General features: G+C 44.5%; 100 protein-coding genes, 5 tRNA genes and 1 pseudogene (2 of these 106 cut by a window edge). 68 read left to right on the top strand and 38 right to left on the bottom strand.

The genetic code is table 11. From position 1 onward, the window contains the following. The 11 genes from ACXAGV_RS00795 to ACXAGV_RS00745 all read right to left on the bottom strand — a co-directional run. Window positions 1–1762: the 5' portion of an FtsX-like permease family protein gene (locus tag ACXAGV_RS00795; RefSeq protein ID WP_474870995.1), read on the bottom strand. The gene continues 1172 nt to the left of window position 1, outside the view; 1762 of the gene's 2934 nt are visible here — the first part of the coding sequence; the start codon lies at window positions 1760–1762; its stop codon lies beyond the left edge, outside the window. Window positions 1763–1833: 71 nt separating this feature from the next. Further along, a complete protein-coding gene (locus ACXAGV_RS00790; RefSeq protein ID WP_474870993.1) occupies window positions 1834–2556 on the bottom strand; it encodes an ABC transporter ATP-binding protein in 723 nt (240 codons plus the stop codon). 315 nt (window positions 2557–2871) lie between these two features. Further along, entirely contained in the window at window positions 2872–3573 is a 702-nt protein-coding gene (locus ACXAGV_RS00785) for a VC0807 family protein (RefSeq protein WP_179984079.1), read from the bottom strand. Window positions 3574–3619: 46 nt separating this feature from the next. Further along, window positions 3620–4159 (bottom strand): rhomboid family intramembrane serine protease, encoded by a 540-nt coding sequence (locus ACXAGV_RS00780; RefSeq protein WP_025255942.1) that lies wholly within the window; start codon window positions 4157–4159, stop codon window positions 3620–3622. A gap of 20 nt (window positions 4160–4179) precedes the next feature. After that, on the bottom strand, window positions 4180–5346 hold the full coding sequence (locus ACXAGV_RS00775; protein WP_474870991.1) for a glutathionylspermidine synthase family protein: 1167 nt from the start codon (window positions 5344–5346) through the stop codon (window positions 4180–4182). A gap of 2 nt (window positions 5347–5348) precedes the next feature. After that, on the bottom strand, window positions 5349–6017 hold the full coding sequence (locus ACXAGV_RS00770; protein ID WP_084081774.1) for a DUF1190 family protein: 669 nt from the start codon (window positions 6015–6017) through the stop codon (window positions 5349–5351). Window positions 6018–6027: 10 nt separating this feature from the next. After that, a complete protein-coding gene (locus ACXAGV_RS00765; protein WP_474805668.1) occupies window positions 6028–6444 on the bottom strand; it encodes a DUF350 domain-containing protein in 417 nt (138 codons plus the stop codon). Window positions 6445–6460: 16 nt separating this feature from the next. Continuing rightward, entirely contained in the window at window positions 6461–7105 is a 645-nt protein-coding gene (locus ACXAGV_RS00760) for a YjfK family protein (RefSeq protein ID WP_474870989.1), read from the bottom strand. 11 nt (window positions 7106–7116) lie between these two features. Then, window positions 7117–8172 (bottom strand): potassium channel family protein, encoded by a 1056-nt coding sequence (locus tag ACXAGV_RS00755; protein WP_474870987.1) that lies wholly within the window; start codon window positions 8170–8172, stop codon window positions 7117–7119. A gap of 148 nt (window positions 8173–8320) precedes the next feature. Beyond that, complete coding sequence (locus ACXAGV_RS00750; protein WP_118493215.1) at window positions 8321–9001, bottom strand: PspA/IM30 family protein; 681 nt, start codon at window positions 8999–9001, stop codon at window positions 8321–8323. 24 nt (window positions 9002–9025) lie between these two features. Next, window positions 9026–9415 carry a DUF2170 family protein gene (locus ACXAGV_RS00745; RefSeq protein ID WP_014950192.1) on the bottom strand — a complete coding sequence of 130 codons (390 nt, stop codon included), beginning with the start codon at window positions 9413–9415 and terminating at the stop codon, window positions 9026–9028. 293 nt (window positions 9416–9708) lie between these two features. On the opposite strand from ACXAGV_RS00745, the gene ACXAGV_RS00740 reads away from it, so the two are divergent. The 6 genes from ACXAGV_RS00740 (at window position 9709) to secF (ending at window position 15963) form a co-directional block, all read left to right on the top strand. Further along, window positions 9709–9984 (top strand): DUF6471 domain-containing protein, encoded by a 276-nt coding sequence (locus tag ACXAGV_RS00740; protein WP_474870985.1) that lies wholly within the window; start codon window positions 9709–9711, stop codon window positions 9982–9984. A 436-nt stretch (window positions 9985–10420) separates the two neighbouring features. Next, window positions 10421–11467, top strand: a complete 1047-nt coding sequence (gene queA / locus ACXAGV_RS00735) for a tRNA preQ1(34) S-adenosylmethionine ribosyltransferase-isomerase QueA (protein WP_474870983.1) — start codon at window positions 10421–10423, stop codon at window positions 11465–11467. Window positions 11468–11639: 172 nt separating this feature from the next. Next, the gene (tgt, locus tag ACXAGV_RS00730; protein WP_014950189.1) at window positions 11640–12752 is read left to right on the top strand and encodes a tRNA guanosine(34) transglycosylase Tgt; all 1113 of its coding nucleotides are present in this window, start codon (window positions 11640–11642) and stop codon (window positions 12750–12752) included. A gap of 24 nt (window positions 12753–12776) precedes the next feature. Continuing rightward, window positions 12777–13112, top strand: coding sequence for a preprotein translocase subunit YajC (gene yajC / locus ACXAGV_RS00725; RefSeq protein ID WP_014999069.1), 336 nt, complete (start codon window positions 12777–12779; stop codon window positions 13110–13112). Between the two features lie 55 nt (window positions 13113–13167). Beyond that, complete coding sequence (gene secD / locus ACXAGV_RS00720; RefSeq protein ID WP_474870981.1) at window positions 13168–15012, top strand: protein translocase subunit SecD; 1845 nt, start codon at window positions 13168–13170, stop codon at window positions 15010–15012. Between the two features lie 9 nt (window positions 15013–15021). Beyond that, a complete protein-coding gene (gene secF / locus ACXAGV_RS00715) occupies window positions 15022–15963 on the top strand; it encodes a protein translocase subunit SecF (RefSeq protein WP_474807064.1) in 942 nt (313 codons plus the stop codon). A 74-nt stretch (window positions 15964–16037) separates the two neighbouring features. Here the strand turns inward: secF and ACXAGV_RS00710 are convergent, their stop codons facing one another. Continuing rightward, entirely contained in the window at window positions 16038–16934 is an 897-nt protein-coding gene (locus ACXAGV_RS00710; RefSeq protein WP_474870979.1) for a LytR/AlgR family response regulator transcription factor, read from the bottom strand. A gap of 109 nt (window positions 16935–17043) precedes the next feature. Here ACXAGV_RS00710 and ACXAGV_RS00705 point away from each other — a divergent pair, with 109 nt between their 5' ends. Beyond that, entirely contained in the window at window positions 17044–18357 is a 1314-nt protein-coding gene (locus tag ACXAGV_RS00705; RefSeq protein WP_474870977.1) for an acyltransferase family protein, read from the top strand. Window positions 18358–18546: 189 nt separating this feature from the next. On the opposite strand, the gene suhB is transcribed toward ACXAGV_RS00705, so the two are convergent. Beyond that, entirely contained in the window at window positions 18547–19323 is a 777-nt protein-coding gene (gene suhB / locus ACXAGV_RS00700) for an inositol-1-monophosphatase (protein ID WP_474870975.1), read from the bottom strand. Between the two features lie 255 nt (window positions 19324–19578). Here suhB and trmJ point away from each other — a divergent pair, with 255 nt between their 5' ends. Both trmJ and cysE read left to right on the top strand, forming a co-directional pair. Then, on the top strand, window positions 19579–20343 hold the full coding sequence (gene trmJ, locus ACXAGV_RS00695; protein ID WP_014950182.1) for a tRNA (cytosine(32)/uridine(32)-2'-O)-methyltransferase TrmJ: 765 nt from the start codon (window positions 19579–19581) through the stop codon (window positions 20341–20343). A 5-nt stretch (window positions 20344–20348) separates the two neighbouring features. After that, window positions 20349–21173: a serine O-acetyltransferase gene (cysE, locus tag ACXAGV_RS00690; RefSeq protein ID WP_474870973.1), complete on the top strand. Its 825-nt coding sequence runs from the start codon at window positions 20349–20351 to the stop codon at window positions 21171–21173. Between the two features lie 26 nt (window positions 21174–21199). Here the strand turns inward: cysE and ACXAGV_RS00685 are convergent, their stop codons facing one another. Further along, window positions 21200–21802, bottom strand: coding sequence for a TetR/AcrR family transcriptional regulator (locus tag ACXAGV_RS00685; protein ID WP_474870971.1), 603 nt, complete (start codon window positions 21800–21802; stop codon window positions 21200–21202). Window positions 21803–21943: 141 nt separating this feature from the next. Between ACXAGV_RS00685 and ACXAGV_RS00680 the strand changes: the two genes are divergently transcribed. The 4 genes and pseudogenes from ACXAGV_RS00680 to ACXAGV_RS00665 all read left to right on the top strand — a co-directional run. Then, the gene (locus tag ACXAGV_RS00680; RefSeq protein WP_474870969.1) at window positions 21944–23437 is read left to right on the top strand and encodes a flavin-containing monooxygenase; all 1494 of its coding nucleotides are present in this window, start codon (window positions 21944–21946) and stop codon (window positions 23435–23437) included. After that, window positions 23434–24357 carry an alpha/beta fold hydrolase gene (locus ACXAGV_RS00675; RefSeq protein WP_474870967.1) on the top strand — a complete coding sequence of 308 codons (924 nt, stop codon included), beginning with the start codon at window positions 23434–23436 and terminating at the stop codon, window positions 24355–24357. Before ACXAGV_RS00680 ends, ACXAGV_RS00675 begins: the two co-directional genes overlap by 4 nt. Next, on the top strand, window positions 24347–25159 hold the full coding sequence (locus ACXAGV_RS00670; RefSeq protein WP_474870965.1) for an SDR family NAD(P)-dependent oxidoreductase: 813 nt from the start codon (window positions 24347–24349) through the stop codon (window positions 25157–25159). The genes ACXAGV_RS00675 and ACXAGV_RS00670 overlap by 11 nt, the downstream gene beginning before the upstream one ends. 24 nt (window positions 25160–25183) lie before the next feature. Continuing rightward, window positions 25184–25291: pseudogene (locus tag ACXAGV_RS00665) on the top strand (tRNA (cytosine(32)/uridine(32)-2'-O)-methyltransferase TrmJ); the annotation flags it as partial. Window positions 25292–25330: 39 nt separating this feature from the next. Here the strand turns inward: ACXAGV_RS00665 and putP are convergent. The 3 genes from putP to putA all read right to left on the bottom strand — a co-directional run bounded on the left by putP (window position 25331) and on the right by putA (window position 33023). Next, window positions 25331–26818, bottom strand: coding sequence for a sodium/proline symporter PutP (putP, locus tag ACXAGV_RS00660; RefSeq protein ID WP_474870963.1), 1488 nt, complete (start codon window positions 26816–26818; stop codon window positions 25331–25333). Window positions 26819–26888: 70 nt separating this feature from the next. Then, window positions 26889–29450: a TonB-dependent receptor plug domain-containing protein gene (locus tag ACXAGV_RS00655; protein WP_474870961.1), complete on the bottom strand. Its 2562-nt coding sequence runs from the start codon at window positions 29448–29450 to the stop codon at window positions 26889–26891. Window positions 29451–29516: 66 nt separating this feature from the next. After that, window positions 29517–33023 carry a bifunctional proline dehydrogenase/L-glutamate gamma-semialdehyde dehydrogenase PutA gene (putA, locus tag ACXAGV_RS00650; RefSeq protein ID WP_474870959.1) on the bottom strand — a complete coding sequence of 1169 codons (3507 nt, stop codon included), beginning with the start codon at window positions 33021–33023 and terminating at the stop codon, window positions 29517–29519. Window positions 33024–33175: 152 nt separating this feature from the next. Here putA and ACXAGV_RS00645 point away from each other — a divergent pair, with 152 nt between their 5' ends. From ACXAGV_RS00645 to der, 19 genes are all read left to right on the top strand, one after another. Next, entirely contained in the window at window positions 33176–33622 is a 447-nt protein-coding gene (locus ACXAGV_RS00645; RefSeq protein ID WP_236547194.1) for an Lrp/AsnC family transcriptional regulator, read from the top strand. Window positions 33623–34045: 423 nt separating this feature from the next. Further along, complete coding sequence (gene iscR / locus ACXAGV_RS00640; protein WP_474807082.1) at window positions 34046–34531, top strand: Fe-S cluster assembly transcriptional regulator IscR; 486 nt, start codon at window positions 34046–34048, stop codon at window positions 34529–34531. A gap of 18 nt (window positions 34532–34549) precedes the next feature. Next, window positions 34550–35716 carry an IscS subfamily cysteine desulfurase gene (locus ACXAGV_RS00635; RefSeq protein WP_474870957.1) on the top strand — a complete coding sequence of 389 codons (1167 nt, stop codon included), beginning with the start codon at window positions 34550–34552 and terminating at the stop codon, window positions 35714–35716. A 394-nt stretch (window positions 35717–36110) separates the two neighbouring features. Beyond that, window positions 36111–37547: a Fe-S cluster assembly protein SufB gene (gene sufB, locus ACXAGV_RS00630; RefSeq protein WP_014979832.1), complete on the top strand. Its 1437-nt coding sequence runs from the start codon at window positions 36111–36113 to the stop codon at window positions 37545–37547. A gap of 3 nt (window positions 37548–37550) precedes the next feature. Continuing rightward, window positions 37551–38312 (top strand): Fe-S cluster assembly ATPase SufC, encoded by a 762-nt coding sequence (gene sufC, locus ACXAGV_RS00625; protein ID WP_014979831.1) that lies wholly within the window; start codon window positions 37551–37553, stop codon window positions 38310–38312. Further along, window positions 38309–39565 (top strand): Fe-S cluster assembly protein SufD, encoded by a 1257-nt coding sequence (gene sufD / locus ACXAGV_RS00620; protein ID WP_474870955.1) that lies wholly within the window; start codon window positions 38309–38311, stop codon window positions 39563–39565. The genes sufC and sufD overlap by 4 nt, the downstream gene beginning before the upstream one ends. Further along, window positions 39562–40779, top strand: coding sequence for an aminotransferase class V-fold PLP-dependent enzyme (locus ACXAGV_RS00615; protein ID WP_474870953.1), 1218 nt, complete (start codon window positions 39562–39564; stop codon window positions 40777–40779). Before sufD ends, ACXAGV_RS00615 begins: the two co-directional genes overlap by 4 nt. 9 nt (window positions 40780–40788) lie before the next feature. Next, the gene (locus ACXAGV_RS00610; protein ID WP_120961366.1) at window positions 40789–41145 is read left to right on the top strand and encodes a HesB/IscA family protein; all 357 of its coding nucleotides are present in this window, start codon (window positions 40789–40791) and stop codon (window positions 41143–41145) included. Between the two features lie 50 nt (window positions 41146–41195). After that, window positions 41196–41729 (top strand): putative Fe-S cluster assembly protein SufT, encoded by a 534-nt coding sequence (gene sufT / locus ACXAGV_RS00605; RefSeq protein WP_474870952.1) that lies wholly within the window; start codon window positions 41196–41198, stop codon window positions 41727–41729. 59 nt (window positions 41730–41788) lie between these two features. Next, window positions 41789–42199, top strand: coding sequence for a SufE family protein (locus ACXAGV_RS00600; protein WP_014950170.1), 411 nt, complete (start codon window positions 41789–41791; stop codon window positions 42197–42199). 273 nt (window positions 42200–42472) lie between these two features. Continuing rightward, complete coding sequence (gene ndk / locus ACXAGV_RS00595) at window positions 42473–42904, top strand: nucleoside-diphosphate kinase (RefSeq protein WP_012519000.1); 432 nt, start codon at window positions 42473–42475, stop codon at window positions 42902–42904. Between the two features lie 307 nt (window positions 42905–43211). After that, window positions 43212–44330: a dual-specificity RNA methyltransferase RlmN gene (gene rlmN / locus ACXAGV_RS00590; RefSeq protein ID WP_014977032.1), complete on the top strand. Its 1119-nt coding sequence runs from the start codon at window positions 43212–43214 to the stop codon at window positions 44328–44330. 24 nt (window positions 44331–44354) lie between these two features. Then, window positions 44355–45542, top strand: coding sequence for a type IV pilus biogenesis/stability protein PilW (gene pilW / locus ACXAGV_RS00585; RefSeq protein WP_474870950.1), 1188 nt, complete (start codon window positions 44355–44357; stop codon window positions 45540–45542). 6 nt (window positions 45543–45548) lie between these two features. Next, window positions 45549–46586: a RodZ domain-containing protein gene (locus ACXAGV_RS00580; RefSeq protein WP_474870948.1), complete on the top strand. Its 1038-nt coding sequence runs from the start codon at window positions 45549–45551 to the stop codon at window positions 46584–46586. Window positions 46587–46594: 8 nt separating this feature from the next. Then, window positions 46595–47713, top strand: coding sequence for a flavodoxin-dependent (E)-4-hydroxy-3-methylbut-2-enyl-diphosphate synthase (gene ispG / locus ACXAGV_RS00575; protein ID WP_474870946.1), 1119 nt, complete (start codon window positions 46595–46597; stop codon window positions 47711–47713). A gap of 82 nt (window positions 47714–47795) precedes the next feature. Continuing rightward, window positions 47796–49079, top strand: a complete 1284-nt coding sequence (gene hisS / locus ACXAGV_RS00570) for a histidine--tRNA ligase (RefSeq protein WP_474870944.1) — start codon at window positions 47796–47798, stop codon at window positions 49077–49079. Window positions 49080–49091: 12 nt separating this feature from the next. Then, window positions 49092–49712, top strand: coding sequence for a YfgM family protein (locus tag ACXAGV_RS00565; protein WP_474870942.1), 621 nt, complete (start codon window positions 49092–49094; stop codon window positions 49710–49712). A 44-nt stretch (window positions 49713–49756) separates the two neighbouring features. Next, on the top strand, window positions 49757–51016 hold the full coding sequence (gene bamB / locus ACXAGV_RS00560) for an outer membrane protein assembly factor BamB (protein WP_474870940.1): 1260 nt from the start codon (window positions 49757–49759) through the stop codon (window positions 51014–51016). 291 nt (window positions 51017–51307) lie between these two features. After that, window positions 51308–52753 (top strand): ribosome biogenesis GTPase Der, encoded by a 1446-nt coding sequence (gene der / locus ACXAGV_RS00555; RefSeq protein WP_474870938.1) that lies wholly within the window; start codon window positions 51308–51310, stop codon window positions 52751–52753. A 440-nt stretch (window positions 52754–53193) separates the two neighbouring features. Here the strand turns inward: der and ACXAGV_RS00550 are convergent, their stop codons facing one another. Further along, window positions 53194–54351, bottom strand: a complete 1158-nt coding sequence (locus ACXAGV_RS00550) for a hypothetical protein (RefSeq protein ID WP_474870936.1) — start codon at window positions 54349–54351, stop codon at window positions 53194–53196. A gap of 15 nt (window positions 54352–54366) precedes the next feature. Next, complete coding sequence (gene xseA / locus ACXAGV_RS00545) at window positions 54367–55719, bottom strand: exodeoxyribonuclease VII large subunit (protein ID WP_474870934.1); 1353 nt, start codon at window positions 55717–55719, stop codon at window positions 54367–54369. Window positions 55720–55819: 100 nt separating this feature from the next. Here xseA and guaB point away from each other — a divergent pair, with 100 nt between their 5' ends. Together guaB and guaA are read left to right on the top strand one after the other, a co-directional pair. Further along, window positions 55820–57289, top strand: coding sequence for an IMP dehydrogenase (guaB, locus tag ACXAGV_RS00540; RefSeq protein ID WP_474870932.1), 1470 nt, complete (start codon window positions 55820–55822; stop codon window positions 57287–57289). Between the two features lie 70 nt (window positions 57290–57359). Further along, window positions 57360–58937: a glutamine-hydrolyzing GMP synthase gene (gene guaA, locus ACXAGV_RS00535; RefSeq protein ID WP_474870930.1), complete on the top strand. Its 1578-nt coding sequence runs from the start codon at window positions 57360–57362 to the stop codon at window positions 58935–58937. Window positions 58938–59495: 558 nt separating this feature from the next. On the opposite strand, the gene ACXAGV_RS00530 is transcribed toward guaA, so the two are convergent. Together ACXAGV_RS00530 and ACXAGV_RS00525 are read right to left on the bottom strand one after the other, a co-directional pair. After that, window positions 59496–60317: an SDR family oxidoreductase gene (locus ACXAGV_RS00530; protein WP_474870928.1), complete on the bottom strand. Its 822-nt coding sequence runs from the start codon at window positions 60315–60317 to the stop codon at window positions 59496–59498. Window positions 60318–60392: 75 nt separating this feature from the next. Continuing rightward, window positions 60393–61541, bottom strand: coding sequence for an iron-containing alcohol dehydrogenase (locus ACXAGV_RS00525; RefSeq protein WP_474870926.1), 1149 nt, complete (start codon window positions 61539–61541; stop codon window positions 60393–60395). Between the two features lie 138 nt (window positions 61542–61679). Here ACXAGV_RS00525 and ACXAGV_RS00520 point away from each other — a divergent pair, with 138 nt between their 5' ends. The 4 genes from ACXAGV_RS00520 to ACXAGV_RS00505 all read left to right on the top strand — a co-directional run bounded on the left by ACXAGV_RS00520 (window position 61680) and on the right by ACXAGV_RS00505 (window position 66886). Beyond that, a complete protein-coding gene (locus tag ACXAGV_RS00520) occupies window positions 61680–62570 on the top strand; it encodes an AraC family transcriptional regulator (RefSeq protein WP_474870924.1) in 891 nt (296 codons plus the stop codon). Window positions 62571–62784: 214 nt separating this feature from the next. After that, window positions 62785–63978: an MFS transporter gene (locus ACXAGV_RS00515; protein WP_474870922.1), complete on the top strand. Its 1194-nt coding sequence runs from the start codon at window positions 62785–62787 to the stop codon at window positions 63976–63978. A gap of 208 nt (window positions 63979–64186) precedes the next feature. Continuing rightward, complete coding sequence (locus ACXAGV_RS00510) at window positions 64187–65809, top strand: methyl-accepting chemotaxis protein (protein ID WP_474870920.1); 1623 nt, start codon at window positions 64187–64189, stop codon at window positions 65807–65809. Window positions 65810–65983: 174 nt separating this feature from the next. Further along, window positions 65984–66886 (top strand): histone deacetylase family protein, encoded by a 903-nt coding sequence (locus tag ACXAGV_RS00505; RefSeq protein ID WP_474870918.1) that lies wholly within the window; start codon window positions 65984–65986, stop codon window positions 66884–66886. A gap of 82 nt (window positions 66887–66968) precedes the next feature. Here the strand turns inward: ACXAGV_RS00505 and ACXAGV_RS00500 are convergent, their stop codons facing one another. From ACXAGV_RS00500 to folD, 6 genes are all read right to left on the bottom strand, one after another. Beyond that, entirely contained in the window at window positions 66969–67985 is a 1017-nt protein-coding gene (locus ACXAGV_RS00500; RefSeq protein WP_474870916.1) for a phospholipase A, read from the bottom strand. Window positions 67986–68014: 29 nt separating this feature from the next. Next, window positions 68015–68863, bottom strand: coding sequence for an MBL fold metallo-hydrolase (locus ACXAGV_RS00495; protein ID WP_474870914.1), 849 nt, complete (start codon window positions 68861–68863; stop codon window positions 68015–68017). 38 nt (window positions 68864–68901) lie between these two features. Beyond that, window positions 68902–70620, bottom strand: a complete 1719-nt coding sequence (locus ACXAGV_RS00490; RefSeq protein ID WP_474870912.1) for a proline--tRNA ligase — start codon at window positions 70618–70620, stop codon at window positions 68902–68904. A 181-nt stretch (window positions 70621–70801) separates the two neighbouring features. After that, window positions 70802–71521, bottom strand: coding sequence for a tRNA (N6-threonylcarbamoyladenosine(37)-N6)-methyltransferase TrmO (gene tsaA / locus ACXAGV_RS00485; protein ID WP_474870910.1), 720 nt, complete (start codon window positions 71519–71521; stop codon window positions 70802–70804). 231 nt (window positions 71522–71752) lie between these two features. Continuing rightward, the gene (locus ACXAGV_RS00480) at window positions 71753–72331 is read right to left on the bottom strand and encodes a DUF1415 domain-containing protein (protein WP_474870908.1); all 579 of its coding nucleotides are present in this window, start codon (window positions 72329–72331) and stop codon (window positions 71753–71755) included. Between the two features lie 105 nt (window positions 72332–72436). Beyond that, complete coding sequence (gene folD, locus ACXAGV_RS00475) at window positions 72437–73291, bottom strand: bifunctional methylenetetrahydrofolate dehydrogenase/methenyltetrahydrofolate cyclohydrolase FolD (RefSeq protein ID WP_474870906.1); 855 nt, start codon at window positions 73289–73291, stop codon at window positions 72437–72439. Between the two features lie 356 nt (window positions 73292–73647). Here folD and ACXAGV_RS00470 point away from each other — a divergent pair. The 12 genes from ACXAGV_RS00470 (at window position 73648) to dapE (ending at window position 85212) form a co-directional block, all read left to right on the top strand. Next, a tRNA-Pro gene (locus ACXAGV_RS00470) sits at window positions 73648–73724 on the top strand. 24 nt (window positions 73725–73748) lie between these two features. Next, window positions 73749–73825, top strand: a tRNA-Arg gene (locus ACXAGV_RS00465). 87 nt (window positions 73826–73912) lie between these two features. Further along, a tRNA-His gene (locus ACXAGV_RS00460) sits at window positions 73913–73988 on the top strand. A gap of 7 nt (window positions 73989–73995) precedes the next feature. Continuing rightward, a tRNA-Leu gene (locus ACXAGV_RS00455) sits at window positions 73996–74080 on the top strand. Between the two features lie 42 nt (window positions 74081–74122). After that, window positions 74123–74199 (top strand) — tRNA-Pro (locus tag ACXAGV_RS00450). Window positions 74200–74559: 360 nt separating this feature from the next. Beyond that, on the top strand, window positions 74560–75864 hold the full coding sequence (tig, locus tag ACXAGV_RS00445; RefSeq protein ID WP_474833205.1) for a trigger factor: 1305 nt from the start codon (window positions 74560–74562) through the stop codon (window positions 75862–75864). A gap of 98 nt (window positions 75865–75962) precedes the next feature. After that, on the top strand, window positions 75963–76592 hold the full coding sequence (clpP, locus tag ACXAGV_RS00440) for an ATP-dependent Clp endopeptidase proteolytic subunit ClpP (RefSeq protein ID WP_118493312.1): 630 nt from the start codon (window positions 75963–75965) through the stop codon (window positions 76590–76592). A 75-nt stretch (window positions 76593–76667) separates the two neighbouring features. Further along, on the top strand, window positions 76668–77942 hold the full coding sequence (gene clpX / locus ACXAGV_RS00435) for an ATP-dependent protease ATP-binding subunit ClpX (protein ID WP_118493314.1): 1275 nt from the start codon (window positions 76668–76670) through the stop codon (window positions 77940–77942). Window positions 77943–78277: 335 nt separating this feature from the next. Beyond that, complete coding sequence (lon, locus tag ACXAGV_RS00430) at window positions 78278–80629, top strand: endopeptidase La (RefSeq protein ID WP_474870904.1); 2352 nt, start codon at window positions 78278–78280, stop codon at window positions 80627–80629. 320 nt (window positions 80630–80949) lie between these two features. Continuing rightward, window positions 80950–81222, top strand: a complete 273-nt coding sequence (gene hupB / locus ACXAGV_RS00425) for a nucleoid-associated protein HU-beta (RefSeq protein ID WP_012518978.1) — start codon at window positions 80950–80952, stop codon at window positions 81220–81222. A 312-nt stretch (window positions 81223–81534) separates the two neighbouring features. After that, entirely contained in the window at window positions 81535–83427 is a 1893-nt protein-coding gene (locus ACXAGV_RS00420) for a SurA N-terminal domain-containing protein (protein ID WP_474870902.1), read from the top strand. 609 nt (window positions 83428–84036) lie between these two features. Beyond that, the gene (gene dapE, locus ACXAGV_RS00415) at window positions 84037–85212 is read left to right on the top strand and encodes a succinyl-diaminopimelate desuccinylase (protein ID WP_474870900.1); all 1176 of its coding nucleotides are present in this window, start codon (window positions 84037–84039) and stop codon (window positions 85210–85212) included. Between the two features lie 104 nt (window positions 85213–85316). On the opposite strand, the gene olsF is transcribed toward dapE, so the two are convergent. The 3 genes from olsF to ACXAGV_RS00400 form a co-directional block, all read right to left on the bottom strand. Then, window positions 85317–87035: a bifunctional ornithine lipid synthase OlsF gene (gene olsF, locus ACXAGV_RS00410; RefSeq protein WP_474870898.1), complete on the bottom strand. Its 1719-nt coding sequence runs from the start codon at window positions 87033–87035 to the stop codon at window positions 85317–85319. Between the two features lie 194 nt (window positions 87036–87229). After that, a complete protein-coding gene (locus tag ACXAGV_RS00405) occupies window positions 87230–88027 on the bottom strand; it encodes a UDP-2,3-diacylglucosamine diphosphatase (RefSeq protein ID WP_474870896.1) in 798 nt (265 codons plus the stop codon). 102 nt (window positions 88028–88129) lie between these two features. Further along, the gene (locus ACXAGV_RS00400; protein WP_474870894.1) at window positions 88130–89035 is read right to left on the bottom strand and encodes a LysR family transcriptional regulator; all 906 of its coding nucleotides are present in this window, start codon (window positions 89033–89035) and stop codon (window positions 88130–88132) included. A gap of 104 nt (window positions 89036–89139) precedes the next feature. Here ACXAGV_RS00400 and ACXAGV_RS00395 point away from each other — a divergent pair, with 104 nt between their 5' ends. The 4 genes from ACXAGV_RS00395 (at window position 89140) to ACXAGV_RS00380 (ending at window position 92935) form a co-directional block, all read left to right on the top strand. Further along, on the top strand, window positions 89140–90033 hold the full coding sequence (locus ACXAGV_RS00395) for a bile acid:sodium symporter family protein (protein ID WP_474870892.1): 894 nt from the start codon (window positions 89140–89142) through the stop codon (window positions 90031–90033). Window positions 90034–90053: 20 nt separating this feature from the next. After that, on the top strand, window positions 90054–90884 hold the full coding sequence (locus ACXAGV_RS00390) for an SDR family oxidoreductase (protein ID WP_474870890.1): 831 nt from the start codon (window positions 90054–90056) through the stop codon (window positions 90882–90884). Window positions 90885–91052: 168 nt separating this feature from the next. Beyond that, on the top strand, window positions 91053–92183 hold the full coding sequence (locus ACXAGV_RS00385) for a phosphotransferase family protein (protein ID WP_474870888.1): 1131 nt from the start codon (window positions 91053–91055) through the stop codon (window positions 92181–92183). Beyond that, window positions 92183–92935 carry an SDR family oxidoreductase gene (locus ACXAGV_RS00380; RefSeq protein WP_474870886.1) on the top strand — a complete coding sequence of 251 codons (753 nt, stop codon included), beginning with the start codon at window positions 92183–92185 and terminating at the stop codon, window positions 92933–92935. The genes ACXAGV_RS00385 and ACXAGV_RS00380 overlap by 1 nt, the downstream gene beginning before the upstream one ends. 182 nt (window positions 92936–93117) lie before the next feature. Here ACXAGV_RS00380 and rpsT read toward each other — a convergent pair whose 3' ends face one another. Continuing rightward, entirely contained in the window at window positions 93118–93381 is a 264-nt protein-coding gene (gene rpsT, locus ACXAGV_RS00375) for a 30S ribosomal protein S20 (protein ID WP_014950134.1), read from the bottom strand. 437 nt (window positions 93382–93818) lie between these two features. On the opposite strand from rpsT, the gene murJ reads away from it, so the two are divergent. The 11 genes from murJ to ACXAGV_RS00320 all read left to right on the top strand — a co-directional run bounded on the left by murJ (window position 93819) and on the right by ACXAGV_RS00320 (window position 108519). After that, window positions 93819–95378, top strand: coding sequence for a murein biosynthesis integral membrane protein MurJ (gene murJ, locus ACXAGV_RS00370; protein WP_474870884.1), 1560 nt, complete (start codon window positions 93819–93821; stop codon window positions 95376–95378). A gap of 117 nt (window positions 95379–95495) precedes the next feature. Next, a complete protein-coding gene (gene ribF, locus ACXAGV_RS00365) occupies window positions 95496–96416 on the top strand; it encodes a bifunctional riboflavin kinase/FAD synthetase (protein WP_014950132.1) in 921 nt (306 codons plus the stop codon). Window positions 96417–96685: 269 nt separating this feature from the next. Continuing rightward, complete coding sequence (gene ileS / locus ACXAGV_RS00360) at window positions 96686–99505, top strand: isoleucine--tRNA ligase (protein WP_474870881.1); 2820 nt, start codon at window positions 96686–96688, stop codon at window positions 99503–99505. Continuing rightward, complete coding sequence (gene lspA / locus ACXAGV_RS00355) at window positions 99498–100046, top strand: signal peptidase II (RefSeq protein ID WP_474870879.1); 549 nt, start codon at window positions 99498–99500, stop codon at window positions 100044–100046. Before ileS ends, lspA begins: the two co-directional genes overlap by 8 nt. Window positions 100047–100060: 14 nt before the next feature. Next, on the top strand, window positions 100061–100528 hold the full coding sequence (fkpB, locus tag ACXAGV_RS00350; protein ID WP_474805770.1) for an FKBP-type peptidyl-prolyl cis-trans isomerase: 468 nt from the start codon (window positions 100061–100063) through the stop codon (window positions 100526–100528). 2 nt (window positions 100529–100530) lie between these two features. Next, complete coding sequence (gene ispH, locus ACXAGV_RS00345; protein ID WP_474870877.1) at window positions 100531–101475, top strand: 4-hydroxy-3-methylbut-2-enyl diphosphate reductase; 945 nt, start codon at window positions 100531–100533, stop codon at window positions 101473–101475. 436 nt (window positions 101476–101911) lie between these two features. Continuing rightward, complete coding sequence (gene pilV / locus ACXAGV_RS00340; protein WP_474870875.1) at window positions 101912–102562, top strand: type IV pilus modification protein PilV; 651 nt, start codon at window positions 101912–101914, stop codon at window positions 102560–102562. Next, complete coding sequence (locus ACXAGV_RS00335) at window positions 102559–103416, top strand: PilW family protein (protein WP_474870873.1); 858 nt, start codon at window positions 102559–102561, stop codon at window positions 103414–103416. Before pilV ends, ACXAGV_RS00335 begins: the two co-directional genes overlap by 4 nt. Continuing rightward, complete coding sequence (locus ACXAGV_RS00330; protein ID WP_474870871.1) at window positions 103413–103976, top strand: pilus assembly PilX family protein; 564 nt, start codon at window positions 103413–103415, stop codon at window positions 103974–103976. The genes ACXAGV_RS00335 and ACXAGV_RS00330 overlap by 4 nt, the downstream gene beginning before the upstream one ends. Before the next feature lie 8 nt (window positions 103977–103984). Beyond that, entirely contained in the window at window positions 103985–108052 is a 4068-nt protein-coding gene (locus ACXAGV_RS00325; RefSeq protein ID WP_474870869.1) for a PilC/PilY family type IV pilus protein, read from the top strand. Window positions 108053–108054: 2 nt separating this feature from the next. Continuing rightward, window positions 108055–108519: a type IV pilin protein gene (locus tag ACXAGV_RS00320; protein ID WP_474870867.1), complete on the top strand. Its 465-nt coding sequence runs from the start codon at window positions 108055–108057 to the stop codon at window positions 108517–108519. A gap of 48 nt (window positions 108520–108567) precedes the next feature. On the opposite strand, the gene ACXAGV_RS00315 is transcribed toward ACXAGV_RS00320, so the two are convergent. The 4 genes from ACXAGV_RS00315 to ACXAGV_RS00300 are packed head-to-tail and all read right to left on the bottom strand — an operon-like array spanning window position 108568 to window position 111010. Further along, window positions 108568–108909, bottom strand: a complete 342-nt coding sequence (locus tag ACXAGV_RS00315; RefSeq protein WP_474870865.1) for a hypothetical protein — start codon at window positions 108907–108909, stop codon at window positions 108568–108570. Continuing rightward, entirely contained in the window at window positions 108896–109828 is a 933-nt protein-coding gene (locus ACXAGV_RS00310; protein ID WP_474870863.1) for a hypothetical protein, read from the bottom strand. Before ACXAGV_RS00310 ends, ACXAGV_RS00315 begins: the two co-directional genes overlap by 14 nt. Next, window positions 109818–110462, bottom strand: a complete 645-nt coding sequence (locus ACXAGV_RS00305) for a potassium:proton antiporter (RefSeq protein WP_474870861.1) — start codon at window positions 110460–110462, stop codon at window positions 109818–109820. The genes ACXAGV_RS00310 and ACXAGV_RS00305 overlap by 11 nt, the downstream gene beginning before the upstream one ends. Then, entirely contained in the window at window positions 110456–111010 is a 555-nt protein-coding gene (locus ACXAGV_RS00300) for a pilus assembly FimT family protein (protein WP_474870859.1), read from the bottom strand. Before ACXAGV_RS00300 ends, ACXAGV_RS00305 begins: the two co-directional genes overlap by 7 nt. 78 nt (window positions 111011–111088) lie before the next feature. Between ACXAGV_RS00300 and ACXAGV_RS00295 the strand changes: the two genes are divergently transcribed. Further along, the gene (locus ACXAGV_RS00295) at window positions 111089–111481 is read left to right on the top strand and encodes a type IV pilin protein (RefSeq protein WP_474870857.1); all 393 of its coding nucleotides are present in this window, start codon (window positions 111089–111091) and stop codon (window positions 111479–111481) included. 73 nt (window positions 111482–111554) lie between these two features. Here ACXAGV_RS00295 and ACXAGV_RS00290 read toward each other — a convergent pair whose 3' ends face one another. Then, window positions 111555–112136 carry a GspH/FimT family pseudopilin gene (locus ACXAGV_RS00290; RefSeq protein ID WP_474870855.1) on the bottom strand — a complete coding sequence of 194 codons (582 nt, stop codon included), beginning with the start codon at window positions 112134–112136 and terminating at the stop codon, window positions 111555–111557. A 457-nt stretch (window positions 112137–112593) separates the two neighbouring features. Between ACXAGV_RS00290 and nadE the strand changes: the two genes are divergently transcribed. Both nadE and ACXAGV_RS00280 read left to right on the top strand, forming a co-directional pair. Continuing rightward, a complete protein-coding gene (nadE, locus tag ACXAGV_RS00285; protein WP_474870853.1) occupies window positions 112594–113430 on the top strand; it encodes an ammonia-dependent NAD(+) synthetase in 837 nt (278 codons plus the stop codon). 2 nt (window positions 113431–113432) lie between these two features. After that, window positions 113433–113771: a P-II family nitrogen regulator gene (locus tag ACXAGV_RS00280; RefSeq protein ID WP_014950115.1), complete on the top strand. Its 339-nt coding sequence runs from the start codon at window positions 113433–113435 to the stop codon at window positions 113769–113771. 67 nt (window positions 113772–113838) lie between these two features. Here ACXAGV_RS00280 and ACXAGV_RS00275 read toward each other — a convergent pair whose 3' ends face one another. Together ACXAGV_RS00275 and ygfZ are read right to left on the bottom strand one after the other, a co-directional pair. After that, window positions 113839–114354, bottom strand: coding sequence for an FKBP-type peptidyl-prolyl cis-trans isomerase (locus tag ACXAGV_RS00275; RefSeq protein ID WP_014979789.1), 516 nt, complete (start codon window positions 114352–114354; stop codon window positions 113839–113841). 62 nt (window positions 114355–114416) lie between these two features. Then, window positions 114417–115343, bottom strand: partial view of a CAF17-like 4Fe-4S cluster assembly/insertion protein YgfZ gene (gene ygfZ, locus ACXAGV_RS00270; protein WP_474870850.1) — the 3' portion only. 120 nt of this gene lie beyond the right edge of the window; only the last 927 of its 1047 coding nucleotides appear in the window; its start codon lies off the right edge, out of view — the gene reads right to left on this strand; the stop codon is at window positions 114417–114419.

Genomic DNA, 115343 nt, shown 5'->3' with positions numbered 1-115343 from the left:
CGATACGACTAAGTGGCACGTCGGTGTACAAATAGAAAGGCGCGTAAAGCCTTTGCGTTAACCACTGTTCAGTGGCGTCTCTAAAGCTGTCCGTCATGGTGTTCATACCAATATTTGCGGTTAGCGCGATAAAGAATGCACAAACGGCGAGACGGGTTTTGCTAGACAGTAAGTGCATATTAGCAATGACGTAGTGAAACACGGGCCACTGTCTTGGTACAAATCTAGTCAGCAGCTTAGACAAAATAGGTAACCAAAGAAGAATCAGCGCGCAACTGGTAAGGAGTAACAGTGCAACAAAGAAAAGTGCTGAAGCTGTAGAAGATACGAACCCCTCAGCGATAAATAACAGTAGTAGGGCACATAATGAGATAAGACCTACGGCAAATTGGCCTAACGCGTTTTCTTTTTTGACAGGCGCTACGGTTAGGGCATTTGAAAGCTTAACTATAGAAACTAACGAAAAAACAACCAGCGATATAAAGGTCGTTGTTAATGCGAAGCCGAAGGTGAAAAGCAGATTAACGTCTGGGTTAACAAATACAGCGTTAAACAACGACGTAAATGTACCGTTTATCACAGGTGACAACCATGACGCCGCTTGAAAACCGATGAACATGCCAATTGGAATACTTATTACGCAGTAAACAAGCAACTCGGTGAATAGGGCAACGCTTAAAATTCGCTGAGATATGCCCAGCTGCCGTAAACGAATGATGTTGGGTAGCCGCGTGCGGTACATTAAGTTTAGCGCGTTAAGTACTATAAAAAGCGCCACAACGCCCATCAGTCCACTCATCGCCCAAAGATTTAGTCTAAAACTATCTGGCAACGAACCGGTGTCATTGTCTGTATTGCTAGTGGTTTGCTTTACAGGTATTCCAAGTAGGGTTTCTATTTGGGTTAAATGCTGATGTGATAGCGGTGAAAATGCAATAAACCCGGAAAGTGGGACATAAGCTTTCTGTTGCTTTGCTTGTTTCTCTTGCGCGCGTTTAGCATTGTCAGGAATAACAGGCTTAACAGGTTCATCATTCTCAATCGTTACCCCGCCTCTGTAAAATTCATCGATAGAGATCAAAATTGTATTTTGCGGAGTAAAGCTGCTCACATACGCGCTTACCGTTGCAGGCCAATAGGGACTAGGCGCGGATTTTATATCGGTTTCATTGAGCGTGTCGTGACAGGCTAGTTTTGCGTTCGTTAAGGGGTGAATAAGCCCATTTACAGCAAATTCGCCCCCAGATTTTGAGCGTAATACGCGCCCGTCTGGCGTCTGCTGGTTTTCCATTTCACTAAATTTCTTCGCATTTTGCGATAAATAGGAAAGCGAAAAAGCACTATCGTTTTGGGCTGGCGCTTCAAAACCTCTCGTTCTAAATGCACTTCCCAAAAGAGGCTGAGTATCAATACCGAGCAATGTGAGAGTTTTTGTTGTTGTGGGCTTGCTGCCACTGCACGATAAAGTAACGTCCCGTTCAGCTATCGCAACAAGCTGGGTAAAACCCTGCATGCGAAGCGTGGCATAATGCCTTTGTGTAAAGCGAGTTCTGCTGTCTGCTGGGGTGATGATACTGCCCAAGGTAAGCCCTTGCTTCGACTGTAATAGTTCACCTTGTGTGGCGCCTTCATTTATAAGTAAAACGGTAACCAAGCCAGCATTGGCCAGTATAATTGCGGCCATGATGAGCAAAGGCTCCCACGGCCTGTGCCTTGCCATTGCAAGTAAGCTAGAGAGCGCTAACAGTAAAGTGCGTAGCACGTTATCTTCCTACTAGCTGTTTTCGGTGTGCTTTTCACAAGGCGCATATCGCTAACGTTTTTCACCTGTAATTAGCTTGCTGCTACTGATGAAGATAAGGTTTGTTCTGTAGTTTTATTTTTCACACTCTCTAATACCCCTTTATGTAGCCGCAAAGCGGCGTCTGCTTTTACTGCGACGTCTTGACTATGGGTAACTACAACAAGGGAGGTATTGGCTTCTCTACAGGTTTCAAAGAGTAGGTCTGACACGGTCTCGCTGGTGGTTTCGTCTAAATTTCCGGTGGGTTCGTCAGCTAAGATAAGCGCGGGGCGATGCACTAATGCTCGGGCTATGGCACAGCGCTGCTGTTCGCCTCCCGATAATTGGCTTAGCGGCTTTTGCGCTAAGGGTAAAATTCCGAGTTGCTCCATTAATGCTAATTGATAGCTTTTGTCAAAATTACCTTTTAGCCTTGAGGTAAAGGCAATGTTGTCCCAGGCATTGAAGCAGTCAAACAGGTTAAAGCTTTGAAACACAATACCTAAATGCTGTTTGCGAAAATTATCGATATCCTTCGCTTTAAATGTGTTATCGAGTTTGCTATTGCCAGCAATCGACAATCCATTTACCGAAATATCTCCTCCGTCGGGTGTCTCAAACCCTGCAATAAGCGAAAGCAAGGTTGATTTACCGCAGCCTGAAGCACCCTGAACACTCACCGATTCACCTGTCTTTACAGCAAGGTCAAGGTTGTTGATGAGCGGAGCCCCTGTCTGTGAAAAAGATTTCTTTAAGTCTTTTATTGTCAGCATAATTCGCCGTTTTGTAGTTAACCGTTTTGGTGTGAACATAAGGAAGCGAGAATGCACGCAATACGCAGTGCTGATGGCTTACTGCTAAAGGTGCTTTGCGCGCTTTATATTGGCGCTAGCATGCTCTGATAGAACGGTTTATTTTTACCATTGAAAGTATACGTAATACCCACGCTTTTTGGTTAAAAGCGGTGTGGAAATTTGGTGGGCTAATATTCTTGTGCGTTTTAGGGTATTGCTGAGGAGGCTTAGGATACCAGGTAGGTAGCAGCCTTAGTCGTAGGGCGGGGCGTTAAGCCCCTTATGATTTTCTTTTTACTGATTAATAAAGTTATCGAGCTCTTCGCCAGTAATTTTTTTGATTTGAGCAAATAAATACCAAAGCGCTGCAATAAGTAAAATCATGCTCGGGATCACAATGACTGGATAGCTAAGCGCTGTCATTCGGCCTAACTCTTCAGTATATGCCGTCGTGCCCGGCTCACTGACCAAAATCATCTTGGCCAAAATATAGTTGAGCGCTGAAGAGAGGAAAAACGAGCTCGCGACAATGTAAGAGCTTACCGCCACCTTCTTTTTAAACTCTGGCTGCTTTCCCTTGGCATCTAGTACCTGATTGAGGTGAGGCCAGTTTATGATCTGGTCGTTAAGAATAAGCATTTTGACCAAGGGTTTATTAGTGTATTGGGTCACTAACACCGCTATACCGATAATGCCCGGAATGGCCGCTTCTTTAATCGCAATATACTCTGCTGGCAGTTTAAGTAAGCTAAACCCACCAGTAAGTAACACGCTGATAATCCCAAGAACAGAAAAACCGTTTACTTTTCCCGACTCTTTTAAATCCCAAAGGCCATAACCAATAGGAAAGCTGAGTGCCGCTACAATGCTCCACGCAGGGCCTAGGTAATCTTCCGAACTTGCATAGCTCATTAGCACCACGGGAATAACAATGTTAAACGCGAGGTTGCCGAAAAAGCCTTGGTTTTTTTGTGTAGGTTCTTGTACTGCTGACATATCTAATTACAACGTCTTATCTTGAGGCTAATTATACGTAAACTAATTAGCGTGCCCAGTGCCATGCGGCAAATAAGCCACCAATAAAGCCAAACAAATGATATTCAAAGGAAATAAATTTGGATGTGGGAAGCACACCAACCAGCATTCCTCCGTACAGCGCTGCAACTACTAGTGAAATAAGCAAATACCGCACTTTGTTACTTCTAAAGCCTGCCAAAACGAGAAAACCGAAGTAGCCATATACCATGCCGCTTGCGCCAATATGCGTAGCTGTTCTGCCAAATAGCCATACGCCTAACCCCCCAATAAGCAGTGCGCTTAGCGTTGCGATGAGAAACGTGCGTTTTCCCCACTGCATAGTAAGCCACATAAACAGCAAAAGAGGCACCAAGTTAGCCATTAAGTGCGTGGGTGTACCGTGAAGGAAAGGGGCTGTGAATATATAGGGCAAGGTTGACAGTGTGCGAGGCACAACACCAAACTGATTAAGTGCATTACCAGTGAGTAAGTTAGCTACTTCTATTACAATTAATAGTGCACCTAACGTCAGCAATACGCGAATTTGAAATGAAAGCGGCTTCATATAAAGGCCCCTTAAATAGATTACAAAATAATATGGGGGAGGTAGCGAGAAAGGTCTTGGGTTATCGCTGAGGCATCTTCTCTAACCGAAATGCCCGCTGGCATGTCATCTACTAACCAACTACCTATAAGCGTATGATTACCTTCAAAAACAGGCAATGGTTCAAAAGCTTGAACAATAAAACCTTCTTCACCGTAAGGTCCGTCACTTAAAACGTTTTCAACACCACCTTCGATAATTGATACGTTGGCTCCCTCTCTGGAAAAGAGGGGCTTTTTAATCCACTTGCCGGACAAACTATTTGCATTTATTTCATCTGAAAAGTAAGCAGGAAGTAGGTTAGGGTGGCCTTCGAATTTCTTCCAAAGCTGAGGAAGCAGCGCTTTATTTGAAATGACTGATTTCCACGCGGGCTCTATCCAATTTACTTGGGCGTCTTCTAATACGTCGCCAAACTCTTCGCGCAGCATAAATTCCCAGGGGTAAAGCTTAAAACAATCAGTTATAGGGGCATCTTGAAGGTCAGTAAAAACGCCAGTGTCTGCTAACCCAATATCCTCGATAAAGACAAAGTCAGCCATAAGCCCAGCTTCTTTGGCGCAGTCTTGAAGGTATTGCACGGTTCCGCGGTCTTCTGCGGTATCTTTACAGCACGCCATATGCAGTTGATTTATATTGTAGTGCAGCGCAATTTCACGAAAGCGGTGGACTAATTTTTCTTGCAAGCTGTTGAACTGATCGGCATGCAGAGCAAGTTTACCTGCATCAACATTTTGAGAAAGCCACAACCATTGCCAAAAACCGGATTCATACAGGCTGGTGGGCGTATCTGCATTATTCTCAAGAAGTTTTGCCGGCCCTTTACCGCTGTAAACAAGGTCAAGGCGAGAGTACAAACTTGGGTCTCTTGCGTTCCAGCTATTGCGCACTAAATCCCAATGCTGCTCGGGGATGCAAAAGCGAGTAAGTAATTCCTCACTATTAACAACATCTTCGGTCACCGCTAAGCACATTTGATGTAACTCGGCTGTGGGGTCTTCGATGTCGTTTTCAATTTGAGCTAGCGTGAATTGATAGTAAGCACTTTCATCCCAGTACGGCTCGCCATACATGGTGTGAAAGTGAAAACCAAACTCGTTAGCCAACTGCTGCCAGCCCTTGCGAGGCTGGCAAGGCATTCTAAGCATAGTTATCCGCCCCAGCCGCCTTTACGGCTGCTGCTACCCCAAGACGATTTTGCACGAACGCTGCTGCCAAAGCCGCCCCGTTTCATGGTGCGGTTCACGGTAGGCTTAGGCTTATAAACGTCTTTGTTTACGCGATATTTTCTTTTGCGAATGTCGCCGTCGAACACATAGCCGTCTGCCGTTATCCAGCGTGAACGAAACGGTGAATTATATGAATAGGAAGTATATAAGGGCTGTGAGTAATAGCGATTTGGCGATAGCAGAGAGCTCACCATGTAGCCTGCCATGAACGGCATGAAAAAGCTGCCGCTACTATTATTCACATATTGGCACTGGTTAGGGCCAAATTCATGTTCGCAGTCGTACTCAGAGCTAAAGCGCGGACTGGTGCGCATGGCCTCGTCGACCGCTGTCTGGTAGGCAGCTTCACAACGCTCTACCGCATCAGGAAAATCCTGTTTACAGTCTTCTAGCGAGGTGTAAATGGTGGCGTCTTCTTTTTCGCCGCCACAACCACTTAAAATAACGCTGGCCACACCCAATGCTAAAGGCTTCACGCTAAAACCTTTGCGCATGCGACTAAGGTCAATATGTTTGGTGCGTTTCAATGCGGGCTTCTCACCTTGCACGCTATCAACAACATCAAGCTGAGTGTTTCGTTTATCAGTCATCGCTGCCCCCTTAATAGGTCATGCAAGCGGCATTGAGTAAGCCTACGGCAATAGACATGCTGGCAAGCATTACACCCGCAGAAACTTCGTTATTGTTTATGCGCTCAGCGATTTTCGGCATAAAGCTGAAACGCAAAATAGCAAACGCTAGGGATTGGGCAATTACAGCAACAAGCGCCCAAATAGCAAAATCTACTACAGCAACAGAGTTTGAAGCTGCGCTGCCCAGGGCAATAGCAAAACCGATTATAGCGCCACCAAATCCAATAGCTGCAGCTACATTTTTTTCTTCTTTTACCAGCTTCCATTCATCATGAGGTGTAACCAAGGCGTACACCAATTTGAAGATAAACAAGAAAACAATCGATAGGCCGAAGTACAGCGCAAAGTTATCCAGGCCGGCCAAAGAGTGCATAATGGTATCCATAGTTATTCCTTTTTTATTAACCGTTTATTGTGATGTCTGCAGGCTCAACATCGAAGCCTGTAGAAATCACTAAGCATCTGTCTAAATTGTTACCCACTTGCTTTTCTTCACCAACAACAAGCAAGGTTTCAACTCTGTCATTACTGATTGTGCGTTCATACAGCATCATAAACTGATCAGTAGTACTCACATCACCATCTTCTTCATAGGTAGTTTCAGTGACGGCAACAGGCGGTGACTCATCGCCCACTGCACCCCACACGCGGGTATAGACCTTGCCGTCAAGCTCATAGGTGGGCTGGCTGATAACGTTTTTCAAGCATTCGTTCCACTGAGCTGTGTTGCCAATGGTTTTTGTCTCATAAAAGTGCCAAAGTTTCACGTCAGTAATGTGGTTCTCTGATAGGCCACCGTCGGTTACCACCTGTAGAAAGCCATCATCGTCAGTGTAAAAACGAAGCAGGGTGCCGCCGGTATCCAATGGGGCTTCACCTACCGCTTGAATTAACTGAGAACGAGCTGCGCCTTCAATAGTTAGCTCGGGCTCTAGTAGCGAAAGTTTCAAGTTATCTAACTCGAAAGAACCACCTAAATAGAGCCCCATTATTTCTGGCGACTGAGGTTTTTTAGGCTCTGATTTTTTAAATAGTTTACTAAACATGTTTACGCCTCTTAATCAGCGTCCAGTGAAGACCAGTTTATTGCATTAATGCGTCGCTCTGCGATGTAAAACAAGGTGTCGCCTGGGTTTAACGTAGCATCTAACGGTGGGTTCACCACCATTTCTTTCACAAGGCCATTGGGTGCATAACCGATAAAGATAGCGTCGTGTTTACGCTTTAAATTGATAAATAACTTGGCAACGGAAATCGCTTGGCAACTTTGCGGTATTTTTACTGAAAATTGTGCTTGTCCTTCATCAATACTTAGCAAATCGTGATGAAGCATACTGGAACCTGGATCGAATGCAGCTTTGACCAGCATTTCTATTGCAACACTGGGTGTGCATTCCACTTTAGGGCAGTGGTCCTGAAGCAAACTAACTAAGCTGTCATCGTCGAAATAGGCCACTTGATGAGCATCAGGATTGCGCTTGGTGCAGTAAAGCGCAGTAGTCATGGTGACATCATCCTGCGGGTTATCGATAACAATAGTTTTGGCTGAGCTTACACAAGCGCGATCCATATCTTCGTCTTTGTTAAACGAATCTACTTTTACAAACTCAATGACGCCAGGCATGGGGTTGGTAATATCAGCTTTTACGCAAAGTACAATATCTGGGCGTTCAGACATTGCATCTCGTTCTTGAAGAATCAAGTCAAGCAGCATCATGGTGCGCTGCTCATTCCACCCAATCACCAAGATATGTTCATTAAGCATCAAGCTATTCATACCCAACAATCCTTTCTTCCACGTTAAAGAAACCCAAGCTGCAATTCGGCCAATTACCATGGCGAAGATACTCAAACCAAGCGGTATGACGTAAAGCGCTACAACTAATTTTCCCGCTGGTGTGACGGGTGACAGGTCGCCATAACCTACCGTTGAAGCAGTGACCGCTAACCAGTAGACAAAATCGGTTTTAGCAATTAAATCGTGCTCGTCTACAGCGTAAAGTAGCCAATAGCTTGTTACTGCGTAAAAGGCGGTGGCACCGACAATAGTGTACCAGCGTGACTCTGCAAAATATTGCAGCATGATTTTTCGCAGTTTTATCCATGGAGACATAAAAGAAACAGCCCTTGTTATGCGTGCCCTTACTCTGCCTTGAAGTACTTGATTTGTCTAGGTTAGCGCTTTACTTAACGGTAATTTACGCAGGAAATTATTGTAACAAGAATTAAAAATGGGAGCGCGTAGCTCCCATTTTTCTAACTTATTTGCCTAAAATTCGCGCTAGCTCGTCATCGGCCGAGGTTTTACCCCCTTTGATGCCCGCTTCTGCTAGGCGTTTTTCTAGGTCGCTGCTCGACTCCTCGCTAGCCAGTTCCTCGGCTGCTTGAAGTTCCGCGTTGCGCATCTTTTGTTTATCCTGAATGCGAGACAAAGACTCAGTCGCTGTCTTCATTTTGCTGTTCGCGCCCATATGGCGTGAAGATACTGCAACCTGCGCTTTTTGAACACTTTCAGTAGCTTTGACCATATCCACTTGCTGCTCCAAGCGACGCAAATTCGCTTTAGCTTGCTGAATATTATTAGCCAACTGTTTTTCAGACTGTTTGAACTGATCAAGATAGGTTTGTTCTTGCTCACGTTCTTCTTTCAGCTCTGACACTTTCTGTGCACAGTCAAGAGCAAGCTGACGATCATTATCTATCGCTTTACGCGCATGCTCTTCGTACTCGGCTATTGACGAATTGAAGCTATCCACTTTTTGCTGAGAAAGTTTACACTTTGCCAAAATCTGCGTTCGTGCATGATCAGACTTACGTAGTTCTTCTTTGGCTTCTCTGATTTCTTGTTCCAAAATTCGAATCGCCTGACTGTCTGCAACAGACTGCGCAGCTTCGGTAGCACCACCTTTTACTGCAGTAATTAGTTTTTTCCACACTGACATTCGCTTCTCCTTAAGAAGTAAATTTTAGTTAAGGTGTGTTTCGTAGGCATCTAAGAAAGATGCAACATTTTGAAACAGGGTTTCCACTTCAATAACGATACTTTCGGCTTTTGACTGGGCACTTAGCGCACCAAAGGCAGTGTAGTACTCTTCACCACCAATGTTTGAAATGCCTACCGTGGTCAAAGGGAACACCATATGAGTAGACAATATTTCATGATCTAGCGCTGGCTTATCTTTTACTTCCGACGCTGCAAACAAAAGACTCTCTACTAAGATCTGCTCTCCGCTGATAGCAAGCCAGGCATCTATGCCGTCTTGATTAGCAATAAGTAAGCAGTTTTCCTCACGTGTTACCACAAAGTCATCATGCTCTTTAAATAAGGCTTCGATGCTTTCCAGTTCCCAGCTCATACCTTTCTCCTTTAGTTATTAAAGCGATAATGTTGAAAACGAATGTCGTAAATGTGGTGCCCTATAACGCATTATTTAGCTTAAAACCGTGTTGAAACACAAAACTTAAAACCTAGCATTACCAAAAGAACAACCGCAGTTACTGTAACGACTATTTACGCCTTCGCCAATATCTTGACTTGCAGTGTAGACCTGTTGTGCCATAATCGTCAACATTAAATACATGCTATAAGTGTAAAAAAGTGTGTTTTTGTAAAATATACATCACATTTGTGTGGTTTTTTGGAGGCTGTGTGAACACAGGAAATACGCAAGGCGCTAAAAATGCGTGGCGGCAAACGGTAGCAAGAGTCGTGAAATCTGAGATGTCTGTGCGCGGCGTAAAATATCAAGCGCTAAGTCAAAGGCTTGAAGAAATTGGCGTGGAGCAAAGCGCAGATAACCTTAGAAATAAGGTGAATAAAGGTATTATGGGCGCAGATTTACTTCTGCAAATTTTGTACGTGTTAAAAGCGCGCCCATTAGATGCAGCGCTTTTAGAAGAAATCTTAACTGATCTTCATCAATAAACAGCGTAAAATACCGCCGCTTATAAGATATCGATTTTCAACTAACCTGCCATGCAAAGGAATTGAGGCTTCGCAATAACGTTGCAATAAGTGAGGGCAGGTAGGGAAAACAAGCAGATAAAAAAATACCCAGCAAGTGCTGGGTACGAATGATAAGGAATGTTTATGGGAGAACATCATCACTATCTGTGAGTATCTTAACCGATTAAGGAGTTAGGTGCTATTTAATAAGTCAAATTGTACGTATATTGGTCAATATAAAGTTATTTTATAATATACCTTAATTTTTAATGTATTAATAAATAACATTTTTTTAGTTTTTATTTTGACTTTGGTTTAATCTGTAAATCTATTTTTATTAGCCTTTAGTTGCAACTTAAATAGCACTTAATATTCTACTTTTGTCTAACTTTAACGCCGTGATTTAGTCGTATTTATGAAACTATCAGATTTTAGCTTCGAGCTACCCGAAAAACTTATCGCCAAATACCCAACTCAGCAACGTACAGCGAGTCGCTTGTTACATTTAGATGGGAAAACTGGCAATGTAGCGCACACGATGTTCGCTGACATGCTGAAATTTGTAGAGCCAGGCGACCTCTTGGTGTTCAACAATACGCGGGTTATTCCTGCACGTTTAATGGGCAAAAAGGAAACGGGCGGACAGGTTGAAGTGCTGATCGAACGTATAACATCAGACAATACAGCGTTAGCGCATGTTCGCGCGAGCAAGGCATCTAAACCTGGAACTACGCTTATTCTTGAAGAAAAAGTGAATGTTACGGTGACAGGGCGAGACGATGCGCTATTTATTTTACAGTTTGACCACGATGAGACCGTATTAACGCTGCTAGAAGCCCATGGCCACATGCCGCTACCTCCTTATATCGACCGTCCCGATGAAAGTTCAGACAAAGAACGCTATCAAACCGTTTACAACCAAAAGCCTGGTGCGGTTGCCGCGCCTACGGCAGGGCTACACTTTGACGATGCAATACTGGCGGCGTTAAAAGAAAAAGGCGTGAATTTGGCCTTCGTAACTTTGCACGTTGGCGCGGGTACATTCCAGCCTGTGCGCGTTGATAATATTCAAGAGCACAAGATGCATGCAGAGTTCGCCGAAGTTCCACAAGACGTTGTTGATGCAGTGCTAACCACAAAGGCCAACGGTAAACGAGTTATTGCAGTGGGTACAACCTCTGTACGCTCTTTGGAGTCAGCGGCAAAGGCAAGTGCAGAGCGCGGTGACGAGGAAGTTATTGCTCCATTTAACGAAGATACTGAAATTTTTATCTACCCTGGTTTTGAGTTTAAAGTAGTAGACGCAATGTTCACTAACTTTCACCTTCCAGAGTCCACGCTAATGATGTTAATCAGTGCATTTGCCGGTAAAGACAACGTAATGAATGCCTACCAAGAAGCGATAGAGAAAGAATATCGATTCTTTAGCTACGGTGATTCAATGTTTATTGAGCGCGCCTAAACACATTCGACCACGATACAAGGCATGTAAATCGGTATTTTGCAGGCCTTTCCAGCTTAGTTACAGATAAACATAGATACGGGGCATGATCTCAGCCAAATTACTGGTATAATCGCCGCCAATTTATTTTTATACCCAGCGCAGAAGCGCACAATAGTGGGAATGCTTTCACATGCAATTTGAGTTGTTAAAAACCGAAGGCCGAGCACGACGCGGTCGTTTGGTGTTTGAACGCGGTGTTGTTGAAACGCCAGCGTTCATGCCCGTAGGTACATACGGTACTGTTAAGGGAATGACCCCTGAAGAATTAAAAGACAGCGGTGCGCACATCTGTCTTGGAAACACGTTTCACCTGATGCTCCGTCCTGGTACGGGCATTATCCGCCAGCACGGCGACCTGCACGATTTCATGAATTGGGACAAGCCAATTCTTACTGATTCGGGCGGCTTCCAAGTGTTTAGCTTGGGTGACTTGCGTAAAATTACCGAAGAAGGTGTAACATTCCGCTCTCCGATAAACGGTGAAAAGATTTTACTTACGCCTGAAAAATCGATGGAAGTTCAGCGCGACCTAGGCTCTGACATCGTAATGATTTTTGACGAGTGCACGCCGTACCCTGCTACTGAACAAGAAGCGCGCGTTTCAATGGAAATGTCGCTGCGCTGGGCTAAGCGCAGTAAAGAAGCACATGGTGACAACCCAGCGGCACTGTTTGGTATTATCCAAGGCGGTATGTACGAAGGTCTGCGTGATGTCTCACTTGCTGGTCTTGAAGCGATTGGCTTTGACGGCTATGCCATTGGTGGCCTTTCAGTAGGCGAGCCAAAAGAAGACATGATCCGCATTATCGATCATACCGCGCCTAAAATTCCGGAAGATAAACCTCGCTATTTAATGGGCGTGGGTAAACCTGAAGATTTGGTAGAGTCTGTGCGTCGCGGCATCGATATGTTTGACTGTGTAATGCCCACGCGTAACGCGCGAAACGGTCACCTGTTTGTGACTGAAGGCGTAGTGAAGATTCGCAATGCGAAACACAGAAACGACACCTCGCCATTAGATGAGAATTGTGATTGCTACACTTGTAAAAACTATTCTCGCTCTTATCTACATCATTTGGACAAGTGTAACGAAATCTTGGGTGCGCGCTTAAACACCATCCATAACCTTCGCTACTATCAGCGTGTGATGCAGGGTCTTCGCGATGCGATTGACGCAGGTACGCTTGATGAGTTTGTACAAGAATTTTATGAACAAAAAGGGTTGCCGGTTCCGGCACTATAACAACGACAATATTTGGGGAATTTTATGAGCCTATTTATCTCTAACGCTTACGCACAGTCTGCTGGTGCGCCGCAAGGTGGCGGCATGGAAATGATCATCATGCTAGCTGTATTTGGTTTAATCTTTTACTTCTTGCTTTACCGTCCACAGGCTAAGCGTGTAAAAGAGCATAAAAACCTAGTATCGTCACTTAGCAAAGGCGATGAAGTGTTAACACAAGGTGGTTTGGTAGGAAAAATCACTAAAGTGTCAGAAGAAAAAGACTTCATTGAAGTTGCACTTAACGATTCAAACAACATCGTTGTTCAGAAGTCTTCAGTAACTGCTGTGCTGCCTAAAGGCACGATGAAGTCACTGTAAGTAACAAAAGCCGGGGCCGGGACGCTTCCCGGTACTGGCACGAAAGGATTATCCAGTGCTAAACAAAAACTCTATTTGGAAAGTACTGAGTGCACTCATTGTGGTTGCAGTGTGTGCACTTTATGCGCTTCCTAACATTTACGGTGAAGACCACGCCGTACAAATCTCAGCAGGCCGTGATGCCGTGGTGACAGATGCCACTGTGGAACAAGTAAAAGCCGCGCTAAGTGAAAAGAATATCTCTCCAAAACGTGTTGAGTTTGAGAACGAACAGATATTGGTTCGCGTTTCGGATTCTGATACACAGCTCATCACTCGCGAAACTTTAGAAAAAGCCCTTGGCGATGATTACTACGTGGCTATGAACCTGGCCCCTGATACGCCAGAATGGCTTGAAGGTTTAGGTGGGGCGCCGATGAAGCTAGGTCTTGACCTTCGCGGTGGGGTGCACTTCCTAATGGAAGTGGATATGACCGAAGTGATTGCTAAGTCGCTAGAAGATGCAGAAAGTGGTTTTCGTACCTCACTGCGTGAAGAAGGCATTCGCTATCGCGGTGTAAAGCAAGTTGACGATCATATCGACATTACTTTCCGTGATGAAGATGCGCTAGACAAGGCTGAGTTCTTTTTGCGTAACCAAAGTCGCGACCTTACCTTTAACCAGGTGGACGACTTAACACTTCGCGCTATTTTTGCTGACAGCAAACTTCAGGAAATTCGCGACAACGCGGTTAAGCAAAACATTACCATTATTCGTAACCGTGTAAACCAACTTGGTGTGGCTGAGCCGCTTGTACAAAAGCAAGGTGCCGACCGCATTGTCGTCCAGCTTCCAGGTATTCAAGACACCGCTCGTGCGAAAGAAATTCTGAATGCCACCGCTACCCTAGAATTCCGCATGGTAGACCAGAAGAACGACATCCGTGATGCATTAAACGGTCGCGTTCCCCCTGGCTCTCAGGTGATAGAAGATCAGCAGGGCATTCCTCAGCTGCTTGAAAAGCGCATTATGCTTACTGGTAGTCACATTATTGATGCAAATAGCGGTGTTGATGAGTACGGGCTTCCGAACGTAAACATCTCGCTAGACTCTGAAGGCGGTAATAAAATGTCTCGCTCAACCCGCGGCAACATTGGTAAGCCAATGGCTACGGTCTTTATCGAGTACAAATCTACCGGTGAGAGAAATGACGACGGTAAGCTGGTATTTGAAAAGCATGAGCAAGTTATCTCGGTTGCCACCATTCGTGCGCAACTGGGTAGCAAGTTCCAAATCACAGGTCTTGATTCACCGAAAGAAGCCCGTGACTTAGCGTTGCTACTTCGCGCAGGTGCACTGATTGCGCCAATTCAAATTGTTGAAGAGCGCACGGTTGGACCAAGCTTGGGTAAAGAAAACATTGAGCTGGGTATGCAGGCTATAGTGTATGGCCTGGCAGCGGTACTTGTTTTCATGTTGATTTACTATAAAGCATTTGGTGTGGTAGCGAATATCGCTCTAATTACAAACCTTGTTATGATTGTAGGCATTATGTCGATGATCCCTGGTGCAACACTGACGTTACCAGGTATGGCAGGTATTGTATTGACCGTTGGTATGGCGGTAGATGCAAACGTTCTTATCTTTGAGCGTATACGAGAAGAAATACGTGACGGCCGCAGCCCGCAGCATGCCATTCACCAAGGTTACGACAGTGCGTTTTCTACCATTCTAGATGCTAACATTACCACCTTCATTGCAGGTTTAATCCTGTTTGCCGTGGGTACAGGCCCAATTAAAGGCTTCTCGATTACCCTAATGATTGGTATAGCAACCTCGATGTTTACCGCAATCCTAGTTACGCGCGTTATTGTTAACGCAGTATGGGGCGGTCGACGCGTAGAGAAATTGGCGATTTAAGGAAGTAACATGCAATTATTAAAACTATCCGATACCGTCAATTTTATGCGCCTTCGCATTCCTGCGATGGTGTTATCAACGGTACTCATTTTAGGTTCGTTTGTATCGCTAGGCGTTAATAGCCTTAACTGGGGACTAGACTTCACCGGCGGAACGCTAATTGAAGTTGGCTACGAAGATGCGGCCAATTTAGAAGCTATTCGCGTTCAGCTTAACGAGTCGAACTTCGAAGATGCTATCGTGCAAAACTTTGGAAGTAGCCAAGACGTACTTATCCGTATTGCTCCTCGTGATGGCGTTAAAGCCGTGACTATTGGCGAGCAGGTGCTGGCTGCCCTGCGTGCTGACGGTACTGCGGTTGATATGCGTCGTATCGAGTTCGTAGGTCCTAACGTAGGTGAAGAGCTAACAGAGCAGGGCGGCCTAGCGATGCTAGTCGCACTTTTGTGTATTCTAGTTTATGTCGCGATGCGATTTGAATGGCGATTCGCTTTGGGGTCAGTATCGGCGCTAATGCACGATGTTATCCTCACGCTGGGTCTATTCTCGGTACTTCAAATTGAGTTCGACCTAACGGTACTAGCTGCGGTACTAGCGGTAATTGGTTATTCACTTAACGATACCATCGTTGTATCTGACCGTATTCGTGAGAACTTCCGCAAAATTCGTAAAGGTGAGCCTGTTGAGATTATCAACATCTCGCTAACGCAAACCCTAAACCGTACAATCATCACCTCATTAACTACGGTGTTGGTATTAGTTGCGTTATTCTACAAGGGGGGTGCGCTTATCCACGGATTTGCTACTGCATTGTTATTTGGTGTGGTAGTAGGTACTTACTCGTCAGTTTATATTGCGAGTTCAGTAGCACTTGCATTGGGTATAAGTAAAGAAGACCTAATGCCGCCACAAGTGGAAAAGGAAGGCGCAGATTTAGATCCTATGCCTTAGTCTTTCACGCTTGAGACGTACAAAAGCCGCATCTATGATGCGGTTTTTTTATGCTTTATTAAAAGAGGAATTAATTATTGATTAGGGGCTAATGCTTGTTTCAGCCCATCTTTATATCGCCTAGAAAGCGCTAATGATTGACCGTTATTGAGCACTATTGTTCCATCCCCCGTTTCTTCATAACTTATAGACACAATGGCAGGTATTCGCACTGCGTGCGACCGATGCACTCGCAAAAAGCCGTGATGCGCTCCTTCTTTACAAAACCGGCCAAGGGTATAACGCAAGGGATAAACGCCCATGTGAGTATGAAGGTTAATGTAGTTTCCCGAGGCTTCTACTCTCTGTATGTCAATGACTTGAACTAAAAACTCCTTATTGAGCTTCTTCACCAATAAATAGTCGGGTAAGGTGCTAGCCACGTTGTCATTCGATATCTGTGTTGTGTCGCGTGCAATAGGCGATGCTTCACCAATTAAGCGTTGATAGCCAAACCGTGTAATATAGTAAAAAGTAATCAGAGTAATATAGCCCCATACATCCTTTCGATATTCGTAGATGAACTCATTGAGCCATATCCCAAAGTCATAATTGCGTTCAGAGAATAAATAGACAAGCTTTCGAAACGCTACCATTAATGATACATGGGCTACTGAAAATAAACTTGCGAGAGCAAAATGCCATCCAAGCCATGTCGCTCCCACTTTTACTTTCTGATCGAGTGTACGTATAGCGATAATTAATGGGATGACGAGCAAAGCGGTACTCAAAGCACTCGAGTATTCCCAAACGAACGGCTCCCAAAGCGCTACGCTGTTATCGTCGCTTCGAGAAAATTCAGTCCAACTAGATACAGCATTGATCGAATTGTTTATAAACAAATAGGCTACAAGCAAAAAAAATGCAGCGTATTTATGTTTTGATTCAGAATCCCTTAGAAACTGACTCCATTTTTCATCCCAGTTATTCACCGCTTAACCCTTTTTCTCTTACTTTTCGTCACTTAGGCGTTTGCTGTCGGACGTCTATCACATTAGATGCAACACGTTAGTTAAGCACTATTGAATAGGAGTGAGGACATTGACGCAAGCATATGTTGGTCAGGAAGCAACGTTTGTTGACAGAACTTCAGAGGGGGAGACGAGTGAGAAGGCCGTGGTCGAGAGTCCTGTCACTCAGCGTTTTTTCGAATTGGATGCGCTGCGTGTCATCGCGTTTGGTGTACTCATTTTTTATCACATTGGAATGTATTACGTTTTAGAGTGGGGCTGGCATATAAAAAGCGACGTGCAATTTCCACTACTACAAGATGTAATGATATTGACCAACCAATGGCGTATGTCTTTATTATTTTTGATCTCTGCCATGGTATTTACTGTCGTGCTGCGCCGCGCTTATGACCAAACGACCTCTCGCTGGCGTGTATCACTTTTACTACTGGGGAAGAGGGCGTTGCGGATATTAATTCCTCTTGTTTTCGGTATGTTTGTTATCGTCGCGCCCCAAGTATACGTAGAGTGGACAGTAAGCGGAGCACTAGCCATGCCGTTTAGCGAGTTCTACGTTGCTTACATTAATCCAAATACTGACTTGTTTATCGACAAACAATCGGTAATTGGCTTACTGACGTGGAATCACCTTTGGTTTTTACCTTACCTTTTTGTGTATAGCGCTTTCATATTGCTGTTTTTCCCGCTTATCAGATTTGTGGAAGTAAGGGCGTTGAGAGTACTCGATAGTTTGGCGCTGTTTAGCGTGTTAGTGGTTACGATCATGACTGCCATATGGCTGGAGCTACGAGTAGCATATCCCACGTCTCACGACTTGCTTAATGATTGGTATAGTCATGCAAAGTACTTTTTTGTGATGCTGGTAGGTATTGTGGTTGTGCTTAGACCCGCATTGTATGCTGCAATTATGAGGTCCCGTCACGTAAGCTTAACCATTGCGATAGTACTTTACAGCGTCATAATTTTAGACCGTCACGACTTGCTAGGCCCTACAGGGCAGTTAATGGAATCGTCGCCTGGGTTTCGTGTTTTGGTTGGTGTAATCGTTGTACTTAATCACTGGGCATGGTTGGCAGCAATATTGGGGTTCGGTCGAAAATATTTATCTAACCCGAGTGAGGTGGTGATCTATTTGAACAAAGGCGTGTTGCCTTACTATATGGTGCATCAAACGATAATTGTGGTGGCGGCGTTCTTTTTGAGCTCCCGTGTATCGTCGACCCTCGGAGAATTTATTTTAATAACGCTAATAACCGTTGTGGGGTGCGCACTGACATACGAAGTCGCCAAGCGCTTTTTAATACTTAGATTTTTGTTTGGCCTAAAGTTAAATACCCGTCCACATAGCTCATTACCCACTCAGCGAGAGGTAAAGTGTTCGTAATCGCGGCGTGTTACCGTAGGTATAACGAAAACCAATAAGTGATAAAAAGAAAAAGGCGCTATGTCACGTCATTCGTGTCATAGCGCCTTTACTGTTTAACTGTGCTTGGTTTATCGGCTCAGTTTATGTGCTTACGAGCAACTTATTTGAGGTGCTCTTACTTAAGGTGCTTCTTACTTCAGGTGCTTCTTACTTAAGGTGCTTAACTAGGCCTTGAACAACCTTCACGCTACCAGCAACAATTTCGCCTTTGTGCAGCGGGTCGTTACCGCCTTTAAAGTCAGTTACCAAGCCGCCAGCTTCACGAACAATAAGCTCACCTGCTGCGATATCCCAAGATTTAATGCCGCGCTCCCAGTAACCGTCGTGGCGGCCAGCTGCAACGTAAGCAAGGTCTAGCGCTGCACTACCTGCACGGCGAATGTCGCCCACTTCGTGGAAAATTTTGTTTAGGCTTAGTGCATACTCGCCAAATTGAGATTTGTTCTTAAACGGCAGGCCAGTAGCAATAATGGTCTCAGTCAGATCACGTGGCTTAGACGCACGAATACGATAACCGTTAAGCTGTGCACCTTGGCCACGGCTTGCAGTAAATAGTTCGCTGCGAATTGGGTCGAATACAACCGCTTGATCTAAGCGACCTTTGTGAAGAAGTGCAATTGAAACGGCAAAGTGAGGAATGCCTTTTACAAAGTTGGTGGTGCCATCTAATGGATCGATGATCCACTGATATTCAGTTTCTGTGCCTAAAACTTCACCCGATTCTTCGCCAAGGAAGCAATGGTTCGGGTAAGACTGCTGAATTTTGGCAATAATTGCTTGTTCTGCTTCTTTATCAACTTGAGTAACGAAGTCGTTCAAGCCTTTTGACTCTGTCGCTACTTCATTATGTTTTTCAAAACCACGAACAATAACTGTTCCAGCCGCACGCGCAGCGCGCACCGCAATATTCAGCATAGGATGCATAGATAAACCACCAATTGTAAAAGACCAATGAAACAAACTAGCTGTATAAAAAATAGCTAGTTGCTTTCGAAAACGGGCGGAGTCTACCAGAATCTATGCGCGATGCAAATGAAATCCCAGCACAATAGCGTGAATAGCCATCTATACTGCCGCTGTGTTAAACTTTACACCATTAAGGTCTAAAAGATAGTGCGACAAAACCGCATATTATCGAATTAAAGACGCTATCCAAATAAGTACGTAGGTATTACACGCATGCTCGAGAATATTCGCATTATTTTAGTTAACACGTCTCACACGGGAAACATCGGCTCGACAGCAAGAGCTATGAAGACCATGGGGCTGAGCAGCTTATATCTTGTCGACCCAGTAAATGAGCCAGACGGCCAAGCCAGTGCATTGGCGGCAGGGGCTGGCGATGTGCTTGCTAACGCGAAAATTGTAAGCACGCTGGAAGAGGCAGTTAAAGACTGTGGCTTGGTAGTAGGGACGTCTGCACGCTCTCGCACGCATTCATGGCCTATGTTGGGCCCGCGCGACTGCGGCGAGAAGCTGGTCCAAGAAGTAGAAAAGTACCCAGTAGCCTTGGTTTTTGGCCGTGAAAATAGTGGTTTGACGAATGAAGAATTGCAGCAATGTCACTTCCATATGTGCATTCCAGCTAACCCTGAATATAGCTCGCTTAACCTAGCGGCTGCAGTTCAAACACTGTGTTATGAAATTCGCATGGCGTATTTAAATCGCGAAACATATCCAAGTGTTGAGGAAGAATATCCACTGAATGACGATTTAGAGCGTTTTTATACACATTTGGAAACCACGCTGGAAGGCACGTCGTTCATTCGCAAAAGCCACCCAGGTGTGGTTATGACTAAGCTGCGCCGCTTGTTTAACCGAGCGCGCCCTGAGTCTCAAGAGCTTAATATATTACGCGGTATATTGGCGTCTATCGATAAATCGGTGAAGAATGCTAATTCAGGCGATGCAGACCCTGCACCAGCGATAGAAGAAAAAGAGTAAACACTATGTTCGCCCGTATAAAAGATGATATTCAAGGTGTTTTTCATCGCGACCCAGCGGCCAGAAACACCTTTGAAGTGCTAACCAACTATCCTGGACTTCATGCAGTGTGGCTGCATCGAATTAGTCACAAATTGTGGAAGGCAGAATGGAAATGGTTGGCACGTACTTTATCAACATTTAGTCGTTGGCTTACGGGCATTGAAATTCATCCAGGGGCAACGTTGGGACGCCGGGTGTTTATCGACCACGGTATGGGCGTAGTTATCGGTGAAACCGCAGAAATTGGCAATGACGTTACTCTATACCATGGGGTGACTCTTGGCGGTACTAGCTGGAAAGCGGGTAAGCGCCATCCAACCCTTAAAAAAGGTGCAGTTGTCGGCGCTGGCGCCAAAGTGTTGGGGCCTATTGTTATTGGTGAAAATGCCAAAGTAGGGTCTAATTCGGTCGTGGTAAAGGACATTCCTGACGGTGCTACCGCGGTTGGAATTCCTGGCCGCGTTATTATTTCCAAGCAACAAGATGCAAGTGCTACCGTTAACCCGCAAAGAGACAAAATTGCGCAAAAATATGGGTTCGATGCCTACGCCGTAGCGCCAGATAACCCTGACCCGGTAGCCAATGCTATGGGCATCATGCTTGAACACATGCACCAAATGGACACCAAAGTGGAAGAGATGTGCAAGGTTATTCAATCTTTGGGCGGTGAAGTATGCACGGACAACTTGCATAACATTAGCGCTGAAGATTTCGCTGAAACGGGTTTCGACCTAACGGAAACCCAAGAGCGAGAGAGGGCGCATTCTTCTTTCGATCCTGCGATATAAGAACTGGCTGTAGGCAGCGTAGCGCTCTAATTTAACTGCAACTGGTTAACTGTGCCAATAAAAATAGCAAGCGACGTATCAATAACATCGTCGATGTTGGCTTGATATTGGCTGTTTACCCATACCATTGCACTATTAATTAAGCTGCCTGTTAGCGCTGCACCAACAAACTGCATTTGCGTATCAGATAGTTGTTTTTTGGCAGGCAAAGACGAAGTTAAATAAGACATCATCAAAGCGGCAAAATCTGCTGAGCAACGACTATAAAGCCGGTCAACGCGTTCACTTACGCCTAATACTTCGGCGTGCGTGATTCGGGCAAACTTTGGGTCAGACATAGCTCGATAAAAGCATTCTAGCCCAGGACGGATGCGCTGCGACGGCTCGCTATTTTCTCTTGCTTTTTCAAGCACCTCTTTTAATTGATGACGAAAATCATCCATCAGTTTCTCGTAGCAGGCTACGAGCAAATCTTCTAAGTTCGAGAACGACTCATAGAAATAACGGTTTGTTAACTCTGTTTGTGCCGTCAGCATACGCATTGTTGTAGACTGAAATCCAACAGTGCCAAACAGTAAAATACCTGCTTCAATAAATCGCTGGCGGCGCAGCACAATTCTCTCGGACATTGAGATGCCTGAATACGTGCGCTCTGTTGATGCTTCGGATGTTAAAGAATTATTTTTCATAGTCAGCATATTATGCATTGACGGCTCGGTTGCAACAACATATATTAAAGTGACAACGCTTGTTATCACTTTGAGGTTTGCATGCAAAACACAGTGCCATTTTTAGATGTATTGATTGTCGGAGCAGGTATTTCAGGTATCGGCTGCGCTTATCACTTGCAAAGTAAGTGTTCGGATTTGACCTACTCCATAATCGAAGCTCGTGCAGATCTGGGAGGGACCTGGGATCTATTCAAATACCCCGGTATTCGTTCAGATTCAGACTTGTTCACGTTTGGGTACGACTTCAAGCCTTGGAAAGAAAAGAAAGCTATTGCTGACGGTAGCTCCATCAAGGCATACATCGAGCAAACAGCAAATGAGAATGGCATCAGAGAAAAAATACGTTTTTTAACACGCGTTGTTGAGCTAAATTGGCAAAGTGATAAGCAGTATTGGTTAGTGACCTTACGCTCAGAAGAAACTGGGCATACTGAAAAAGTCGCAGCCAGATGGGTTTTTAATGCATCGGGTTATTATCGTTATGACAAAGGGTATACACCTGAGTTTAACGGACAGTCGAGTTTTTCAGGTGACATCATACATCCCCAGCAATGGCCCGAAAACTTAGAATATGAAGGTAAGCGCGTAGTTGTAATAGGAAGTGGCGCTACTGCTGTCACATTAGTACCTTCAATGGCAAAAGCGGCTTCTCACGTAACCATGCTGCAACGAACGCCCTCGTACGTATTGCCCGTTCCAACACAAGACCCTATAGCGAAGCATTTAAGACCTCTAGTCGGCGATAATTTAGCTTTCAAAGCTGCTCGGCGATTTAATATTGCGAAGCAGCGTTGGGTATATGCTTTTTGCCAACGCTTTCCTAATCGCGCTCGAAAAATTATACGTGATTTGAATGCTAAAATGCTGCCTGAAGGATTTCCGGTTGATACGCACTTCAACCCCCCTTATAACCCATGGGAGCAGAGACTCTGCGCAGTGCCGGGAGGAGACCTGTTCAAAGCGTTATCAAATGGTAGTGCATCGGTAGTAACAGACAATATTAAAAACTTCACAGAAACAGGTATTCAACTTGAATCTGGGGAACATATTGATACAGATATAATAGTTACTGCTACGGGACTTAATCTGCTGCCACTAGGGGGGCTCGTTCCGAAAATAGATGGAAAGGCAGTATCGCTTCCTCAGTGTGTTACATACAAAGGGATGTTACTAAGTGGCGTGCCTAACTTTTCTATTGCAGTAGGGTACACATCCTCTTCGTGGACTTTGAAAATCGGTCTTCTGTGTGAGCATTTTACGCGGTTATTGAATCATATGAAGCAGCACGATTATTTACAATGTACGCCTATTGCAGACCCAAAAATGGAAACACAGCCGTTGCTAAATTTCGGTGCAGGATATATTCAACGCTCAATCGAGCAGTTACCGCGTCAGGGGACCCATTTCCCTTGGTCGATGTCTTGGAACTATGCAGAGGATGTAAAAATATTTCGTAAAGGTAAGGTGGACGATCCTGCCTTGGTGTTTGAGAGGAGCCTTGAGATAAAAAATACTGCCGAGGTGGCACTATGAGTCTAGCCTCACACCAAGAACAATTTATTACGCTGAAGAATGGGGATACGTTTTGCTACGCGGAGCATGGTAACGACACACAAGGTACAATTTTGCTTATTGCGGGCCTTGGGCTGCAATTAGTGTACTGGCCAAGCGCCTTAATAGAGCGGTTGGTGACTAGCGGTTACCGAGTGATTTGCTTTGATAACCGTGATGCGGGACGTTCAGTTCGAAGTACGACTCCACACCCAAGTTTGCTTCAACAGTTACGAGGAAAAGCGCCAAAAGGGGCATATGGGTTAGACCGTATGGCAGAAGACACTGCGCAGCTTTTGGAAGGACTAAACATCAACAGTGCACATGTAGTTGGTATGTCGATGGGGGGAATGATTGCGCAAACACTGGCAAGCACTTACCCAGATGTTGTTGATTCAATGACCTCTATATTTTCAACTACTGGAAGTAGAAAGGTTGGCCAACCCTCTTACTCTACGTTATGGCGAATTGCCAGAGCGAAGGCCCCGAATAGTGAAAATGACGCGATTATAAATTATCGCGCCATGATGACTCATATAGGCGATATCAATGCAGAAGGGGCGATAAGTCAATGGCAGCAGTATGCAAAGCTTGCGTGGCATCGAAACGGTTCTAAAAGTGACTCAAAAGCTGTATTTCGTCAAATTGGCGCCATTATGAAATCAGGTGATCGTACTCGATTACTCAACAAAGTGTCAGCCCCTACATTGGTCATTCATGGTGATGTTGATCGCATGGTGCACCCAAGTGGCGGTGTTGCAACAGCAAATGCTATTTCTGGAGCAAAGCACCAAGTGTTACGTGGCCTACGTCACCAAATAGATACGATACAGTCTCATCGAATAGCCGACAGTATATTAGGCCATATAAAATTACACACGGGGCATAAACATGAAGCTTAAAGGAAGTGTCGTAGTTTTAACTGGTGCCGCAAGTGGAATTGGTAGAGCATTAGCTATTCAGCTATGTGCATCGGGGTGCAACTTAGCGCTCGTTGATCGCGATGAGGGGGGATTGAAAGAAACAGTTTCGTACTTACCTTCTCACAGTCAGAGAGTAACCTTGCACATTTGTGATCTGTCTATAGCCGAAGATGTGAAATCGCTGCCAAATGATATTCTCACAAAACACAATTCTATCGATGTGCTGATAAATAATGCAGGAGTAGCACTTGGAGGTAGTTTTGAACAAGTTAGCGAAACAGATTTTAACTGGCTAATGAAAATTAACTTTGATGCTCCAGTTTCACTTATTCGCGCTATATTACCGATTATGCGCAAAGTCGGTAGTCCCACAAAAATAGTCAATATTTCAAGTCTTTTCGGGCTAATTTCGCCACCTGGGCAGGCTGCATATAGTGCTAGTAAGTTCGCTATTCGCGGTTTTAGTAATGCCCTTAGATATGAATTGAGAGATACAAATGTAAGCGTTTTAGTCGTGCATCCAGGTGGCATTGCCACGTCGATTGCTGATAATGCTAAAGCGCCTGCAAGTGCCAGTGACGCTGAAATATTTCGCCAGCGCAGGATGATGAACGCATTTCTTAAGTTCCCACCTCAAAAAGCGGCGAGTGTGATTATAAGAGCTATTGAAAATGATAAGTCCCGCTTGCTCATAGGGCTCGATGCAAAAATTTTGTCGTTTATCGAACGGTTGATGCCAGTATCTTATTGGAGCGTGATTGGAAAACTGATGAAACGATAATGTTTAAACCCTCTTCGTTAAACCGGTTTGGTTATCACTAAGCTGCGCCGTTTGATTAACCGAGCACGGCCTGAGTCTAAAGAGCTTAATATATTACGCGGTATATTGGCGTCTTTCGATAAATTGATGTAAAAGCCCATCCCACTGAATATTTGGGATGGGTATGCTTTGTTATTGGTTCTGAAGTTTTTTCAAAACGTTATGATGGCATTGCGCGAAGCGTTCTGAATGCTTCTCCGACATGCTCACTAATAAAATGGCGAGTGTACTCGCTAAAAAGCCAGGAATAAGTTCATAAACATCACTAGTGCTAAGTCCAAACCCTAGCGATACGTTCAAATTCGACCACAAGATAGCTGTTAAACCTCCGCATACAATACCTGCAATAGCGCCGTTTTTAGTCATTTTATCCCAATAAAGGCTGATAAGGATCAAAGGGCCAAACGCCGCACCAAAGCCTGCCCATGCGTTTCCTACCAATGATAGCACGCTGTTACTTCTATCTTGTGCAAGCAAAAGTGCGATGAAAGCTACTCCTACTACCGAAAGTCGTGCAACGATGACTCGTTCTTTTTGACTCGCTTTTTTTCTAATGAAAGCGTAGTAAACGTCTTCTGTTATCGAACTCGATGACACTAATAGCTGAGAAGAAATCGTACTCATTATCGCAGAGAGGATAGCCGCCAATAAAAAGCCCGTGATCCAAGGGTGAAAAAGCGTGGTAGACATCACGATAAATATTGTTTCAGAATCCGCTATGGTAAGCCCATTAGCCGCGGCGAAAGCAGCGCCCGTTAACCCTACACCGATTGTCCCTAGTGTAACGGTCAACATCCAACTCATGCCTATTCGTCTAGCTGCAACCAGGTCTTTCAATCCACGGATTGCCATAAAGCGCACTATGATATGTGGCTGACCAAAATAACCAAGCCCCCAAGCCATGGCTGAAACAACAGTAATAAGGGCAGTATCTTGAAAGGAGAGTAGGGAGGGTTGCAGGCTTTGTAACTGGGTTATCGTTGTGTTTATACCTCCTATTTCTAAAACCGCTACCACAGGCACCAAAACTAATGCAACCAACATAATACAACCTTGCACGAAGTCAGTAACACTAACCGCGGTAAAGCCACCGAATGTGCTATACGAAACCACAACTAACGCTGTGAGGTAGATTCCTGTCTCGTAGCTTAAACCAAATGAAGATTCAAACAGCTTGCCACCTGCAACTAAACCGGATGTGGTGTATATGGCGAAAAATACAATGATGACGGCGGCACACAATACGCGAATTATGCGACTGTTATCGTTAAATCGACGTTCTAAGTATTCAGGTATTGTCACGGCATCATCAAGTTGTTCTGTATACACGCGTAGCCTAGGGGCGAGTAGCCTGTAATTTAAATAGGCGCCGATGGTCAATCCGATGGCCATCCATATACCATTTATTCCGACTAAAAATATGAGTCCAGGAAGACCCATCAAAATCCATCCGCTCATGTCAGATGCACCCGCGGACAGTGCTGTCACCGCGGGGCCAAGTTGACGTCCGCCAAGCATGAAGCCCGATACGTCATTTTTTGTAGAAAAGTATCCGTAAGCACCAATTCCTAATAGCACAATAAAATAAAGTGCCAACGATAGATAAACACTATCTAGCATAATTCTCTCTTCTTTTTAGTATGATCAAATAGGGGCTCTGGAAACGAGCCCCTATGCTATATAGGTATGATTAGAAGTTTGCCGATAGTCTCAAGTAGTAACTACCACCACCAAGTCCAGCAGGGTGGTTAAGCGGATATATAGCGCCTAGGAAGCCGCCATCTCTACCCGTAAAACCTGCGGTTTCCCATTCGTCAGGGAACTCGTCAAACAGGTTTTTGGCACCTACTGCAACAGACATATTCTCATTAATGTCGTAGGCTAATTCAGCATCGACAACAAACATACTGGGTGTTACAACCGGCAGCGTTTCATCATTGAAGAGTGACTCATACACTTCACCGTAGTAGTTTACGCGAACAAGTGCGTTAAATGGTTCGAAGCTATGATCAACAGTAAAGGTTGTGCGATAGTCAGGCAAGGCGTCTTCTACTTCACGAGCCCTTGCATCTGATACGGTTTCACCTCGATTGGTCACTTCGGTGTCGGTGTAATTCACTGCCAATGTGAACTTTGTAGATGAGTTGTCCCAGTTGATAGGGTAGTTTGCAACCACATCTACACCTGATGTTTCGGTATCGAAGTCATTAACAAAGAACGAGATTTGGCTTACGGTAGCTGCCTCAGCTATGCCACCTGCGACTAACTGGTCGCGCTGTTCTGGTGTGAGTTCACGAGTAACTTGTGCAATTCTATCGTCAACTTTTATATTGAAGTAATCAACGGTCAACGATAGGTCACCTAAAGATGTGGTAAAACCTAAACTCACGTTGCGAGCGTCTTCAGGCCCTAACTGACCTCCACCAAATAGCGCCGCAAATGGACTTGTAGTCGAAACAACTAATAGCTCTTCTAACTGTCCATTATTAAAGTTAGTCGCTGCTCTTTGTAAGTTAGACTGTCCAACACTAGGGGCCCTGAAGCCGGTGCTTACTGCCCCACGTATTGCGAAGTCATCATTAACCATATAACGAGCGGTTAACTTTCCATTCGTGGTAGTACCAAAATCACTGTAGTCTTCGTATCTAATTGCAAGGCCAAGTAGCAAGTCATCGGTAACATCCGCTTCAAAATCTACGTATGCACTTGAACTATTTCTAGAGAAATCTCCAGAGATGCTTGGATTGAAGCCTTGGAAGCCGTTAGAGCCTACTGAAAAGCCTTGTGAAACAAATTCACCGGCCGTATAAGAAGCCTCGTCTCCAGGAGTTATTTCAAACGATTCATCATGATACTGAAGACCGAAGGCAACGTTTAAATCTGATGCGAATGCAGCAACTTCAACAACTTTTGAGAAATCTGCGTTGAAAACGGTTTCATTCTCAATTTGCGCGCCTAAGTAGAATTCAGTAGGAGAAGCAGAACCTAACGATGCGTTAACGGTATTGTAAATTTCATAAGACAAATTATTTTCGCCGTTAACCACACTTACGTCGTAAGTTAAACCGCTATCGAATTCACCTTTAAACCCAAGCGCTATACTGTAGTCCTCTACACTTCCCCCAAAACGAGGCGTAAATCCACCAGGGAACCATGAAAAGAATGAAAAGCAGTTATCGCCAGCACCATTTACAAAGTTCTGTGCATCGTCAAAGCTGGTCGTTGGAAGAGGTCCTGTAGGACAGCCTTCACCGGTAGAGTCGGCAAAAAGTGCGTCTGAACCGCTAGCGAAAACGCCTTGTCTGTTAGTTGGATTACGGTAGTAAAAGCTACCATCGACGTCACGAGTCGCGTAGTTTGCAAAGCCATAAGCTTGCACGTATTCATTGATATCATAGCCGCTATTTATAAAAAATTTGTAATCGTCAGAGACTTCGGGGGCACCCCACACAACCACAGGGTTTTGAATAGGAAAACCTGCAGCATCTAACGCAGTTGCGCCGCTATTGGTCCCTTCGCCATCCTGAATGCCTCGGCTAGTTGGGCCTGAATCTTTTGCTTGAAATGAAGCGACCAAGAAGCCGTCGTCACCCAAATGGAATCCATAGGCACCTGAAACCTCAAACGTTTCGCCATCGTTGTAGTATGACTTACCATACTGAGCAGTAATCATTCTTGTTTCAGGATCATCTTCAAGTGCATAGTTGATTACGCCCGCGATTGCATCAGAACCATATTGCGCAGCCGCACCATCTCTTAAGATTTCTACGCGTTTTAGTGCCGCACCAAACAATGGCGTTACGTCTACACCTTGCGCTCCACGGTTAACACCAGAAACAAGTTCGCCTACTACCGCACCGCGATGACGACGCTTACCATTCACTAATACAAGGGTTTGGTCCGCTGCAAGTGAGCGAAGGTTTACTGGGCGCACCATACTTGCTGCGTCAGATATAGGTTCTCTGCTTGCGTTTAAGGAGGGGACAACAGCTGTTAGTGCGTCAATAGCATTAGTACTGCCCTGACGCATTAATTCTTGAGAATCCACAATGTCTATTGGACTTGGCGTTTCCATCGCCGAGCGTGCTTGCGCTCTCCTTGAACCCAATACGGCTATTTGTTCATAGTCAGCTGCGTCATCTGCTGCCTCTTCGGTTTGCGCGTATGCCTGTGCAGAAAGGTAAGCTGTCGAAGATAACGCTATAGCAATCGACAGCGGTAAGAACTTTCTTTTGTTGAAGTTATAGTTCATTTTATTTCCTCTACTTGTTGTTTGTTGTTTGTTGTTTGTTGTTTTCTTAATTGTTTTAGTTTTAGGTTAGCAGGCAATCGCTAGTAGCGATGCGTTCCCTCCTGCTGCAGTTGTGTTAATACAGACGTGTCGTTCAAAGGTGCAGCATTTTTGAACGTCTTCTGGCGAAGTTGTGAGTGATAGTATTGCTCCTTCTCGTAGTGATAATGCTTTTCTTATTTCTCTTAATCGATTTTTTTCGCTGTGAGTAACTACCCCGTAGAAGCCACTCAATTTAGTTAAATCGTTTGCTGAAAGAGTGCCATCAATAGCGTTGGCACCTTTTGCGCCTTTACAGATAATAAGAGGTATCGCCCCAGCTTGTTTCACCGCTTGAGACTGACGAACCGCTTCATCGAAATGTTCTCCAAGACACAAAATAACGCCCTTGCCGAATTCTCTAAGTACATTCAATTCGCCTGTAGGTCCTGGCATAGTGGTTTCGTTAAGTATGTGACGATTGTGAGTTTGGCCGAGGCTGTTAATCTTGTTTTGGACGACGTCAAAGACGAGTGTTTCTTTATCAATGTCGTGAGACGCCAAATTCAGCATGGTAGATTCAGACTTAATGAATTTACTTAGGTAATGTGGTCCACCTGCTTTTGGTCCTGTACCGGAGAGGTTCTCTCCGCCGAAAGGTTGTGAGCCAACGATGGCACCAACCTGATCGCGGTTCACGTAGATATTGCCAACGTTTAGGCTTGATACGAGTTTTTCTACGCGAGAATCGATTCTGCTGTGAATGCCAAAAGTTAAGCCGTAACCACTTGCGTTTACGCGCTCTACTATTTGGCCAATGTGCTTTGCTTTAAACTTTGCAACATGTAAGACAGGACCAAAAATCTCAGTCTCAAGTGCATCAACTCCTGATGTTTCTATAACAGTAGGTGGTATAAAGTAACCATCATTTGGCACTTTACCTTCAAATGACACAGCAATGTTGTCTGCGTTTTCGTTTATATAAGTACTTATGGTGTTCAGCGCTTGTTCGCTAATTACAGGTCCAATATCCGTGTCTAAATGCCAAGGGTCAGCAACTTTTAATTCATTAATTGCACCGCGTAGCATTGATAAAAAGCTTAGGTAAATATCTTCCTGAATATAGAGCATGCGTAACGCTGAGCAGCGTTGGCCAGCAGATTGAAACGCAGAGCGCACCACGTCTTTTACTGCTTGCTCTAAAAGCGCGGTAGAGTCTACGATCATGCAATTAAGACCGCCCGTCTCGGCAATTAACGGCGCGTCAGGGGCGCAATGCTCAGCCATGTTGCGGTTGATGCGTTGCGCGGTGAGCGTTGAGCCTGTGAAACATACACCGTCGATTTTCGGAGAAGCTGTTAACGTATTTCCGACCGTAGCTCCTTCTCCTGGAACCAGTTGAAATACGTCACGTGGTACACCCGCTTGATAGAGTAACTTTGTGGCAAACCAAGCGGAAATCGTTGTCGTTTCGGCAGGTTTTGCTACAACACCATTTCCACTCGCCAGAGCGGCGGCAACTTGGCCGATAAAGATAGCGAGCGGAAAGTTCCAAGGAGAAACACAAGCAAAAATACCACATGGTTTCGATGTTTTTTGGTTTATCGCTTCCGCCGCATAGTAGCGTAAGAAGTCTACTGCTTCGCGAATTTCAGCGACCGCATCAAACGCATTTTTTCCCGCCTCGCGACAGAGTATGGCAAAAATTTCTCCGCTGTTTTGTTCGAGTAAGTCCGCGGCCCGATTAAGAATTGCACCCCTGGAGCGTACGCCTTGTTCTCTCCAAATGCGGGCACTATCAATGGCTCTGAGCACATCAGACTCATCTGCAAAGACAACTGAACCAATCGCGTCATTATGATTAGCAGGGTTTACGACTTCAAATGATGTCTTGTGAGAAACGTCATGGTTTACCAGTGGGGTAGCCTGCCATTGCGTATTCGAAAATTGGTATCGCAATTCATTGAATGCATCTTGGTCTACTGGCTGAAAGAGATCGAATCCTTTAGAGTTTTTGCGATGTCCACCAAAAATGGCCTCAGGCATAGCAATAACCGATGGCTTAGGGCTCTGAACTTGAGTGAGTGGGTACTGGGTGACTTGTGTTACGGGTACCGATTTATCGACAATCTGATTGACGAAAGATGAATTTGCGCCATTTTCCAGTAGTCGACGCACTAGGTATGCAAGCAGATCTCTGTGTTTACCTACTGGTGCATAGATTCGGCATTTTAGTTGCTCTTTTGATAAAAGGTGGCGGTAGAGACTTTCGCCCATACCGTGAAGACGTTGAAACTCAAAACCCTTTGTATCATCTGTCATTTGTAAAATGGCGGCGACAGTACATGCATTATGTGTTGCAAACTGAGGGTAAATTACCTGTCGCATATCTAAAAGTTTTTTAGCACAGCATAAATATGACGTGTCGGTTGCCGCTTTAGAGGTGTAAACCGGGAAGTTTTTAACGCCATTTACTTGCGCTTTCTTAATCTCCGCATCCCAATAAGCACCCTTAACAAGTCTTACTGTTATTTTGCGAGATAGTCGGGTTGAAAGTTCAAATAGCCAATCTAAAACGTGTGGAGCTGCTTTATTATAGGCTTGAACCACAACACCGAAGCCGTCCCACCCTTCTAAGCTAACATCACTTAATACGTCTTGAATAACCTCAAGCGACAGATCAAGTCGATCAGATTCTTCAGCGTCTATGTTTAGCCCTAAATTGCCAGACTTGGCAAGTTGAGCGAGCTCCAGCACCTTTGGTGTAAGTTCTTCTAGAACGCGATCTTTGTTTATAGATTCATAACGGGGATGAAGAGCCGAAAGTTTTATTGATATGCCCGCGTTTTGATGTATGTCGCAATTTTTAGGCTGCTTGAGCAGGTGTTCAATCGCATTTTTGTATTCAGCAAAATAGCGCTCAGCGTCGTGTTGCGTCAACGCAGCTTCACCCAACATATCATAAGAATAACCAAAGCCAGCTTTAACATTCGCTTGCCCGCGCTTCACTGCTGATGAAATAGATTCGCCTAATACAAACTGATGCCCAAGCTCTTTCATTGCCATTTTTACGGCAACACGAATAGTAGGCGCACCAAGGCGCTTAACAAGTGGCTTAACTTTTTTGGTAATGCGTTTCTGCTCGTTGTTGCTGAGTACTTTCCCAGTTAGCATTAACCCCCAGGTTGCCGCATTAACTAAAGACGAACTAGACTGGCCTAGATGCTTATCCCATTCGGAAGAGGCTATTTTATCTTCGATTAATTCCTCGGCAGTAAAACCATCTGGCACCCGCAGTAATGCTTCAGCCAAACACATCAGAGCGATACCTTCATCCGTTGAAAGACCATACTTTGCTAAGAAGGTCTCCATTAAGCTCGGCTTAACATCATTGCGAAGGTGATGAACAAGCTTTTGTGCATACTCTTTTGTCAGCTCTTTATGGGCTAAAGGCAAAGATAGCTGGTCAACAAGCTTCTTTATCACAACGGATTCGTCTTCTCTGATTGCGTTGTTGATGTCAGTTCTCGAATGTAGTTTGCATACGTCAAGCATACAGTTAGGTCTCGTTAAAGTGATTAAAGTCTGAGCATGATTCTACGCTCTGAGGTGTGGTTTTATTTCCTTAAATTAATCGATTAAGTATGGTTATGCGGCTTTTTTATTGCTATTTTTAGGTTGTTTTGGCTTTAAAAAGGGGTTTTTTAGTGAATTTGGATGCTTATGATAAAAAGATCATTAAGGAGTTATCCTCCGATGGCCGAATGTCCGTAAGTGAATTAGCGGATCGGATAGGGCTTTCAAAAACACCGTGTCAGAATCGACTAAAGCGACTTATAGAAAACGAATACATATTAGGTTTTAAAGCGATTGTTAATCATGCAAAGCTGGATATGGAAATGGTAGCGTTCACAGAAGTCACTATGTCAGATACAAAAGAGTCAGCGCTTGCAGCTTTCAATACAGCAGTCAGCAAAATACCTGAGATAGAGCAATGTCATTTAATAGCGGGAACATTCGATTACCTCCTTAAAATACGAACTAGAAACATGAATCAATACCGTAAAATATTAGCGGAAACTGTTTCTGTTCTTCCGTTCATAGAGTCGACGTCAACTTATGTTTCTATGCAACCTATCAAAGAGCAAGGGTAAATAAACTTGGTATTACCTTTAAGAAAGCGAGCATTGACGGCAGAGCAACGGCAACATAGAGCAACGAAAGATCAATGCCCCTGCGTTAGGGATACACGGTGATGTGCAGCGCATGGTTCATTCAAATAGTAGTGCTGCGACAGCCAAAGCAGTTCCAAGAGTAAAACATCAGGTTCTGCGCGGGTTACTCCATCAAATAGATACCGTGCAATAACATTGGATAGCAGACAGTATTCTTGCTCATATTCACTTGAATGCAAACAAATAGCGCTTATGTGGTTGGGGCCAAAATGAAACGAAAGCCTTGATGTACAAAAGCGATTACCGGCATCAATAATACCTGACTAGTTTACTGGGTCTTATACTTGACCATTTTAGTCGGGTATGTGAAAATTCCCGCACTACAAACGGCGGGAGAATCCAATGAAACTCACTTCTAAAGGGCGCTATGCGGTTACCGCAATGCTTGATGTCGCTTTGCATTCAAAGCGTGGTCCAGTGCCTCTTGCCGACATTTCAGAACGACAAGAAATTTCTTTATCTTACCTAGAACAGCTTTTTTCTCGACTGCGTAAAGAGCAATTAGTAGACAGTGTTCGTGGGCCTGGCGGCGGCTACTTATTAGGCCGTGAAGCTAGCAAAATCGCCATAGGCGAAGTTATTCGCGCCGTCGACGAGTCTATTGATGCGACACGTTGCCAAGGACAAGCAGACTGTCAAGGCGGTGATCGCTGTCTCACGCATAGCTTGTGGCAAGACCTAAGTGATCGCATTGCGGCGTTTCTAAATTCAATAACGCTGGGCGAGTTAATGGCAAAGCGTGATGTTCAAGAAGTAGCCGACCGTCAAGACGGAAACGCATCACTTCGTAATATCACAAAAGATATCGAAGTTAGTATTCAACTTTAAATTGGTATTGAGTAACGAATGGCTTTATCAACACCCATTTATTTAGATTACGCAGCAACAACACCGGTAGACCCAAGTGTGGCCGAGGCAATGGCGAAATGCCTAACGCTGGATGGCAACTTTGGTAATCCAGCGTCTCGTAGCTATCGCTTTGGCTGGATGGCAGAAGAAGCGGTTGATGTTGCTAGAAATCAAATCAGCGACGCGATTAATTGCGACCCTAGAGAAATTGTTTTTACTTCGGGGGCCACTGAATCGAACAATCTTGCTATAAAAGGCGTCGCCCAAGGTTATGCCAATAAAGGTAAACATATCATTACCGTTAACACCGAACATAAAGCGGTGTTAGATACCTGTGAGTACTTACAAAGCCAGGGCTTTGAGGTTACCTATCTTGAAGTATCACCAAACGGTTTAATTGATTTAAATGCGCTTGAAAACGCGTTGCGCGACGACACTATTTTGGTGTCGGTGATGCATGTGAACAATGAACTTGGCGTTATCCAAGACATTCAAGCTATTGGCCAGCTTTGTCGTGACAAAGGCGTTCTTTTTCATGTTGATGGTGCGCAAAGTGTTGGCAAAATTGCCATAGATTTAGCTGAGCTTCCGGTAGATTTGCTGTCTATTTCGGCGCATAAGATTTACGGCCCGAAAGGTATGGGGGCGCTATATGTGCGTCGCCGTCCCAAAATCAATCTGGTGGCACAAATTCATGGCGGTGGTCACGAGCGCGGTATGCGGTCGGGTACACTAGCCACTCACCAAATTGTTGGGATGGGTGAAGCTATCGCGCTGGCTTCCTCAAAAATGGAAGAGGACAGTGCGCGCATATTAGCGCTGCGTGAATCGCTGTGGCAGGGCCTTCAACAGCTCGACGATGTCTATTTAAACGGCCACGCTACACAACGTATCTCGGGCATTCTGAATGTGAGTTTTGCGGGTGTAGACGGCGAAAGCTTGATGATGGGCTTAAATGATATTGCCGTATCTTCAGGGTCGGCATGTACGTCAGCGAGTTTAGAGCCTTCTTATGTTCTAAAAGCCATTGGCCGCAGTAATGAGCTGGCTCATGCAGGTATACGCTTTAGCGTAGGTCGCTTTACGACCCAAGAAGACATTGATTACGTAGTAAAAAAAGTAGTGGATGTAACAACGCGACTGCGCCAAGCGGTTTCAGCATAAACGCCTATACCGTCGTTGAGCACCCGTTTTTGTAGTAGGCAAAGCGTAGTTAGTGTTAGCGCATTCTCGTTTATTTTCGTGAATGTGGAAGAAAATTAATGCGCGTTTGAAGGAAATTGACCTTTAAGCAGCGTTTAAAACGCGTAAGTGGCCATAAATTAATGGCTGAATATTTGAGTGAAATAGTCGGGTATTATATACTACGGCACCAAAATTTTAGGCTGTCCGCAATATAACTGGCAGTTTCGACAATGCTGTTGGGGAATTACCCAAATAAATTAAGTTGTTGAAGTTGAAAGTCTATATAAATTACCAAGACCGTGGGGTGATTTATTTGCCAGTTAAATAGAAAGGTTAGTGGCAGCAAATGCAGGCAAACAAGTGAGATCCCAACATGAGTGAACAGATCGAACAGGCGTTAGAAAGAAAGTACGATGCGGGTTTCTATTCAGAAATCGAATCGGAAACGTTTGAAAGCGGCCTGGACGAGTCGGTTATCCGCCGCATATCAGCAATGAAAAACGAGCCTGAATGGATGCTTGAATGGCGTTTGAAGTCTTATCATGCATGGCTAGAAATGGAAGAGCCAGATTGGGCGCATGTCGACTATCCGAAAATCGATTATCAGGCCATTTCTTACTACTCGGCACCAAAGAGTATGAAAGATAAGCCTAAGTCGCTAGATGAGGTTGACCCTGAGCTACTTCGCACCTATGAAAAGCTGGGCATTCCACTGCACGAGCAGGAAATGCTGGCAGGCGTTGCGGTAGATGCGGTATTCGACTCGGTATCGGTTGTTACTACGTTCCGCGATAAGCTTGAAGAAGCGGGTGTGATCTTTTGCCCAATTTCTGAAGCGCTTCAGAAGTATCCAGACCTTGTAAAGAAATACATTGGTTCGGTAGTGCCGCGCACAGATAACTACTTTGCTGCGCTTAACAGCGCTGTATTTACTGACGGTTCATTCGTTTATATTCCAAAAGGCACACGTTGCCCAATGGAGCTTTCTACTTATTTCCGTATTAACGAAATGAACACTGGTCAGTTCGAGCGTACCTTGATTGTTGCTGATGAAGGCAGCTATGTAAGCTACCTTGAAGGTTGTACCGCTCCACAGCGCGATGAAAACCAGCTGCATGCGGCCGTGGTTGAGCTGGTGGCAATGGACGATGCGCAAATTAAATACTCAACGGTACAGAACTGGTACCCAGGTGACGAGAACGGTAAAGGCGGTATCTACAACTTCGTGACAAAACGTGGTGTAGCGCATACTAATGCCAAAATCTCGTGGACGCAGGTTGAAACGGGCTCTGCGGTTACGTGGAAGTACCCAAGCTGTGTACTAAAAGGCGACAACAGTGTAGGTGAATTCTACTCAGTAGCGCTAACGCGCGGTCGCCAGCAGGCTGATACCGGTACTAAGATGATCCACGTGGGTAAAAATACCAAGTCGACCATCATCTCTAAAGGTATCTCAGCGGGTAATAGCAATAACGCCTACCGCGGACTGGTTCAAATGGGCCCTCGCGCAGACGGAGCACGTAACTTCACCGAGTGTGACTCGCTACTTATCGGCGACAAATGTGGCGCGCACACATTCCCGTATATCGAAAGCCGCAACCCTTCAGCCATTGTTGAGCACGAAGCAACAACATCGAAGGTGAGCGACGAACAATTATTCCTGTGTCAGCAACGTGGCTTAGACACAGAAAAGGCCGTTTCTATGATTGTTAACGGTTTCTGTAAAGAAGTATTCAAAGAGCTGCCAATGGAATTTGCCGTAGAAGCCGGCAAGCTGCTCGAAATTAGTCTTGAAGGTTCAGTGGGGTAATCAATGCTTAGTATCAAGAATTTACATGCCAGCGTGGAAGAGAAGAACATCATTAAAGGTCTTAACCTTGAAGTTAAACCTGGTGAAGTACACGCTATCATGGGCCCCAACGGTGCCGGTAAAAGTACACTAGGCTACGTCCTATCTGGTCGTGATGGTTACGAAGTTAGCGAAGGCGAAGCCACGCTTAACGGTAAAGACCTATTAGAGCTTGAAGTAGAAGAGCGTGCCCGTGAAGGCCTTTTCCTTGCGTTCCAATACCCAGTTGAAATTCCTGGTGTAAGCAATATGGAATTCATGAAAGAGTCGGTTAACGCTATGCGCGAACAGCGCGGCGAAGCGCCGTTAACTGCTGCTGAGTTTTTAAAGAAAGCAAAAGAAGCATGCAAGCAGGTACAGCTTCCATTGGATTTCTTGAAGCGCGGTGTAAATGAAGGTTTCTCTGGTGGTGAGAAGAAGCGTAACGAAATCATGCAAATGATTTTGCTAGAGCCAAAGCTTTGTATTCTAGATGAATCAGACTCTGGCCTTGACGTTGACGCACTTCAGGTTGTTGCCGATGGCGTTAACAGCCAGCGCGATGGTGAGCGTAGCTTCATCGTTGTTACCCACTACCAGCGTCTTTTAGACTACATCAAGCCTGACTTTGTTCACATTCTTGCCGACGGCAAAATCGTGAAAAGCGGCGACGCGTCACTAGCGCTAGAAGTAGAGAAGAGCGGATACGCATTCCTAGGTAAAGCGTACGAGGAGGCTGAAGCATGAGTCAATGGCTAGAACAGGTCATTGATGCGGCGCAAATCTCCGATTACTTAGCGCCCGTGCGTCAGCAGGCCTTAGAAAAGTTAAAAGCTGATGGTTGGCCAGCCCGTAGAAACGAGAGCTGGCGATTTACGCCGCTAACGCCACTTGAGAAGCGTGAAGCTAATCAAGCGGTTCAGGCAGACAGTTTACCGGTACCCGCTATCGATAACCTAAATGCTATCGACCTAGTATTTGTAGACGGTGTATTGGTCACGCAGGTTAATACGCTAAATGTGCCAGCGGGCATGAGCATCACGTCGCTTAATAATGATGATACTGCCACGCAGCAAGCGATCAGCAGTGTTTACGGTCAGGTTAAACCAACCCGTCATATGTTTGGCCTAGTTAACGATGCGCTGTGCCAACACGGTATATTTATTAATGTTGAAGCAGGCGCGAAAATCGACACGCCAGTGCGCATTGTGAACATGGCGTCGCAAAATGTTGATGCCCATACGCGTGTGGTGGTGAAGGTCGCTGAAGGCGCAAGTGCCACGGTTATCGAGCAAGGTTTTGGTGATACTGAAAGCTTAACCACCGCATTTGCTGAATATGATTTGGCGGATGATGCTCACCTAGAGCACTATCGTTTTGCTATGTTTACTGGCAAAGCAAAGCAGCTAGGCGGCAGCCACTTTAAGCTACATAACCGCACTACGCTTAACAGCACGATGGTGGGCTATGGAAGTGAGCTTTCGCGTTTAGATGTCGATATTCATCACGCCGGCGAATTTGCCGATGCGAAAATGAACGCTATTTACCTTCTGGCAGAAGGCGAGCTTTTCGACCTTCACTCTACCATTGAGCACGCTATGCCAAATGGTACAACAGAAGAAAACGCGCGCGGTATTGTTGGCGATAAGGCTCGTGCGGTATTTAATGGTCGTATTCACATTCATCGCGATGCGCAAAAGACATTGGCTGAGCTTAATAATCGCAATCTATTGCTATCTCGCCGCGGCGTCATCAACACCAAGCCTGAGCTTGAGATTTATGCTGATGACGTAAAATGTGCGCACGGTGCAACGGTTGCTGAAATTGAAGAAGAAGCACTGTACTACATGCTTACTCGTGGTGTTTCACGTAGTAAAGCCCTGGTTATGTTGAACTTCGGTTTTATCCAAGAGCTAATTAACGATGTGCCGAACGTAGCAGTACGTGAGTGGCTTGCGCCTATCTTAAGCGAGCGTTTCGCCCAGATGGAGGTGAAATGAGCTTAGACGTTGCAGCACTTCGTGCCCAGTTTCCTATTTTATCGAAAACGGTAGACGGCAAACCGCTGGTATACCTCGATAACGCGGCAACAACGCAAAAACCTCAGGAGGTGATCGACGCCTTGGTCGATTTTTACACGGGTACGAATGCCAACGTGCACCGTGGCGCGCATCAATTATCAGATGAAGCCACGCGCCGCTACGAAAATGCACGTACCAGCGTTGCTACTTTTATTAATGCGAGTGCTCGTGAAGAAGTCATCTGGACTGCCGGTACCACCGAAGCTATTAATATTGTCGCTAATGGATTAAGTCAGCTACTTGCTGAAGGCGATGAAGTGATGGTTACCGAGTTGGAGCACCACGCAAACTTGGTTACCTGGCAGCAAGCGTGTCGCCGCTCTGGTGCAACACTGAATGTCGTACCTATTTTCGACAGTGGCGAGTTAGACGTAGACGCTTTCGATAGACTGCTGTCTGAAAATACTAAGCTAGTGGCGTTTCCTCATGTTTCGAATGCATTAGGAACGGTTAACCCAATTAAACTGCTTACTGAAAAAGCAAAAGCGGTTGGCGCATGGGTGCTGGTTGATGGTGCACAAGGCATTGCTCACGGCGGTGTTGACGTACAAGACATTGGCTGTGATTTTTATGCGTTTTCAGGCCACAAGCTATTCGGTCCAACAGGCATTGGCTGTCTGTGGGGCAAAAAAGAGGTGCTAGAAACCTGGCCTGTTTGGCAGGTAGGCGGCGAGATGATTAAAGATGTGACCTACCATGAAGCCACATGGGGTGCATTGCCAAATCGTTTAGAAGCCGGTACGCCAAACATCGCAGGTGCCATTGGTATGGGCGCTGCGGTAGATTGGTTTAGTGCCCTTGATGTACAAGCATTACACGAGCACGAGCAGAAGCTACTTGCTTATGCCACAGAGCAGGCCGAAGCGTTTGACGGTATGCGGATAATCGGTACTGCACCTAACAAGGTAGGCGTGCTGAGCTTTCTACTTGAAGGCGCGCACCCAGCGGACGTAGGCTTTATTCTGGATAGACAAGGTGTTGCAATCCGTACCGGTGATAACTGTGCACAGCCGCTAATGAAGCGCTTTGGTATTCCGGGTACTGCTCGTGCATCGTTCTCAATTTATAACACGCTTGAAGAAGTGGACAGCTTATTTGCTGCACTTAAAAAAGCAAAAATGATGTTGGCCTAAGGAGGCATTATGAGTGTTGAAACTTTCGTACCCAGTACAAAGCTCATTACGCTAACTGACAGTGCCGTTAAGCATTTCGAAAGTAAGCTTAAAGACAAACCTGGTCAGTTAATTCGTTTATCAACAAAAGTCAGCGGCTGTACGGGTTATGCTTACGTGCTGGATTTTGCTGATAGTGCGCAGGCGGGTGATGAGATAGTGGAAATCTCTCCTATTGTGAATGTGGCAGTGGCTGCAGATGCCACAGACCTTTTGCGTAACACCGAAATTGATTACGTTACAGAAGGTGTGAACGGCGTCATTAAATACAACAACCCGAACGTGGTTGATGAGTGCGGATGCGGTGAAAGCTTTAACGTAGGCTAAGCGCCGCGATGAAGACCATCAACAGTAGAACAAAGAGTACTAAGTAGTTTATGAAGCAAAAAATGGTGACCACCGAGCGCGATTGTAAAGCGCGCTTAGTTCCAGCGGGTAATCCTACCGTGATCCCTGAAGGCGAGTTTGTGAATATCACCCAAGAACTCGGTGGTAACTATACGGTAACGTGGCGCGGCAACATGTACCGCATCGACGGTACTGATGCAGGTGCTATTGGCCGTAAAGCGATGACATTAAGCTTTGACGCGCCAGAAGATGGTAACATTAGCGAACAGCAGGTGTGGGACGCGTTAGAAACTATTTATGACCCCGAAATTCCAATTAACCTTGTATCGCTCGGCCTTATCTATAAGGTAGATATTGATCAAGCATCTGGTGCCGTGAATATCGATATGACGCTTACAGCACCGGGCTGTGGCATGGGCCCAGTATTGGTGGGTGATGTTGAATACCGCGTTGCCATGGTTCCTCATGCTAAGAACGTCAACGTAGAGCTTGTATTCGACCCGGCATGGTCCCGTGATATGATGAGTGAAGAAGCACAGCTTGAAGCAGGTCTGTTCTTCTAGTCATCCACGCAGTGAAATTACATCACACAACTTTTTAAACAAATTAAGCGGAAATAGTAATGCAACTACCTAGCAGTGACGAAATTATTGATGATTTAGCGTTCTTCGACGATTGGGAACAGCGTTATCAGTACATCATTGATTTAGGGAAATCTATTCCGGGCTTGCCTGAAGATGCTAAAACTCCCGAGCGTTTGGTTAAAGGGTGTCAGAGCAGTGTTTGGCTGGTGGAGTCTTACGACGGCAATAAAATAAACTTTGACGTGGACAGCGATGCAGTTATCGTTCAAGGCCTTCTTGCGTTAGTTCTTGCCGCTTATAATGATAAGACGCCAACAGATATTTTAGCGTTTGATATTGATGGATATTTTGAAGCACTAGACCTAGAGCGTCATATAACGCCAACTCGCGGTAATGGCTTACGCGCCATCGTGGGTAAAATTCAAGAATTAGCAAAAGCCAACGCTTAACTTTTTTAGCGTTGGTTTCTTTACACCGTTTTAGGGTTTCACGGAAAAGGCAGTGGTGCAGATAGAGTAGCCGATAACCAGTTCTGCGCAAAATAATCTGTACATTGTCATCATATTGTCATCGCCGACAAGCTACCCTTTCGCTATATTTGCACTCAAAAACAGTACTTTATATTTGATTTTATAAAGGCTCTGGTCAAGCTGCTATTTATTGCCTATAATTCGCGGCCAAAATTTTTAAAGATACATACACTATTTGTTTGGAGAGAGAACATGGCTCTTGAGCGTACTTTTTCGATTATCAAGCCTGATGCGGTAGCTAAAAACGTAATCGGTGCAATTTACAACCGTTTCGAATCTGCAGGTCTTCGCATCGTGGCATCTAAGATGATCCACATGAGCAAAGAGCAAGCAGAAGGCTTCTATGCAGAACACAAAGAGCGTCCTTTCTTCGGCGCACTTGTAGACTTCATGACGTCTGGTCCTGTTATGGTTCAAGTACTAGAAGGCGAAAACGCAGTTCTAGCTAACCGTGAAATCATGGGCGCAACTAACCCAGCTGATGCAGCTGCAGGTACACTACGTTCAGACTACGCTGCGTCAATCGACGAAAACGCAGTTCACGGTTCTGACGCACCTGAGTCAGCAGCACGTGAAATTGCTTACTTCTTCTCTGAAGAAGAAATCTGCCCACGTACTCGCTAAGATTACGTATGTAGAAAAAACGGGGCCATAAGGGCCCCGTTTTTGTTTCTGAGCACGTTTTATGCTGCTTTGCTCGGCGCTCATTTAGGCAAGCTAAACCACGCTTCTCGCGTATTGCCAAACTTAACGTTTCTCTGCGTTAAATCGGCTTTTTCTCAAATCTCATCTGTGGTAAAATCCGCGCAAATTTTAATCAGCGCTTTTCTTTTTCTTAAATGTCGCTCAAGGCATAACCGAATCGCTGGTTTATACACCATATTCAGCAGTCAGAGGGGCATCCCTCGAAGGTAAAAGGGTCATCTTATTCATGGCAAAAACTAACTTATTAAACTTAAATCGCGAAGGCTTGCGCAATTTCTTCAAAGAAATGGGCGAGAAACCGTTTCGTGCCGATCAGGTGATGAAATGGATTTACCAGCACGGTATCAGCGATTTCGAGGAAATGAGTAACCTCAATAAAAACCTTCGCGCGATGCTCATTGAAAATTGCGAAATTAAAGCGCCTGAAATTGCATACTTTCAAGAAGCGAGCGACGGCACTATTAAGTTTGCACTTACCCTTGAAGGTGGTCAGGAAGTTGAATCTGTTTGGATCCCAGAAACTGACCGCGCAACGCTTTGCGTGTCATCACAGGTAGGTTGCGCCCTAGAGTGTACTTTCTGTTCAACGGCGCAACAGGGGTTCAACCGTAATCTAAGCGTGAGTGAAATTATTGGTCAGGTATGGCGTGTAGCAACTTTCCTTGGTCTCTCAAAAGACTCAAGCAAACGCCCTATCACTAATGTAGTAATGATGGGGATGGGTGAGCCACTGCTTAACCTTAAAAACGTTGTACCAGCCATGGATATTATGCTGGACGATTTCGGTTTCGGCCTGTCTAAACGCCGCGTTACGCTAAGTACATCTGGTGTTGTGCCTGCGCTAGATATGTTGGGTGACCAAATAGACGTAGCGTTAGCTATTTCATTACACGCACCCACCGATGAGTTGCGCAACGAGATCGTGCCTATCAATAAGAAGTACAATATCGAAGCCTTCTTAGCAGGCGTACGTCGTTATCTGGCCAAATCTAAAGCGAACCAAGGCCGCGTAACGGTAGAATACGTTATGCTTTCAAATATCAATGACAGTACAGAACAAGCGCACCAGTTGGCTAAGGTATTGAAAGACACCCCTAGTAAAATAAACTTAATACCATTCAACCCTTACCCGGGTTCGCCTTATACATGTTCAAGCAATTCACGTATTGATAGATTCGCAAAAGTGCTTATGGAATATGGTTTTACAACCGTTGTGCGTAAAACGCGAGGTGATGATATTGACGCAGCATGTGGTCAATTAGTAGGCGACGTAGTAGACAGAACGAAAAGAATGTTAAAAAAACAGGTGAAGGGCGAAGCAATTTCAGTAAAAATGGCCCAATAATCATCAAGATATTAGGGTAAGACTATGGCTACTGGATTGCGAACTTCACTTAAAATTGGCGTGTTAAGTGCGATTATTTTTACTTCTGGCTGTGTCAGCAATAGTCAGTCAGAGATCTACAGCGGTGACTTCGATCACGAAGAAGCCGCCAAAACACGTATGTCCCTTGGTCTTACCTATCTGCAAAATAACAATTACACCCAAGCTAAAAAGAACCTTGATAAGGCGCTTGCGTTCAACCCACGTTCTGCAGATGTGCAATACGCGATGGCGTATTATTATCAACTGGTTGGAGATAATCTTCGAGCAGAAGAGTACTACGAAACTGCTATCGACCTAGCGCCGAACAATGGCGATATCGCCAATAGTTACGGGGCGTTTAAGTGCCAAAACGGCGAGTACGAAAAAGCCAAAGCCTACTTCTTTGATGCCATAAATAATCGTCTCTACGCAAACGCGGCGCAAACATATGAAAACTTAGCGTTGTGCGCGCAAAGTCAAGGTAAGCTAGATGAAGCAATCGACTATTTTCAAGACGCACTAAAACATCAGCCTGCCCGGGGCAAAAGCCTGTTCTTACTCAGTGAACTTTACACGGTTTCAGAGCAATGGGAACTCGCTGAGTCTACGTTACGAAAATACGAACGTGTTGCCAAAGTTACGCCTGACTCTTTGTGGTTAGCGTATGAAATAGCGAAGGGCAAAGGTGATGTAGAAAAGGCGACGGGATATGGCGAAATGATGGTATCTTTGTTTCCCGAAAGCGAGCTAACAAGAAGCTATATAGCTAAGCGTGATAGCATGCAAAGCAGAGTGGTTAAAACGGTCAAATCCTCTTTCTCTGAGCAGACGTCGAAACAATCTATAAGTGAACAAAGCGAACCATTGTCAGCTCAGCAAGAATTGAGCAATGGGGAAGCTCAATCAACGTCATCCGATAAAGGCATTACAGAAGAGCAGAGCGCAGCCCCTGACGACGAACAAACTACGACTGCGCAAGCAAGAGCTGATGATAAAAAGCTAAATGCTGAATTATCTGCGCAAAGTGATAAATTCCATGTAGTAAAAGAAGGTGAAAACTTATATCGTATTTCTCTATTGTACAATATCAGAATGACGACACTGCAAGAGTGGAATAACCTAGAAAATACTGGCGCTATTATTGCTGGTCAGACGCTTTGGTTAGTACCACCGAGTATGCAGGAGGAATAAGGTTTAATGGTGTCAGAAGAAAACGCGAATCAAGAAGTTACTTCGCAACAACAAGAAAACACGCCAAGTCCAGGGGCAATGCTTAAAGCGCGCCGTGAAACGCTAGGTTTGTCTCAACAAGATATTGCCGACAAATTATTTTTAAAGGTTAAACAAATCAATGAGTTAGAAAGTGATGTGATAGATGCTAACTCATCGGTTACCTTTACAAAAGGATATGTGAGAAATTATGCCAAACAATTGGGTATGAATTCTCATGAGGTTATTGAAGCATTTGAACGCTTTCATAATCAAACATCTGTACCTTCATCTGACAAGCTGCAAAGCTTTTCAAAACGTGTCGCAAAACAGACACACGATGACCGTTGGATGATGGTTACTTACGTAATCTTACTTCTCATCATTGCTGGTGTAGTGGTGTGGTGGTACCAACAGCCAAGTGACGATGCTGTTTCTGAGCTGCCATTAAATGACGCCGTCAAGAGAGAAGCCGCTAATACACCTATCCCGTCATCGAACACAGGCACAGAGAATGCGCCTACAGATGCTTCTTCATCGCAAGGTGTTGCTGCCGAGAGCGGTAAGCTAGATACTAGGCTAAGTAGCAGTACGAGTTCAGAATCCAGCGGCGCGTTTAGTGCACAAGACAGTGGTTTTACCCAAGATGGTAGTTTGGACGATGGCGCAATCTCTGCGCCAAATACAGACGTCAACGATAGTAATAACCTTACTGCGCTTGTTGACGATAATAGTAGTATGGAACCCGAACCCAATGACAATCTAATTAGTCAGTCTGACGCAGCACCAATTGCTATGGTATTCACTTTCGATGATGACTGTTGGGTGAATATAAAAGATGCGTCAGGTGAAGCGATTGCCTATGGGGTTAAACAAAAAGGGCGTGTGATGGAAATTCAAGGCGTTCCTCCTGTTGAAGTTACGCTCGGTGCACCGGATAATGTGCGCATATCAGTTAACGGTGACGCTGTTGATATCTCTTCATATCAAAATGGTAAAACAGCTCGCTTCGTACTTCCTCTATAGGTAATTAGATGTTTGCAGAAAGCCCTATTAAACGCAGAAAGTCTACGCGTATTAATGTAGGTAACGTTCCCATTGGTGATGGTGCGCCCATTGCCGTCCAGTCAATGACAAATACTCGCACTACAGATGTTGCGGCGACTGTCGACCAAATAAACCGTATTGTTGCAGTGGGTGGTGAGATAGTTCGAGTATCTGTTCCCACCATGGAAGCGGCAGAAGCGTTTAAAGAAATTAAAAAGCAAGTTAGTGTGCCACTTGTTGCAGACATTCACTTTGACTACCGAATTGCATTGAAGGTTGCTGAATATGGCGTGGATTGCCTGCGTATTAATCCAGGTAATATCGGCAACATGGAGCGTGTACGCTCTGTGGTTGATTGTGCAAAAGATAAAAATATTCCAATCCGCATTGGTGTAAACGGTGGTTCGTTAGAAAAAGATTTACAAGAGAAGTACGGAGAGCCCACGCCAGAAGCGCTGGTTGAATCCGCAATGCGCCATGTAGACATTCTCGACAAGCTTAATTTCGACCAGTTTAAAGTAAGTGTTAAAGCATCTGATGTTTTTCTTGCTGTTGGTGCATACCGCTTGCTTGCAAAAGAAATCGACCAGCCGCTTCACCTTGGTATCACTGAAGCAGGTGGCCAACGTGCTGGTGCGGTTAAAAGTGCCGTAGGTCTTGGTATGCTTCTATCTGAAGGTATAGGCGATACGCTTCGTGTTTCACTAGCTGCCGACCCAGTAGAAGAAATTAAAGTAGGCTTTGATATCTTGAAGTCACTGCGCATTCGTTCGCGCGGTATAAACTTTATCGCTTGCCCAAGTTGCTCTCGACAAGAATTCGACGTTATTGGTACGGTTAACGCATTAGAACAGCGTTTAGAAGATATCCTTACTCCAATGGATGTGTCTATTATCGGGTGTGTGGTTAATGGCCCCGGCGAAGCAGAAGTGTCTGATTTAGGCCTAACTGGCGCACGCAACATGAGCGGCCTATATGAAGACGGTAAGCGCGTTAAAGAACGTCTTCCTAATGACGATCTTGTGGATAAGCTTGAAGCTAAAATTCGCGCCAAGGCATCGCGTATGAGTGAACAAAATAAAATTCAGGTATCAGTCAAAGACTAAGGCATTTTTTGTTCATTGTTGTTTACTCCCAAAGCCCCTATAATGCGGGGCTTTTCACTATTTAGCAGTATGAGAATTTCACGTGGCTAAGACTATTCAGGCAATTCGAGGCATGAATGACTGCCTACCGGAGATTTCCGGTACATGGCAGAAGGTAGAATCTGTACTTCGTCAGGTTGTGGCGAGTTATGGTTACCAAGAAATACGTACTCCCATCGTTGAAAGCACCGACTTGTTCAAACGTTCTATCGGTGAAGTTACCGATATCGTTGAAAAAGAAATGTATACTTTCGAAGATAGAAATGGCGACAGCTTAACGCTGCGTCCAGAAGGTACGGCAAGTTGCGTGCGCGCAGGAAACGAGCACGGTTTATTGTACAACCAGCAGCAACGCCTTTGGTACATGGGGCCAATGTTCCGTCATGAACGTCCACAAAAAGGGCGTTATCGCCAGTTCCATCAGTTTGGTGTAGAGACCTACGGTATGGATGGCCCAGATATCGACTTGGAAGTTATTCTTCTTAGTGCACGCTTTTGGAAAGCCTTTGGTATTCAGCAACACGTAAAACTTCAAATCAATACCTTAGGTTCAAATGAAGCTCGCGCTGCATATCGCGATACGCTGGTTGAATTCTTAAAACAGCGTTCAGATCAGCTAGACGAAGATTCACTGCGTCGACTTGAAACGAATCCACTTCGCGTACTCGATTCAAAGAACCCTGATGTTCAAGCTGCTATCGCCGATGCGCCAGCGCTAATCGACCACCTAGATGAAGAATCTAAAGCACACTTTGATACTCTGTGTTCGCGCTTAACCCAAGCAGGCATCGAGTTCGAAATAAACCCTCGTCTAGTACGTGGGTTAGATTACTACAACCGTACAGTGTTTGAATGGGTTACCGACAGCCTAGGTGCACAAGGTACAGTATGTGCTGGCGGTCGTTACGATGGCTTAGTTGAGCAGTTAGGCGGCAAAGCCACACCTGCGGTAGGTTTTGCTATGGGCATTGAACGTTTGGTACTGTTGCTAACCACGTTAACCGAAGAAGGTCAGGACTCGAGCTTTGCGGATGTTTACGTAACGGCGATGGGTGAAGAGGCACAGTCTTACGCTATTGAAGTAGCAGAACATCTTCGAAATACGCTTCCTGATACACGCATAATGATGCACTGTGGCGGCGGCAACTTTAAAAAACAACTAAAGCGTGCAGATAAAACAGGTGCACGTTTAGCGCTGCTTTTAGGTAATGACGAAATGCAGTCTCGCGAAGTAGGTGTTAAGCCACTACGCGATGATCAAGAACAAGTTACAGTCAGCTTCGATACCTTATCAGATAAGGTTGCAGAGATGCTGAGTGCAAAATAAATAGAGGACATCATGGAACAGTTCGCAACAGAAGAACAACAAGTAGAAGCGATTAAGCGTTTTTGGAAAGAGCATGGTACGGCTATTATCGTAGGTGCCGCACTAGGCCTAGGTGGCCTATGGGGCTGGAGAGCGTATTCTGAAGCGCAAATTGAAAATAAAGAAGCTGCATCGGTTGCGTATCAAAATGCGGTAGAAACATTTGGTACTGAAGGAAGTGACGCAAAAGTTAAGGCCTTCATCGAAGAAAATAAAGATAGTGGTTATGCTAGCATTGCCAGTCTTCTTGCGGCTAAGCAAGCGGTAGATGCCGGTGATTTGGACGCCGCAGCTTCTCACCTAAATAGCGTTGTTACCTTTGCTGAAAACGATGAAATGAAGGTGCTAGCGTCGCTTCGTTTATCTCGGGTGCAAATTGAAATGAACCAGCTTGATGCGGCGTTGTCTACGCTTAGCAATGTTACTAACGACGCATTTGCAGCAGAGGTTTCTGAACTAAAAGGCGACGTGTATCAAAAACAAGGCAAGTTTGACGATGCTCGGTTAGCTTATTCAAATGCGTTAGAAAAAAATGCCAACAATCCGCTTTTACAAATGAAGTTAGATAACCTGTCGGTATCTGCTGCGCAATAAGCGAAAGCCCCAGGGCTGGTATAAATAATAAAGAGGTACGCAATTTGTTTCACAACACGTGTGGCCGTAAAGGTCGATTCGCTCGCACGATAGGTATAGCACTCGCAGCGTCTATCACAATGTCTGGCTGCTCTACTATTTCAGACTGGTTTGCAGATGACGAGGAATTGGAAATTCGTCGTTTAAAGCCTATTGAGGCTAAGTTTACGCCTGAATTAGTATGGGACTATGATATTGGTGATGGCGTCGACCGTTACTTCTCTCGTCTTCGTCCTGTGTATGCCTACAATAAGCTTTTCGCCGCCGATCGTCACGGTGTGGTTGTTGCGATGGAGCCGGAAACTGGAAAAGTATTGTGGGAGAACGATTTCGCACAGTTTCGTTCAGAAGGCATGTTAAGTTCGGTAACTAAACTTTGGCGTAGTGGCGAAACCGCGCGTATCGGCGGTATTTCTGTTGCAGACAGACACGTATTTATTGGTACAGAAAACGGATACGTTGCTGCAATGGACGCTGAAACTGGCGAACTTGTGTGGGAAGCGACGGTACCTGGAGAAATTTTAGCTGCTCCGGCAGCAGATGAAGGTATTCTTGTTGTTAACACTGGTGCAGGCAGCTTGTTTGGTTTTAATACCCGTACCGGAGAGCAAATGTGGCGACACGAGGGTGACACACCCCCGCTAACACTACGCGGCATCTCTGGCCCAATCGCGTCTAATGGTGGCGCTATCGTGGGTACCCCGACAGGTAAGATTCAAGTAAACCTTATCGAAACCGGTGTACTTGCATGGGAAACAGTAATTGCAACGCCTTCTGGAGCAACAGAGCTAGAACGTATTGTTGATATAGATACTACGCCAGTGCTTTATGGCGGTACAATTTACACAGTCTCATATAACGGAACCTTGGCAGCAGTAGAGCTTCGTTCAGGTCGCGTCATTTGGAAACGTGAATACGCTTCGTTTCGAAATCTGAATATTGATGGAAACAAAATTTTTGTCGTAGACAACAACTCTAACCTATATGCCCTTGATAGACGTAACGGCGTAGAATTGTGGTCTCAAGGCTTACTCAAAAAACGTTCGCTAACAGCTGCTACCCCGGTGGGAGAGTACATTGTTGTGGGCGATAATTGGGGCTTTTTACACTGGATTGAGCAAGAATCTGGAAAAGTCGTTGCTCGGTTAGACGTAGGTGGCGATGATGAAGATGATGCCATTTTTGCGGCGCCAGTTAATGTTGACGGTAATGTCATTGCAGTGACCAGAAATGGCGAAATAGTGTCAGTACGTATACCGAATTAGTTGTATTACGACATTTCAATTTCCAAAAGGCGTTACAAATAGAATTTGTAACGCCTTTTTTATAACTTGTTTCACTTATCGTTGGGCATAGCATCGCAACGAAGAATGTTCATTCTTCGTCGAACTGAACTCATTGGTATTAGGTAGTGAACAAGGTATAATGCGCCCATTCTCAAGAGCCTCATGACTAATCACCTATCGTTAGAGAAAGAATTTTCCAGACGTAATTTGTAGTACATGGTGTATGTGGCTTGTGCTTTTTTCGCTTTCATGACCTCTAGGAACTGATAAATGTTACCCGTTGTTGCTTTGGTTGGCCGCCCTAATGTTGGCAAATCAACCTTGTTTAATCGCCTTACCAATACCCGAGATGCACTAGTTGCAGACTACCCAGGGTTAACTCGCGACCGTAAATACGGCCAAGCGAAGTTTGAAAAGCGCCAGTTTATTGTTGTTGATACCGGCGGTATTACAGGTGATGAAGAGGGTATTGATGCTGAAATGGCGCAACAGTCTTTGTTGGCGATTGAAGAGGCTGATGTCGTTTTGTTCCTAGTTGACGCGAGAGCAGGTATGTTGCCGGCTGATCAAGGCATTGCTGATCACTTAAGACGCATAAACAAAAAAGTATTTGTGGTTGCGAACAAAGTTGACGGCATAGATGGCGATAGTGAAAGCGCAGAATTCTACTCGTTAGGTTTAGGTGAAATAAAGCAAATTGCAGCGGCCCACGGTCGCGGAGTTAGCCAATTGCTACAAGATGCCCTAAAGCCACTTGAATCTGATTTTCCGGACATGGAAATTATCGATGAGGAGCCTGAAGAAGAAGAGGATGCTGAAACGCAGCGTCAGCGCCTACAAGCGCTCCCTATCAAACTTGCTATCGTAGGTAAGCCCAACGTAGGTAAGTCGACACTTACGAACCGCATTCTAGGTGAAGAGCGCGTGGTGGTATTCGACATGCCAGGCACCACCCGTGACAGCGTGTACATTCCAATGGAAAGGGATGAGCGAGAATATATCCTGATTGATACAGCGGGTGTAAGAAAACGCAGAAAGATCAGTGAAGCGGTAGAGAAGTTTTCTATTGTCAAAACCCTTCAGGCCATTGAAGAAGCTAACGTAGTGCTATTGGTTATTGATGCCAGAGAAGGTATTACTGATCAAGATTTGAGTTTACTCGGGTTTGTTCTCAATTCAGGGCGCTCTTTGGTTGTGGCCGTAAACAAATGGGATGGGTTGAGTACAGATGTTAAGGATGATATCAAGCGTGAGATGGACCGCCGTCTAGGCTTCATAGATTTCGCAAGAATTCACTTTATATCCGCGCTTCATGGCTCTGGAGTAGGTAACCTTTTTGAGTCTGTGCAAGAAGCGTATATGAGTGCGACTAAGCGTATTAATACCGCTTTGCTTACACAAATTATGGAAATGGCGCAGGATGACCATCAACCCCCGCTGGTACGTGGTCGACGCGTAAAAATGAAATATGCCCACGCAGGTGGTTACAACCCACCGGTTATTGTTATTCACGGTAATCAAGTGGATGACTTACCAAGCTCTTATAAGCGTTTCTTAATGAACTATTTCAGAAAAGCGCTAGAAATTATGGGCACGCCTATCAAGATAGAATTCAGAGAAGGCAACAACCCGTTTGAAGGTAAGAAAGCTAATTTGACCTTGGCGCAGCAGCGCAAGCGCCGTCGTATGATGTCTTACTACAAAGATAAAAAGTAACTCTAAAAATTAAGGCGCTATTTCCCATTTAGTTGAAGTAGTGCCTTTATTCTCTCTCCCTCTCGTTGAGTCATAATTACAACTTAGTTGTAGACTTTACGCGCTGCGTAACGTTTCAACGTTCTACTTCTTTTATCATAACGACGCCTCGCCCCTTTAAAAATAAAGCATTATTTAGTAAGTAGGTGTTGGAGCCATTTTTGCAATCATTTGTAATTCGATTTAGGGAAAACGCACTGTTGTTAATTGTATTTGGACGTCATTTTGTCAGTAGAAAAGTTATTTAAAAGCACCTCACCACTTCAAAAAAATCAAATATACAATTGGTTTGACAGATACAAACCTCAGGAACAGCAAAAAGTCTATTTTCTTAGCAGTGAAATGGAAAAAAGGCCAAAATTGAATTTATCATTTACTAAACGTAACAGAGTGAAAAAAGCCTAGCGCTGGCCTTCCAAAAGCAGAGAGCGAACCTTTTTCATCATTTCAGACTCTTGCGGAACTTCTACGTTAACAATTAATTGGTTGACAATATTGTCTGAAAAGTCAGGAGGAAAAGTCGTAGACACTTTTACGATTTTATCCTGTAGCTTAAAGACATAGGTTGTCGCGTAAATTGTTGGTGATGTTTCAGATGAAGCGCTCAGCCCCAATCTCCATCCTCTTAATGCGCTGTTAACCTCGTAGCGTGAGGCTGGACTGATTTGAGACAAAGTTAACTGCTGTAAATCGGCTGTAGCACTAGCTCTTTGCAGATCACTTTCTAGTTGCTTAGGAAGTAGCTCGTTTTCATCTAAAGAAAGCTGATCTAAAAAGGGATATACGGTGACATCAATGAGCGCATCTTCAAACTCAGGGTGTATATAGCGAGTAATTGCACCGTTAAACGGGTCTGGATATAACTGAGTATCTAATTTAGTGAAGTCGCCAATGGCGTTTGGTACCTGTAATCCACCCTTATAGTCGCTAGCTTCTAGCGCGTCGAACAAAAACTGGCTGTTAAATAATCCAGAATGTTTGGCATGTTGAATCCAGCGGGCAATCAACGATTGAGCTTCTTCTTCGGCTAAAGCGGTTTCCGTTTTCACATCTGTGTTTTCTAAGGCACTCGCATCAAATGAAGATGAGTCAATTTCTATCCCTCGCCATTGTAGAGTGAATTCTGCAAATTGTTTTGCGTGCTGTCGATGCATGCCAGGCGCTGCGCCAACATTAGCAATCAATAGTTCGTAGTCGTTTCCTTCGCCATAAGGAAACAAATGACTGAACTCTCCTGATTCACTTAGGAGTTTAATAAAGCTGTCGGGCGAAATAGCATCTTCAAAACACAAATTAGTGGATTGTGAAGCATTAGCTTCGCTTAATGCTCGCTGGGCTCCACAAGCCCTGAGTAACGTCTCGCTCGGGTAGGTAGAAAAAACAGAGACAGGTTGATTGACCATAGAAGCAAAGGTGAACTCAGGCACTAGTAACAGTACAAAAACGCACAAAGGTGTCAAAATTTTTGGTACAGCGAACCGCTGTGACTTTAGGCTCCAAAATGCACAGGCCCGCTGGTAAATACTGGAAAAGGAAAACGCGTTTACATGAACGGGCATAATACTTAAGGCTACCTATTGCCGCTGAATGTGTGTCACTGTACTGGTTATTTCACCGTCAGTCACCCGAGATTTTATCTCATCACCTACATTTACTTTATTCACGCTATTAATGGCTGTTTTGTCGGACAAAGTAATGCTGTAACCACGGGCGAGCGTTGAAAGAGGGCTTACAGATTGTAAGAGGCTAACTTTACCACCAAGTTCATTTTTTTTGCTTCTAATAAGCGTATTCATGCTTGATAAGAGCTTGGTGCTAGCATAGTTTAATTTGTCTTTTGCACGCGCTACGTTTGCTGATGGCGATTGTTTGTTTAGCCTGTAATCAAGACTTTGTAATTGTTTCTCTGCTTTTGCCAAGTCGTTTTGCATCTTATGCGTTAAACGAAGTTGTAGCCTGTCTAATGTTTGCCACTGCGATTGAATGCGGCTTTGTGGATGCAACGCATTTAGCCGTTGTTTCTTAAAAACGAGTTGCTGTTTGCTGGCTCGAAGATATTGATGAATTGCTCGTGCTAAGCGTTGTTTTTGCTGACTTAACGTTTGGTAAAGAGCGGCAGAATCCTGACTTAAGATTTCGGCAGCAGCAGAAGGGGTAGGGGCGCGAACATCAGCCACAAAGTCACTAATGGTAAAGTCCACTTCGTGACCTACTGCGCTAACAATGGGTAGGGTACTTGCAGCGACTTCTCTTGCCAAGCTTTCATCATTAAAACACCACAAGTCTTCTAATGAACCTCCGCCTCTCGTAAGTAACAGCACATCCACTTCTGCACGCCTGTTAGCTGTTCTCAAGGCACTAATTAATTGCTGAGGAGCGGCCTCACCTTGAACCATCGACGGATAAATAATGATTTCGGTTTGTGGGCTTCTGCGTTTTAATACACTTAATACATCGTGAAGCGCTGCACCGCTTGATGAAGTTATTACGCCGATGCGATTAATACGCTCAGGTAGCGCACGCTTGTTAGCAGTATCGAACAAGCCTTCATTGTTGAGTTTGAACTTTAAGGCTTCGAATGCTTGCTTAAGCGCACCTTCACCATCGCTTTCCATATGTTCAACGACGAGTTGATAGTCACCGCGAGCTTCGTAAAGCCCTACCGATGCGCGCACTAAAATTTTGTCGCCTTCTTTAGGGCGAATACGAACGTTGCGGTTTGAACCCTTGAACATAGCAGCGCGCACCTGCGCTTTGTTATCTTTCAGCGTGAAATACCAATGCCCAGAAGCCGCTGCCACAAAATTGGATATTTCAGCCGATAGCCAGATAAGGCCAATTTCGCCTTCTAGTACGGTTCTGGCTAAGCGATTCAGCTTGGTAACTGTTAAAATTTGTCGAGACGTAGATGGCGAATTTGTAAACATAAAAAAAATCACTGGGTTTAATACATTTAGAGTTTACCTGAAAACTAAAAAACACTACAATTGCGCCGCAATTAACCCTCAACTGAATAGGTGTTGTTGCATGCTACGTATCATCCAAGAAGCCCTGACGTTCGACGATGTGTTGCTGGTTCCCGGCCACTCGACCGTCCTTCCTCATACTGCAAACTTACAAACGCGTCTTACACGCGGCGTAACGTTAAATATTCCAATGGTGTCAGCTGCCATGGACACGGTTTCTGAAGCCCGTCTAGCTATTGCGCTAGCCCAAGAGGGTGGTATTGGTTTCATTCATAAAAACATGAAGCCTGAAGAGCAAGCTAAACACGTACGTGAAGTTAAGAAATACGAAAGTGGTGTGGTCTCTGACCCGGTAACGGTAGACAAAGACGCAACTATTGGTGACGTTATTTCACTTTCTAAACGCCTTGGCTACTCTGGTTTCCCGGTAACTGACAAAGACAATAACCTTATTGGAATTGTAACCGGCCGTGATCTTCGCTTTGAAAAACGTTTAAACCTGCCTATTAGTAATGTCATGACCGGTAAGGATGATCTGGTTACTGTTACCGAAGGAGCAAGCTCTGACGTAGTGCTAGATTTAATGCATGAACACCGCATTGAAAAAATTCTTGTTGTTGACGATGCGTTCAAGCTTACAGGCCTTATCACCGTTAAAGATTTCCAAAAAGCAGAAAACAAGCCTAATGCGTGTAAAGACTCGCTAGGTCGTCTTCGCGTAGGTGCGGCAGTTAGCGTTGGTGCAGGTACTGATGAGCGTATTGCCTTACTTGTTGATGCAGGTGTGGATGTTCTACTGATCGACACTTCTCACGGTCATTCTCAAGGCGTGATTGACCGCGTTAAAAAAGTGCGTGCTGATTATCCTGATGTACAAATTATTGCGGGTAACGTTGCAACAGGCGAAGGCGCGAAAGCACTTGCCGAAGCCGGCGTAGATGCCGTTAAAGTAGGTATTGGCCCTGGTTCAATTTGTACTACCCGTATCGTAACCGGTTGTGGTGTACCTCAAATTACTGCGGTATCAGATGCAGTAGAAGCGCTTAAAGATACTGACATTCCAGTAATCGCTGACGGCGGTATTCGTTTTTCGGGTGACATTGCTAAAGCGTTGGCCGCTGGCGCAAGCTGCGTAATGGTTGGCAGCATGCTAGCAGGTACTGAAGAAGCGCCAGGGGAAGTAGAACTCTTCCAAGGCCGTTACTATAAGTCATATCGCGGCATGGGTTCACTAGGCGCTATGGATCAAAGCCACGGTTCGTCAGACCGTTACTTCCAAGATTCTGATAACGCTGAAAAACTAGTACCAGAAGGTATTGAAGGCCGTGTAGCGTACAAAGGTCCAATTGCTAATATTATCCATCAGCAAATGGGCGGCTTGCGCTCAGCCATGGGCTTAACGGGCTGTGCTACCATTGAAGAGATGAATACCAAGGCGCAATTTGTGCGTGTAACTTCAGCCGGAATGGGCGAGAGCCACGTGCACGATGTAAGCATTACCAAAGAAGCGCCAAATTACCGTTTAGGTTAAGGCGACCGACGACTGCGAGGCTGGTACTACACCAGCCTTTGTTTTTTTATTTAACGGGTAAAAATAAAACATGACCACAAATATCCACGACCAACGCATACTTATTTTGGATTTTGGCTCGCAATACACGCAGTTGATAGCTCGTCGTGTTCGCGAAATAGGCGTTTACTGTGAGCTTTGGGCTTGGGATGTGACCGAAGAGCAAATCCGCGAATTTAATCCACAAGGGATTATTCTGTCAGGTGGCCCAGAGTCAGTAACCGAAGAAGGCTCGCCACGCGCGCCCGAGTACGTATTTGAAGCTGGCGTGCCAGTGCTAGGCGTGTGCTATGGCATGCAAACCATGGCGCACCAGTTAGGCGGTGGTGTACTGGGCTCAGACAAGCGTGAATTTGGTTATGCCCAAGTAGAAGTGATCAAACCAAGCCCTCTGCTAGATAAAATTGAAGATGCCATTGGCGATAACGGTGCGGCGCTGCTTGATGTGTGGATGAGCCATGGCGATAAAGTGGCAGCTATTCCTGAAGGTTTTGAAACCATCGCGCAAACGGCTTCGTGCCCGCATGCGGCAATGTATAACGAAGAAAAGCAATTGTACGGCGTACAATTCCACCCAGAAGTGACTCACACACGCCAAGGTATGCGCTTACTTACTCACTTTGTAATGGATATTTGTAAGTGTGAAAAGCTTTGGACAGCTGGCGCAATTATTGACGATGCTATTGAGCGTATTAAAGAAAAAGTGGGCGATGAAGAAGTTATTCTTGGCCTTTCAGGTGGCGTAGATTCATCAGTAACAGCCATGCTGCTTCACCGCGCGATAGGTGACAAACTTACTTGTGTGTTTGTAGACAATGGCCTGCTTCGTTTAAATGAAGCTGATCAGGTTATGGAAATGTTTGGTGACCACTTTGGTTTAAACATTATCCGTGTCGATGCTGAAGGCCGTTTCCTTGACCGCTTGAAAGGCATAGAAGATCCTGAGCTTAAGCGCAAGGCTATCGGTAATGAGTTTGTTCGCGTATTTGATGAAGAGGCGAGCAAATTGGAGAACGCCAAATGGCTAGCACAGGGTACTATCTACCCAGATGTGATTGAGTCAGCGGGCTCGGCAACGGGTAAAGCCCACGTGATTAAGTCGCACCACAATGTTGGCGGCCTTCCAGAAGATATGGAACTGGGTCTTGTTGAACCACTGCGTGAACTATTTAAAGACGAAGTACGCAAAATTGGCCTAGAACTAGGTTTACCGTACGACATGCTTTACCGTCACCCGTTCCCTGGCCCGGGTTTAGGTGTTCGTGTACTTGGTGAAATTAAGAAAGAATATTGCGACCTACTACGTCGTGCTGACGCTATCTTTATTGAAGAGCTATACGCAGCTGATTTGTATCAAAAAGTAAGCCAAGCGTTTACCGTATTTCTTCCTGTGCGCTCAGTAGGCGTAATGGGTGATGCGCGTAAATATGACTGGGTAGTAAGCCTGCGTGCAGTAGAGACCATCGACTTTATGACGGCACATTGGGCACATTTACCCTACGACTTCCTAGGTAAAGTGTCGAATCGCATTATTAATGAAATTGACGGCATAAGCCGCGTAGTATACGACATTTCTGGTAAGCCACCTGCTACGATAGAGTGGGAGTAGTTATTTAGTTAGTCGTGTTGCTAAAGGCCGGTTAGTGAACCGGCTTTTTTATGTCAAATGCCCTTGCATAAAAATGTGGATAGATAAATGCGGTTAATGATTACGTTATCACTGATCTTGCTGATATAGGTAGTGGTGTTTTGAATATATCGGGAAGCTTTTCGTTAAGCGGTAACTTTTCAAGTCAGGAGAATAGTTTAATTGCTATCTACGCACGTGGAATCGCCGCTGAAAGGTCGGACTTCAAACCTGTTCCAGCACCTCCTGTTGTCGCACTTATTATTGGTGGCGTCATTGCTTGTTTATGGAACCGGCGCCAAAAACGTTTAAAAAACTAGTGAAATAAAATGCGTTTTGTTTTTTCACTGCGATGTTATAAAACCATCTTAACAATTCTGTTTTGAATAAGGCACTATTGCTCATAGCTTTCTGATAAAAGCCTTTTGGTATTATATGTTGCAACAGCGCTTGCGAAATGTACGATAAGAATGCCAGTCAAAAGGGTGGCTGGCATTCTTTATGGGTAATACTCCAATTAATAAAAATACAAAAGGCTCACTAGCCGGCATCTAAAGGGTTTACCCAAAGCTGCTCATCACCTTTTACAGTCCAAGAGCGTTCTTGAAGCATTTTAATAAAGGGTTCCATTTCGGGAGGGCATACGTTACGGAATTTAGAGTTCTCTTCTTCGGCAACGCGCACAAGATCATCTATTTGTTGCTGTGGGTCGAGTTGATTAGCCATTAATCTCGCCACATCTTCCATTACTGAAACAGGTAACGTTGTTGTTTCGGGGTTGAACCAGGTGGCCATTGTGTCTTCTGCACGATCGTTAAATCCGGTTTGGTAAGCGCCGGGCAATACCGAACAAATTTCAATTCCAGAACCTTGCAGTTCTACTTTCAACCCTTCAAGCAAACTTTCTAGCGCGTGCTTAGTCGATGCATATACAGAAACCGTGGGGACAGTCATAAGTCCAACGGTTGACGTTACAGTGACAATCTTGCCTTTTCCTCGCTTGGCCATTTGAGGTACAAAACCTTGAATCATGGCAAGGGTGCCAAAAACGTTTACTTCGTAGTTGTGTCTTACGTTATCTAGAGGTATTTCAGCGGCAGGACCGCCTTCAATGACCCCAGCGTTATTGATCAATACATCGATTTCGTGCTTGAACGCTGCTCGACGCTGCGCTTCATTTGTAATGTCAAGGACAATTACATCCAGCGCTATGCCGCGTTGTTCGGCCTCGATAAGCAGCTGCGTTTTTTGGGGGGGATAATGGACTGCTGCAATAACGTTGTGACCATTAGAAGCCAACTGAAGTGCTGCTCCTTTACCAAAACCAGACCCAGCACCGGTTATAAGTATACGTTTAGACATTCGTACTCTCCATCTTGCAAAAATAATCTTGAACAAAAGAAAGACACAAACAGAGTTGTGCCTTAGCAAACAGTGTTATGCAATTACGCTATTGAGTATCTGACGAGCCTCAGATAGCGTAACGCTCTGGTTTTCGGTGAGAGCGGTAAGGCCGTGACTCTCAAGCTTAGTAAGAACGGCTTCAACTGCTGCATTTTTGTCACCGCTGTGTTCGGTTAGTTGAGTTGCCACACCTAGATCATGATAGAAACTTTCAATTGCATCGATGGTGCGTTCAGCTAAGTCAGAACCAGCAACAAGGTCAAATACGTTCTTGCCCATTTGCTCTAGCTTTTCACGCTTGTACTCAATTTGATTGCGAAGCAATGAAGGTTGAATAATGGCCAGTGAACGAGCATGGTCAACATGCCAAAGTGCCGTCAGCTCATGGCCTATCATATGCGTTGCCCAATCCTGCATAACCCCTAACGAAAGTAATCCGTTTAGAGCTTGGTTTGCAGTCCACATAAGGTTAGCGCGCCATAAATCATTGTCCCGTTCGGCGTAGCTTTCCCCGAGAGTTTTAAGCGCGCGTAAAAGTGCTTCAGAATAGCCGTCTTGTACTAAAGCGCCTTCAGGCTTAGTAATATACTGTTCACAAACGTGAACCCATGCGTCAACAATGCCGTTGATTAGCTGCTTTTCAGGCAGTGTTTTCATCACATCTGGGTCCATTACCGCAAACTGAGGCTGAACAGATTCTGAGGCAAATGCTAGCTTCTGTTGTGTTTCCTGTTTTGTGATCACTGAGTTACCGTTTGACTCTGAACCAGTTGCAGGGATAGTCAGGATCACGCCGATGGGGGTAGCAATTTCTGGCTTATAATCGCCAGTCAGAATGTCCCAACCATCCCCGTCATAGTGGGCTGCGGCGGCTGCGTACTTTGCACCATCAATAACCGACCCTCCACCGACAGCAAGAATAAAGTCTATATTTTGCTCTTTTATAATAGCAACAGCTTTATCCATGGTTTCTTTTGTAGGGTTAGCCTCAACACCAGAGAACGCTACCCAAGTATGTTCGCTAAGCGCATTTTCTACCTGTTGGTATACGCCGTTCTTCTTCACAGAGCCGCCACCGTATACAACGAGTACCTTCTTCGAAAGCGCGATTGCATCAGTAATACTGGCAATTTGGCCTTGGCCAAAGAAAATTTTGGTTGGGTTTAGGTACGAAAAGTTCATGTTTGACCTCGTTGTTTTCTAAATTAACGTTCAAATTATTTACAATGTGTGCATAATAGTCCTCATGAAGTGACCTTAAAAGGTCAATAAATCCAATTAGCATGACTAATCCTACAAACATGAAGCCTCTAGAGGAAAATGATGTCGTTGAAATCTCTTATGCAAAGATATGTGGAAGTAGAAGGCCTTCACGATTTAGAAGGTGATTACCCTACTAAAATTGAGAATGTGCGCTTTTATAGAAGCGCTAAGGGGCATGCGCGACAACCCACAATGTATAAGTCGGGGCTTATTGTGTTAGGCCAAGGGCAAAAAGCACTCTATGCCGGAGGAAATCGCATTCCTTACGGAGCGGGTGACTGCTTAGTCATGGGGGTACCTATGCCCGTGGAGTGCGAAGCGTTTCCTAATGAAGATGAGCCCTTGCTTGGCTTAGGTATAGAAATACCGCTGCCTATTTTGCAGAAGCAAGTTACTGCAATAAAAAGTCACTCTGCACAAATACACATGATGAGCAGAGGCAATGAGTCAAGTATTCGTAGGGAACCTATTGATAAACACTTTGAGAAAGCCTGTATTCGCTTGATGGAAGCACTTTGCGACGATCTTCAGGCAACAGCTTTGGGGCAAAATTTACTTGAAGAAGCAGTGTTTTTCGCACTGCTGAGCAATAGCGGGGATACATTATTTACGCTTGCAGACCAGGAGGGTAAATATGCGCGCATCGCCGCTATTCTGCAACATATTCACACCCACTATTCAGGAGCGTTAAACGTTGGGGAGTTGGCGTCTACCGCTAGTATGAGCATTTCTGCTTTTCACAGTGCCTTTAAAGAGGTTACGCTTGAATCACCAGTGCAGTACATTAAAAAAGTACGCTTGAACAAAGCGCGCGAATTAATTTGTTTTGAGCAAAAGAGAGTCAATGAAGCAGCAGACCTTGTTGGCTACTCAAGTGCCGCGCAGTTTAGTCGAGAGTTCAAGCGCCACTTTAATCAAAGCCCTAAAGAGGCATCATTTAGCGCGTAGCCTTAATTTCTTTCCGTTAAATCCTTCACCGTTAAAATGCAAAATTGTAGCTTTAGTCATGTTAATTGGCTTTATGGGTGTTAATAGCGGCTCTTTAAAAGACTAATATACAACCTTCTGTAGCTCAGCTACCACTAATCACCTCAACAGAGTCAAAGGTAGTGGGTCTGTATATTTGTTTTATTCAGTAGAATATTAAAGGGTAATCGCAAAAATGAAGCATCCAATTAAAGTTGAGCAGATAGGAATTCTTGCGCTCACTCTAGGCGCATTTACGCTGGGTCTAGGGGAGTTTGCAATGATGCCTATGCTGCCCTTAATTTCCGAGTCTTTTTCGGTGACGCCGAGTGAGAGTAGTTACGCAATCAGTGCATATGCACTTGGTGTAGTGATCGGAGCCCCTGTGTTTATGCTCTTAACATCTAAGATGAACAAGCGAGCATCGTTAATACTGTTCGCATTTATGATGGTTATCTTCAATGGCTTAGGAGCATTTGCTCAGTCGTTAGATCAGCTGGTGATTACACGTTTTCTTAGCGGGTTGCCCCATGGCTGCTTCTTCGGTACTGCAGCTATTGTCGCGGCAAAAATGTCTAGGTCAGGCCAGACGTCGTCGGCAATAGCTAAGGTCTTCCTTGGACTTACCGTGGCCATGATAGTGGGTGTGCCAGCGGCAACCTTAATTGGTCAGAACATCGGGTGGCGAGCCTGCTTAGTGCTTATAGCATTATTTTCTCTAACTTCGCTGCTGTTGCTTCGAAAGCTACCAGATATCACGGAAACGCAGCAATCAAACATTAAAGATGAATTTGGTGTACTTAAAAATAGTGCTGTGTTGTCGGTATCATTAGTTGTTATTGTTGGGTTTGCAGGCATATTTTGTATTTATACATATGTTGCAGATACGATATTGGCACAAGGTCAATTTCCTGAATATACCGTTTCAATCGCAATGGCAATGTTTGGTATTGGCAGTACTGTGGGCAATGTCGTGTTGAGCAAAATAGGTGATCGCTATCCTCTCGCCACGGTGGCTCTTACATTAAGTGTGGCTGCCGTATTTTCGATAATATTTGTAGTGGTACATGACAACCTGCTTTTGTTATATGGTGTAGTTTTCTTTATTGGTTGTACCGTGGGACTCGCATCAATCATACAATCTTTAATGATGAGTCTATCACCAACTGGCCATTCTATGATTGGCGCTATTGTGCAGTGCTCATTTAATACGGCTAATGCGATTGGTCCTTGGGCAGGTGGTGTCTACATTGCCTCTGGTGCCAATATTAACGAAGTAGGGAATGTAGCTGCATTGCTGTTTGGTGGCGGCGTGGTTTTATGTTCGTTGAGTACGTTAATCATGAATAAAAAGCGAGGCTACGAAGGACTTAACCAGGCCAGTAGCTAAGCTTACCTTAAGAAACGGGGCATGATTTGCCCCTCTACTCTTTTATACAAATATTGGCGTTAAAACAACGATATAGTTGTATGTAGTGCGTGCGGTATGAGGTGCTATATGTTGGTATGTAATTTAATACTCTGAATGTAACCGTGGTGTCATAAAAATATCATCTAATGGTGGCGTCCTTCTTTAAATTTATACTAAAGGTTAAGCCGTGCTCAATTACACAAGCATCAGCCGTTTGGTGATGACGCCTGTTCTCGCCAGCTTTTTTATTCTTGTACTATTAAACGGTGCCTCAATTCTAAAGTCTTTCTCGTTACTTAATTCGTTCGATGAGTTAGAAAACACACTAGTTCAGTCGGAGCGTGACGTTAATTCCACGCTTGGTGCATTCAAAACCCAAGTCCAAGAATGGAAAAATGTATTGCTGCGTGGCCATAAAAAAGAAGATAGAGAAAAGTACTGGGAGCGATTTAAACAGCGTGAAGCTGATATTACTCGGCAGTTCGACATGATGCTATCAAGCGATGTGGTGAGTGATAGCGTGAAGTCCGATATCAGGCAGTTTCAAAAAGCGCACGCTGTCATGGCCGAAAAATACCGAGAAGGCTACAACGCATTTGTTAACTCAGGTTTTGACCCTAAAGTTGGCGATAGCTTTGTGCGCGGTATTGATAGGGAGCCCGCTAAGCTTTTATCAAGCATTGCATCAGAAATTGCAGCAGATTCTGCTAACGCAATAGCTGAGCTTAAAGCCAATACGCGCACTATGCTTTGGATAATTCTTTTGGCAGCTATTGCATTGTCAGTACTTTCAGTTGTGTATGTTATTGCTCGCTTGCGCTCTCAAGTTATCAAGCCAACGAAGGCTGTTGCTGCGTGTATATCGAACTTAGCTAATAGCCGCTATGACTATGAATTAACTTACACAAGTGAGCACGAACTGGGTATGTTGGCTGATTCCGCACGAGCTTTGCAATATAAGTTAAAAGATTCGGTTGCACAGCTTCAACAGGCAGAGCGAGAAATGGAAAAGGCTTTCGGCACCCTTGGTAACGTCAGCCAGTCTATTATGGAGGGAGCAAATGGTCAGCGCGATGCATCGCGCTCACTTGATAGCAGCACAGATAAACTGAAAGAGATTGTACAAAATTTAGTGGCCATTACTGACCAAGTTGCTGTTGCTACGAATAACTCTGAAAAGAACGTGGCGAGTTGCTATGCCACGTTCGAAAGCGCTAATGCAGGCTTTAAGCAGCTAGCTAAAACGGTAACGGAATCAAGTAATATCGTGTCAGAACTGCAAAGCCGCAGTACCAATATTCTAAAAGTGGTAAATGTTATTAATGAAATTGCCGATCAGACTAACCTGCTGGCTCTAAACGCAGCAATTGAGGCGGCTAGGGCAGGCGAACATGGCCGTGGTTTTGCTGTGGTAGCCGACGAGGTTCGAGCACTTGCAGCTAAAACACAGCAGTCGACCAAGGAAATTAACGACATTTTAAGTAGTTTTGAAGCTGAAGCAAAAGGGGCCGTTGCGGCGATGTCGTCAGGCAAGCAGCTGTCAGACACAAACGCAGCAGAAGCAGCGACAGCGCTAGAGACCCTCAATAACGTGGTTAGGGATATTCAAGAAACGGCGAGTGTAGTAGTGGCGCTTAACGAGGCGGCAGATGAACAAGAGGCTGTGCTCCACCAAGTGGAAACAATAATTAGCAACGTGGTGACATCATCTGAAAAGTACCATCAACTTGCGCAGCGTGACGATATGTCACGTTCTATGAAAAGTATGTCAGAAAACGTTGAAAAGGTGGTGAACAGTTTGACCCGCTAACTGTGCTTTGTCAGTATTAGTTCCAGTCCGCAAAGATAACAGCCCACTCAGCGAGCAATTATCTATTCGGGCTGGTATAACGTGAAAACAAACAAAGGAGTGCATAAATAAATCGCGCTCCTTTTATTTTTTCTGTTACCGATTTCATGCGCCCATAAACTAGTACTTACAATAATGACTACACCACTCGTATTTCACCCTATTTATAGCCAATTAGATCTGCCTGAGCGACACCGGTTTCCCATTGAAAAATACGTAGGTATTCGTGATGAATTGCTTAGTCGCGGTGTAGAAGCATCGCGTTTTGTCACTCCAACACCAGTCAATTTATCTTTTCTCTCAGCCTATTACGATCCGGGCTATGTAGAGACGCTAAGTAATGGGACATTAGATAAGAAAGCGATGCGCCGCATAGGATTTCCGTGGTCGCAACAGTTGATTGAGCGTACCCGCACAGCTGTTGCTGGTACCTGTTTAACAGCCAAACTCGCGCTAGAGCATGGGAAAGCCTTGAATTTGACAGGCGGCTATCACCACGCCTTCGCTGACTTTGGCTCAGGGTTTTGTTTGTTCAATGACTTGTATTTGGCAGCGAAAACCATGCAGCAAAACTCGTCCGTTGAAAATGTGCTTGTTGTCGATTTAGACGTACATCAGGGTGACGGTACCGCTAAACTGGCCGAAAACGATCGGGATATCTTCACTTTATCAATCCATGGTGAAAAAAACTTTCCACACAGAAAGCAGCGTTCGGATATTGATATAGGGCTCGATAAGGGCACCGAAGACGACGAATATTTAACCACGCTAGAGCAAGCGCTAACCATGGTGATGAGACAGTTTCAACCCGATGCCATCATCTATGATGCAGGCGTTGATGTACATGTAAACGACGATTTAGGCCTCTTGCATATATCTACACAAGGTGTTTATGAAAGGGACAAGACAGTATTTGCTTTAGCTGACCGTTTAGGTGTTCCAATTGCTGCGGTCATTGGTGGAGGATATCAAAGGGATATTGCTGCGCTAGTGGACGTGCATATTCAGCTTTATCGCGCGGCCGGTGTGATTGACTAGCTGCGGCGAGTGGCGTTTTAAAAAGCGCGCTCAAATGGGATATTTGCAGCGCGCGTTTTGTTATTAAGCATGAATATTTGTTTTATAAAAAGTGCAGCTGAAAACCGATACCAATACGCTCCTGTGAGCGGTTGTAGTCAATAAGCGAGTCGCCATAGCCATTAAAGTACTGAAGCAGTAATTCATAACGATCAGATATAGGGTAGGTGAAATCTAGCTGAATACTGCCTCTGTTTTCGTCAAAATCCAGATTGTTTCTCAGTAACGCCAGTACCTTGAAAGCACCAATTTTTCTGCCGTAACCAAATTCCATTCGGCCGTAGTAATCCTGAATGTCTGGGTTATCGTCTCCTGTCGGGTCAAGCGGGTCTGCTTTTTCATCTTCAGGAATACGGTACCAGGTTTTAAAGTAGTAAATATCGTCGTTGTCACTGAATACTATAGATGCGAAAAGGCGGTTCCAGCTTCGAGAGCGCAAACCGCTTTGGCCGTTCGACATATGATTGAAGCCGACTTGGAAAGTATTAAATTTGTAACCAAGTACCGAATAGTCAGCAGTTTCTTGCCAGAAAACTTCTGGCTCGTAATTGGTTTCACGAAAGGGCTTCGACGCTTCACTATTATAAAGCTGCCAGAAAGAAGTTACCGTAAAGCCGAAGTATAAGCCGTCGAAGCCAGTATCTTCTAGGTATAGTGGTAGCTTGGCACTTACCTGAAACTTAGCTTCTTTATTATCTATGTTTTCTTCCGTTAATTCTTCATTACCGAATGTATTAGGGTTAGAAACGTAAGTAATAGGAAGTAAATAGTTTTGTCTGTGCTGGGTAATGGCAAAAACATTGTCGAGCGCTTCTTTATCACCTTCTAAGCGGTTGTCTAGCGCGCTCTCTGTAGTTGTATCACGTTTAATGATATCAATAACTTCAATACCGCTTTCATTCTGTGATGTTTGACCGTCCTCGTTTTCAACAGTGTTTCTTTGTTCACTGTTATCGAGTTCCGACGTTTGTTCGCTCATCACTTCTTGTGATTGTTGTGCGAACACAGGTGTACAAGCAGCAAACGCTGCCAAAAATATAAAAGGCTTAAACACAGACACCTTTAATTCTCCGTAGCAAGGGGTTGTTATTATGCTTTACTGAAGTCCAGCGTTTGGCCTTCTGAAGATGCAAATACGTGTAAAGTAGACTCTGCCACTGTGACATAGTCATTACAGTGTTTCACGACATCATCTATATCGTCATCAGTGCGTTCTGGATCATGACTATATAACGCTAATTGTTTTGCATGACTGGCCATCGCCAATTTTACCGCTTCCTCTGCAACCGAATGACCCCAACCGTTTTTTTTCGGCATGTCAGATAACATGTACTGTGCGTCGTGAATAAGCAAGTCTGCATTATCAGCAAACTTAGCAAAATCTAGAAAATCTGTTTCTTTTTTATATGGAGGGTATAGCTCGTTATCGGTGATATAAGCAATTTTGGCACCGTCGGCCCTAATACAGTAAGCGCTTCCGCTGCCAGGATGATTCATGGCCAATCGGGTAATAATTGCGCTTCCAATGGTAAAGCTATTTTGTGCTGCCGGAAGTTCAACAAGGTTAATAGCCGATTTTAACGCGCTTTTGGGGACAGGAAATAAAGAACCTTCCATTTGTTTTAAAATTTGATCGGGCTCGTTAAGTTGGGTTAGACCCGGGTAAATGTTTATCTCCCGTGATTCTTGGTAAATGGGTGCAAAAAAAGGGAAGCCTTGAATGTGATCCCAATGATTGTGGCTCAATAAGAGGAAGATTGGCGAATTTTTCTTAATCAAGCTGTCGCCAAGTAAGCGAATACCTGTGCCTGAGTCGAGGATGATATCAGTACCATCCTCAAGCTCAATGTGAACGCATGCTGTGTTGCCACCATAACGAACGTAAGCTGCCCCCGGAGTGGGTATTGACCCCCTTACGCCATAAAATGTTAACCGCATACGCCCTCTTTTTCTTATCTAATGGGCAAGTTCAGGTGTTAGAGTGCGGCTACAAAATCTTTTGCTGCGCTAAGGTCTAATAACTGTTTCTCGCCAGTACGTCTATTCTTATATTCAACCTGTTGATTATCCAAGTTTCTTTCACCAATAACAATGCTGTGAGGTATGCCAATTAATTCCATATCATTGAACATCACACCTGGGCGTTCTTTTCTATCGTCAAATAACACTTCTACGCCAAGGGAAATAAGTTCTTCGTAAAGCGCCTCTGCTGCTTCCTTAATACGGTGAGACTTATGCATATTCATAGGTATTAATGCAATTTTAAACGGTGCAATAGGATCTGGCCACTTTATGCCAAACTTATCGTGATTTTGCTCGATAGCTGCCGCAACAATTCGAGACACCCCGATGCCATAACAACCCATTGTTAAGGTTTGATGTTTACCTGATTCGCTAAGTACACCGCAGTTCATGGCTTCTGAATACTTGCTGCCAAGCTGGAATATATGACCCACTTCGATACCGCGCTTAATATCAAGGGTGCCTTTTCCGTCAGGAGACGCATCGCCAGCTACGACGTTACGAATATCAACGCCAGTGATACCTTCAGACCAGTTTACGTTGATGTTCATTTTACCACCTGCGCCAGCGCCTGTAGTAAAGTCCGCAAGGGCTACTGCACTTGCATCAATGTAAGTTGGAATGGGAAGGTTTGTTGCATCTGCAAAGTAGGGAACTACTCCAAGCACTTCCTTAGCCTTTTCAAATGACGCTTCAACCAGCGGCGAAGCCACTGCTTGTATTTTCTCTGCCTTAACATCGTTAAGTTCGTGATCAGCACGCAGTACCAGCGCTACCCAATTGTCTTCTTGTACTTCTTCGCCTTTCTCATTTGTTGCGGTTGCTGCTTTCACTACTACAACTTTCACTGCATTGGTATTTTCGGTATCAATGCTCTTGAGAATTTTTTCGAAATCTTTGCCCTTGGCATCTTTGGTTTCAACGGCCGCGCCCGAAGCAACTGCCTTTTTAGGCGCCACAGCTTCAGCCATTTCAACGTTTGCCGCATAATCACTTTCGCTTGAAAAAGCAATATCGTCTTCACCTGATGCTGCCAACACGTGGAATTCATGAGAATGATTACCACCAATAGAGCCAGAGTCGGCTATAACTGCTCTGAAGTCTAAGTCCATACGCGAGAATATGTTGCAGTAAGCGCCGTACATTTTTTGGTAGGTTTCTTCAAGGCAGCTGTCTTCTAAGTGGAAGCTGTATGCATCTTTCATGGTGAATTCACGACCGCGCATGATGCCAAAACGAGGGCGCACCTCGTCACGGAATTTGGTCTGAATTTGGTATAGGTTCAGTGGAAGCTGCTTGTAGCTGCTAATTTCATTGCGAACTAGTGCTGTGATTACTTCTTCGTGCGTTGGTCCTAATACGAAATCACGCTGGTGGCGGTCTTTGATACGAAGTAACTCTGGGCCATATTCTTCCCAGCGACCGGATTCTTCCCACAGGTCTGCTGGCTGCACAACGGGCATTAGCACTTCAATCGCGCCTGCTTTGTTCATTTCTTCACGAACAATATTGGCTACTTTATTAAGTACACGAAGACCAGAAGGCAGCCACGTATATAGACCCGAGGCAAGCTTTCTGATCATACCAGCTCTTAGCATTAGCTGGTGGCTGATAACCTCTGCATCGGCAGGTGTTTCTTTCTGCGTGGCAAGCAAATATTGACTAGTGCGCATGTAAAGCAGGTATCCTGTTATAAGTGTATTTTTGACTGTTTGTGCGATGTTCTTTCTCAAGCGGCAACTAGCAAAACAAAACTTAGAAGAATGCTTGAATCGAGATTGGCGTCACACGTTTGGGCGTATTCTAATTAACTGTGAGCTATTTCGCCACAGACTGTTTACACTATTAGCGTAATTATCGTAAATGAACGAGTTCGGTCACCCTAACGACAGCGTCTTTTATTTCAAAACCCACATCAATATCGTATAGCGTTACACGGTAGGTTTTTTCGTCATTTTCAAGCTGCTGTTTATAGGCGGGGCGAGGGTCTTGTGACAGGACTGCAGTCACTAAGGCAGAGAAGTCACGGTGTTTTTTCTCTATTTCAGCAAGCATTGGCTTGAGATTAACACTAAATGAAACGTCACGATTTGGAATGGGGTTTATATCGTCAAGGTTATCGCTGGCGCTTGTAATACTGTCTGCGTAGGCGATATAGGGTTTGATATCTATAAGTGGTGTGCCGTCGACTAAATCTACGCCTTCTACTACTAGCTGTGTTTTTCCGTTGCTGCTAACCACACCCTTGTTTTTAACGACTGACATACCGATTCCATTTGGACGGTGTGTACTTCGACTAGCAAATACGCCCATAGTCGCATTGCCACCCAAACGAGGAGCTTTTACCGTATTTTTCCAACCGCGTTCAATGTTCTGGTGAAAGATAAAAAGCAGCCAAAGGTGACTGTAGTTTTCTATCCCTTTAAGCATATTGATATCGTTAAAGCCTTCTTCGAAGGTGATAACACCCTGGGCATTAGCCAAGTTGGGCTGTCTTGGAATAGCAAACTTTTGCTTGAAAGGCGTAGCGACGTTCGCTATAGCCTCGAGAGAAAATGAATGGTGAGTATTCACGTTTTAGCCTTAACGTAATCAAATATATATAAAGTTGTCATATTACTCACACAATTTGCAGGTAAAGTGACATTTCAAGTGAAAGCTTGAGCCAACTAAGCACCGCACTTGTTAGCAAGGTGTTTATTTGAATTCCCTGGAGTATTCCAATTTTTGGGGCCTGCTCAAATCACGACCTTTTTCGTTACGGCACAAGTTTTTACTTGGCTAAAAAAGGAAACTTCACGTGTTTTATCGAGCGGGCTTACCTTTTTTAATTCCATCTAACGCGCTCTCAAAATAAGGGCAGCCCAGCATTTGTGCTTTTTCTATGTTATGGCTGAATATCTTTTCAGCATCTTCTTCTTTCTTCATGTAACGTGTGATATCAGCTTCACGAATTAAATGAAAAAGCGGGTAGGGTGAACGGTTAGTATAGTTTTCAGCATCGTCTACGTCGCTACCGTCAAACACATAATCTGGGTGGAAGCTGGCAAGTTGATAAGTACCGCTGTATCCCCAGTCATTCAACATGTGATCGCTAATAGCCAATACATCGAGGTATTCGTTAAAATCAACAAGGCTTGAATGCGTAAGTGCAAGTAGCGTAGTGGCGGTGGTTTCATTCTCTTCTAAATGCCGTAACTCATCAAAAAGAGATTGAACAACAACTCCCGCGTCGCCTGCAATAACTACACACCGGATTTGGTTTGGGGTCCTTACGTAGCGCGCGAAGGGGCAAAAGTTGTGTTTTATCACAATATCGTCAACCCATTTTAGGGTTGCATCGATGACATGCTTATCGCATAGCGTAAAAGTTGGTTCTGCCATAAAGGATGCTAATCAATTTGAGTCAGTGTTTTAAGTGAGGTGAGTATAAAGTAAAAAGGCAGAAACTCGATTTCTGCCTATAGCATTAGGTTGGGTTTTGGCGTCCTAAGAGTGATACTTTACGTATGCTTCAAGTGTGTTTTCAATCAAACTTGCTACCGTCATTGGACCAACCCCACCTGGCACAGGCGTTATCCACCCAGCGCGTTCTTTCGCTTTTTCGAAATCTACATCACCAACCAATGAACCGTCGTTTAGACGATTAATGCCCACATCAATAACAATCGCGCCTTTCTTTACCCAGTCGCCAGGAATAAAATTAGGCTTACCTACTGCAACAACGAGTAAATCAGCACGTTGAACATGGCTTTTAAGGTCTTGGGTAAACTTATGACAAGTTGTTACGGTGCAGCCTGCCAAAAGCAACTCCAGGCTCATAGGGCGACCCACAATATTCGACGCACCTACAATAACAGCGTCCAAGCCTTTAACAGGGCGCTTGGTTGACTCGATCATGGTCATAATGCCTTTTGGCGTACAAGGGCGTAGCGCAGGAATACGCTGTGCAAGGCGGCCAATGTTGTAAGGGTGGAATCCATCTACATCTTTATGAGGGTGAATACGTTCAAGTACCTTTTCTGCATTTAAGCCAGCAGGTAGAGGAAGCTGTACTAAAATACCGTCTATCTCTCTATCTTCGTTTAGTTCGTCCACCAAACTTAGTAGGGTCTCTTCTGTGGTATCTGCAGGCAGGTCAAAAGAGCGAGAAATGAAACCCACTTCTTCGCATGCTTTACGTTTATTAGAAACATAAACTTGAGAAGCTGCATCGCTGCCAACAAGAACAACGGCTAGGCCGGGTTGCCTTTTACCTGCTTGGGTAAGCGATTCTACATAGGAGGTTACGTGTTGGCGAACTTGTTTAGCAATTAATTTGCCGTCAATAAGATGGGCGGTCATAGTCTTGTACGATTCTTATATGGTTGGGTGGTCAACAAGTGCCCTATATTGTTTCACAAAATAGGACTAATACTCTAGTAGTTATTACTTAGCAATAATGTAAACCGCCTCTCGCTTATTTTTATGTCACCTTTCACCATTATCAAAAAGCGCGTTGTCTTATTCTATATAGCGGCATACCGTTCGCTAAAAGTAGCTGAATTCAGCGGGGGGTGTTCAAAAAAACGTGATAATGGATGCTTTGTGAGCGGTTGATGATTTTATTTAAAAAAGTGTTTGACGAGGTGGGGGGATGTCAGTAATATTCGCACCCCGTAACGGCACAGAGGCTAATGCATCTTGGTCGGTACGACAGTCGGTGAGTGGCGCAGCTTGGTAGCGCACTTGTTTTGGGTACAAGGGGTCGCAGGTTCAAATCCTGTCTCACCGACCACTTTTTGCAGCGAAGATTCGCCAAGCGCCCGTAGCTCAGCTGGATAGAGCAACGGCCTTCTAAGCCGTGGGTCGCAGGTTCGAATCCTGCCGGGCGCGCCATGCGAGTCAGGTAGGTCCTGATAGCAAGGCTGAATTTTTGTATCTTCACTGTCATTATGAGTTGTGTAGATTGCAACACACCCTATGGTGGGCGTAGCTCAGTTGGTAGAGCCCCGGATTGTGATTCCGGTTGTCGTGGGTTCAAGTCCCATCGTCCACCCCACTTTTTTGCGGAAGTGGTGGAATTGGTAGACACGCTGGATTTAGGTTCCAGTGCTTCACGGCGTGAGAGTTCAAGTCTCTCCTTCCGCACCATATTTTCAAGCTTAAAAAAGCTTATCAAAAAAATATCTCTGTCGGTGAGTGGCGCAGCTTGGTAGCGCACTTGTTTTGGGTACAAGGGGTCGCAGGTTCAAATCCTGTCTCACCGACCATTATCTCTCAATTTTTGTTCTTCTATCTCTCTCAAATAGCGTCTTAAACCGCTAACCAAGGTCGTTTTTCAATACATTTTTCTTACTAGTTTCGCAGTTTGTTTAAAATACGTTCAATTGGTTGTTACAAACTTGTGTTTCCCTCTCGACTCTTGTGGAGTGCAGCTGTATACTACCGCGTCTTTTTTTAACCAGTACGTTTGTTTCAGGTTGGCTTTGTGGCACGATTTTGTGTCCTAACTTTGATTTTATAAACGTCGAATAACGACCTTCTACCCCGGAGTGATATGCAATTAATGCATGACGGGAGAGGGGATTGAGAACAAAACGCCTAAAGAGGCGTATAGTTGAGGTAACATAATGCAAGTTTCAGTCGAGACGACCCAGGGTTTAGAACGCCGTCTTACTATCACCGTTCCATCTGACACGGTTGATTCAGCAGTTAAGTCACGCCTACAGCAGTTGGCAAAAACACAGCGCATCAACGGCTTCCGTCCAGGTAAAGTTCCTGTAAGCGTAATCAAAAAGCGTTTCGGCCAGGCAGTTCGCCAAGAAGTTGCTGGCGATGTTATGCAGCAAAACTTCTACCAAGCAGTCATTCAAGAAAAAATTCAGCCTGCTGGTATGCCAAAGTTTGAACTGACCAAAGACGAAGACGGTCAGGATCTAGAATTTGTAGCATCTTTCGAAGTTTACCCAGAAGTAGAAGTGAAAGGTGTTAGCGATATCGAAATCGAAAAGCCAGTAGTAGAAATTACTGATAAAGATCTTGATAACATGATGGAAACCCTTCAGAAGCAGCACGCATCTTGGAAAGAAGTTAAGCGTAAAGCGAAGAAAGACGACAAAGTTATCATCGACTTCGTTGGCTCTATCGACGGTGAAGAGTTCGAAGGCGGAAAAGCAGAAGATTTCGCACTAGAGCTTGGCAAAGACCGTATGATCCCTGGTTTCGAGAAGCCACTAGTTGGCGCGAAAGCGGGTGAAGAAGTAACTATCGAAGTAACTTTCCCAGAAGACTACCACGCTGAAAACCTAAAAGGTAAAGACGCTGTTTTCCAAACTACCGTTAAGAAAGTAGAAGGTCTAGACCTTCCAAAAGTTGACGAAGAGTTTGCGAAACTTTTCGGTGTTGAAGAAGGCGGCGTTGACGCACTTAAAGCTGAAGTTCGTAAGAACATGCAGCGTGAGCTAGACCAAACGCTTAAAGCACAAGTTAAAGAAGACGTAATCTCTAAACTTGTTGAAGCTAACGAGATTGATATTCCTCAAGCGCTTATCGATCAAGAAGTAAACGCGCTACGCGAGCAAGCGAAGCAACGTTTCAGCCAACAAGGCGGTGGTCAGAACCTTCCAGACCTTCCTGCGGAACTGTTTACTGACAACGCTAAGCGTCGCGTATCTATTGGTCTACTTCTAGGTGAAGTAATCAAAGAAAACGAACTAAAAGCAGACGAAGCTAAAGTTAACGAGATGATCGAAACTGCAGCTTCTGCGTATGAAGATCCACAAGAAGTTGTTGACTACTACAACAACAATCAAGAGCTTATGCAGCAAATGCAAAACGTTGCGCTAGAAGAACAAGCGATTGAGTGGGTTCTTGAGCAAGCAAAAGTTACTGAAGTAACTAAAGCTTTTGACGAGGTTATGAACAAACAGGCGTAATTTTTTACTGTCTGATTGACAATACTTGTCAGCAACTGCTTAAATGCTCGGAGCCTTCCGAGCATTTTTGTTTTTAACGCTAGATAATCAAGGTAGCTATGACTAATACCCCGTTTGACCCAATGAATGCACTTGTTCCTATGGTTGTTGAGCAAACCTCAAAAGGTGAGCGCTCATACGACATTTACTCTCGTCTTCTAAAAGAAAACGTAATTTTCTTAGTTGGACAAGTTGAAGATCACATGGCCAACCTCATCGTTGCTCAAATGTTGTTCTTAGAAGCTGAGAACCCAGAGAAAGATATTTTCTTGTATATTAATTCTCCTGGCGGCTCTGTGACTGCTGGTATGGCAATCTATGACACTATGAGATTCATTAAGCCAGACGTGAGCACAGTGTGTATGGGCCAAGCTGCAAGCATGGGCGCATTTCTACTCTCTGCAGGAGCAAAAGGTAAGCGCTATTGTCTACCTAACTCGCGCGTTATGATTCACCAACCTCTTGGTGGTTTCCAAGGTCAGGCGTCTGATTTTGAAATACATGCGAAAGAAATTCTGTCTATTAAAGAGAAGTTGAATCGCCTAATGGCAGACCATACCGGTCAAGACTATGAAAAAGTCGCGCGCGACACAGACCGTGATAACTTTTTAAGTGCAACCGAGGCAAAAGATTACGGCCTAGTTGACCAAGTTTTAGCAAATCGATCTGACGTAGCCGGAACTAAGTAGTATAGTTATAGATGACCCGAGCCAGTGCATAGCACGAATTTGGTTTTCGGCTCGGGTAAGGCAGAGGCAAAAGTAATGAGTGATAAGCAAAGCGGTGACGGTGATAACAAGCTACTGTACTGTTCGTTTTGTGGCAAAAGCCAACACGAAGTAAGAAAGTTAATAGCAGGCCCGTCGGTATTTATTTGCGACGAGTGTGTTGAGTTATGTAACGATATCATTCGCGAAGAAATTAAGGAAATCGCGCCTAAGCAAAAGCAGGACGCTTTACCTAAACCAACGGAAATTCATGCTCATCTTGACGATTATGTTATCGGCCAAGAACATGCAAAGAAGGTGTTATCAGTAGCGGTTTATAACCACTACAAGCGTTTGCGCAATGGCGATGTTCACGAAGGCGTAGAGCTTGGCAAAAGTAACATTCTGTTAATTGGCCCAACGGGCAGTGGTAAAACACTGTTAGCAGAGACACTTGCGCGTCTACTCGACGTCCCATTTACCATGGCAGACGCAACCACGCTTACAGAAGCTGGCTACGTGGGTGAAGATGTTGAGAATATTATTCAAAAACTTCTTCAAAAGTGTGATTACGATGTTGAGAAAGCGCAGCGCGGTATCGTTTACATTGACGAAATCGACAAAATTTCTCGTAAGTCAGACAATCCATCAATCACTCGTGACGTATCGGGTGAAGGTGTTCAGCAAGCGCTTCTTAAGCTGATTGAAGGTACAGTTGCGTCTGTTCCTCCGCAAGGTGGGCGTAAGCATCCTCAGCAAGAGTTTTTGCAAGTTGATACTTCGAAAATACTGTTTATCTGTGGTGGTGCGTTTGCGGGCCTTGATAAAGTAATTGAACAGCGAGCTCAAAAAGACACAGGTATTGGGTTTGGTGCTACGGTTAAGTCTAAAGACAACAGTAAGCAAATTAGCGAACTGTTCAAACAGGTTGAACCTGAAGACTTAGTGAAATACGGATTAATTCCAGAATTCATCGGTCGTCTTCCTGTGGTTACCAGCCTTGAAGAGTTGAACGAAGAGGCGCTAATTCAAATTTTACGTGAACCTAAGAATGCAATCACCAAACAGTATGGTGCATTGTTCTCTATGGAAGACGTTGAACTAGAGTTCCGTGACGATGCACTTAACGCTATTGCTAAAAAGGCAATGGATCGCAAGACCGGTGCTCGAGGCCTTCGCTCAATTGTTGAAGCGGTTCTGCTTGATACCATGTACGACCTTCCTTCAATGGAAGACGTAAGCAAAGTGGTTATCGATGAAACGGTAATTCGCGGTGAATCAAAGCCCATTTTGATTTACGACAGTAATGAAAAAAAGGCCGCATCTGAATAGATGTTAGCTTGAATCAAAAAAGGTCCTGCGGGACCTTTTTTTGTTTGTATAGGTAGATATTACGCAATCTTGTGATAACCGACAGGAAATGAAGAGGTAATATCGAAAGTGGTTGATATTTAAGCGAACAAGAGCCGTAAAGCTATCCTTTCTACTAGATTTTTGAGTTTACTGTTGCCATTCGAAGCAAAATCGATAATGGTTATATTAAGGTCAATAGGCCCTAGAGCAGGGAAGGTAAGGTTAAGGAATTAACGCACTTTAATAAGTTTCGATTGAACTTTGCTCTTGCATCCCCATATAAAAATGACATTTCAAACTAATTGAGAACAAGTATGACAGTTGAGCGTGAAAATCGCATTGAAATTCCTGTGCTTGCCTTGCGGGACGTGGTTGTTTACCCGCATATGGTCATACCCCTATTTGTTGGGCGTGAGAAATCAATTCGTTGCCTTGAAGCGGCGATGGATAATGACAAACAAATTTTCCTAGTAGCACAAAAGGATGCGGGTGTAGATGAACCTGAAGCGGATGACATTTACACTGTAGGTACCATTGCTACTATTCTTCAACTTCTGAAATTACCTGACGGTACGGTGAAAGTGCTGGTAGAAGGTAGTGTACGCGGCGAAATCGAAAGCTATAAGCAATCAGAGCCTTTCTTTGTTGCTAACGTCGATAAGTTAGAGGATGAAAGTATTGATGAGAGTGAACAAGAAGTCTTGATTCGCTCAGCAGTTTCGCAGTTTGAAGGCTACGTGAAACTGAATAAGAAAATTCCACCAGAAGTACTTACATCACTAAATGGTATAGAAGATGCGGCCCGCTTGGCAGACACAATGGCTGCCCATATGCCACTTAAGCTTACTGAAAAGCAAAAAGTGCTAGAGATGCAGGGTATAAATGAGCGTCTTGAGTACCTGATGGCTCTGATGGAAGGCGAAATTGATTTGCTGCAGGTCGAAAAGAAAATTCGAACCCGCGTTAAAAAGCAAATGGAAAAAAGCCAGCGCGAATATTATTTGAATGAGCAAATGAAAGCCATTCAAAAAGAGTTGGGTGAGTTAGACGATGCGCCCGATGAATTCGAGGCGCTATCTAAAAAAATTGCCGACGCGAAAATGCCGAAAGAGGCAGAAGATAAGGCGAAAGCTGAACTTCAAAAGCTAAAAATGATGTCACCGATGTCTGCAGAAGCCACTGTTCTTCGAAGCTACATTGATTGGCTTACTAACGTTCCGTGGAATAAGCGTTCGCCGGTGAAGAAAGATCTTTCACGGGCTGAAAGTGTGCTTAACGAAGACCATTACGGCCTCGAAAAGGTAAAAGAACGTATTCTTGAGTATTTGGCGGTTCAACAGCGCGTTAAGAAGCTTAAAGGCCCGATTCTATGTCTTGTGGGGCCTCCTGGTGTAGGTAAAACCTCGCTTGGCCAGTCTGTCGCTAAAGCGACGGGACGTAAATATGTCCGTATGGCCTTGGGCGGCGTGCGAGACGAGGCCGAAATACGTGGTCACCGTCGTACGTACATAGGCTCACTGCCGGGTAAACTCGTTCAAAAAATGGCGAAAGTCGGGGTTAAAAACCCACTATTCTTGCTTGATGAAATCGATAAGATGTCATCAGATATGCGAGGCGACCCTGCTTCAGCGCTTTTAGAAGTGCTAGATCCAGAACAAAACAACAGCTTTAGTGATCACTATTTAGAAGTTGATTACGATTTATCTGATGTTATGTTTGTCGCAACCTCTAACAGCATGAATATCCCTGGTCCGTTACTTGACCGTATGGAAGTAATTCGCCTATCTGGTTATACCGAAGACGAAAAGCTTAACATTGCGAAGAACCATTTGATTAGTAAGCAAATGGAGCGCAATGGCCTTAAGGCGAAAGAGCTTGAGATTACAGATTCTGCCGTTATTGGCATGATTCGTTACTACACGCGTGAAGCGGGTGTTAGAAGCTTAGAGCGCGAAGTGTCTAAGGTATGCCGTAAAGCGGTTAAAGATATCTTACTTACGAAAAGCAAAGATAAGGTGGTTGTTACTCAAGATAATCTTAAAGACTATCTTGGTGTTCAGCGCTTTGACTACGGTAAAGCCGACAAAGATAACCAAATCGGTCAGGTTACTGGTTTAGCGTGGACACAAGTAGGTGGTGACTTACTGACCATCGAAACCACATCGGTTCCGGGTAAAGGAAAAATGACGTCTACAGGCTCTTTGGGCGACGTCATGCAGGAGTCAATCAAGGCGGCGATGACAGTGGTAAGAAGTCGCGCTGAAAAGCTTCGCATAAACGATGACTTCTACGAGAAACGTGATATTCATGTGCACGTACCTGAAGGTGCTACGCCGAAAGATGGCCCTAGCGCAGGTATTGCAATGTGTACTGCACTTGTCTCGTCACTTACGGGTAACCCTGTGAAGTGCGATGTAGCTATGACCGGTGAAATTACCCTACGTGGTGAGGTGCTTGCTATTGGTGGACTTAAAGAAAAGCTATTAGCAGCACATAGAGGCGGTATCAAGACTGTCGTTATTCCGAAAGATAACGAACGCGATTTAGAAGAAATACCAGATAACGTGAAAAAAGATTTATCAATTCACCCAGTTAAATGGATTGATGAAGTACTTGATATTGCGCTTCAAGAGCCTGTAGAAAGCTTTGAAGTGGTTAAAAAGTAACAGGTTGGCAAGGCTGTATCCCTTAATTTTAAAGGCATACAGCCATATTTTTTCTATAAATTTGCAATAATTGATTAAAAAGTGTGCATTAAGCGAAAGAAAAGCCCATTTTTTTTAAAATAGGGCTTTCAAGTCGCAAAAGTTGTGTTACCTTTAAGTGGTATTCGCTTGAAGCCTTGCCACAAAAGGGATTGCAGCGATTCATTTAAAAAGTTAATTATTTGTGACTGAAGCTTGATGTTAACGATCAAGCTTGCTATAACGTCCAAGCAAAATCGTTTTGGATAAACAGTATAATAACAATCGAAGGGGATCTAATTGTGAACAAGTCTCAACTTATCGACCAAATTGCTGCTGGTGCAGACATTTCTAAAGCAGCTGCTGGCCGCGCTCTTGACGCATTCACTGACTCAGTAACTGCGGCGCTTAAAGACGGCGACCAAGTTGCACTAGTAGGCTTTGGTACTTTCTCAGTTCGCGAACGTTCAGCTCGCAGTGGCCGTAACCCACAAACTGGTGAGACTATTCAGATTTCAGCAGCGAAAGTTCCATCTTTCAAAGCTGGTAAAGCACTGAAAGACGCTTGTAACTAAGTACAAAAATTATAGAAAAAGGCGATGGCTAGTCCATCGCCTTTTTTATTTCTAAACCAAAGAATTCGATAATGGGGTCAGAGTAACGACTCTGACCCCAATATTTAAAAAGTAAAAATACCCTCGTTAGGCATGTCGATTCTTATACATGCTATTGCAACGCCTTTACTTGACGAAAGACATTACAAATAGTTTGTTTTGGCGTTTATATTCGGCGGCATTGGGTTATAATCATCGCTTATTTTACCTTGAGCTCGCCCGCAAGTGATGGGTTAGGGTAATTGTAGTAAGCAACGGAGTTGAAGAACAATCATGCTAGAAAGAATCAGAGAAGGTTCTCAAGGCCCTTGGGCGATGGCCATTATTGCGCTTATCGTTTTAAGTTTCGTATTCGCAGGTGTGGGTAGCTACCTAACATCATCAGGCACTACCGCAGTAGCAACTGTAAACGGCGAAGAAATTTCGGCACAAGAACTAGAACGTGCATACCAAAACCAGCGTGCACAAATGGAGTCACAGTACGGCGAAAGCATCGCGCAGCTTTTCTCTAGCGAACAATACCTCGCAGATTTTAGAAAAAATGTACTGGACAGACTTATTGCTGAAAAGCTGATTCAGCAACAGGCTACCGATATGGGCTTGCGCGTAAGCGATGAACAAATTCGTGAAACGATAGTGCAAATGCCTGAATTTCAGTTTGGTGGTCAGTTTGATAACGAGCGTTTTCAAGCTATTCTCCGTCAAAATGGTTTTCAAGTTGCAGACTTCCGCGATTACCTAAGAACGCAGATGACTCAGAATCAGTTGGCCGCAGCGTTAACGAATTCTTCATTTTCTCTAGATGGCGAAGTGCAGCAGGCTAATGCCCTTCAACGTCAAACTCGTGATGCGAAATACGTATTAGTAAGCTCTGACGAATTTGCCAGTTCTATCGAAGTTACAGATGCTGATGTAGAAGCGTTCTACAACAACAATATTGCTTCGTTCGATACTGAAGAGCAGGTAAAACTGGCTTATGTAAAACTAAGCGTTGAAGACCTAAAAGGTCGCGTTTCTGTAGATGAAGAAGCAGTACGTACTTATTACGACAATAATCTGGGAAGCTATGGAACTGAAGAGGAACGCCGAGTTTCACACATCCTTATCGAAGCAGGTGATGACCAAGACGCTGCGAAAGCAAAAGCAGAGTCATTGAAAACTGAGCTTGATAACGGTGCCGACTTTGCAGTGCTCGCTGAAGAAAACTCTGACGATACATTCTCAGCTGAGAACGGCGGTGACCTAGACTTCATTACACCTGAAATGATGGACCCGGCATTCGATGAAGCTGCGTTTGCTTTAGAAAACGTCGGTGATGTATCTGACGTTGTTGAGACCGAGTTTGGCTTTCACATTATTAAGTTAACAGACATTAAAGAAGCGCAGGTAAAATCATTTGATGAAGTGGCTAGCGAGATTCGCGATACCCTTCTTTACGATGCAGCGATGGAGAAGTACTTTGAGCTTCAAAATACCCTAGCTGAAATTGCGTTTGAAGTACCAGATACACTTGAAGATGCAGCTAATGCAGTAGATCTACCTATACAAGAGTCTGTTCTTTTCAGTCGTAACACGGCACCTACTGAACTGAGTTTCCCAGGCTTGCTCGATGTCGCTTTCTCATCTGAGTTAGTTGAAGAAGGTCTTAACAGCGATATCATTGAGCTTGATGACGAAACGGTAGTTGTTGCACGTGTTATTGAGCATCAACCACAGCGCACTCAGTCGCTAGATGAAGTGCGCGACGGAATTGAAGCATCAGTAAAAGCGGAAAAAGCGAAAGAAGCAGCAGAAGCTTGGGCCTTTGATATTGCACAAAAAGTACGCGCAGAAGAAAGTGTTGAAAGCGAACTGGCGGAAAAATCAGTAGCTTGGGAAACGGCTGCAGCAGTGCCAAGATCAGGTGGTACGCTAGCACGTGCATTGGTTGATACACTTTTCTCACTGGGTCTTGAAGGTGAAGATAAGGTTGACGTAGCAACAACAGTTAATGGCGATGTTGCAGTTGTTATGCTAGAAGGCGTAAATGCTGCTCCTGAGCTTGAAAACGAGCTAGGTGAAAGCCTGAAACAGCGTCTTGCTCAAGTACAAGGTCAACGTGTTTATCAGCAGTATATCGATGCGCTTCGCGCAAATGCTGACGTGACTATTTCTGAGTCATTGTAAGTAGGTTGAGCCACTCGATTGTAGGGTGGCAACAATAAGAAATAGTAAAAAGCCAGCTTTTAAAATGAGCTGGCTTTTTTGTTCGCCTAACTTTTTGGCAAATGGTTATTTAATGGGTGCTGCAGCGTAATCAATGCTGCCGTAAACCTACTTGTTAATCACTCAGGCTTTATAGGGTTAGTACGAAGAAATAGACTTTATGGCAAAAAAGAGCTAATTCGTTAAAAACAACATAAGTGTATAAAACGCGGCAATAACACCGGATAGCACGAATATGTAAAGAAACCCCTGCTTACCTTGTTCGAGAGTATATTTATTGGCTTGCAAATATCCAAACCAAAGTAATGACAAGATAAGGGGTATTAAAACAATTATTTTTAACACAGTAATGCCTTCTTATAAGTTGTGGCCTATTTATAACAATGTGCGGAGCTATAGACAAATATTAGAAAGGCCGGTCGAAACTGTCATACACCTGCAGTAGTCCTTTCCAACCATTTACGCTATACGGGTTTTGGCTTCGTTGTCATGCCTTTGTCGCAAATCTGTTATTAGTGTGTCACTTTAAATTTGTGTAATAGACCCATGTTTCTAAATTGGGGTACATGAATGTCAATTCAGCCTTTACCTTCTTTAGCGCTGGCGCGCAGTATTCACTTTGCCGAAGTACTAATGGCTAGAGAGTCTATCACTCCAATAGATGCGGGTTGTCAAAGCTACCTAATCTATAAGCTTGAAAAGCTTGGTTTTACATGTGAAAAGCATAAGATTAATGGCGTCAAGAACCTCATTGCCAGATGGGGGCAGGGGTCTGTTCACTTAGCATTTAGCGGCCATACTGATGTCGTGCCTCCTGGCCCTCTTGATAAGTGGAAATCTCCCCCTTTCAGCCCGGTCATAAGTAAAAATAAACTTTACGGACGCGGTGCTGCCGACATGAAAACAGGCATTGCAGCTATGCTAGCTGCGACTGAGCGAACTATTGCCTCTTTAGATCCTGATAAAATATCTTACTGGTGGCTAATCACCAGTGATGAAGAGGGGGAGGCGGAGTGGGGCTCTAAATGGATAGCAGAATATTTAGCATCTAAAAATGTACAGCTCGATATGTGCCTAGTGGGCGAACCTTCGGCATCTGCAAAAACCGGCGATACGATAAAGATTGGTCGCAGGGGCTCACTTTCAGGCACTATCCATATTGCAGGAAAGCAAGGCCATGTGGCCTACCCAAAGACAGCGGTGAATGCTATTCACAAAGCGAGTAGAGTGGTTAATGCACTAACTCAATATCCTTTTGATACAGGAAGCGATGACTTTCCTGGCACCACGCTTCAAGTAACGCATATGGATACAGGAAGCTTCACCGATAACATAGTGCCTAGTGCTGTTCGTATAGAGTTCAACGTAAGATACTCGTGGCAGTTTGATCAAGAGCGCTTATCTGCTTTGCTACGCAATATCATCAATACCGTTGATGTAGAAGCCGAAGTCAGCTTTTCAAGGCCCTGTGAAGCATACTTAAGCAAGCCTAATAGTAATGCAGAGTGTTGCCTAATAGCTTGCGTTGAGAAAGCCATTAAAGCCGCCACAGGTCGTTATCCAGTGATAAGTACATCCGGCGGCACGTCAGATGGGCGTTTTTTTGCGAGTGAGCATACGCAGGTGGTTGAAGTCGGCGTCCCTAACACCACTATTCATCAGGTAAATGAACACATTCACTTATCTGACTTGCTCACACTTGAAGATATCTACACAGATATACTTAAAAATGTTGGCGGTCGATAATTACATTTGATATTTCTAGTAAAAAAGAAAAGGGAGCGTCAGTTAGGCGCTCCCTTTTTAGCTTTTGCGTAGGCTTTATAAAAGACGTGTTCTTTCCTAATGTATTAGGCAGTGGCTTTAAGCTGAATGTCAGTTAAATAGCGTTTGCGCTTTTTTTCGGTGAGCGTTTGCATATCAACTACCACCAAACCATCAATACAATCATTGAAATCCGGGTCGACATTAAAACCTAAGAACGCCACACCACCGTCTTTAGACAGTTCAGAGTATTGCTTATAAAGCGTTGGAACGTTAACGCCCATATTAGCCAATAAATCCTTTAGCTCGGTAAATTCGGCTTTGTAATCGTTACCTTTGAATTGATGTAGCGCATCGTTAGCCATTTGATAAGGGCGTTTACAGGTCGCTTCACCAAACTTTGCAGGAAAATACGTGGAGTAAAATTGTACCAATAGGTCTTTAGCAGGTTCTGGATAGGCATTACTAAGTGACACTGCACCAAATAGATAACGATATTTGGGATAACGACTTAAAAATGCGCCAATACCAAACCACAAGTAATCTAAACTGCGTTTGCCCCAGTAGCGAGGCTGAACAAAGCTTCGCCCTAATTCTAGGCCTTGCTTAAAAAGTTTGTCGTTGTTTTTTCCGTAATTAAATAAAGTGGCAGAGTAAAGCCCGGTAGGGTGGTCGGGCGCTGTCAAAAGTTCTGCATCGCCAAAGCGATAGGCGCCTACAATTTCCAAGTCGCTGTCGTCCCATAGTACAAGGTGATAATAATAAGAGTCGTATTGATCAATATCTCTACGTTTATTGGTGCCTTCTCCCACGGCGCGAAATGCGACTTCTCGCAAGCGGCCTATCTCACGCATAATTGGCGAGCAGCTTTTGTGCTGATACAGGTAGATAGACTTTCCATCACCCGTTTCTCCGAGATGCTCACATTCTCGAATAGCGCGGGCGAGCTCTTTTCTGTCTTCGGGCATAGCAATAGACGCCTGCGTTTCAAATACACCTTTCTTGTTGCTTCCAATGCGATATAGGTGGCGCTTAAACAGCTTTACCTGCTCTTTTAGCGGAATATTGGTTTGCTGGTAAGCTTCAAAAGGAATAAGTTCGCCAATGCGCATAGGTAAATGCTTTTTGCGCTGTTTGAACATTTCTTTAACCAGCAGTGCGGTGGCTAGTGGTTTGTATACCATAGACACGCTGTAAAAAAGGGGGCTATTTTTAGCGTCAATATAAACCGGCAATATCGGCGCTTTAGCTTGCTTTGCAATACGCAAAAAGCCAGTGTGCCATCGCGTGTCGCGAACACCTTGCGGGCGTAATCGAGAGACTTCACCGGCAGGAAAAATCAATATAGCACCGTCGCTTTTGAGGTGTTTTTGGATAGCCGATAAATGCTGCTTCGGTGTACCACCCTGCATATTATTTACTGGTAGCAACATATCGTGAAGAGGCTCGATAGCCATTAGCATTTCATTGGCCACTACTTTTAAGTCGTGCCGCACTTCACTAACTAGTTTAATTAGCGCAAGGGCATCGAGAGAGCCAATAGGGTGGTTCGCGATAATTACCACTTTGCCTTCGCTTGGAATACGTTCTTTTTCCACATCACGGGTGGAGTAGCTGATATTGAAGTACTCCAACACTTGTTCTACAAAATCAATGTCTTCATAGTGCGGATAGGTTTCACCAAATTCGGTAATTTCGCGTTCGTGAAGAAGGTGTCTTAATACGAAAGACAGCGATTTAAACAGAATAGGATTGTTCGCTACTTGAGGATAATGCTTGTTCAGTACGTCGTTTACAGTAAACATAGAACCTGTTTCTCTTTCGGTTTTGGCGAACAATAGCAGGACAATATGACGCTTTTTACACAGTTTGATGGCAGTTATTTGACAGTGTTAAAAAGATGTTATTGATGCTGGCTCGACAAGTTTGTTTCGCGTAGAAGGGTTCAACAAAAGCAGTGATAGGGGGCCTGTAAGCCCCCCCAGAAAAGTAGCAGTAACTACGCAGCTTTTGATCGAGAGGTTTTGGTTGTGATTGATGTTACCGTAGCTGATTCTAGTGAATCGAGATAATGAATAAGAGATAAATTACCATTCATGTCTTCAGCGAGAGCGCTACAGTTTTCTATCCAGTCACCATCATTAATGTAGTGTATGCCGTTTTCAAAACTGCTTTCAGGGTGATGAATATGACCACACACTACACCATCTAGCCCCATATCGTCGGCACGCTTGCAGCATGCTTCGCGATATCGAGCAATGGCTTCATTTGCTCCTCTAATATGCTTTTTAATGTAGCCCGCTAGTGACCAGTATTCCCGCTTGCGCCACGCGCGCAAACGGTTGAATTCGCGATTTAGAAAAAGCAAGAGGTCATAACCTTTATCGCCAATCCACGCATGGAATTTGCCCATGGTCACATCGCCATCGAACTGATCGCCATGTAAAACCAGGTAACGTTTTCCCTGTGCCGTGGTGTGCACCAGCTCACGCTCTATTTCAATATCGCCAAAGGCCATACCAGAGTAAGATTGAATTGGCTCATCATGATTACCGGGTAAATACACTACACGTGTACCTTCCTGACTCATTTGCATGAATTTATGCATGACTTGATTGTGTGCTTTTGGCCAGCGAAATTGCTTCGTCATTTGCCACATATCAACAATGTCACCCACCAAATACAAGGTGTCTACTGTGATGCTGTCCAGAAAGGAAAGTAAGTATTCAGCTTTGGAGTCGCGATTTCCCAAATGGATATCTGAAAGCCAAAGCGTACGATAGTGTGTCTTTTTCATAGCGGTTTCCCAAAGCGATGCCTTGGACCGTCACTATAGGTCTGCAAATTGACACTACCGTGACGCTTGCTTGACTATTGTGTTACAGAAACGCAAGCGCTGTTATAGCCCCAACTTATTCGCCACTTCTGAAAGCTTCTCTCGCATCCATATATTGACTAAATCATCATCGGCATTTTTATGCCAGTACATGTGTACGGGGAGTGGCGGTACCTCAAACGGAAGGGGCAAGATTTCAATATCGAATTTATTACTGAATTGTTGAGCAAATCGCGTTGGCATTGTCAGCAAAAGGTCGCACTGACTCACCACATTAACAGCGGCAAAGTAGTGTTCACATTGCAGGGATATTTTTCGATGTAAATTGTGTTGGGCAAGGGCAAGATCAACAGTGTCCAGCTTGGAGTCTTTCAAAGACACGAGCGCATGCTGTGCCGCTGAGTAGCGCTCAATACTGGGATTGTCCAGGTAGTTATTTGTTGGTGCACATACTACAACAAAGGTTTCCTCGCAGATAAACTGAGAACGTATCTCACTGCTGGTAGGAACGAGGGCATCAATGACAATATCGATCTCTTTGTTAGTAAGTGCGGGGGCAAGTTCGGGCCAGGTTACCTGCCTGCTATTTACCGTGATATTAGGCGTGTTTTGAACAAGTTCAGGAATTAATGTTGGAAAAAATATAGATTCTAAAATATCGCGCAACCCAAGGTTAACCGTGCGTGGTTTATCACCTATGTCGAACTCCACCTTGCCTTTTAAAGTATTTTCAAGGGTTTCAATTGATGTCACGACCGATGTAATGATGCCTTGGCAGAACGGGGTAGGCACGACTTGTCGCCCGTGACGAATAAATAGCGGATCATCAAATTTGTCTCGTAACCGCCCTAGTGCGTGACTTACTGCAGGCTGAGTAATATGTAGTACATTAGCGGCTTTCGTAATACTGCCGTGCTCATAGACTGCACGTAGCACCACGAATAAATTAAAATCTAATTTTCCATGCATATTATTTATGGGTTTCCATAATAAGGCATCATTTTTATTTATTATTTAACAGAGTACACTGGCTTAAATGTTAATAAAAGGTTTCTTTTGTAAGGGGCGTGTGCATGCAGGCATCTGTACTTACCGAGGTGTTGTTACCTCTAGCGTTGGCATTTGTGATGTTTGGCATGGGGCTAACCCTAACCCTTGCTGACTTTGCCCGATTGATTAAAGCGCCTAAGGCGGTCGTAACCGGCTTTATAGGTCAAATTATCTTGTTGCCTTTGCTAGCTTTAGGTTTATGTATTGCGTTTGGGGTGCCCGACTATATTGCTGTTGGCGTAATGGTTTTAGCTGCTTGTCCTGGCGGTACTACCAGTAATTTAATCAGCCATATTGCAAAAGCCAACCTAGCCCTTTCAGTTAGCCTAACCGCTATTTCTACTATTGCTTGTGTATTTACCACGCCGTTTATTATCCAATTTGCGATTGATTACTTTGTAAAAGAAAACTCGCCAGAATTTTCTATCATCCAAACCGTTATAGGGCTCGTCGGCGTGTCGATTCTACCGGTCGTTATTGGCATGACAATTCGTCGATTTTATCTGGTGTTTGCCAAGAAAACAGAGAACTTTTTTCGGCAGTTTTCTATGTATTTCATGTTGCTCATGATTGTCGGCGTTCTGGTTTCTGAAAGAAATAATTTAGCCGCGTCCTTTGAAAACGCGTTTTTGATATGTTTAACGTTAAATTTATTATCGGTATTGTTAGGCCTCGGGCTTGCTAAGCTTTCAAACCTAGCATTTAAAGACTCGCTCACGCTGGCCATTGAAATAGGCGTGCAAAACGCAGCGCTTGCCATGCTGGTATGCATTACCTTTTTACAAGCGCCTGACTATGCCATCGCTCCCGGCGTGTACGGCATAGCAATGTACATCGGGCCCGCTTTATTAGCTCTGTGGGCAAAACGAAATGCCAGAATAGCAGTCAAAGCTACCCCCAAAATACTCGTGAAATAATAATAAGTAGGAAATACACCATGCGCATATTGATTACCGGTGGCGCTACCGGCTTAGGTCAAGCCATTGCTCTTAAGTGGGCGGAAAAATGGATAAACAACGATAAAAATATAAATATTTGCATTGCCGATATTAATCAAGAAAGGGGTGTTGAAACGGTAGATATGCTTTCTGCACAAGGTGCAAATGCGTTTTATGTTCACTGCGATATAACCTCTGACAATGACGTTAAAGCGCTAGCGCAAACTATCGAAACTCGATGGGGCAGCGTTGACTATGTGTTTAATAACGCTGGGGTCGCTACGGGGGGGAGTCTTTTAGACGAAACTATCGATCAGTGGCAGTGGGTATTCGATATTAACGTGTTAGGCATGGTAAGAGTAAGTCGTGCGCTATTACCGTTAATGCGAAAGCAAGGCAGTGGTTACTTTATTAATGTTGCTTCGCAAGCAGGGCTAACGCCTATTCCTTATATGGGAAGTTACAACGCAGTTAAAGCTGCAGTCGTGTCGTTTTCTGAAACTATGAAGTTGGAACTAGCACCAGACAATATAAACGTTAGTGTGGTTTGCCCTAGCTTCTTCAAAACAAATTTAGATGAGTCGATGCGAAGTAGCAATCCTGCCTCGCATAAGATGATCAACAAGTTTTTCGCTAAGGCAGATATGACTAAAGAAGAAGTGGCAGAGTCAATATATCAACAAGTCAGCCAAGGGAAGTTCCTTATTCTTACTCACAAGTTAGGCAAACGTGCGTTCTTATTGAAAAAGCTGTTACCCACGCAGCGCTATATAAGCAATATGCTCAATCAAACTAAAACGATGAAACGAGCAATGGAAAAGCACAATTAAATAATAAAAATAGGCTTTTTGTTATCGCTTTTTTGCCAGAAACCTTATTACCACTCGCTAGTATGAGTTAGGTGATGATCTGCGAAAGACAAAATTAGTTTCGAATAAATGCCTACCAATAACTAGGTTTGAATAAGCGTTTGATACAAAAATAAAGAAGAACGATATATGCAACAACAGGTAGTAGATAAAGCGGATAGCGTGCGAGCAGGAGAAGAGCTAGACGTCGGCGCTGTACACAATTGGCTTAAAGAATATATTAATGCATCTAATCCATCCTTGGCAGCGGCTATACAAAGCAGCGAGGCTTTGCCTAAAGTCACCCAGTATTCTGGGGGCGCTTCTAATTGGACGTACTGCTTGGACTATCAAGGCAGTAAACAAAACCAGAGCGAACAAACGTCATTAATTTTGCGTAGAGCACCAGCAGGTACAAAAGCCAAAGGGGCCCACGATATGGGGCGGGAGTATCGATTGCAGCACGCGCTAAAGCCCGTATATCGCTATGTGCCTGAAATGCTTGGGCTTTGTGAAGATGAAAGCATATTAGGCACTGAGTTCTACCTAATGGAAAAATTTACTGGTGTAATCCCCCGAAAGAACTTACCCAGAGGCTTAAACACGTCTGAACAGCAAACCAAGCAGCTTTGCACTAATGTACTTGATAGTTTAATTGAACTTCATAAAGTGGATTATAGAAAAGCAGGGCTTGAGCACTTGGGGAAAGGTGCTGGGTACATAGAGCGGCAAATAAGCGGGTGGAGCGAGCGTTACAGTAAAGCAAAAACCTGGAATGTACCCTCGGGTAAAAAAATTATGCGCTGGCTAGAGAACAACATGCCTGCGAATGAACGCATTTGTATAACGCACAATGACTTCAGGTTCGACAACGTGGTGTTAAAGCCAGATAATTATACGCAAATTATCGGTGTGTTGGACTGGGAGCTAGCCACCTTAGGTGACCCGCTTATGGACTTAGGCAATACCTTGGCGTATTGGGTGCAAGCTGATGATGACTTTTTAGCGCAATCAACGCGTCGTCAGCCAACTCACCTACCGGGAATGCTCACGCGTAAACAAGTTGTGGCGTATTACTGCAAAGAAATGGAGATAGATGTAGAAGATTTTGCTTTCTATGAGGTTTACGGACTTTTCCGTTTAGCCGGTATTGCCCAGCAAATCTACTATCGCTATCACCACAAGCAAACCAATAATCCAGCTTTTAAGAACTTTTGGATATTCATTCATTACTTAATGTGGCGCTGTAATAAGGCCATAAAAGCATCAGGAAAACGATAATGACAACAAGACGCAATATTCTGATCACGGGCGCGAGTTCCGGCTTAGGCAAGGGAATGGCGATTGAGTTTGCCAAACAAGGATGTAACTTAGCGCTATGCGCAAGACGCTTTGAGAACTTAGAAAAACTGAAAGAAGAATTACTTTCAATTAACCCAAACATTGACGTGTACATTCGCTCACTTGATGTAAATGATCACGATGCGGTTTTTGAAGTGTTCGACGCATTCAAAGCAGACATGGGAACACTCGATAGAGTCATCGTGAATGCAGGGATGGGGAAGGGAGCCTCAATTGGTACAGGTTATTTCCACGCTAACAAACAAACGGCGGTAACAAACTTTGTGTCGGCGCTAGCGCAATGCGAGGCGGCAATGTCTATTTTTAGAGCACAAAATAGTGGTCATCTAGTAACGATATCATCCATTAGCGCTGTACGCGGCTTTAGGCGCGCCATGACTGTATATGCGGCAACGAAAGCAGGGCTTACGTCAATGACCGAAGGCATTCGAATGGATGTAATGAATACGCCGATTAACGTCACCTGTATTCACCCCGGTTTCATTCACAGCGAGATAAACGAAAAAGTAGAGAAGGTGCCGTTTATCGTTGATACCGATGTGGGCTGTCGCGCTATGGTGAATGCAATCAATAAAGAAAAGGCGAATGCGTTTGTGCCAAGCTGGCCGTGGGCAATTCTTCACTGGATCATGCGTATCGCACCAGCAAGCTCAATAAGGAAAATGAGCTGATAAGCATATAGCTTGAGTGTGAACACACCGCAAAAACTTTTTATCTAGTGATAGAGCTCGCCTAATGGCGGGCTTTAAACTTGTAAGTCTAATGCCTAGTCGGAAATGATAAATAAACGTTGATTTGATTACAGGTACAAAAAAAGCGCCGAAGGGCGCTTTTTTACTACTAATCGTAAAGATTAACCTAGTGCTTTGATTTGTGCAGCTAGACGGCTCTTATGACGAGCAGCTTTGTTCTTGTGAATCAAGCCTTTAGTAGCCATTCTGTCAAGTACTGGAGTAGCAGCAGTAAGTGCAGCTTGTGCCGCTTCTTTGTCACCGCTTGCAATTGCAGCGATAACTTTCTTGATGCTTGTACGAGTCATTGAACGACGGCTAGCGTTGTGCTGACGACGCTTTTCGGCTTGGATTGCACGCTTCTTAGCAGACTTAATGTTAGCCAAGGTGTAACTCCCAAAATAAATTCATGTCAAAAACGAGGGTGCGGATTGTGCCTACCAAACGCCCAAATGTCAAACGATTTAAAACTTAAATCGTTCCGCGTTCAAACGCGCAAGCTATTGAACACAAAGTATGCTCAACACGTTGCACATTCTCTGCGAAATTTTTTGAAAGATATCTGTAAAGGAATTCTTTCCGGACATTTAAGCGATAGACATGCATAAACAACAGCACCCCATATCGGGCGCGGATTATAGCAAGAAAGTCCATAAAGGTGCACAACTATTTTGAATAAATCGTTTCGTAGACCAAAGGCTTTCGCTATTATGGCTCGCTCGCAACCTATTGTTGCCTCTTTACTTGGAGCGGACGCCTTTAATCACTCTTAAAAAAGCGTTTGCTATTCAGCCTATTCTTTACCTCTTATTGGAAGTGTGACGTGTCACGGAAGTTAATAAAATCTGGTCTTATCGTCAGTATTATGACCTTGGTCTCGCGAGTATTAGGCCTAGTACGTGATGTTGTTGTTGCCAAGCTTATGGGCGATGGGGCAGCTGCTGACGTATTTTTCTTTGCTAATAAAATTCCTAATTTTTTACGTCGCCTGTTTGCTGAGGGCGCATTCGCGCAAGCTTTTATTCCGGTATTAACCGAAGTCCACGAGAACGACGATAAAAAACAACTCAGAGAGTTTGTTGCAAAAGTCAGCGGTACATTAGGCGCAATTGTTTTTGTAGTTTCTGTCATTGGGGTAATAGCATCCCCAGTTTTGGCGGCTTTATTTGGTACAGGGTGGTTTGTGGCGTGGCTCGAAGGAGACGAGGCCGGAGATAAGTTTGTGCTCGCCTCGACCATGTTGAAAATCACCTTTCCTTACTTAGCATTTATCTCTCTAACAGGATTGGCTGGGGCAATACTCAATACCCTCAACAAATTTGCGGTTGCAGCCTTCACTCCCGTTTTACTAAACGTGTGTATTATTGCTTGCGCAATATATTTAGCTCCTACGCTGGAGCAGCCCGCTTACGCCCTTGCTTGGGGCGTGTTTATCGGCGGTATTGTGCAGTTCTTGTTTCAACTACCGTTTCTGTTCAAGGCTGGGCTTTTGGTAAAGCCAAAGTGGGGCTGGCATGATGAAAACGTAGTAAAAGTGCGTACCTTAATGATCCCAGCCTTGTTCGGTGTATCAGTAGGGCAAATCAATTTGTTGTTTGATACCTTCATCGCCAGCTTTTTAGTTACCGGTTCAATAAGCTGGTTGTACTATTCTGACAGGCTGCTTGAATTTCCTTTAGGACTGTTTGGTATTGCCATCGCAACAGTCATTTTACCTACGCTATCCCGAAACCACGTCAGTAATAATCCTAAAGCGTTTGCCGCGAATATCGATTGGGCGTTTCGTATGGTGTGTTTATTGGGCATTCCTGCCGCAGTAGGGCTCGGCGTAATGGCAAGACCTATTTTAACTGTTATCTTCCAACGCGGAGCCTTTACTGCTGAAACGGCTATTATGGCCTCTTACTCACTTACCGCGTACTCGTTTGGCTTGCTTAGCTTTATGCTGGTTAAAATTCTTGCGCCAGGTTTTTACTCTCGTCAAGACACCAAAACGCCGGTGAAATTTGGCATCTGGTGTATGGTCGCTAACATGGTGTTTAACGTAGTCCTAGCTATGCCTTTTGGTTATATAGGGCTTGCTATTGCAACTAGCATGTCTGCTACGCTCAACGCTGCTTTGCTCTATATAACGCTGCATCGTCAAGGAGTGTTTGCGCTTAGCCGCACGTCAGTTCTGTTTATAGCGCGGGTGGTAATTGCAAGTGCAGCTATGGGCGGGCTTATTTATTACCGAGATCAAGGATTAGCTTTCTTTGATTTATCGCTTTCCGCCCAAATGTTAGAAGTAGGAACAACCATTTCGCTGTCGGTCATACTGTTCATGACCACCATGGTTGTATTGGGCATGCGCCCTAGGCATTTCAGAAGCGGTGGAGAGTAAATTTCAAAGGTAGTGAAAGGACGCTGAGCGGGAATGTGCACGCGCTTGGTATTGTGCTCGTGGTCGGCTATAATCGCGAGCCTTGAATTTCTAGCAGTTAAAAGGTAGTGGCTAACAGTGGAATTTATCCGCGGGCTAAACAATGTAAAACCTCATCACAAAGGGTGTGTGCTCACTATCGGTAAGTTCGATGGTGTACACCGTGGTCATCAAGCTGTGTTGGCTAACGTGCTTGAAAAAGCGAAGTCGCTATCACTTCCTGCCACCGTGATGGTGTTTGAACCACAGCCTGAAGAAGTCTTTATGCCTGATAAAGCACCAGCGCGTATAAGCCCTCTTCGCGAAAAGTACGAATTGCTGCGTCAACAAGGTGTCGACAGACTGCTTGCTGTGCGCTTTAACGCTGAGTTTGCAAAGCAAAGTGCAGACACGTTTGTCCATGACCTACTGGTAGACAAACTAGGTGTTAAATTTCTAGTGGTTGGTGACGACTTTCGTTTTGGCAACGGTCGTAAAGGTGACTTTGAAATGCTTGAAGCGGCAGGTCGCCAATACGGTTTCGAAGTGGTAAGCACTCATAGTTTTACCATGCATGCCCATCGAATAAGTTCAACGGCTGTACGAGAGGCGTTAGCAGACAGTGACTTTGGCCTGTCTACCGAAATGCTGGGGCGCCCGTTTGCCATCCACGGTAGGGTGGTTCACGGCGAGAAAAAAGGTCGCACCATTGGTTTTCCCACCGCGAATGTCATGCTAAAACGCCAAAAAACGCCAATTCATGGCGTGTTCGCAGTACGTGTTGACGTAGATGGAAAACACTATAACGGCGTGGCGAACATTGGTACCCGTCCTACTGTTAACGGGGTAAGAAACCAGCTGGAAGTCCATATTTTTGATTTGTCATCTGACCTATACGGCAAGCCTATTACGGTGTTTCCGATGGCGAAAATAAGAGATGAAATTAAATTTGATTCTTTTGAGGCGTTGAAAGATCAAATTCAAGCAGATGCAGCACAAGCGCGTCTGTTATTAGCATAGTTAAACGTGATAAAGTCACGAAAAGTTTCTGCGCGTATTAGTTTTATTGAGCTCGATTTTTTAAACGTGGATCCTTGTTCGCGAAACGCGTAAGCAAGTCGCTTTGCTAGAACATACAAGGTCGGTCTTGCGCTAGTGAGAACGACATAAAGTTTTACGTTGAATCTTTTACATTCAGCGTTTTAATTTGAACATCGCAAAATGAATATCGCCTTCACAATGTGTTAGTGCATTGGGTGAAAATTAAGGTAACCGGATAATACAATTTTATGAGTGATTACAAAGCCACACTGAACCTTCCAGAAACTGCGTTCCCGATGCGCGGTAACCTTGCTCAGCGCGAGCCGAAAATGCTTAAAGACTGGCAGGAAAAAGGGGTATACAGCAAAATTCGTGAAGCGAAAAAAGGCAAAAAGCCATTTATTCTTCACGACGGTCCTCCTTATGCGAATGGCGATATTCACATTGGTCACGCGGTTAACAAAATTCTTAAAGACATTATTGTAAAGTCGAAAAATCTTTCTGACTTCGATTCTCCGTACGTTCCTGGGTGGGACTGCCACGGTTTGCCGATTGAATTGATGGTAGAAAAGAAAGTTGGTAAGCCAGGTAAGAAAGTTACGGCGGCTGAATTTCGTCAAAAGTGTCGCGAATATGCACAAAAGCAAATTGACGGCCAAATGGCTGACTTTAAACGCTTAGGTGTGTTTGGTGAATGGGATAACCCATATAAAACCATGGACTTCAAATCTGAAGCCGACATTATTCGCGCGCTAAGTAAAATTGTCGATTCGGGCCACCTAGAAAAGGGCTTTAAGCCTGTTCACTGGTGTACAGACTGTGGTTCAGCACTTGCTGAAGCAGAAGTTGAATACAAAGACAAAGTCTCTCCTGCCATCGACGTTAAGTTTCCAGTAGCCGATGTGGCAGCTATCGCAGAAGCGTTTGGCGTATCTGAAAGCGACTTAACCACACATAAAGCAGGCGTTGTAATTTGGACCACCACGCCGTGGACGCTGCCGGCTAACCGTGCGATTAGCTTACACCCAGAGCTTACCTATACGATTGTAGAGATTCAGCCTTCAAATGAATGGCTAGTGGTAGCACAAGATTTGCTTGAAAGCTGCATGAACCGCTACGGCGTTGAAGATTTCCGTGAAGTGGCAACCTGTACCGGTGCAGCGCTTGATAAGCTTAAAGTTAATCACCCTTTCTTAGACCTTGAAGTACCGTTAATTCTAGGCGACCACGTTACGACTGATTCTGGTACAGGTTGTGTACACACAGCACCAGCTCATGGTGTTGACGATTTTAACGTGGGCAAACAATACGATATCGAAGTGTACAATCCAGTAGGTAACAATGGCGTGTACCTTGAAAACACACCGCTATTTGCAGGCAAGTTTGTATTTAAAGCCAACGATGAAATTATCGAAACGGTTAAAGATAAGGGTAATCTTGTCTTAAACGTAAAATACGAGCACAGCTACCCGCATTGCTGGCGCCACAAAACGCCAATCATTTTCCGCGCTACGCCTCAGTGGTTTGTAAGTATGGATAAAAAAGGCCTTCGCGCTGAATCACTTGAACAAATTAAGCAAACCAAGTGGATCCCAGATTGGGGCCAAAACCGCATTGAGAAAATGGTTGAAGGTCGTCCAGACTGGTGTATCTCTCGTCAACGTACGTGGGGCGTGCCCATTCCTTTGTATGTGCACAAACTTACCGGTGAAATCCACCCAGAGTCTGCGGCATTGATGGAAAAAGTGGCACAAGAAGTTGAAGATAAAGGCATTCAAGCGTGGTGGGATCTCGATGATGCAGCACTGCTTGGTAGCGAACTAGACAACTATGAAAAAGTGACCGATACCCTAGACGTTTGGTTTGACTCAGGCGTAACGCACTACTTTGTTGTAGACCGTCGCGATGACATTCCGGCCTCTGCCGATTTATATCTTGAAGGTTCCGACCAGCATCGTGGTTGGTTTATGTCTTCGCTTATGTCATCAACAGCCATGCACGGTCACGCACCGTATAAAGAAGTGCTAACACACGGCTTTACGGTGGATGCCCACGGCAGAAAAATGTCGAAGTCGGTAGGTAATGTTGTGGCCCCTCAGGAAGTGACTAACAAATTAGGCGCAGACATCCTTCGTCTATGGGTAGCATCTACCGATTATCGCGGTGAAATTGCGGTATCGGATGAAATTTTAAAGCGTGCTGCCGATGGCTATCGCCGCGTACGTAACACCGCACGTTTCTTACTTGCAAACCTTAACGGTTTCAAAGTTGAAGATGCGGTTGCAGAAGACGATATGGTTGCCCTTGATCGCTGGATTGTAGCTCGCGCTAAGGCACTTCAAGAAGAGCTTATCGAAGCGTATGACAACTACGACTTGCTGGTAGTGTCTCAGAAGCTTACGCACTTCTGTTCAATTGAACTGGGTTCATTCTATTTAGACGTTATTAAAGACCGCCAGTACACGGCAAAATCAGATGGGCTAGCTCGTCGTTCATGCCAAACGGCCATGTATCATATCATTGAAGCATTGGTTCGCTGGATGGCGCCTATTACCAGCTTTACTGCACAAGAAATCTGGGAAACCTTACCTGGCGAGCGCAGTGAGTTTGTATTTACTGAAACTTGGTACGAAGGCTTCAACAACTTCACGCAAAGCGATACGTTTAACGATGCTCTATGGCATCAAGTGCTAAGCGTAAAAGACGCGGCAAACCAAGCAATGGAGCAGGCCCGTAAAGATGGTGAGCTAGGTGGCTCACTTGAAGCGAGCATTTCGCTTTATGCTACCGAGTCACTTTACAACGTACTTGCAAAGCTTGAAGACGAGCTACGTTTCGTACTTATTACATCAGGCGTTACGCTAACAAAAGTTGACAGTGCACCGTCTGATGCGAGAGCCACAGACGTTGAAGGTTTATGGTTGAGCGTTGATAAAGCAAGCGGTGAAAAGTGTGTTCGCTGCTGGCATCACCGTGAAGATGTAGGCTCACATGAAGGTCACGAAGAGCTTTGTGGTCGCTGTGTGACAAACATTGACGGTGATGGAGAAGAACGCCACTATGCTTAAGCTTTTTCGCGAAACAGGCTTGCGTTTTTTGTGGATAAGCGCAATTGCGTTTATCCTCGACCAATGGAGTAAGTACACGGTTATCGACAGTATGTCGTTGTATCAGTCGATACAGGTATTGCCGTTTTTTAACTTTACTTACGTACATAATTACGGCGCCGCATTTAGTTTTTTAGAAAATGCAGGTGGTTGGCAGCGCTGGTTCTTCACTGCCATTGCTGTCGTGGTAAGTGTAGTGATTTTGTGGTGGCTGAAGCAGTCACCCCGTTCGCAAAAAATGCTGCCCGTAGCATTTGCATTTATTCTAGGTGGTGCACTAGGTAATGTTTACGACCGTTTAGTCCATGGTTATGTCATCGACTTCTTAGATTTTTACGTAAACAATTATCACTGGCCAGCGTTTAACATTGCTGACAGCGCAATATTTATAGGCGCGGCTTTACTCATCATCGACATGTTTAAAAATGGCGATAAACGAAGTGAAGAAAAAAGCGCTAACGTGCAAGCAAGCGGCACGAAAAGTAGCGAAACCATTAAGTAGTATTCGGAAAGGTTATGACAGATTCTTTAGTAATTGGCGCAGATAGCGAAGTTATTCTTCACTTCGATTTAAAACTTGAAGACGGTTCTGCTGCAGACAGCACTCGTGTAAACAACAAACCTGCAAAAATGGTTATGGGTGACGGAAGCCTAACACCAAATTTTGAAGCGTGTTTACTTGGGCTTGCAAAGGGCGACAAAAAGTCATTCACATTAGGCCCCGAAGACGCGTTTGGCCAGTCAGATCCTAACAATATTCACTATATGGATAGAAGTCGCTTTGGTGCTGACTTACAAGTAGAAGAAGGCATGATTCTAGCATTTTCGCAGCCAGATGGTTCGGAAATTCCGGGTATTATTCGAAGCGCTGCTGGCGATTCAGTAACGGTAGACTTCAATCATCCGTTAGCGGGTCAGACGGTTATTTTTGATGTAGAAATCATTGATGTTAAACCTGGCGCTTCAGCACAAGGTGGAAATTAGTTATGCAAATTCATTTAGCTAACCCTCGCGGCTTCTGTGCGGGCGTAGACAGAGCTATTACCATAGTTGAGCGTGCGCTAGAAATGTTCGAACCGCCAATTTATGTGCGCCACGAAGTGGTACACAACAAGTTCGTTGTAGACGGGCTGCGCGAGCGCGGTGCGCTGTTTGTGGATGAGCTGCATGAAGTGCCAGACGACAGTATCGTAATTTTTTCGGCGCACGGTGTGTCGCAAGCGGTAAGAAAAGAAGCAGATAATCGCGGTCTTAAGGTGTTCGACGCAACCTGCCCGCTGGTTACAAAGGTGCATATGGAAGTTACTCGTGCTAGCAAAACGGGCACTGAATGTATCTTGATTGGTCACGCTGGTCACCCTGAAGTAGAGGGCACCATGGGTCAGTACAGCAATGAAGAGGGCGGTATTTATTTAGTTGAATCTGAAGCTGATGTGGCAACGCTTGAAGTTAAAGATCCGACCAACCTTTATTATTGCAGCCAAACTACGTTATCTGTTGATGACACCGCCGATGTAATCGACGCCCTTCGCGCTAAGTTCCCTGAAATCAACGGCCCGAGAAAAGACGATATTTGCTATGCCACGCAGAATCGCCAAGACGCTGTGCGCGACTTATCACAAGACTGTCAGGTTCTGTTGGTTGTTGGGGCACAGAATAGCTCAAACTCGAACCGTCTTCGCGAGTTGGCTGAAAAAATTGGTGCTAAAGCTTATTTGATTGCCGACGCTAATTGCATTCAGGAAGAGTGGCTAGAAGGCATAGAGCACATTGGCGTTACCGCTGGCGCGTCTGCACCGGAAGTGTTAGTGCAAGGTGTGGTAAACAAGCTCAAAGCGTGGGGCGCGGTTTCAGCTTCTGAGCGTGCTGGTCGCGAAGAGAATGTGGAATTTGCTGTTCCTAAAGAATTGCGAGTCAAGCAAGTCGTTTAAACTTGCTACATTATCAAAGCATAAAAAAACACCGCACTTTGTTGCGGTGTTTTTTTATGCTTTTGTCTACTGGAAATTCAACGGCTTACGAATAGATAATAATACCTTAAATCAAAAGAGCTTTTAGCCAATTGCAAATTTAGCGCGAGGGAAGCGGCGTCATCTCATCAATAGTTCTAACGGGCGCGAAGCCTCAAAATCCTTATTGGGCAACCGCCGGTTTCGCAAGGCGATTGTTTTAAATGCGCTACTGAACGATTATTCCTGTGCTATGTTTGATCAAGCTATGCTTAGGTTTACAACCAATTTGCCATGCAAAATATAGCTAAAAATTATACGTTTTGATAACCAGTGATACCCAGGGTAATACGCTTTTGTCTTACTATACTAAGTTGGTGATAACACCCATTCTTATATTTAGAATTTGGCAAAAGTGATGACAATTAAAAAGGTGGCGAAAAACCAAGTGAAAGGAAGCACAAACTACGCTCAACGTGGTGTAGGCCTAATAGAGATCTTAATTACTCTATTTATCTTAGCGGTAGGTCTGCTAGGCGTAGCTGCGCTTCAGTTTACCGGCTCTTTCGCTAACAAAGACGCCATCAGCCGAACGCAAGCAGAAATGGTTGCCGCACAAGTAGCGGAGCGATTACGTGCGGCGGCTCGCCCAGCAACAGTTGGCGATGGTATGGTCGCTAACAATGACTATTTCACAGATACAACCTATAACTTCTCAGGCTTAAGTTGCTCGAATGCTACCCAACCCTATTACGGTTGCTGCTTAACAAGACCCGCCAATATTCCGAACTGTGAAGGACAAACCTGTAGTGAAGTTCAAATGGCCAAGTATGATGGTTGGGCACTTTCTTGCTCTGCAGTGCAGACAAACCCCCAAACCACAGTTTCGGTAACCTGTGATGATAACAACGGTGCTGACACTTACAGCTGCAGTCCAGGCTCTCGCGTTGAAATATTGCTTATGTGGCCCGTGTCATCCTCCGGAAACCAGCAATACCAACTTAACTCGCGATGTAATAAAGCCGAAGGTGACAGTAATGCATGTGTGTTTAAGGACGTCACGTTATGAAGAGCTACCGTCAACGAGCGCAATATGGTTTTTCACTGGTAGAGTTAATGATTACTTTGACTCTAGGCCTTATTATTTCCGGCGCCGTTATACAGGTTCTAATCAGCTCCAGCGTTACAAATAAAGTTAATCAAGCGGTAGCCCAAGTTCAAGAGTCCGGGCGCTTTATTATGGCCCGCCTGTCTGCCGAGTTTTACGAAGTTGGCCGTTACGACCAAATCGTAGCAGATGTAGATACATCTGTTGATATCGTTGCTGAAGCGGCCTATGTGGAAAACCATCCTGTAGCAGTGCCCGGAGACTTCCCTACCAAAAATACATTGGGGAGCGTACAAACCTCCAGCGGTGGCAGCGATAAACTCGTTGTGAGTCTTTTGAGTAATGAAGACTGTACGGGTAACACCCATGGTTACGCGGGCCGTGAATTTCACGTGGTTAATCATTATTTCGTGAGCGGCAGCACGTTAAAATGCACCGGTTACGATGGGCGTGTCTTACTTGGCCTTAAATCACAATCCGTTGACCCTGTAACAATAACATTGCTGGATAACGTAGAAAGCTTTCAAGTGCAGTTTGGAGTGTCAGATGTTATCACAAGCTCTAATGGTCAGGCCGTCACTTACGTAACGGCCAATGATATCGACAATCTAAGAGCACTCAATCAGCAAGTGGTGTCATTACGATGGGCTATTATGCTTAAAAGCTATCAAAATGAAGTGAGGCAAACTCAGGCACAAAAATATGCGCTCTTAAATGAAGCGTCAAAAACAATGAGTACCGATCACTATTACCAAGTCTTTTCGAAGACCCTAGCCCTAAGAAATATGAAGAATTTTGTCAGGAGTTCGAAATGAGGCAGCAAGGCTTAGTTATGGTATTTGCGCTACTTGTTTTGCTGTCTATCACGGTTTTAGGCGTAAGCGCTGTAACCAGCAGCTTGTCTCAATCAAAGATGGCCGTGTCGATGCAGCAAAGCGGTTTAGCATTTGACGCTGCCGAAGCGGCAATAGCAGGTGTGTTTTTTGAATCTGAAGATGAAACCTTGCTCACTGACTCAGCAAAAACAGATCCTCTGTCAGAAGCTAGGCAAGGCACTATTTTTGATCCTGATAACGATACGATGAGCTGTTTCGATGAGAACGAATGGACTGATAGATACATGACCGAAGGCGGCTTAACCATTGGGGATAGGCATACTACAGATGGTACCTATCAAAACGAAGCTTCTTCAAAAAGCTGGTCGCGGACGGCGTTTATTCGTGAACAAGCGTGCCGAGGGTCAAGTAATGTCATCGGTGGAAGTAATGTCAACTGCCACGTATTTATTATTAGGGGTTGCGGAAAAGTTTCAGGTAAGTCCACTGTGGTTGCCAATAGCCTGGCTGCGTCCGTCTTCGGCCCAGCTTCACAATAGGTATTATGATGAAAAAAATAACACATTACCTTGCTTCTATTACGCTGTTTAGCTGTATTGGCTTTTCTGCCTTTGGTGATGATCTTGATATCTACCTGGGGAACGCTAGCAGTGCGGTTACCTATAACCCAAATGTACTCTTTATAATGGACTCATCGGGAAGTATGGGGTCTTATGATAACACCAGTCAGACCAGAATGCTTCGGGTACAAAACGCGCTGAAAGACGCGTTGCGCTCTGCCACAAACATTAATGCTGGTCTGATGCGATTTTCTGATTATGGCGGGCCAATCCTTTATCCTATACGTAATATTGACGAGGCTGTGCGTCCTGAAATTATTGTTTCAACTAACGACGATAATCATGATGCCCATGAAATCAATGGTAGTGTGACTACAGATAGCAACGACCTGATATTAAGTAGTGGCACACAAACCGTAACTTCTGGCCTGCGCTTTACCGATTTAAACATACCGCAAGGGGCCACTATTGTTAGTGCTAATATCCGCCTTACCTCTGAAAGGTTTAACGTAGCGGGCACTTCATTGGTCATTTCAGCAGAAGCATCTGCGTCTAGTACCGAATTTTCTTCAAGCAGAAATAATCTTAGCGACAGGACCAAAACAGCCGCCAATGTAGAATGGTTAACTGATAATAGCTTTCCCGCTTCAGGCGAAATTATCACTACACCAGATATAAGTGCAGTCATACAAGAAGTTGTGGATTTGTCTGCTTGGTGTGGCGGAAAAGACTTAAATATTCTGATCGAAGGTTCAAGTTCGGATACCGCTAGTGGTCGAGAGGCGAAGGCGAGTGATGTGGGGCAAAGCGGCGCACCACAATTAGTCGTATCATATGACGATTCTACGGCGACGGGGTGCGTGCAAGGCGAGGGTATTTACCAGGTTGGTAACGCTAAAGATAACTCTGAAGAGGATTATAATGGGTACCCTAACACCGGTGGCGAGCTTACTTTTAGTTCTTATTACAATGACTACATCGGCGTGCGCTTTAGAAATGTCAATATTCCACAGGGCGCAGAGGTTACAGAAGCATATTTAGAGTTTACGGCATACAGTACTAGAACTTATGGAAATGCGAGTATGCGTATACGAGGGGTAGCTGACGATGATGCATCAGATTTTCATCCTAACCGTCGTTATCGGTTGAGAAATCTGCCAAAGACCTCTGGCATTACGTGGTCAATGCCCAACTTCTACAACAATAACGATTATCGAACGCCCGATATAAGCAGTATCGTCAAGCAAATCGTCGACCGTTCTGGTTGGCAGTCAGGCAATGATATGGCTTTTGTAATGGACGATTTCGTGTCGTATCGAGGAGCGCATACCTACAATTCGCCATCTAAAGCGCCAAGATTGATCGTTAAATACAACGGTGCTGCTACGCCTGGCGCTACTGCATCAGTACGCGAACACTTAATCAGTAAAATTGACGAGCTAAGTGCTAACGGCTTTACACCTATCGTAGATACCTTGTTAGAAGCCACGAATTACTATGGAGGCCGAAGTGTAGATTATGGGCGTAAACGTGGTGAGAGTAGCGTCAATAACTCCGTTAGAAGAAGTACTAGGGTAAGTCACCGTAGTTCCTATATTGGTGCGGACTCAATTTTGCCGTCAGGATGTACAGAAGATAATTTATCTGACACCGATTGCGTTACAGAACAAATTCCCACTCCAGCGACCTATATTTCGCCGGTATCTGACTTACAGTGTCAAACCAATAATCACATCGTTTTGTTATCTGACGGTGAAGCAAATAACAATCATAGTGTGTCTAAAATTCAAACGCTGCTAGGTAAAAACTGTACGGGTAGCGGCGGCGAAAAGTGCGGCCTTGACTTGGTAAAAAACATCAGCGATACGTCTACATCGGTTATTGGGCCAAGAGTTATAACGCACACGATAGGTTTCGCAGCGAATAATACCGCTAATAACTTCCTTAACCAACTTGCGCTGCAAAGTGGCGGAGGTTTCTACCAAGCTGACAACAGCACTGATTTGCTTGAAGCTTTCAATACTATTCTACGTTCTGTGAAAGACGTGAACGCCACGTTTGTTTCTCCTGGTGTTGCGGTGAACCAGTTAAACCGTCTTACCCACAGAGACGAGCTGTATTTCGCACTATTTAAGCCCAGCGAAGGCGCAATTTGGCCGGGTAATTTGAAACGCTACAGATTGAGCGGAGACGAAATTCTGGATAAAAACAGCCACGGTGCAGTAGATAGCGAAACCGGGTTCTTTGCCGAGAATTCCCATAGCTATTGGTCGACACTTGCTGACGGCAGTGAGGTTAGCGAAGGTGGAGCGGCTAGTCGTTTGGGGATGAACCGCAACATATATGTGTTTGACGGCACGGGTAGTATAGTGGATGAGGATAACGCGCTTCATGAAGATAACTCTTCAATTACTACTGAAGACCTCGCGATTCAAAATGAAACTGATGCCGATGACCTGAGAGAAGCAATATTAAAGTGGGCGCGTGGTGTTGATGTAAAAGATAGCAATGGCGATGGCAGTACTAGCGATTACAGAACCCAAATGGGTGACCCTATTCACTCACAGCCTATTATCGTGAACTACGGTACTAATGATTCGGCTATTTTCGTGGCGACTAATCAAGGCATGCTTCATTCATTTGACACTACTACTGGCGAAGAAAACTTTGCCATTATGCCAAAGGAGCTGCTGCAAAACTTACATCATTTCTACCAGGATACTCCATCGCTAGATCATGAATATGGAATAGATGGCGATATGGTTCTGCGAAAAGTGGAAGACAAGAAGTATCTTTATGTAGGCATGCGTAGAGGCGGCCGTAACTATTATGTCTTTGACGTTACAGCCAAAGATTCACCTAAGCTTAAGTTTCAACTTACCGGTGGCGAGGGAGCGTTGACTAAGCTTGGTCAAACATGGTCGAAACCTACTATCACAAAAGTAAATATGGGCGGTGTGGTAAGAAATGTGATGATTGTTGGGGGCGGTTATGACGACGCTCAAGATGACCGCTCGTTAAGAGCTAACGATGTAGTTGGCAACGCAGTCTACATGTTTGATGCTGATACCGGAAGTCTGCTCTGGCACGCTAGTAACGAAAATTCTAATCTTGACTTGTCCAATATGACCTACAGTATTCCTGGGCGTATTTCTGTCATCGATAGAGATAATGATGGTGAAGCCGACCACATGTATGTGTCTGATACAGGTGGTCAACTGTTCCGCTTGGACATCTATAACGGTGAGTCGGGCGCTGACTTTATAAAAGGTGCGCGTATTGCCGATTTCGGTGGCGATACTGAAGAAACCAATCGCCGTTTTTACTATGGCCCGGATGTAACGGAAATCGCATTAGGTGATGAATTGTATTATGCCGTTGCGCTGGGAAGCGGGTGGCGTGCATCTCCACTTGATACCGTAGTGGATGATAACTTCTACATGCTGAAAGACAGCGGTGTATTCAAACGCGATGAGAACGGCAAATACACGTACATGACTACTGTGACCGAAAGTAAAATGTATAATGCAACTAGCCATGCACTGAACAGTAGCGATGAGAATGAGCGTGCATTAGCAGCCGCAGCTTTTGCCAATAAAGACGGGTGGTATTTGAACTTAACAACGAATGGCGAGAAAGTACTGTCTTCTCCCCTTATTATTGACTACAAAGTGTTCTTTACTACCTATGTTCCGGCTGTAAGTAGCACCAGCGCCTGTGCACCGCCCACAGGCAGTAGTCGCGCATACCTTGTAAGTATGTTCAACGGCAATGCAGTCACAGATGTGAACAATGACGGTGAGGTAAATGGAGACGATCGCGTTGCTGACTTGAAGCAAACCGGTATTGCACCTGAAACCAAAATACTCATCGAAGATATTGTTAGCCCGGTTGTCTGCCTAGGCACCGAGTGCGTGTCTGCAGTAATCGAGGTTGACGAGGACGGTAATGACGAAGCCTGTGCCAGCGCATTTGAATGTTTAGCTGAAAACATCTACGGACGGTTTGAACGTATTCAGCGTGGTAGCTGGCATTCAGAAACCGAAAGGGAATAATCATGAAATTAAAAAGAAACGTACAGGGCTTTTCACTTATCGAACTGATGATAGTAGTGGCTATTGTTGGCATAATCGCTGCCATTGCCTATCCGTCGTATCAGGGGGTTATTGCTGATGGATATCGCGGTACTGGTCAGGCCGACCTGCTAGGCTTAGCGTCCGCGATGGAGCGGCATCACAGTGGTTCTTTTAGTTACAAAGGCGCTGGAGCAAGTGGGGGGGATACAGGGGCTCCTTCTATTTTTGCATCACATTCACCTTCTTCAGAGCCAATAGCTAACCGTCGCTATAATCTGACTATTCAATCTGCGAGTGCGACGGATTTTGAATTGAGAGCAACTCCTGTATCGGGCTCGGGTCAAGCATCAGATGGTACCCTTTACTATTTTAGCGATGGTAGAAAAGGGTGGGACAAAAACAATAATGGCTCGCTTGAAGCTGGTGAATATTGCTGGTCTTGCTAGAACTTAACTGATACACCACATTATTACACCTTAGTTAACTATAATGGGCTAAGGTGTGATTGTCGGTATACCAAACACTGCAATATCCTCCCAGCGTTGATCTACATTATCTTGCGTGTGGGCCAACCTCGTAGTATTTAACTGTTGTGTTTGTTCAACTTGTGACTTTAATGTCGTCTGCCAAAGTCCCCGCGTTTTAATTTCGCTAGAAAGTAGATAAGCACTAGAGCTCATAAAAATAAAAAGCGCTATAAGTACTTCTATTAATACTCCGCCGTTACATGCATTGTGTGGGGGAGAATTTAAGCTATCACTTCTCGCTGCAGCCAAGGGTTTAGCTGCCAATATGCTTATGAACTCTTCTTGATGTGGTTTTTTAATCGATGTCATACCAAGTTCCTGGGACAGGGATTATTTTTCTCATCTGAGTACCTGCCTGTAGATTTCTAAGAACCTGCGCTGAGGGTGTCAACAGGCCACTAATCTGCATCTGCAACTGAACATTAGACACGAATGCGCCTTCAATTGAGCTTGAATGGGCAAGGTGAAGTTTATGGGTAGCTGCAGCTGTCGAAAGCATGACGATTAGCCCAAAGAAATGCGTATTCGCACTTATAGTAAGATCTCCATCTACCACGATTAGCAGGGTAGGCGCTGAACTCGATGTATGCGTTAGGTCACTATAAGTTATAGCGCAGTCTCCATTTATCCAATAGACGGTGGCATCCACCAAATTCTCGCAATGAGAAGCTGTCACGCTATTTGGAAAAAATGCTGAAGTTAGTTCGGCCACATTTCGATTAAATAACCAATGAGTCAGTTGGTTATCCCATGAAAATAGCTGAGCTGCAGTTGGCAGCCTTAGAAGGGCTGGGTAACGAAGAAAATTAGCTTTGTATTTAATGCTTTCTGTGCTGTGAGAAACGCTCACTTCGTAGTGGGTGAGCGGCTGCTGTTCATTACCCTTTAGGCTTTCTTCGTGCACTGTGGTCGATAGATAAGGCTTACTTGTAGTGCTTAGTACCGTTGAAATGCTCTGCGTTCTAAGCGCCATTGCTACACTTTTAAGGTGTTTCTTTAATATTGCGCGAGAGCTTACGCTATCTTGTCTGATTTTCTGTATGGCATAGTACTGTTGAACGTTTTGCGATGTAGTTATGGTAGTAAACGTTACTACACTCAGAAGTATGGCGACAATTGCGAGGACCGCCATACCTTGTTGTTTCTCTTTTGAAAAGTAAGGCTTGCGCATAAAGCTTTGTCTGTATGTGGTGATACTCTTCCTTTCTGCTAATGCTTTATCTCTCATTAACCGCCTCAACCACGAATGTTTTGTTTGTTACCACGTTTGGATTTATCAAACTCTGTATGCTTATATTAATTTCATAAGCCGCGCCCCAACTGCTTTTGTGCAATACATTTGCTGCGAATTGAGTCACTTCGATAGTCTTCGGGTCGGTCAAATCAAACCATCCCCCTTGCGCACAGGTTTTTCCTCCCACTCTGTATTCAATTGACTTATCGTGTAGTCGATACCCAAACATTTCGTCCTGCGCCGCAGAAATAGCGCCGCTGCGATTTTTGTCATAGGAAAACGTAATGCAGCTGTTTGGCGTTTCACCAGCGTGGTGACTAAGAATCACGTTTGGCTGTGAATGACTGGTACTTGCAAGAGTCAAAAACGGCGTAAGAAAAGTGTTATTTTCAATAAATCCAGCCCTACTTAGATGCCGAGATATAGTATCCTGTAGTGCTCGCGCGTCTTCTTCTACAGAAGTGGCGTGCTGTAGCGACGATAAGCTCACGTGAGACTTTACACTGTATGTCGTTATCGCTGTTATTAGTATGCCTGACAGAGCGCAAGCCACCATTATCTCTGTAAGACTATAGCCGCCAATTTTATTTGTATTTAAGCGGTTTAACGTCTTTGAGAAAGCTAGCATGGCGCAATGCCTGTAATGTGCTGTTCGCTACATAACTTCACGCGTCCCAGCGGGCTAACAGTGACTTTGGCGGAAAATTGATCGCTGGACAGCTTAAACGTGGTGGCGCTGCCGAAATTGAGCGTACCCTGTTGATTGAAAGCTACAGTTTTGTCTTTTGCGTTTAATGTTGTTAGCTTTGAATTCCATTTGGCGGGAAGCTCCCAATACGCGGCATCATTTTGCGCGCAGCGCTGGTATGTTGAACAAGTACAGTTTTCATCGTCGCTGACTATTACGCAGTTCGCATTTTCAAATTTTGTGATTAGGTAAAAAGGCTTTTTACTGGTTAAAGCATAGATACGCGCCTGCTTGGCTGAGTTGGCTAATTGCGACCCGAAATGTTTGAAATCATTGCGTTCAAGCCACGCTTGAAATGAAGGAACTGCGCTTACCGACAATATGCTTGTAATACATATTACGATAAGTAATTCAGTGAGCGACATGCCTATTGCGCGCCCATACCCATTCTTTTCTCTGTTTTTATTTCTTCTTTCAGGAAAAGCCATACGCAAGTCCAGTAAAAGTGCTAACGGTAAATTGTTAGGCTTAATTTACCGAAAAACTTATTGAGAGAAAGCTGTACCATGGAAGGGAATGACATTAGATTAGACAGGCAAAAATTTAGTGCTGGATTTACACTTGTGGAGGCTCTAGCTGTGCTGGCTATCGTTGGTGTACTGAGCTTAGCAACGACTACAGCGGTTATTTCAACTTGGCAATCAAGCCAAGTAAATCAAGTTAAAGCGTACTTGTTATCAATACAGTCTCTGCAGTCGAGGAGTTGGTTAGAATCTGGCGTTTATCTACCGTTAACCGCGCTCCCTCAAGCCAATATCGACAAAGTCAACATTGCGCAAACAATGAGTCAAAGCGGTGAGTATGAAGTTGCAGCTACGCTCTTATTCAAGAAGCAAGATGACAATTGCAGGACTATAAAAATAAATGAAACGTCGTTGGCACCAAGAGAATGCTGGTAACATAGTAATGGGTATGGTCTATCAACTGCGCATACTAGCCACGACTAGAAATTGTGAGAGTTTACTGAGGCTATTAACTACAAGACAGCGCATTACCATCTAAGTCTTCTTTTTTATCATCGCCGTCACTGTCTACAGCTACTGAAATTCGTCCGTATAGGGAAAGTAACAGGGCTGACGCATAGTCGTCATCATTGTCTTTGGGGCACAATGTAATTGTTGCTGCCGTATTGATTGCGCCTTGCTCATCAAAAGCTAAGCTTCCTGTTACACCGTAGATAGTATTTGCCGAGTTAAGCGGATCGCTCGCTATAATAAGCGCCTCGTTATTGTCACGACTACCATTTCCGTTTGTGTCTACAAATACCATTTTCGCTTTTTTCCAACTGCTGGTGCAGGCTGTGTAATTTTCTGTCGGACATAAAACGACACTGGCTTGTTCGTCTACCGCAGTAAACCTTGCCCGCTGCACCATGGCACTTAAATTATTGATATCTGATGTTATTTTATTTTTGATAAGAACGCTTTGTATACTTGGCGCGACAGTGGTAAGAATAATCGCCAACACAGCAACAGCGACCAGCATCTCCAACAGCGTAAGGCCTTTTTGATTGATAAAGACTTTTGGATATTTTTTAAATTCTGTTCTTATCATTGTGAGGTTGCTATTTTCCGAATTTTTCTAAATCTTAGCTTATAGACTGCGCCGAACAAACGGCGGGTAAAGTTAATGTTCGTTGAGTGTCTGAGCCATTAGGGCTGACCTTGAGTTAAAACCATCTTCACATTAAATCTACTTTTTATTCTATCTTTGATGTAATGAAACTACGCGATAAATATGCATTACTCGCCTATATTTTAGGGTAAACTAAACTCCGACAATAAAGGTATGTTTTACCGTGATATCGCATCGTTGACCATACGCCTTACGGTTAACTATCTCACACGGGATATGCTTACGCTTTAAAAATAGCTACACCAAGAAAAGCTGTGCTTATCATTGCGACTAAGTACAGGGTTATTCAAATAGATACGGGGATACCACTAACATCTAACGTGATATTGTCGTAGAATCGGGTTCCAGGACGCCTCAAAAATACGTGGATATTATAATGCAAAAACAAGCAGTTATTGATGAAATGAAAGTGCTGCCTGAAATCGATGTGGAATATGAAGTTGCACGTCGAGTATCGTTTATCAAAAAGCAGTTGCTTACCTCTGGTTTGAATTCACTGGTGCTGGGTATTAGTGGGGGAATTGATTCATGTACGTTGGGTCGTTTAGCTCAATTGGCTGTAAATGAATTAAATAATGAACATCACAAAAAATATCAGTTTATTGCAGTTCGCTTGCCTTATGATACACAAGCTGATGAAGAAGATGCACAGAAATCTATCGATTTTATTCAGCCCTCTCACTCTCTTGCTGTGAATGTAAAACCTGGCGCAGATGCTATTCATGCGTCTACTTCACAAGCGCTTGCCAGTGCTAACCTTCTTCCCGACAATGAAGCGAAACAAGACTTTGTGAAGGGAAATGTTAAAGCACGTACCCGCATGGTTATCCAGTATGAAATTGCTGGGATGGTTGATGGCCTCGTTTTAGGTACCGATCATTCGGCTGAAAATATTACAGGGTTTTATACCAAGTATGGTGATGGTGCATGTGACCTTGCGCCGTTGTTTGGTCTCAGTAAGCGCCAAGTACGTGCAGTGGCAGCCCATTTGGGTGCACCACATAACGTCATCACTAAAGCGCCAACTGCTGACTTGGAAAGCCTGTCTCCGCAAAAAGCCGATGAGCAAGCATTGGGCATGTCTTACGACCAAATTGATGACTTTTTGGAAGGAAAGCCAGTTTCTGCGGAAGTGGAAGAGAAATTGCTCTATATTTATGAGCGTACACAGCATAAACGTGTGCCAATTCCAACAATTTACGATGAGTTGTAGTCATGAAAAAAATTGAAGCTATCATTAAACCGTTCAAAATGGACGATGTTAGGGAAGCGCTAGCTGAAGTCGGTATCGCAGGGATGACAGTGTCAGAAGTGAAAGGGTTTGGTCGTCAAAAAGGCCATACTGAACTTTATCGCGGTGCTGAGTACCAAGTTGACTTCCTACCCAAGATAAAAATTGAGCTTGTATTGGACGATGACCGCGTTGAGCAAGCGGTTGAAGCTATTCAAACGTCAGCTAAGACAGGCAAAATTGGCGACGGGAAAATCTTCGTTTACAACGTTGAGACCGCCGTACGAATTCGTACCGGTGAACAAAACGAAGACGCGATTTAACTAATCGGTGTTTATCAAGCATAAAAAAGGGAGCCATTGGCTCCCTTTTTTGGATGATTATCACACGTTAGTGTTTATCGTCAGAGCATTCACCTGTTTTGGGATCACAGCAGCTGCTTTCTGCTTGGTGCACATGACCGTGTTCAAGCTCTTCTTTCGTTGCTTCTCGTACGTCAACAACAGTTACGTCAAAAGTTAGCGGAATACCGGCAAGAGGGTGGTTACCGTCAACAACAACCTCTTCGTCAGTTGTTTCAATGATAATGACCGATTGCTCACCTTGTGGCGTAGTTGCGCGGAAAGACATACCCACTTCAACATCCATACCGTCAAACATTGAGCGTGGTACAGTTTGTACAAGTTCGTCAGCACGTTCACCGTAAGCTTTTTCAGGGTTTACTGAAACGTTGAAGCTATCTTCCTTCGATTTACCAATAAGTGCATCTTCTAGTCCTTCAATTAAGAAGCGACGGCCTAGTAGTACTACTAGTGGCGATTTCCCTTCTGAAGAGTCTAGCGTTGTGCCGTCTTCGGTAGATACGGTGTAGTGTAGCGTTACAACGCTGTCAGAAGTAATTGTCATAACAAATCCTATCTTGGCCCTTTCAGAATTCAGGGCAATAAATGTAATGCAGTAAAAACTGCTTATCGACGTTTTTTCACAATATTGCTAGCTTTCTGCTCAATACTGTACGGCAAAGTATTAGGGTAACAGGTAATGGCGTTATTATCAGCCAATCTGTGTAAATCTTCGCTGGTGGTGTCGTTGTTCAACACAGCAATAAACCAGGTTTCATTATCAAGCGATGCAACATTGAGAATTTTGCCCGCTATACGCCAATTTTCGCCCAACTGCTTTTCTAATGCATCGCCAGGTTTAATATCTACGTTACCTTCAAGCTTAAAGCTGTAGGCGGCGCGTTTGTTTTTACCCAGAAAGCGGGTTCGCGCAACCACCTCTTGCCCCATATAGCAGCCTTTATCAAAGTCGATACCGTTGAGCGCCTGCACATTAATCATCTGGGGCACATATTCCGCCACCGCGTCGCCTTGTACTAAAGCGTGTACGCTTTGAATTTGTATAGCATCAAATACGGTTTGGGGATAGCAAGAAAGGGTTTGCGCCTCTATTAACGAATTTATTTGCTTTGCGCCATTATCATCTAAAAGAACAATAATTCCTTTACAGCTAGTATTGGCAAAATAGGCAACGCCGTGTTCGCTCTCGACTTTTTCAAGAGAGCCATTGTCAGGAGTATCGCTTTCTAGAAGGCGCTCCATTTCGTTTTCGGAGAAAAGCTGGCTTAACGCTGCCTTTACTTCGTTAGTTTTCACTGCATCAAGCGAAATAAAGTAAGCGCTGTATGTTTGTGTGTCGTCGAGAATATCAACCTTAGAGAACACACCATACTTATTAAGCTGTGCTAATGAATGGCTCCCTGCATCTTCATTGGTAACTAACAATAATTTGTTTTGGTGGCGAGTTACGTACCCGGTAGACCACGTTTTGCCTTTATTATCACAATGGGCGAAATGCCTGGCAGTATTTTCGGTTAGCTTATTAATGTTGAC

Source organism: Alteromonas sp. ABH4_453 (assembly GCF_056160665.1).
Note: the sequence above shows the minus strand (reverse complement) of the source record. Positions and strands in the feature narration are given on the sequence as shown.

Bases quoted from the DNA above. Each gene is read 5' to 3' on its own strand.
- folD (WP_474870906.1), bottom strand. From the start codon at position 73,291: ATGACCGCCCATCTTATTGACGGCAAATTAATTGCTAAACAAGTTCGC.
- xseA (WP_474870934.1), bottom strand. From the start codon at position 55,719: ATGTTTACAAATTCGCCATCTACGTCTCGACAAATTTTAACAGTTACC.
- ACXAGV_RS00565 (WP_474870942.1), top strand. From the start codon at position 49,092: ATGGAACAGTTCGCAACAGAAGAACAACAAGTAGAAGCGATTAAGCGT.
- ACXAGV_RS00380 (WP_474870886.1), top strand. From the start codon at position 92,183: ATGACAACAAGACGCAATATTCTGATCACGGGCGCGAGTTCCGGCTTA.
- ACXAGV_RS00780 (WP_025255942.1), bottom strand. From the start codon at position 4,159: ATGAAGCCGCTTTCATTTCAAATTCGCGTATTGCTGACGTTAGGTGCA.
- lspA (WP_474870879.1), top strand. From the start codon at position 99,498: ATGCTTAAGCTTTTTCGCGAAACAGGCTTGCGTTTTTTGTGGATAAGC.
- clpP (WP_118493312.1), top strand. From the start codon at position 75,963: ATGACTAATACCCCGTTTGACCCAATGAATGCACTTGTTCCTATGGTT.
- fkpB (WP_474805770.1), top strand. From the start codon at position 100,061: ATGACAGATTCTTTAGTAATTGGCGCAGATAGCGAAGTTATTCTTCAC.
- ACXAGV_RS00275 (WP_014979789.1), bottom strand. From the start codon at position 114,354: ATGACAATTACTTCTGACAGCGTTGTAACGCTACACTACACCGTATCT.
- secF (WP_474807064.1), top strand. From the start codon at position 15,022: ATGCAATTATTAAAACTATCCGATACCGTCAATTTTATGCGCCTTCGC.
- sufT (WP_474870952.1), top strand. From the start codon at position 41,196: ATGAAGCAAAAAATGGTGACCACCGAGCGCGATTGTAAAGCGCGCTTA.
- ACXAGV_RS00770 (WP_084081774.1), bottom strand. From the start codon at position 6,017: ATGACTGATAAACGAAACACTCAGCTTGATGTTGTTGATAGCGTGCAA.
- ACXAGV_RS00490 (WP_474870912.1), bottom strand. From the start codon at position 70,620: ATGCGCACTAGTCAATATTTGCTTGCCACGCAGAAAGAAACACCTGCC.
- queA (WP_474870983.1), top strand. From the start codon at position 10,421: ATGAAACTATCAGATTTTAGCTTCGAGCTACCCGAAAAACTTATCGCC.
- der (WP_474870938.1), top strand. From the start codon at position 51,308: ATGTTACCCGTTGTTGCTTTGGTTGGCCGCCCTAATGTTGGCAAATCA.
- ispH (WP_474870877.1), top strand. From the start codon at position 100,531: ATGCAAATTCATTTAGCTAACCCTCGCGGCTTCTGTGCGGGCGTAGAC.
- rlmN (WP_014977032.1), top strand. From the start codon at position 43,212: ATGGCAAAAACTAACTTATTAAACTTAAATCGCGAAGGCTTGCGCAAT.
- ACXAGV_RS00280 (WP_014950115.1), top strand. From the start codon at position 113,433: ATGAAAAAAATTGAAGCTATCATTAAACCGTTCAAAATGGACGATGTT.
- pilW (WP_474870950.1), top strand. From the start codon at position 44,355: ATGGCTACTGGATTGCGAACTTCACTTAAAATTGGCGTGTTAAGTGCG.
- ACXAGV_RS00305 (WP_474870861.1), bottom strand. From the start codon at position 110,462: ATGCTAGCTTTCTCAAAGACGTTAAACCGCTTAAATACAAATAAAATT.
- tig (WP_474833205.1), top strand. From the start codon at position 74,560: ATGCAAGTTTCAGTCGAGACGACCCAGGGTTTAGAACGCCGTCTTACT.
- olsF (WP_474870898.1), bottom strand. From the start codon at position 87,035: ATGTTTACTGTAAACGACGTACTGAACAAGCATTATCCTCAAGTAGCG.
- ACXAGV_RS00520 (WP_474870924.1), top strand. From the start codon at position 61,680: ATGATGTCGTTGAAATCTCTTATGCAAAGATATGTGGAAGTAGAAGGC.
- ACXAGV_RS00745 (WP_014950192.1), bottom strand. From the start codon at position 9,415: ATGAGCTGGGAACTGGAAAGCATCGAAGCCTTATTTAAAGAGCATGAT.
- trmJ (WP_014950182.1), top strand. From the start codon at position 19,579: ATGCTCGAGAATATTCGCATTATTTTAGTTAACACGTCTCACACGGGA.
- ACXAGV_RS00335 (WP_474870873.1), top strand. From the start codon at position 102,559: ATGAAGAGCTACCGTCAACGAGCGCAATATGGTTTTTCACTGGTAGAG.
- lon (WP_474870904.1), top strand. From the start codon at position 78,278: ATGACAGTTGAGCGTGAAAATCGCATTGAAATTCCTGTGCTTGCCTTG.
- ACXAGV_RS00550 (WP_474870936.1), bottom strand. From the start codon at position 54,351: ATGCCCGTTCATGTAAACGCGTTTTCCTTTTCCAGTATTTACCAGCGG.
- sufC (WP_014979831.1), top strand. From the start codon at position 37,551: ATGCTTAGTATCAAGAATTTACATGCCAGCGTGGAAGAGAAGAACATC.
- ACXAGV_RS00600 (WP_014950170.1), top strand. From the start codon at position 41,789: ATGCAACTACCTAGCAGTGACGAAATTATTGATGATTTAGCGTTCTTC.
- ACXAGV_RS00610 (WP_120961366.1), top strand. From the start codon at position 40,789: ATGAGTGTTGAAACTTTCGTACCCAGTACAAAGCTCATTACGCTAACT.
- cysE (WP_474870973.1), top strand. From the start codon at position 20,349: ATGTTCGCCCGTATAAAAGATGATATTCAAGGTGTTTTTCATCGCGAC.
- ACXAGV_RS00515 (WP_474870922.1), top strand. From the start codon at position 62,785: ATGAAGCATCCAATTAAAGTTGAGCAGATAGGAATTCTTGCGCTCACT.
- yajC (WP_014999069.1), top strand. From the start codon at position 12,777: ATGAGCCTATTTATCTCTAACGCTTACGCACAGTCTGCTGGTGCGCCG.
- ACXAGV_RS00755 (WP_474870987.1), bottom strand. From the start codon at position 8,172: ATGTCTCCATGGATAAAACTGCGAAAAATCATGCTGCAATATTTTGCA.
- guaA (WP_474870930.1), top strand. From the start codon at position 57,360: ATGACCACAAATATCCACGACCAACGCATACTTATTTTGGATTTTGGC.
- ACXAGV_RS00480 (WP_474870908.1), bottom strand. From the start codon at position 72,331: ATGGCAGAACCAACTTTTACGCTATGCGATAAGCATGTCATCGATGCA.
- ACXAGV_RS00525 (WP_474870926.1), bottom strand. From the start codon at position 61,541: ATGAACTTTTCGTACCTAAACCCAACCAAAATTTTCTTTGGCCAAGGC.
- ACXAGV_RS00775 (WP_474870991.1), bottom strand. From the start codon at position 5,346: ATGCTTAGAATGCCTTGCCAGCCTCGCAAGGGCTGGCAGCAGTTGGCT.
- putA (WP_474870959.1), bottom strand. From the start codon at position 33,023: ATGCTTGACGTATGCAAACTACATTCGAGAACTGACATCAACAACGCA.
- ACXAGV_RS00760 (WP_474870989.1), bottom strand. From the start codon at position 7,105: ATGTTTAGTAAACTATTTAAAAAATCAGAGCCTAAAAAACCTCAGTCG.
- ACXAGV_RS00315 (WP_474870865.1), bottom strand. From the start codon at position 108,909: ATGACATCGATTAAAAAACCACATCAAGAAGAGTTCATAAGCATATTG.
- ACXAGV_RS00385 (WP_474870888.1), top strand. From the start codon at position 91,053: ATGCAACAACAGGTAGTAGATAAAGCGGATAGCGTGCGAGCAGGAGAA.
- putP (WP_474870963.1), bottom strand. From the start codon at position 26,818: ATGCTAGATAGTGTTTATCTATCGTTGGCACTTTATTTTATTGTGCTA.
- ACXAGV_RS00495 (WP_474870914.1), bottom strand. From the start codon at position 68,863: ATGCGGTTAACATTTTATGGCGTAAGGGGGTCAATACCCACTCCGGGG.
- ACXAGV_RS00790 (WP_474870993.1), bottom strand. From the start codon at position 2,556: ATGCTGACAATAAAAGACTTAAAGAAATCTTTTTCACAGACAGGGGCT.
- ACXAGV_RS00675 (WP_474870967.1), top strand. From the start codon at position 23,434: ATGAGTCTAGCCTCACACCAAGAACAATTTATTACGCTGAAGAATGGG.
- pilV (WP_474870875.1), top strand. From the start codon at position 101,912: ATGACAATTAAAAAGGTGGCGAAAAACCAAGTGAAAGGAAGCACAAAC.
- ACXAGV_RS00395 (WP_474870892.1), top strand. From the start codon at position 89,140: ATGCAGGCATCTGTACTTACCGAGGTGTTGTTACCTCTAGCGTTGGCA.
- ACXAGV_RS00765 (WP_474805668.1), bottom strand. From the start codon at position 6,444: ATGGATACCATTATGCACTCTTTGGCCGGCCTGGATAACTTTGCGCTG.
- iscR (WP_474807082.1), top strand. From the start codon at position 34,046: ATGAAACTCACTTCTAAAGGGCGCTATGCGGTTACCGCAATGCTTGAT.
- ACXAGV_RS00390 (WP_474870890.1), top strand. From the start codon at position 90,054: ATGCGCATATTGATTACCGGTGGCGCTACCGGCTTAGGTCAAGCCATT.
- nadE (WP_474870853.1), top strand. From the start codon at position 112,594: ATGCAAAAACAAGCAGTTATTGATGAAATGAAAGTGCTGCCTGAAATC.
- clpX (WP_118493314.1), top strand. From the start codon at position 76,668: ATGAGTGATAAGCAAAGCGGTGACGGTGATAACAAGCTACTGTACTGT.
- ACXAGV_RS00685 (WP_474870971.1), bottom strand. From the start codon at position 21,802: ATGTCCGAGAGAATTGTGCTGCGCCGCCAGCGATTTATTGAAGCAGGT.
- ACXAGV_RS00505 (WP_474870918.1), top strand. From the start codon at position 65,984: ATGACTACACCACTCGTATTTCACCCTATTTATAGCCAATTAGATCTG.
- ACXAGV_RS00530 (WP_474870928.1), bottom strand. From the start codon at position 60,317: ATGTCTAAACGTATACTTATAACCGGTGCTGGGTCTGGTTTTGGTAAA.
- ACXAGV_RS00420 (WP_474870902.1), top strand. From the start codon at position 81,535: ATGCTAGAAAGAATCAGAGAAGGTTCTCAAGGCCCTTGGGCGATGGCC.
- ACXAGV_RS00300 (WP_474870859.1), bottom strand. From the start codon at position 111,010: ATGGCTTTTCCTGAAAGAAGAAATAAAAACAGAGAAAAGAATGGGTAT.
- ACXAGV_RS00785 (WP_179984079.1), bottom strand. From the start codon at position 3,573: ATGTCAGCAGTACAAGAACCTACACAAAAAAACCAAGGCTTTTTCGGC.
- ACXAGV_RS00405 (WP_474870896.1), bottom strand. From the start codon at position 88,027: ATGAAAAAGACACACTATCGTACGCTTTGGCTTTCAGATATCCATTTG.
- ACXAGV_RS00295 (WP_474870857.1), top strand. From the start codon at position 111,089: ATGGAAGGGAATGACATTAGATTAGACAGGCAAAAATTTAGTGCTGGA.
- ACXAGV_RS00635 (WP_474870957.1), top strand. From the start codon at position 34,550: ATGGCTTTATCAACACCCATTTATTTAGATTACGCAGCAACAACACCG.
- sufD (WP_474870955.1), top strand. From the start codon at position 38,309: ATGAGTCAATGGCTAGAACAGGTCATTGATGCGGCGCAAATCTCCGAT.
- sufB (WP_014979832.1), top strand. From the start codon at position 36,111: ATGAGTGAACAGATCGAACAGGCGTTAGAAAGAAAGTACGATGCGGGT.
- ispG (WP_474870946.1), top strand. From the start codon at position 46,595: ATGTTTGCAGAAAGCCCTATTAAACGCAGAAAGTCTACGCGTATTAAT.
- ACXAGV_RS00330 (WP_474870871.1), top strand. From the start codon at position 103,413: ATGAGGCAGCAAGGCTTAGTTATGGTATTTGCGCTACTTGTTTTGCTG.
- ACXAGV_RS00320 (WP_474870867.1), top strand. From the start codon at position 108,055: ATGAAATTAAAAAGAAACGTACAGGGCTTTTCACTTATCGAACTGATG.
- ACXAGV_RS00680 (WP_474870969.1), top strand. From the start codon at position 21,944: ATGCAAAACACAGTGCCATTTTTAGATGTATTGATTGTCGGAGCAGGT.
- ACXAGV_RS00400 (WP_474870894.1), bottom strand. From the start codon at position 89,035: ATGCATGGAAAATTAGATTTTAATTTATTCGTGGTGCTACGTGCAGTC.
- ACXAGV_RS00580 (WP_474870948.1), top strand. From the start codon at position 45,549: ATGGTGTCAGAAGAAAACGCGAATCAAGAAGTTACTTCGCAACAACAA.
- suhB (WP_474870975.1), bottom strand. From the start codon at position 19,323: ATGCATCCTATGCTGAATATTGCGGTGCGCGCTGCGCGTGCGGCTGGA.
- ACXAGV_RS00290 (WP_474870855.1), bottom strand. From the start codon at position 112,136: ATGATAAGAACAGAATTTAAAAAATATCCAAAAGTCTTTATCAATCAA.
- ACXAGV_RS00670 (WP_474870965.1), top strand. From the start codon at position 24,347: ATGAAGCTTAAAGGAAGTGTCGTAGTTTTAACTGGTGCCGCAAGTGGA.
- ndk (WP_012519000.1), top strand. From the start codon at position 42,473: ATGGCTCTTGAGCGTACTTTTTCGATTATCAAGCCTGATGCGGTAGCT.
- ACXAGV_RS00615 (WP_474870953.1), top strand. From the start codon at position 39,562: ATGAGCTTAGACGTTGCAGCACTTCGTGCCCAGTTTCCTATTTTATCG.
- ACXAGV_RS00655 (WP_474870961.1), bottom strand. From the start codon at position 29,450: ATGAACTATAACTTCAACAAAAGAAAGTTCTTACCGCTGTCGATTGCT.
- ACXAGV_RS00310 (WP_474870863.1), bottom strand. From the start codon at position 109,828: ATGAGAGATAAAGCATTAGCAGAAAGGAAGAGTATCACCACATACAGA.
- ACXAGV_RS00750 (WP_118493215.1), bottom strand. From the start codon at position 9,001: ATGTCAGTGTGGAAAAAACTAATTACTGCAGTAAAAGGTGGTGCTACC.
- dapE (WP_474870900.1), top strand. From the start codon at position 84,037: ATGTCAATTCAGCCTTTACCTTCTTTAGCGCTGGCGCGCAGTATTCAC.
- guaB (WP_474870932.1), top strand. From the start codon at position 55,820: ATGCTACGTATCATCCAAGAAGCCCTGACGTTCGACGATGTGTTGCTG.
- tgt (WP_014950189.1), top strand. From the start codon at position 11,640: ATGCAATTTGAGTTGTTAAAAACCGAAGGCCGAGCACGACGCGGTCGT.
- ACXAGV_RS00325 (WP_474870869.1), top strand. From the start codon at position 103,985: ATGAAAAAAATAACACATTACCTTGCTTCTATTACGCTGTTTAGCTGT.
- ileS (WP_474870881.1), top strand. From the start codon at position 96,686: ATGAGTGATTACAAAGCCACACTGAACCTTCCAGAAACTGCGTTCCCG.